General features: G+C 70.6%; 108 protein-coding genes (2 of these 108 only partly in view). 58 read left to right on the top strand and 50 right to left on the bottom strand.

What is annotated here, in order from left to right; genetic code table 11:
• Positions 1–856: the end of a P-loop NTPase fold protein gene (locus ACIBG8_RS14125; RefSeq protein ID WP_397343108.1), read on the top strand. The gene continues 1352 nt to the left of window position 1, outside the view; 856 of the gene's 2208 nt are visible here — the last part of the coding sequence; its start codon lies off the left edge, out of view; the stop codon is at positions 854–856.
• A gap of 1 nt (position 857) precedes the next feature.
• Here ACIBG8_RS14125 and ACIBG8_RS14120 read toward each other — a convergent pair whose 3' ends face one another.
• A complete protein-coding gene (locus ACIBG8_RS14120) occupies positions 858–2255 on the bottom strand; it encodes a serine/threonine-protein kinase (protein ID WP_397343107.1) in 1398 nt (465 codons plus the stop codon).
• A gap of 99 nt (positions 2256–2354) precedes the next feature.
• Between ACIBG8_RS14120 and ACIBG8_RS14115 the strand changes: the two genes are divergently transcribed.
• The 6 genes from ACIBG8_RS14115 to scpA all read left to right on the top strand — a co-directional run bounded on the left by ACIBG8_RS14115 (position 2355) and on the right by scpA (position 10857).
• Entirely contained in the window at positions 2355–4220 is a 1866-nt protein-coding gene (locus ACIBG8_RS14115; RefSeq protein ID WP_397343106.1) for a TrkA C-terminal domain-containing protein, read from the top strand.
• Positions 4221–4255: 35 nt separating this feature from the next.
• Positions 4256–5116, top strand: a complete 861-nt coding sequence (locus ACIBG8_RS14110; RefSeq protein WP_397343105.1) for a BtrH N-terminal domain-containing protein — start codon at positions 4256–4258, stop codon at positions 5114–5116.
• Entirely contained in the window at positions 5113–6042 is a 930-nt protein-coding gene (mtnA, locus tag ACIBG8_RS14105) for an S-methyl-5-thioribose-1-phosphate isomerase (protein WP_397343104.1), read from the top strand. Before ACIBG8_RS14110 ends, mtnA begins: the two co-directional genes overlap by 4 nt.
• Before the next feature lie 77 nt (positions 6043–6119).
• On the top strand, positions 6120–6875 hold the full coding sequence (locus tag ACIBG8_RS14100) for an N-acetylmuramoyl-L-alanine amidase (RefSeq protein WP_397343103.1): 756 nt from the start codon (positions 6120–6122) through the stop codon (positions 6873–6875).
• Between the two features lie 233 nt (positions 6876–7108).
• Positions 7109–8722 (top strand): methylmalonyl-CoA mutase family protein, encoded by a 1614-nt coding sequence (locus ACIBG8_RS14095; RefSeq protein WP_397343102.1) that lies wholly within the window; start codon positions 7109–7111, stop codon positions 8720–8722.
• Positions 8719–10857, top strand: a complete 2139-nt coding sequence (gene scpA, locus ACIBG8_RS14090) for a methylmalonyl-CoA mutase (RefSeq protein ID WP_397343101.1) — start codon at positions 8719–8721, stop codon at positions 10855–10857. Before ACIBG8_RS14095 ends, scpA begins: the two co-directional genes overlap by 4 nt.
• Positions 10858–11115: 258 nt before the next feature.
• Here scpA and ACIBG8_RS14085 read toward each other — a convergent pair whose 3' ends face one another.
• From ACIBG8_RS14085 to ACIBG8_RS14070, 4 genes are all read right to left on the bottom strand, one after another.
• Complete coding sequence (locus ACIBG8_RS14085) at positions 11116–11460, bottom strand: DUF1330 domain-containing protein (protein ID WP_397343100.1); 345 nt, start codon at positions 11458–11460, stop codon at positions 11116–11118.
• Between the two features lie 87 nt (positions 11461–11547).
• Positions 11548–12339: a class I SAM-dependent methyltransferase gene (locus ACIBG8_RS14080; RefSeq protein ID WP_397343099.1), complete on the bottom strand. Its 792-nt coding sequence runs from the start codon at positions 12337–12339 to the stop codon at positions 11548–11550.
• Positions 12340–12619: 280 nt separating this feature from the next.
• Complete coding sequence (locus ACIBG8_RS14075) at positions 12620–13510, bottom strand: L,D-transpeptidase (RefSeq protein ID WP_397343098.1); 891 nt, start codon at positions 13508–13510, stop codon at positions 12620–12622.
• Positions 13511–13551: 41 nt separating this feature from the next.
• Positions 13552–14034, bottom strand: coding sequence for a GNAT family N-acetyltransferase (locus tag ACIBG8_RS14070; protein WP_397343097.1), 483 nt, complete (start codon positions 14032–14034; stop codon positions 13552–13554).
• Between the two features lie 29 nt (positions 14035–14063).
• Between ACIBG8_RS14070 and meaB the strand changes: the two genes are divergently transcribed.
• The 3 genes from meaB (at position 14064) to ACIBG8_RS14055 (ending at position 16304) form a co-directional block, all read left to right on the top strand.
• Entirely contained in the window at positions 14064–15023 is a 960-nt protein-coding gene (meaB, locus tag ACIBG8_RS14065; protein WP_397343096.1) for a methylmalonyl Co-A mutase-associated GTPase MeaB, read from the top strand.
• A gap of 198 nt (positions 15024–15221) precedes the next feature.
• A complete protein-coding gene (locus ACIBG8_RS14060; RefSeq protein ID WP_397343095.1) occupies positions 15222–15860 on the top strand; it encodes a TetR/AcrR family transcriptional regulator in 639 nt (212 codons plus the stop codon).
• Positions 15861–15863: 3 nt separating this feature from the next.
• Positions 15864–16304 carry an acyl-CoA thioesterase gene (locus ACIBG8_RS14055; RefSeq protein WP_397343094.1) on the top strand — a complete coding sequence of 147 codons (441 nt, stop codon included), beginning with the start codon at positions 15864–15866 and terminating at the stop codon, positions 16302–16304.
• 4 nt (positions 16305–16308) lie between these two features.
• On the opposite strand, the gene ACIBG8_RS14050 is transcribed toward ACIBG8_RS14055, so the two are convergent.
• Both ACIBG8_RS14050 and ACIBG8_RS14045 read right to left on the bottom strand, forming a co-directional pair.
• Complete coding sequence (locus ACIBG8_RS14050) at positions 16309–16515, bottom strand: helix-turn-helix domain-containing protein (protein ID WP_397343093.1); 207 nt, start codon at positions 16513–16515, stop codon at positions 16309–16311.
• Positions 16515–17117 carry a hypothetical protein gene (locus ACIBG8_RS14045; protein ID WP_397343092.1) on the bottom strand — a complete coding sequence of 201 codons (603 nt, stop codon included), beginning with the start codon at positions 17115–17117 and terminating at the stop codon, positions 16515–16517. Before ACIBG8_RS14045 ends, ACIBG8_RS14050 begins: the two co-directional genes overlap by 1 nt.
• Positions 17118–17255: 138 nt before the next feature.
• Between ACIBG8_RS14045 and ACIBG8_RS14040 the strand changes: the two genes are divergently transcribed.
• The 6 genes from ACIBG8_RS14040 (at position 17256) to ACIBG8_RS14015 (ending at position 20791) form a co-directional block, all read left to right on the top strand.
• Positions 17256–18080, top strand: a complete 825-nt coding sequence (locus tag ACIBG8_RS14040; RefSeq protein ID WP_397343091.1) for an NmrA family NAD(P)-binding protein — start codon at positions 17256–17258, stop codon at positions 18078–18080.
• Positions 18081–18458: 378 nt separating this feature from the next.
• Entirely contained in the window at positions 18459–19205 is a 747-nt protein-coding gene (gene modA, locus ACIBG8_RS14035; protein ID WP_397343090.1) for a molybdate ABC transporter substrate-binding protein, read from the top strand.
• 3 nt (positions 19206–19208) lie between these two features.
• A complete protein-coding gene (locus tag ACIBG8_RS14030) occupies positions 19209–19442 on the top strand; it encodes a hypothetical protein (protein WP_397343089.1) in 234 nt (77 codons plus the stop codon).
• A 116-nt stretch (positions 19443–19558) separates the two neighbouring features.
• Positions 19559–19966 (top strand): hypothetical protein, encoded by a 408-nt coding sequence (locus ACIBG8_RS14025; RefSeq protein WP_397343088.1) that lies wholly within the window; start codon positions 19559–19561, stop codon positions 19964–19966.
• Positions 19967–19994: 28 nt separating this feature from the next.
• Positions 19995–20402 (top strand): MarR family winged helix-turn-helix transcriptional regulator, encoded by a 408-nt coding sequence (locus ACIBG8_RS14020; protein WP_397343087.1) that lies wholly within the window; start codon positions 19995–19997, stop codon positions 20400–20402.
• Positions 20399–20791 (top strand): hypothetical protein, encoded by a 393-nt coding sequence (locus ACIBG8_RS14015; RefSeq protein WP_397343086.1) that lies wholly within the window; start codon positions 20399–20401, stop codon positions 20789–20791. The genes ACIBG8_RS14020 and ACIBG8_RS14015 overlap by 4 nt, the downstream gene beginning before the upstream one ends.
• Here the strand turns inward: ACIBG8_RS14015 and ACIBG8_RS14010 are convergent.
• Positions 20763–21710, bottom strand: a complete 948-nt coding sequence (locus tag ACIBG8_RS14010; protein WP_397343085.1) for an NADP-dependent oxidoreductase — start codon at positions 21708–21710, stop codon at positions 20763–20765. The two genes, ACIBG8_RS14015 and ACIBG8_RS14010, sit on opposite strands and share 29 nt — an antisense overlap.
• A 65-nt stretch (positions 21711–21775) precedes the next feature.
• Positions 21776–22717: an NAD(P)-dependent alcohol dehydrogenase gene (locus ACIBG8_RS14005; protein ID WP_397343084.1), complete on the bottom strand. Its 942-nt coding sequence runs from the start codon at positions 22715–22717 to the stop codon at positions 21776–21778.
• 312 nt (positions 22718–23029) lie between these two features.
• On the opposite strand from ACIBG8_RS14005, the gene ACIBG8_RS14000 reads away from it, so the two are divergent.
• From ACIBG8_RS14000 to ACIBG8_RS13990, 3 genes are read left to right on the top strand one after another with little or no spacing between them, the layout of a single operon-like run.
• On the top strand, positions 23030–23647 hold the full coding sequence (locus ACIBG8_RS14000; RefSeq protein ID WP_397343083.1) for a TetR/AcrR family transcriptional regulator: 618 nt from the start codon (positions 23030–23032) through the stop codon (positions 23645–23647).
• Positions 23644–24681 (top strand): acyltransferase family protein, encoded by a 1038-nt coding sequence (locus tag ACIBG8_RS13995; RefSeq protein ID WP_397343082.1) that lies wholly within the window; start codon positions 23644–23646, stop codon positions 24679–24681. The genes ACIBG8_RS14000 and ACIBG8_RS13995 overlap by 4 nt, the downstream gene beginning before the upstream one ends.
• Positions 24682–24687: 6 nt before the next feature.
• Positions 24688–25563, top strand: coding sequence for an acyltransferase domain-containing protein (locus tag ACIBG8_RS13990; protein ID WP_397343081.1), 876 nt, complete (start codon positions 24688–24690; stop codon positions 25561–25563).
• Here ACIBG8_RS13990 and ACIBG8_RS13985 read toward each other — a convergent pair.
• Positions 25550–25918: an acyl-CoA thioesterase gene (locus tag ACIBG8_RS13985; protein ID WP_397343080.1), complete on the bottom strand. Its 369-nt coding sequence runs from the start codon at positions 25916–25918 to the stop codon at positions 25550–25552. The two genes, ACIBG8_RS13990 and ACIBG8_RS13985, sit on opposite strands and share 14 nt — an antisense overlap.
• Before the next feature lie 37 nt (positions 25919–25955).
• On the opposite strand from ACIBG8_RS13985, the gene ACIBG8_RS13980 reads away from it, so the two are divergent.
• Positions 25956–27383, top strand: a complete 1428-nt coding sequence (locus ACIBG8_RS13980; protein WP_397343079.1) for a bifunctional phosphatase PAP2/diacylglycerol kinase family protein — start codon at positions 25956–25958, stop codon at positions 27381–27383.
• Here the strand turns inward: ACIBG8_RS13980 and ACIBG8_RS13975 are convergent.
• On the bottom strand, positions 27371–29125 hold the full coding sequence (locus ACIBG8_RS13975; protein WP_397343078.1) for an AMP-dependent synthetase/ligase: 1755 nt from the start codon (positions 29123–29125) through the stop codon (positions 27371–27373). The two genes, ACIBG8_RS13980 and ACIBG8_RS13975, sit on opposite strands and share 13 nt — an antisense overlap.
• A 151-nt stretch (positions 29126–29276) precedes the next feature.
• Between ACIBG8_RS13975 and ACIBG8_RS13970 the strand changes: the two genes are divergently transcribed.
• A complete protein-coding gene (locus ACIBG8_RS13970; RefSeq protein ID WP_397343077.1) occupies positions 29277–30890 on the top strand; it encodes a flavin monoamine oxidase family protein in 1614 nt (537 codons plus the stop codon).
• Here ACIBG8_RS13970 and ACIBG8_RS13965 read toward each other — a convergent pair.
• Positions 30883–31017 (bottom strand): hypothetical protein, encoded by a 135-nt coding sequence (locus ACIBG8_RS13965; RefSeq protein ID WP_397343076.1) that lies wholly within the window; start codon positions 31015–31017, stop codon positions 30883–30885. The two genes, ACIBG8_RS13970 and ACIBG8_RS13965, sit on opposite strands and share 8 nt — an antisense overlap.
• A gap of 25 nt (positions 31018–31042) precedes the next feature.
• On the opposite strand from ACIBG8_RS13965, the gene ACIBG8_RS13960 reads away from it, so the two are divergent.
• Both ACIBG8_RS13960 and ACIBG8_RS13955 read left to right on the top strand, forming a co-directional pair.
• Positions 31043–31585: a CGNR zinc finger domain-containing protein gene (locus tag ACIBG8_RS13960; protein WP_397343075.1), complete on the top strand. Its 543-nt coding sequence runs from the start codon at positions 31043–31045 to the stop codon at positions 31583–31585.
• 8 nt (positions 31586–31593) lie between these two features.
• Positions 31594–32562, top strand: a complete 969-nt coding sequence (locus tag ACIBG8_RS13955; RefSeq protein WP_397343074.1) for a hypothetical protein — start codon at positions 31594–31596, stop codon at positions 32560–32562.
• Between the two features lie 346 nt (positions 32563–32908).
• On the opposite strand, the gene ACIBG8_RS13950 is transcribed toward ACIBG8_RS13955, so the two are convergent.
• Positions 32909–33166, bottom strand: coding sequence for a zf-TFIIB domain-containing protein (locus ACIBG8_RS13950; RefSeq protein ID WP_397343073.1), 258 nt, complete (start codon positions 33164–33166; stop codon positions 32909–32911).
• Positions 33167–33207: 41 nt separating this feature from the next.
• Positions 33208–34074, bottom strand: coding sequence for a phosphotransferase family protein (locus ACIBG8_RS13945; RefSeq protein WP_397343072.1), 867 nt, complete (start codon positions 34072–34074; stop codon positions 33208–33210).
• Between the two features lie 19 nt (positions 34075–34093).
• On the opposite strand from ACIBG8_RS13945, the gene ACIBG8_RS13940 reads away from it, so the two are divergent.
• Positions 34094–34972: a TIGR03619 family F420-dependent LLM class oxidoreductase gene (locus tag ACIBG8_RS13940; RefSeq protein ID WP_397343071.1), complete on the top strand. Its 879-nt coding sequence runs from the start codon at positions 34094–34096 to the stop codon at positions 34970–34972.
• Here ACIBG8_RS13940 and ACIBG8_RS13935 read toward each other — a convergent pair.
• Genes ACIBG8_RS13935 through ACIBG8_RS13920 form a run of 4 tightly spaced genes read right to left on the bottom strand, consistent with a single transcriptional unit; the run spans position 34965 to position 38399 of the window.
• Positions 34965–36155: an ABC transporter permease gene (locus ACIBG8_RS13935; protein WP_397343070.1), complete on the bottom strand. Its 1191-nt coding sequence runs from the start codon at positions 36153–36155 to the stop codon at positions 34965–34967. The genes ACIBG8_RS13940 and ACIBG8_RS13935 overlap by 8 nt on opposite strands.
• Entirely contained in the window at positions 36152–36826 is a 675-nt protein-coding gene (locus ACIBG8_RS13930) for an ABC transporter ATP-binding protein (protein ID WP_397343069.1), read from the bottom strand. The genes ACIBG8_RS13935 and ACIBG8_RS13930 overlap by 4 nt, the downstream gene beginning before the upstream one ends.
• The gene (locus ACIBG8_RS13925; protein WP_397343068.1) at positions 36823–37881 is read right to left on the bottom strand and encodes an efflux RND transporter periplasmic adaptor subunit; all 1059 of its coding nucleotides are present in this window, start codon (positions 37879–37881) and stop codon (positions 36823–36825) included. The genes ACIBG8_RS13930 and ACIBG8_RS13925 overlap by 4 nt, the downstream gene beginning before the upstream one ends.
• Positions 37878–38399 carry a hypothetical protein gene (locus ACIBG8_RS13920; RefSeq protein WP_397343067.1) on the bottom strand — a complete coding sequence of 174 codons (522 nt, stop codon included), beginning with the start codon at positions 38397–38399 and terminating at the stop codon, positions 37878–37880. Before ACIBG8_RS13920 ends, ACIBG8_RS13925 begins: the two co-directional genes overlap by 4 nt.
• Positions 38400–38509: 110 nt before the next feature.
• On the opposite strand from ACIBG8_RS13920, the gene ACIBG8_RS13915 reads away from it, so the two are divergent.
• Positions 38510–39151 (top strand): response regulator transcription factor, encoded by a 642-nt coding sequence (locus ACIBG8_RS13915; protein ID WP_397343066.1) that lies wholly within the window; start codon positions 38510–38512, stop codon positions 39149–39151.
• On the top strand, positions 39148–40311 hold the full coding sequence (locus ACIBG8_RS13910; protein WP_397343065.1) for a sensor histidine kinase: 1164 nt from the start codon (positions 39148–39150) through the stop codon (positions 40309–40311). Before ACIBG8_RS13915 ends, ACIBG8_RS13910 begins: the two co-directional genes overlap by 4 nt.
• Positions 40312–40656: 345 nt before the next feature.
• On the opposite strand, the gene ACIBG8_RS13905 is transcribed toward ACIBG8_RS13910, so the two are convergent.
• The 3 genes from ACIBG8_RS13905 to murQ are packed head-to-tail and all read right to left on the bottom strand — an operon-like array spanning position 40657 to position 44516.
• Positions 40657–42555, bottom strand: coding sequence for a S9 family peptidase (locus ACIBG8_RS13905; RefSeq protein ID WP_397343064.1), 1899 nt, complete (start codon positions 42553–42555; stop codon positions 40657–40659).
• A 25-nt stretch (positions 42556–42580) separates the two neighbouring features.
• On the bottom strand, positions 42581–43612 hold the full coding sequence (locus ACIBG8_RS13900) for a serine hydrolase domain-containing protein (RefSeq protein WP_397343063.1): 1032 nt from the start codon (positions 43610–43612) through the stop codon (positions 42581–42583).
• Positions 43605–44516, bottom strand: a complete 912-nt coding sequence (gene murQ / locus ACIBG8_RS13895; protein ID WP_397343062.1) for an N-acetylmuramic acid 6-phosphate etherase — start codon at positions 44514–44516, stop codon at positions 43605–43607. Before murQ ends, ACIBG8_RS13900 begins: the two co-directional genes overlap by 8 nt.
• A gap of 57 nt (positions 44517–44573) precedes the next feature.
• Between murQ and ACIBG8_RS13890 the strand changes: the two genes are divergently transcribed.
• On the top strand, positions 44574–45683 hold the full coding sequence (locus tag ACIBG8_RS13890) for an exo-beta-N-acetylmuramidase NamZ domain-containing protein (RefSeq protein ID WP_397343061.1): 1110 nt from the start codon (positions 44574–44576) through the stop codon (positions 45681–45683).
• Here ACIBG8_RS13890 and ACIBG8_RS13885 read toward each other — a convergent pair.
• The 8 genes from ACIBG8_RS13885 to ACIBG8_RS13850 all read right to left on the bottom strand — a co-directional run bounded on the left by ACIBG8_RS13885 (position 45662) and on the right by ACIBG8_RS13850 (position 54072).
• Positions 45662–46492, bottom strand: coding sequence for a GNAT family N-acetyltransferase (locus ACIBG8_RS13885; protein ID WP_397343060.1), 831 nt, complete (start codon positions 46490–46492; stop codon positions 45662–45664). The two genes, ACIBG8_RS13890 and ACIBG8_RS13885, sit on opposite strands and share 22 nt — an antisense overlap.
• Positions 46492–47502 (bottom strand): ABC transporter ATP-binding protein, encoded by a 1011-nt coding sequence (locus ACIBG8_RS13880; RefSeq protein ID WP_397343059.1) that lies wholly within the window; start codon positions 47500–47502, stop codon positions 46492–46494. The genes ACIBG8_RS13885 and ACIBG8_RS13880 overlap by 1 nt, the downstream gene beginning before the upstream one ends.
• Positions 47499–48485 carry an ABC transporter ATP-binding protein gene (locus ACIBG8_RS13875; protein ID WP_397343058.1) on the bottom strand — a complete coding sequence of 329 codons (987 nt, stop codon included), beginning with the start codon at positions 48483–48485 and terminating at the stop codon, positions 47499–47501. The genes ACIBG8_RS13880 and ACIBG8_RS13875 overlap by 4 nt, the downstream gene beginning before the upstream one ends.
• Position 48486: 1 nt before the next feature.
• Complete coding sequence (locus ACIBG8_RS13870; protein ID WP_397343057.1) at positions 48487–49386, bottom strand: ABC transporter permease; 900 nt, start codon at positions 49384–49386, stop codon at positions 48487–48489.
• A complete protein-coding gene (locus tag ACIBG8_RS13865) occupies positions 49383–50393 on the bottom strand; it encodes an ABC transporter permease (RefSeq protein ID WP_397343056.1) in 1011 nt (336 codons plus the stop codon). Before ACIBG8_RS13865 ends, ACIBG8_RS13870 begins: the two co-directional genes overlap by 4 nt.
• Before the next feature lie 3 nt (positions 50394–50396).
• On the bottom strand, positions 50397–52211 hold the full coding sequence (locus ACIBG8_RS13860) for an ABC transporter substrate-binding protein (protein WP_397343055.1): 1815 nt from the start codon (positions 52209–52211) through the stop codon (positions 50397–50399).
• Between the two features lie 129 nt (positions 52212–52340).
• Complete coding sequence (locus ACIBG8_RS13855; RefSeq protein ID WP_397343054.1) at positions 52341–53297, bottom strand: zinc-dependent alcohol dehydrogenase family protein; 957 nt, start codon at positions 53295–53297, stop codon at positions 52341–52343.
• Between the two features lie 10 nt (positions 53298–53307).
• Positions 53308–54072, bottom strand: a complete 765-nt coding sequence (locus ACIBG8_RS13850) for an aminotransferase class IV (RefSeq protein WP_397343053.1) — start codon at positions 54070–54072, stop codon at positions 53308–53310.
• Positions 54073–54125: 53 nt separating this feature from the next.
• Here ACIBG8_RS13850 and ACIBG8_RS13845 point away from each other — a divergent pair, with 53 nt between their 5' ends.
• Positions 54126–54533 carry a nuclear transport factor 2 family protein gene (locus tag ACIBG8_RS13845; protein ID WP_397343052.1) on the top strand — a complete coding sequence of 136 codons (408 nt, stop codon included), beginning with the start codon at positions 54126–54128 and terminating at the stop codon, positions 54531–54533.
• Here ACIBG8_RS13845 and ACIBG8_RS13840 read toward each other — a convergent pair.
• Positions 54511–55209 carry a poly-gamma-glutamate hydrolase family protein gene (locus ACIBG8_RS13840; protein ID WP_397343051.1) on the bottom strand — a complete coding sequence of 233 codons (699 nt, stop codon included), beginning with the start codon at positions 55207–55209 and terminating at the stop codon, positions 54511–54513. The genes ACIBG8_RS13845 and ACIBG8_RS13840 overlap by 23 nt on opposite strands.
• 68 nt (positions 55210–55277) lie before the next feature.
• Here ACIBG8_RS13840 and ACIBG8_RS13835 point away from each other — a divergent pair, with 68 nt between their 5' ends.
• The gene (locus tag ACIBG8_RS13835; RefSeq protein WP_397343050.1) at positions 55278–56351 is read left to right on the top strand and encodes a cobalamin-independent methionine synthase II family protein; all 1074 of its coding nucleotides are present in this window, start codon (positions 55278–55280) and stop codon (positions 56349–56351) included.
• Between the two features lie 113 nt (positions 56352–56464).
• Here ACIBG8_RS13835 and ACIBG8_RS13830 read toward each other — a convergent pair whose 3' ends face one another.
• A complete protein-coding gene (locus ACIBG8_RS13830; RefSeq protein WP_397343049.1) occupies positions 56465–57652 on the bottom strand; it encodes a M20 family metallopeptidase in 1188 nt (395 codons plus the stop codon).
• A gap of 101 nt (positions 57653–57753) precedes the next feature.
• On the opposite strand from ACIBG8_RS13830, the gene ACIBG8_RS13825 reads away from it, so the two are divergent.
• Both ACIBG8_RS13825 and ACIBG8_RS13820 read left to right on the top strand, forming a co-directional pair.
• Positions 57754–58494 carry an HAD-IIA family hydrolase gene (locus ACIBG8_RS13825; RefSeq protein WP_397343932.1) on the top strand — a complete coding sequence of 247 codons (741 nt, stop codon included), beginning with the start codon at positions 57754–57756 and terminating at the stop codon, positions 58492–58494.
• Between the two features lie 23 nt (positions 58495–58517).
• Complete coding sequence (locus ACIBG8_RS13820; RefSeq protein WP_397343048.1) at positions 58518–59168, top strand: hypothetical protein; 651 nt, start codon at positions 58518–58520, stop codon at positions 59166–59168.
• Here the strand turns inward: ACIBG8_RS13820 and ACIBG8_RS13815 are convergent.
• The gene (locus ACIBG8_RS13815) at positions 59160–59537 is read right to left on the bottom strand and encodes a nuclear transport factor 2 family protein (protein ID WP_397343047.1); all 378 of its coding nucleotides are present in this window, start codon (positions 59535–59537) and stop codon (positions 59160–59162) included. The genes ACIBG8_RS13820 and ACIBG8_RS13815 overlap by 9 nt on opposite strands.
• A gap of 73 nt (positions 59538–59610) precedes the next feature.
• On the opposite strand from ACIBG8_RS13815, the gene ACIBG8_RS13810 reads away from it, so the two are divergent.
• Positions 59611–60189 (top strand): TetR/AcrR family transcriptional regulator, encoded by a 579-nt coding sequence (locus tag ACIBG8_RS13810; protein ID WP_397343046.1) that lies wholly within the window; start codon positions 59611–59613, stop codon positions 60187–60189.
• Here ACIBG8_RS13810 and ACIBG8_RS13805 read toward each other — a convergent pair.
• Positions 60146–60595: an NUDIX domain-containing protein gene (locus ACIBG8_RS13805; RefSeq protein WP_397343045.1), complete on the bottom strand. Its 450-nt coding sequence runs from the start codon at positions 60593–60595 to the stop codon at positions 60146–60148. The genes ACIBG8_RS13810 and ACIBG8_RS13805 overlap by 44 nt on opposite strands.
• Positions 60596–60663: 68 nt before the next feature.
• On the opposite strand from ACIBG8_RS13805, the gene ACIBG8_RS13800 reads away from it, so the two are divergent.
• A complete protein-coding gene (locus ACIBG8_RS13800) occupies positions 60664–61593 on the top strand; it encodes an acyl-ACP desaturase (protein ID WP_397343044.1) in 930 nt (309 codons plus the stop codon).
• A 7-nt stretch (positions 61594–61600) separates the two neighbouring features.
• A complete protein-coding gene (locus tag ACIBG8_RS13795; RefSeq protein ID WP_397343043.1) occupies positions 61601–63553 on the top strand; it encodes an ABC1 kinase family protein in 1953 nt (650 codons plus the stop codon).
• On the opposite strand, the gene ACIBG8_RS13790 is transcribed toward ACIBG8_RS13795, so the two are convergent.
• Entirely contained in the window at positions 63534–64073 is a 540-nt protein-coding gene (locus ACIBG8_RS13790) for an NUDIX domain-containing protein (protein WP_397343042.1), read from the bottom strand. The two genes, ACIBG8_RS13795 and ACIBG8_RS13790, sit on opposite strands and share 20 nt — an antisense overlap.
• A gap of 18 nt (positions 64074–64091) precedes the next feature.
• Here ACIBG8_RS13790 and ACIBG8_RS13785 point away from each other — a divergent pair, with 18 nt between their 5' ends.
• A complete protein-coding gene (locus tag ACIBG8_RS13785; protein WP_397343041.1) occupies positions 64092–64454 on the top strand; it encodes a VOC family protein in 363 nt (120 codons plus the stop codon).
• Here the strand turns inward: ACIBG8_RS13785 and arfB are convergent.
• Complete coding sequence (gene arfB / locus ACIBG8_RS13780) at positions 64451–64855, bottom strand: alternative ribosome rescue aminoacyl-tRNA hydrolase ArfB (protein WP_397343040.1); 405 nt, start codon at positions 64853–64855, stop codon at positions 64451–64453. The two genes, ACIBG8_RS13785 and arfB, sit on opposite strands and share 4 nt — an antisense overlap.
• A gap of 139 nt (positions 64856–64994) precedes the next feature.
• Here arfB and ACIBG8_RS13775 point away from each other — a divergent pair, with 139 nt between their 5' ends.
• The 5 genes from ACIBG8_RS13775 (at position 64995) to ACIBG8_RS13755 (ending at position 71540) form a co-directional block, all read left to right on the top strand.
• Entirely contained in the window at positions 64995–65816 is an 822-nt protein-coding gene (locus tag ACIBG8_RS13775) for a hypothetical protein (protein ID WP_397343039.1), read from the top strand.
• Entirely contained in the window at positions 65813–66406 is a 594-nt protein-coding gene (locus tag ACIBG8_RS13770) for an HAD family hydrolase (protein WP_397343038.1), read from the top strand. Before ACIBG8_RS13775 ends, ACIBG8_RS13770 begins: the two co-directional genes overlap by 4 nt.
• 15 nt (positions 66407–66421) lie before the next feature.
• Positions 66422–68182: an HSP90 family protein gene (locus ACIBG8_RS13765; RefSeq protein WP_397343037.1), complete on the top strand. Its 1761-nt coding sequence runs from the start codon at positions 66422–66424 to the stop codon at positions 68180–68182.
• Between the two features lie 2 nt (positions 68183–68184).
• Positions 68185–69978: a hypothetical protein gene (locus ACIBG8_RS13760; protein WP_397343036.1), complete on the top strand. Its 1794-nt coding sequence runs from the start codon at positions 68185–68187 to the stop codon at positions 69976–69978.
• A 65-nt stretch (positions 69979–70043) separates the two neighbouring features.
• On the top strand, positions 70044–71540 hold the full coding sequence (locus ACIBG8_RS13755; protein ID WP_397343035.1) for an alkaline phosphatase D family protein: 1497 nt from the start codon (positions 70044–70046) through the stop codon (positions 71538–71540).
• On the opposite strand, the gene ACIBG8_RS13750 is transcribed toward ACIBG8_RS13755, so the two are convergent.
• Both ACIBG8_RS13750 and ACIBG8_RS13745 read right to left on the bottom strand, forming a co-directional pair.
• Positions 71506–72354: an aldo/keto reductase gene (locus ACIBG8_RS13750; protein ID WP_397343034.1), complete on the bottom strand. Its 849-nt coding sequence runs from the start codon at positions 72352–72354 to the stop codon at positions 71506–71508. The genes ACIBG8_RS13755 and ACIBG8_RS13750 overlap by 35 nt on opposite strands.
• Positions 72351–73178, bottom strand: coding sequence for an NAD-dependent epimerase/dehydratase family protein (locus ACIBG8_RS13745; protein ID WP_397343033.1), 828 nt, complete (start codon positions 73176–73178; stop codon positions 72351–72353). The genes ACIBG8_RS13750 and ACIBG8_RS13745 overlap by 4 nt, the downstream gene beginning before the upstream one ends.
• 45 nt (positions 73179–73223) lie before the next feature.
• On the opposite strand from ACIBG8_RS13745, the gene ACIBG8_RS13740 reads away from it, so the two are divergent.
• A complete protein-coding gene (locus ACIBG8_RS13740) occupies positions 73224–73706 on the top strand; it encodes an Lrp/AsnC family transcriptional regulator (RefSeq protein WP_397343032.1) in 483 nt (160 codons plus the stop codon).
• Here ACIBG8_RS13740 and ACIBG8_RS13735 read toward each other — a convergent pair.
• On the bottom strand, positions 73703–75121 hold the full coding sequence (locus ACIBG8_RS13735; RefSeq protein ID WP_397343031.1) for an efflux RND transporter periplasmic adaptor subunit: 1419 nt from the start codon (positions 75119–75121) through the stop codon (positions 73703–73705). The two genes, ACIBG8_RS13740 and ACIBG8_RS13735, sit on opposite strands and share 4 nt — an antisense overlap.
• A 134-nt stretch (positions 75122–75255) precedes the next feature.
• Here ACIBG8_RS13735 and ACIBG8_RS13730 point away from each other — a divergent pair, with 134 nt between their 5' ends.
• The 6 genes from ACIBG8_RS13730 to ACIBG8_RS13705 are packed head-to-tail and all read left to right on the top strand — an operon-like array spanning position 75256 to position 80781.
• Complete coding sequence (locus ACIBG8_RS13730; RefSeq protein ID WP_397343030.1) at positions 75256–76329, top strand: efflux RND transporter periplasmic adaptor subunit; 1074 nt, start codon at positions 75256–75258, stop codon at positions 76327–76329.
• Positions 76326–77021 (top strand): ABC transporter ATP-binding protein, encoded by a 696-nt coding sequence (locus ACIBG8_RS13725; RefSeq protein WP_397343029.1) that lies wholly within the window; start codon positions 76326–76328, stop codon positions 77019–77021. Before ACIBG8_RS13730 ends, ACIBG8_RS13725 begins: the two co-directional genes overlap by 4 nt.
• Entirely contained in the window at positions 77018–78220 is a 1203-nt protein-coding gene (locus tag ACIBG8_RS13720) for an ABC transporter permease (protein WP_397343028.1), read from the top strand. Before ACIBG8_RS13725 ends, ACIBG8_RS13720 begins: the two co-directional genes overlap by 4 nt.
• 13 nt (positions 78221–78233) lie before the next feature.
• Complete coding sequence (locus ACIBG8_RS13715) at positions 78234–78686, top strand: hypothetical protein (RefSeq protein WP_397343027.1); 453 nt, start codon at positions 78234–78236, stop codon at positions 78684–78686.
• Positions 78683–79372, top strand: a complete 690-nt coding sequence (locus tag ACIBG8_RS13710) for a response regulator transcription factor (RefSeq protein WP_397343026.1) — start codon at positions 78683–78685, stop codon at positions 79370–79372. Before ACIBG8_RS13715 ends, ACIBG8_RS13710 begins: the two co-directional genes overlap by 4 nt.
• Positions 79369–80781: a sensor histidine kinase gene (locus tag ACIBG8_RS13705; RefSeq protein ID WP_397343025.1), complete on the top strand. Its 1413-nt coding sequence runs from the start codon at positions 79369–79371 to the stop codon at positions 80779–80781. The genes ACIBG8_RS13710 and ACIBG8_RS13705 overlap by 4 nt, the downstream gene beginning before the upstream one ends.
• On the opposite strand, the gene ACIBG8_RS13700 is transcribed toward ACIBG8_RS13705, so the two are convergent.
• From ACIBG8_RS13700 to ACIBG8_RS13685, 4 genes are all read right to left on the bottom strand, one after another.
• Entirely contained in the window at positions 80744–81493 is a 750-nt protein-coding gene (locus ACIBG8_RS13700) for an AMP-binding protein (RefSeq protein WP_397343024.1), read from the bottom strand. The genes ACIBG8_RS13705 and ACIBG8_RS13700 overlap by 38 nt on opposite strands.
• A gap of 67 nt (positions 81494–81560) precedes the next feature.
• Entirely contained in the window at positions 81561–83873 is a 2313-nt protein-coding gene (locus tag ACIBG8_RS13695) for an ATP-binding protein (RefSeq protein ID WP_397343023.1), read from the bottom strand.
• Between the two features lie 46 nt (positions 83874–83919).
• Positions 83920–87357 carry a WD40 repeat domain-containing serine/threonine protein kinase gene (locus ACIBG8_RS13690; protein WP_397343022.1) on the bottom strand — a complete coding sequence of 1146 codons (3438 nt, stop codon included), beginning with the start codon at positions 87355–87357 and terminating at the stop codon, positions 83920–83922.
• Between the two features lie 32 nt (positions 87358–87389).
• Positions 87390–88820, bottom strand: a complete 1431-nt coding sequence (locus ACIBG8_RS13685; protein WP_397343021.1) for an FG-GAP repeat protein — start codon at positions 88818–88820, stop codon at positions 87390–87392.
• A 66-nt stretch (positions 88821–88886) separates the two neighbouring features.
• Between ACIBG8_RS13685 and ACIBG8_RS13680 the strand changes: the two genes are divergently transcribed.
• The 9 genes from ACIBG8_RS13680 (at position 88887) to ACIBG8_RS13640 (ending at position 100068) form a co-directional block, all read left to right on the top strand.
• Complete coding sequence (locus ACIBG8_RS13680; RefSeq protein ID WP_397343020.1) at positions 88887–90116, top strand: cytochrome P450; 1230 nt, start codon at positions 88887–88889, stop codon at positions 90114–90116.
• 48 nt (positions 90117–90164) lie between these two features.
• Entirely contained in the window at positions 90165–90791 is a 627-nt protein-coding gene (locus tag ACIBG8_RS13675; RefSeq protein ID WP_397343019.1) for a TetR/AcrR family transcriptional regulator, read from the top strand.
• Positions 90791–92527: an ABC transporter ATP-binding protein gene (locus ACIBG8_RS13670; RefSeq protein WP_397343018.1), complete on the top strand. Its 1737-nt coding sequence runs from the start codon at positions 90791–90793 to the stop codon at positions 92525–92527. The genes ACIBG8_RS13675 and ACIBG8_RS13670 overlap by 1 nt, the downstream gene beginning before the upstream one ends.
• Positions 92524–94485: an ABC transporter ATP-binding protein gene (locus ACIBG8_RS13665; protein WP_397343017.1), complete on the top strand. Its 1962-nt coding sequence runs from the start codon at positions 92524–92526 to the stop codon at positions 94483–94485. The genes ACIBG8_RS13670 and ACIBG8_RS13665 overlap by 4 nt, the downstream gene beginning before the upstream one ends.
• A 121-nt stretch (positions 94486–94606) precedes the next feature.
• Entirely contained in the window at positions 94607–96280 is a 1674-nt protein-coding gene (locus ACIBG8_RS13660) for an ABC transporter substrate-binding protein (protein WP_397343016.1), read from the top strand.
• The gene (locus ACIBG8_RS13655) at positions 96277–97215 is read left to right on the top strand and encodes an ABC transporter permease (protein ID WP_397343015.1); all 939 of its coding nucleotides are present in this window, start codon (positions 96277–96279) and stop codon (positions 97213–97215) included. Before ACIBG8_RS13660 ends, ACIBG8_RS13655 begins: the two co-directional genes overlap by 4 nt.
• Entirely contained in the window at positions 97212–98177 is a 966-nt protein-coding gene (locus ACIBG8_RS13650; protein WP_397343014.1) for an ABC transporter permease, read from the top strand. Before ACIBG8_RS13655 ends, ACIBG8_RS13650 begins: the two co-directional genes overlap by 4 nt.
• Positions 98174–99109, top strand: a complete 936-nt coding sequence (locus tag ACIBG8_RS13645) for an ABC transporter ATP-binding protein (RefSeq protein WP_397343013.1) — start codon at positions 98174–98176, stop codon at positions 99107–99109. The genes ACIBG8_RS13650 and ACIBG8_RS13645 overlap by 4 nt, the downstream gene beginning before the upstream one ends.
• A complete protein-coding gene (locus tag ACIBG8_RS13640) occupies positions 99106–100068 on the top strand; it encodes an ABC transporter ATP-binding protein (protein ID WP_397343012.1) in 963 nt (320 codons plus the stop codon). The genes ACIBG8_RS13645 and ACIBG8_RS13640 overlap by 4 nt, the downstream gene beginning before the upstream one ends.
• On the opposite strand, the gene ACIBG8_RS13635 is transcribed toward ACIBG8_RS13640, so the two are convergent.
• From ACIBG8_RS13635 to ACIBG8_RS13615, 5 genes are all read right to left on the bottom strand, one after another.
• The gene (locus ACIBG8_RS13635; RefSeq protein ID WP_397343011.1) at positions 100050–101453 is read right to left on the bottom strand and encodes an MFS transporter; all 1404 of its coding nucleotides are present in this window, start codon (positions 101451–101453) and stop codon (positions 100050–100052) included. The two genes, ACIBG8_RS13640 and ACIBG8_RS13635, sit on opposite strands and share 19 nt — an antisense overlap.
• 24 nt (positions 101454–101477) lie before the next feature.
• Complete coding sequence (locus ACIBG8_RS13630) at positions 101478–102074, bottom strand: TetR/AcrR family transcriptional regulator (protein ID WP_397343010.1); 597 nt, start codon at positions 102072–102074, stop codon at positions 101478–101480.
• Positions 102075–102083: 9 nt separating this feature from the next.
• Positions 102084–102725, bottom strand: coding sequence for a heme oxygenase (biliverdin-producing) (locus tag ACIBG8_RS13625; protein ID WP_397343009.1), 642 nt, complete (start codon positions 102723–102725; stop codon positions 102084–102086).
• A gap of 39 nt (positions 102726–102764) precedes the next feature.
• A complete protein-coding gene (locus ACIBG8_RS13620; RefSeq protein WP_397343008.1) occupies positions 102765–103808 on the bottom strand; it encodes an acyltransferase in 1044 nt (347 codons plus the stop codon).
• Between the two features lie 61 nt (positions 103809–103869).
• Positions 103870–104574 (bottom strand): alpha/beta hydrolase, encoded by a 705-nt coding sequence (locus ACIBG8_RS13615; RefSeq protein WP_397343007.1) that lies wholly within the window; start codon positions 104572–104574, stop codon positions 103870–103872.
• 137 nt (positions 104575–104711) lie between these two features.
• Here ACIBG8_RS13615 and ACIBG8_RS13610 point away from each other — a divergent pair, with 137 nt between their 5' ends.
• Entirely contained in the window at positions 104712–106127 is a 1416-nt protein-coding gene (locus tag ACIBG8_RS13610) for a nitrilase-related carbon-nitrogen hydrolase (RefSeq protein WP_397343006.1), read from the top strand.
• Here the strand turns inward: ACIBG8_RS13610 and ACIBG8_RS13605 are convergent.
• From ACIBG8_RS13605 to ACIBG8_RS13595, 3 genes are read right to left on the bottom strand one after another with little or no spacing between them, the layout of a single operon-like run.
• A complete protein-coding gene (locus ACIBG8_RS13605) occupies positions 106042–107376 on the bottom strand; it encodes a phenylacetate--CoA ligase family protein (protein ID WP_397343005.1) in 1335 nt (444 codons plus the stop codon). The genes ACIBG8_RS13610 and ACIBG8_RS13605 overlap by 86 nt on opposite strands.
• Positions 107377–107381: 5 nt before the next feature.
• Complete coding sequence (locus tag ACIBG8_RS13600; RefSeq protein WP_397343004.1) at positions 107382–108041, bottom strand: response regulator; 660 nt, start codon at positions 108039–108041, stop codon at positions 107382–107384.
• Positions 108038–109288, bottom strand: a complete 1251-nt coding sequence (locus ACIBG8_RS13595; protein ID WP_397343003.1) for a sensor histidine kinase — start codon at positions 109286–109288, stop codon at positions 108038–108040. Before ACIBG8_RS13595 ends, ACIBG8_RS13600 begins: the two co-directional genes overlap by 4 nt.
• A gap of 156 nt (positions 109289–109444) precedes the next feature.
• On the opposite strand from ACIBG8_RS13595, the gene lon reads away from it, so the two are divergent.
• On the top strand, positions 109445–111488 hold the 5' portion of the coding sequence (gene lon / locus ACIBG8_RS13590) for an endopeptidase La (protein ID WP_397343002.1). Its footprint extends 317 nt past the window's final position; the window shows 2044 of its 2361 coding nt (coding positions 1–2044); its start codon is at positions 109445–109447; the stop codon falls past the right edge of the window.

Below are 111488 nucleotides of genomic sequence, written 5' to 3'. Positions count from 1 at the left end.
CACCTACGTCGTCGCCTTCCTCGACTCCGTCCAGACGCTGATGCGCGACGTCCCCGGCCACTGGCGCGGCCCCGTCCAGGCGCCGAGCTTCGTCGTCGCCATGGACGGCGTCTGGCTGCGCTGCGCCTACGAGAAGGCCTACGACACCTTCGCCGCGGCCGTCGGCGAGCCGGGCAGGCCGCTCGGCTACCTCTTCCTCGACAAGCTCTTCCAGCTCAGCGTGCCGATGCCCAGGCTCGGCCAGACCAGCCGCGACCAGTACTTCAGCGGCCTGCTCGGCGTCGGCGCGCAGCGGCAGGACCTGGACGCCGACGTCGCCGCCGCCTCGCGGGTCAGCCGGGACATCGCCGAGAGCCGCGACGAGGTCGACGTGCTCCTGGCGCTGGCCAGGACCACGCCCCAGGTGCGCAGGCTGGTCGCCGCCCAGGCGGTCGAGCGCATCTCGGACGCCGACGTCCGCGACGTCACCGTCCACGCCCTGGCGAAGTTCTCTGCGCTGCTGCACAGCAACCCCAGGGCCATGAAGCGCTTCGTCAACACCTACACCGTGCTGCGGGCCGCGCGGGTGCTGGAGGGCGCCGCCGTACCCACGGACGCCCTCGCGCTGTGGACCGTCCTGCGTATCCGCTGGCCGAGGCTCGCCGACCACCTCGAGTCCGTCCCCGAGGCGATCACGGCGATCTCGGCGGGGCGGGACGGCGACCTGCAGGGCATCCCCGAGGACGTGCGCGGGCTGGCCGCGGCGGCCGAGCTGCGTGACGTGCTGCGGGCCGTACCGGGGGTGGAGCTGACGCCGGAGCTGATCCGCGCCTGCTCGGGCGCGGCCGACGCTCCGGAGCTTCTGGACGGCGGGTAGGTCAGGATCTGCGGAGGTCGCCGGTCTGCTGGACGAGGTCGTTCCCCGGCACGTCGCGCCACAGGTAGGCGAGCGTGTCCCCGTCGAGGGTGAGCCAGATCGTGCCGGGGATGCAGCCGCCCTGGTTGGCGCCTAGGGAGAAGGTCAGCTTGTCCTTCTCCACCTTGGTCAGCGTGATCGTCCCCTTGCAGTCCACCTCGGAGTCGTACTCGCGCCACGCCGCCTCCGACCGCCCGGCCTTGAGCTCGACCCAGTTGTCCGAGCCGTTGGCGTCCATCGGGTTCGTCGTGGTCGTGTGCCCCGCCCACTTGCCGGCGAACGCGGCGGGGATCTTGAGCGGCGCCGCCTGCTGGACCGAGGTCTCCGAGGTCTCGGGGGAGGCCGTGGACGGCCCTGTCGTGGGGGTTGGCAGCGCGTCGCTGGTCGCGGTCGTGGAGCCGTGGGACGCGGGAGCCCGGTTGAACCACAACACCCCGCCGGCGGCGGCGAGGGCCACCACGACGGCCGCCGCTGCGATCAGCGGCGCACGGGACGACCCGCGCTTCACCGGTCCCGTGGTGTGCTGGCTCACGCCAGGCGCAGTCGGGCCAGGGGCGTAGGGCTGGGGTCTGTTGGGGTTGACCAGGGCGACCATGAGGTCCTGGCCGGTCGGGCGGCGGGCGGGGTCCTTGGCCAGGGCGCTCGCGATCAGGCCCTGCAGCCGGGGCGGGAGGGCCGACAGGTCCGGCTCGCTGTACAAAACCTTCTGGAGTACGGCCGGCACCGTGTCCGCGCCGAACGCCGTCACGCCCGTCGCGGCGAACACCATCGTCGTCGCCCACGCGAACACGTCCGACGCCGCCGTCGCCGGGCTCCCGTGGATCTGCTCGGGCGCCAGGTAGGTCGGCGTCCCGATCAGGCCCGAGGTCATCGTGGACGCGCCCTCGGCCCGCGCGATGCCGAAGTCCACCACGCGCGGCCCGTCCGGCCCCAGGAGCACGTTGGCGGGCTTGAAGTCGCGGTGCACCACCCCGGCCGCGTGGATCGCCGCCAGCGCCGTCGCCGTGTAGACGAACAACCGCTCCAGGTCGCCGCCGCGCAGCGGGCCGCGGTCGCGCACGCGCTCCAGCAGGGAGGGCCCGTCGACGAACTCGCTCACCACCCACGGCCGCGCCCCGTCGATCGAGGCGGTCAGCACGCGGGCCGTACAGAACGACGCCACGCTCTCCAGCGCGTCGAGCTCGCGCGCCAGCCTCGCCCGGGTCTCCGGGTCGCTGTGGGTCAGCAGTTTGACGGCGACCGCCTCGCCGGAGCGGCCGTGGGCGAGGTACACGACGCCCTGCCCGCCCTCGCCGAGCCGCCCGGCGAGGGTGAATTCGCCCAGCCGGTCCGGATCGTCCGGTGTCAGGGGGGTCACCATGGGCGCTACGTTACCGGTCCCGCCTTCCAACATGCGTTCGGACAAATGTGCGGATACCCTATGCCGTCGGTCATTTCACGGTTATGTGGAGGTATCGGGGTGTCCAGAGTGACGTTCCGCGAGCGTGCTCGATATTGGTTCGACAACACGATGGCCAAGGGCACGGTCGCCCTCATCGGCTGGCTCGCGCTCGTCTCCGTCGCCCTGATCGTGGTGGTAAGCGCGCTCTCCGTCTGGATCGCCCACGGCGAGGCGGAAGACCGCGGTGGTTTCTTCGGCATGCTGTGGGGCACGCTGGTGCGTACCCTCAGCCCGGGAAAGATCGCCACGGACACCGGCACCATCGGCTACGTCGCGCTGATGTTCGCCGCCTCGCTGAGCGGCATCTTCATCGTCAGCGTCCTCGTCGGCCTGCTGTCCAACGCCGTCAAGCAGAAGATCGACCGGCTGCGCCGCGGCCGCTCCAAGATCGTCGAGAGCGGGCACACCGTGGTGCTCGGCTGGTCAGACCAGATCGCCACCATCGTCGGCGAACTGGTCAAGGCGCACGCCAGCCAGCGCGGCTCGGTCATCGCCATCATGGCCGAACGCGACAAACCCTCCATGGAAGAGGAGCTGCGCGAGCGCCTCGGCGACACCGGCAGGACCCGCGTCGTCTGCCGCACCGGCCGCCCCACCGAACCGCGCGACCTCGGCCTGATGAACCTCGGCGCCGCCCGCTCCATCGTCGTCCTCTCGCCCGAGGGCGACGACCCGGACGCGCACGTCATCAAGACCCTGCTCGCCCTGGCCAAGCGCCCAGGCGTGCACCCGCCCGTCGTCGCCGCCCTCGCCTCCGGGCGCAACCTCGCGGCAGCCCGCCTCGCCGGAGGCCCGGACGTGCACCTCGTCGACTCCGACGACACCGCCTCCCGGCTCATCGTGCAGTCCTCCCGCCAGTCCGGCATGTCCGTCGTGTGCATGGACCTGCTCAACTTCGACGGCGGCGAGGTCTACCTCCGCACCGACGCGGCACTGACCGGCATGACGTACGGCGAAGCCCTGCACGCCTACCTCACCGCCACCGTCATCGGCCTGCGCAGGCCGTCCGGCGTCGTGCTCAACCCGCCCATGGACACCGTGATCGAGGACGGCGACCAGGTCGTCGTCATCGCCCACGACGACTCCCTCATCGCCCTCGCCACGGACGCGCCGCACCTCACCGAGGAGGCGATCACCACGGAGGAACGCACCAGCCTGGAGCCGGAGCGCACCCTCCTGCTCAACTGGAACGGCAGAGCCGAGCAGATCGTCCGCTACCTCGACGCCTACGTCGCCCCAGGCTCCGTCCTGGAGATCGCCACCGACCACCCCAGCGCCGGAGCCGACCTGAACGGCCTGCGCAACCTCACCGTCAACGTCAAGGACTGCGACACCACCGACCGGGTCGCCCTCGAATCCCTCGGCCCAGGACTGTTCCAGCACGTGATCGTGCTGTCCGACGACAGGTTCGGCACCCACCACGCCGACAACCGCACCCTGATGACCCTGCTGCAACTGCGCGACATGCAGACCACGATGGGCGAGCGCTACTCGATCGTCAGCGAGATGCACGACGAGGGCAACCGCTCCCTGGCCGAGGTCACCGAGGCCGACGACATCGTCATCAGCGACACCGTCATCGGCCTGCTCCTGGCCCAGCTCGCCGAGAACAAGCACCTGGCCGACGTGTTCAGCTACCTGTTCGACTCCAAGGGCTCGGAGATCTACCCCCGCCCCGCCTCCTCCTACCTGAAGCTGGGCGAGGAGCTCGACTTCTCCACCGTCATCGAGTCGGCCAGGCGCAGGGGCGAGACCGCCATCGGCTACCGGCTGGCCTCGGGCGTCAACACCCCGCCCCACTACGGCATCGTGCTCAACCCGCCCAAGTGGGAGCGCGTACGGCTGCGCCACCGCGACTCCGTGATCGTCCTGGCCGAGCGCTAGACCCTCCCACAGGGGGAGAGGTGAGGGTGGTGTCCATGCAGCACTGCGAAACCACCACCCTCGGCGTGCTCCTGCGGCACGAGGGCATCGAGCTCTCCGAGCCCATGATCTTCGGCCTGGGTTCCGGCCTGGGCTTCATCATCTGGGACACCTTCCTCGGCGGTCGCGTCAAGCCGTTCGTCCTGACCCAGAACCTCGTCGCCAGGCTCGGCCTGACCATGGACGCCCGCGAGACCACCTCGCCGCGCAAGGCCTGGCAGAACGTCGCCACCTTCCTCGACGAGGGCCGCCCCGTCGGCCTGCAGCTCGACTCCTACCACCTGGAGTACTTCACCTCGAAGGTCCACTTCGGCGGCCACTTCGCGGCGATCCACGGCTACGACGGCCAGAACGCCTACCTGGTCGACACCGAGCAGCAGGGCGGCAAGGTCACCACCAGCCTGGACAGCCTCGCCGCCGCCCGCTCGGAACGCGGGCCCATGACCGCCAGGAACCGCTCGTTCACCATCACCGGCACCCCGCGCGACCCGGCCGACGTCATCCTCCCGGCCATCCGCGCCAACGCCGCGGAGTTCCTCAACCCGCCCATCGCCAACCTCGGCCACCGCGGCATCGCCAAGGCGGCCAAGGTCCCCCTGCCGCCCGAGGTCGCGATCTTCATGGAGCGCGCCGGGACCGGCGGAGCGCTCTTCCGCAACCTCTACCGCGACTTCCTCGCCGAGGCGGCCACCATCCTCGACGACCCGCGCCTGCGCGAGGCCCACGCCCGCTACGCCGAGATCGCGCCCCTCTGGACCCAGGCGGCCCAGGCGATCGAGCGCGGCGACCCACCTACGGAGATCATGCTCGACCTCGCTGTCCGCGAGCGGGAAGCCATGGAGATACTGGCCATGTGAGGACCATCGACTGGGTCGACGGGGCCGTCGAGCTCATCGACCAGACGCTCCTGCCCGACACGCTGGTGATGCTGCGCGTCACCACCGTCGACGACCTGATCGAGGCCATCCAGCGCCTGGCCGTGCGCGGCGCCCCCGCCCTGGGCGTGGCGGGGGCCTTCGGCGCGGTCCTGGCGGGCGGCGACCCCGCGGCGATCGCCAGGCTGCGCGCCGCCAGGCCCACCGCCGTGAACCTCGCCTGGGGCGTCGACCAGGTCGCCGCCGCGCCCCCGGACAAGGCGCTCGACGTCGCCCTGCGCATCAGGGACGACGACATCGCCGCCTGCCACGCCATGGGCCTGCGCGGCGCCTCGCTGCTGGAGGGTTCCGATCTGCGGATCATGACCGTGTGCAACACCGGCGGCCTCGCCTGCGTGGAGCGCGGCACCGCGCTCGGCGTCGTCCGGACGCTGCACGAGCAGGGCAGGCTCGGCGAGGTGCTCGCCCTGGAGACCAGGCCGCTGCTGCAGGGCGCCAGGCTCACCACGTGGGAGCTGGCCGGGATGGGCGCGCCGCACCGGCTCATCGCCGACTCGGCAGGGCCGTACCTGCTGTCGCGCCTCAAGGTGGACGCGGTCCTCATCGGCGCCGACCGCGTCGCCGCCAACGGCGACACCGCCAACAAGATCGGCTCCTACGCGCTGGCCCTCGGCGCGCGGCGGGCGGGCGTGCCGTTCATCGTCGTCGCCCCGGAGTCGACCATCGACGCGGGCACCCCGTCGGGCGCCGACATCTCCATCGAGGACCGCGACCCCGTCGAGATCGTCCAGATCCGAGGGGTACGGCTGGCGCCCGAGGGTACGGCGGCGCTGAACCCGGCCTTCGACGTGACACCGCACGATCTGATCACCGCGATCGTCACCGAATCCCGCGTGATCAGGCCTTAGACCAAAACTGGCCAATCTTGGGACCTGTCCGCACATCCCGCGTTACGCTCAGTCGTCACCTAACCGGGGAGATCGTTGTGGCCATCGACCTCGTCTTACGGCGCGACTGGAACGCCCGTCCGCCGCGCGGCGAATACACCCAGCTCGACTCCACCAAGGGCGTCAAGGTCCATTACACCGGTGGCAGGGTCGACCCCGGCATCCTCACCAACCACGCCGGTTGCCAGGCGCTCGTGCAGTCCATCCAGAACTTCCACATGGACTCCAACGGCTGGATAGACGTGGGATACACGTATCTGGTCTGTCCCCATCGGAAGGTGTTCGAGGGGCGGGGGCTGCACCATCTGCCTGCCGCCAACGGGGCCGGGTTGAACGCCGACCACTACGCGGTGCTCGGGCTGGTGGGGAACGCGGGGCTGGTCAACCCGCCGGACTCCGTGCTGCACGGCATCGTGGACGCGATCGAGCACCTGCGGGACAGGGGGCGAGCGGGGCGTGAGGTCAAGGGGCACAGGGACGGGTTCCAGACCGACTGTCCGGGCGAGCCGCTGTACGCCTGGGTCAGGCGTGGCGCGCCCCGCCCTGGGCAGCCGCCCGGCGCTCCGCCGTTCCCCGGACGGCTGCTGTCGTTCCCGCCCGTGACGCGCGGTGACGACGTCAAGACGTGGCAGCGGCAGATGAAGAAACGCGGCTGGAACATCGAGGTCGACGGCGTGTACGGTGCCGACTCGCGCGACGTGTGCCGCAGGTTCCAGCGCAACCAGGGCATCGAGGACGACGGCGTCGTCGGCCCGGTCACCTGGAAGCTGGCCTGGGAAGCGCCGCTTCCCTAACCCTGGTAGCCGTGGCTCCCGCAGCCCGCCTGCGGGCGGCCCGCCAGGCCCCACAGCAGGTTCGCCGCGCCGCACGTGGCGGTCGCGCCGATACTGACACCCGGCAGCCCCGACAGGCCGCCGAGCAGGCCCGCGACACCTTCGGTCGCCTGAGCGTGACATGCGTCTCAGAGGCGGGTAAGGAAAGCACCCCGAAGCTTTGTTCTGTCCTGGCGACGCTTACTATCCGAGTCATGGAACTGGCAGCGGGCTTTCCTTCCGTGACCCGGGACGAGTGGCGGGAACTGGCCCTCGGTGTGTTGCGCAAGTCAGGCGCCCCCGAGGAGTCGCTGTACACGCGCACCTACGACGGCGTCCGGATCGCCCCCCTCTACGACGCCTCCGACCTGCCTGCCGCCCAGGTGCGCGGATCCAGGACGGACTGGGACGTACGGCAGCGCCACACGGTCGCCGACCCGGAAGCGGTCATGGCCGACCTGGAGAACGGCGTCACGTCGTTGTGGCTCGTGGTGGGGGAGGGCGCGATCGGCGTCGACGACCTGCCCGCGCTGCTGAAGGACGTCTATCTGGACCTGGCGCCGATCGTGCTGGAGTCCTCTTCGTCAGAGGCGGGCGAGGTGCTGCTGGAGCTGGCGGCCGCGCGCGGCGTCGCGCTGCGCGGCAACCTCGGCGCCCCCGGGCTCGCCGCCCGGTGCCTTCCGCATCCCGGCCTGCGGTCCGTCGTCGTGGACGGCACGCCGTACCACGACATGGGCGGGAGCGACGTCGAGGAGCTCGGCTGCTCGATCGCGCTCGGGGTCGGCCACCTGCGGGAGCTGACCGCGGCCGGGCTGACGATGGAGGAGGCGTTCGGGCAGCTGGAGTTCCGTTATGCGGCGAGTGCCGACCAGTTCGGCACGATCGCGAAGCTTCGGGCGGCGCGCAAGCTGTGGGCGCGGGTGGCCGAGGTGTGCGGGGTGGCGGCTGGGCAGGTGCAGCACGCTGTGACGTCGTCGGCGATGATGACGGCGCGCGATCCCTGGGTGAACATGTTGCGTACCACGCTGGCCTGCTTCGCCGCCGGGGTGGGCGGGGCTGATGCGGTGACCGTTCAGCCCTTTGACGCGTGTCTGGGGTTGCCTGACGGGTTCTCGCGGCGGATCGCCCGCAACACGCAGTCGTTGTTGCTGGAGGAGGCCGGGGTGGGGCGGGTGGCCGATCCTGGCGGTGGGTCTTATTACGTGGAGAGGCTTACGGCTGAGCTGGCCTCGCAGGCTTGGGCGTGGTTCCAGGAGATCGAGGCCGGGGCGAGCGTGGAGAAGCGGATCGCGGTGACGCGGGCGCGGCGGGACGACGACATCGCGCACCGGCGCTTCCCGATCACCGGGGTGAGCGAGTTCCCCAACTTGGGTGAGCGGCGCTTCTCTGCGACAAATACGGATATGTCGCGTTATGCGAGGCCGTTTGAGGCGTTGCGGGATCTGGCCGACGCTCAGCCCGTACGGCCCGCCGTGTTCCTGGCCACCATCGGGCCCGTCGCCGCCTACACCGCGCGCGCCTCGTTCGCCGCCAACCTGTTCCAGGCCGGTGGGCTGGACACCCCGTCGGCCGGGCCGGGCTCCGACCCCTCGTCGATCGCGGCCGCCTTCGCCGAGAGCGGATCGGCCGTCGCGTGCCTGTGTTCGTCCGACAAGCTGTACGGCGAGCACGCGGCCGCTGTCGCCGACGCTCTGCGGCGTGCGGGGGCTCGTAAGGTCTGGCTGGCTGGGAAGGGGGAGTACGACGGCGTGGACGCGCATGTGTACGCGGGGTGTGACGCGCTCGACGTGCTCCGCACGACCTTCGACGACCTGGGAGTGACGCGATGAGCTCGGTGCCCGACTTCACCGGTGTCGCGCTGGAGAGCGACGCGCCGGTCCCGCCGCCCTCGGTGGAGGGTCCCGACTGGGAGACGCCCGAAGGGATCGCGGTCAAGCCGGTCTACACGGCGGCGGACCTGGAGGGGCTCGACTTCCTGTCGACCTACCCGGGGGCTCCGCCGTACCTGCGCGGGCCGTACCCGACGATGTACGTCAACCAGCCCTGGACGATCAGGCAGTACGCGGGGTTCTCCACCGCGGAGGAGTCCAACGCCTTCTACCGGCGCAACCTGGCCGCCGGGCAGAAGGGGCTGTCGGTGGCGTTCGACCTGGCGACGCACCGGGGGTACGACTCCGACCATCCGCGCGTCGCGGGCGACGTGGGCATGGCGGGGGTGGCGATCGACTCGATCTATGACATGCGCATGCTTTTCGACGGCATCCCGCTCGACCGGATGTCGGTGTCGATGACCATGAACGGGGCGGTGCTGCCCATCCTGGCGCTGTACATCGTGGCGGCGGAGGAGCAGGGGGTTCCTCCTGAGGCGCTGCAGGGGACCATCCAGAACGACATCCTCAAGGAGTTCATGGTCCGCAACACCTACATTTATCCCCCGGCGCCGTCCATGCGAATTATTTCGGATATTTTCGCTTATACGAGCGTGCACATGCCGAAATTCAACTCCATTTCCATCTCCGGGTATCACATCCAGGAGGCCGGAGCGACGTGCGACCTGGAGCTGGCCTACACGCTGGCCGACGGGGTCGAATACCTGCGCGCCGGAGTCGCGGCCGGGCTCGACATCGACGCCTTCGCGCCGCGGCTGTCGTTCTTCTGGTGCATCGGGATGAACTTCTTCATGGAGGTCGCCAAGCTGCGCGCCGCGCGGTTGTTGTGGTCGCGGCTGGTCTCCGGATTCGGGGCGAAGAACCCGAAGTCGCTGTCGCTGCGCACCCACTCGCAGACCTCCGGCTGGTCCCTGACCGCGCAGGACGTCTACAACAACGTGGTCCGTACCTGCGTGGAAGCCATGGCCGCGACCCAGGGCCACACCCAGTCGCTGCACACCAACGCACTGGACGAGGCGCTGGCGCTGCCGACCGACTTCTCCGCCAGGATCGCCCGCAACACCCAGCTGCTCCTGCAGCAGGAGTCGGGCACCACGCGCGTGATCGACCCGTGGGCCGGGTCCTACTACGTGGAGCGGCTCACGCACGAGCTGGCCGCGCGGGCCTGGGAGCACATCGAGGAGGTCGAGGCGGCGGGCGGCATGGCCAGGGCCATCGACGCCGGGCTGCCCAAGCTGCGCATCGAGGAGGCGGCCGCCCGCACGCAGGCCCGCATCGACTCGGGGCGGCAGCCGGTGATCGGCGTCAACAAGTACCGTCCCGGCGCCGACGAACCCATCGACGTGCTCAAGGTCGACAACAGCCTGGTGCGGGCGCAGCAGCTCGACAAGCTGCGCCGCCTGCGCGCCGCGCGGTCTTCCGAGGAGGTACGGCAGGCGTTGGAGGCGCTGACCAAGGGCGCGGCCGGGGGAGAGAACCTCCTGGCGCTCGCGATCTCCGCGGCGCGCGCCAAGGCGACGGTGGGGGAGATCTCCGAGGCGCTGGAGCGGGTCTTCGGGCGGCACGCCGAGCAGGTGCGTACGATCTCCGGCGTGTATCGCGAGGAGGCCGGCCCGGTGGCCAACATCGAGCGGGTACGGCAGGCGTGCGCGGACTTCGAACGCGCGGAGGGGCGGCGGCCGCGCATCCTGGTCGCCAAGATGGGGCAGGACGGGCACGACCGGGGGCAGAAGGTCATCGCCACGGCCTTTGCCGACCTGGGGTTCGACGTGGACGTCGGCCCGCTGTTCCAGACGCCGGAGGAGGTGGCGCGGCAGGCGGTGGAGGCCGACGTGCACATCGTGGGGGTGTCGTCGCTGGCGGCTGGGCATCTGACGCTGGTGCCCGCGTTGCGCGCGGCGCTGGGGGAGCTGGACGCCGACTCGATCCTGATCGTGGTGGGCGGCGTGATCCCGCCGGGCGACTTCGACGAGCTACGCGCGGCGGGCGCGACGGCCATCTTCCCTCCGGGCACGGTCATCGCCGACGCCGCACTGGACCTCCTCGCAACCCTCTCCACCCACCTCAACCACTAACCACCCACCCCTCAACCCACTAACCCACCTCTGGGTACCCATCCCTGGGGGCGCCCACCTCTGGGCGTCCACCCCGGGAGGCGTCCACCCCGGGAGGCGTCCACCCCGGGAGGCGCCCACCCTGGGCGCTCACCCCTGGGCGCTCACCCCCTCAACCCACCCGTGGGCGCCCACCAATGGGCGCCCACCTGTACGGGCGTGCACCTCCCAGGGGGCTTGCTTGTGCAGGCGCCACTTGCACGCCTCCCCCTGCATGCGTCAGGTGGCCTGGCGGAGCGCGGCTGCCGTGGCCGCCGGGTCGTACCCGTCAGGGACACCCTCGACGAGGATCGCCGAAGCCTCGATGTGGCTAGTCCGAAGCGGCAGGATCGCCTGATAAGCCGCCGACCTGTACCACCCGCGCGCCTCCGCGATCCCAGGGAACGCGATCACCGCCACCGTCCCCTTCCACCCGCCCTCAAGCTCCTCCACCTCCCCGCCATGCACGATGAACCGCCCAGAAAAGGGATCAAGCGTCTCCTGGATCCGCTCCAGGTAATCCATCACGTCGGAGTGCCGCGAAAGCGTGGTGAAGTGCGCGATCGCATACCCGGGCCGGGTCACCGTACCCACCCAGCCCGCCAGAAGAGTCGTCTCATGCCGCGATCATCACCCGCGACCGGCCGACCTGGCTTGAACATCCTTGCGAGCTCAGGAAGCCGTCCCGGACACCGCCCAAGCCCGTGCGGTCAGCGGGATGGTCCCATCCGCCGCGTACGGCAAGCTGCCCCGCAGCCGTTCACGCAGGTCAGCCCGCCGCGCCGACGTCAGCGACATCGCGTAAGCAGGAGCCGCCCCCTGCCCGCCAAGGAACGGATCCCAGAAGTCATCGAATCCACTGAAGACAGTGGGCACGTCGATCGGCCCCACCACCACGTCCAGAACCCCGGCCCCCACCCAAAGGTCACGCAACGCCCCAGGACGGCACACCGGGAACCGTACGGACTCATCCAGCCCCGAATCGTCGGGTGCGGCCGCGATCGCGGCGTCCCAGAAGTGCCGCATCATCTCCATGCCCTCGGCGTAATCCCACACATACGCCGCCACCACCGCCCCCGGCGCCGCCACGCGGACCATCTCGCCGACCGCCAGCACATGGTCGGGAACGAAGTTCAACGCCAGCCCACTGACTACGGCCTCGAACCCATCGTCGGCCAGCGGCAGAGCCTGCGCGTCCCCCACCCGGAACTCCGCCCGCGCATCACCGACCGCACCCCTGGCCGTGGCCAGAAACCCCTCGGCCGGATCGACACCGACCACCCGCGCGGGCGAGGCCTCGGCGAGGATCGCCTGCGTCAGCGCCCCGGTACCACACCCCACATCCAGCCAGGTACGCCCGGCGGGAACCGAGAGCCGCCGCAGGAACTCCACCGCGACCCGCCGGCTCCAGCGCCCGACATAAGCCTCGTAAGCCTCGCCGACCTCCCAGACATCCCGCACCATGCGCCGAGCATACGACCAGAATCGGGCTCAGGCGCGGGGGATCTGCACCGTGATCTGGAGCCCGCCGTCCCGCCGGGGAAGCGCCTCCACCCGCCCTGACCACCGCGCGCACGATGAACAACCCCAGCCCCGTCCCGGCAGTCGGCGTACCTGGCCGGGGCGCCCAATCCATGCGCGAACGGCAGGACGGAGCCGCACCCGGCCAGTGAAAGACCAGCGGAAGGATTCTCATACGAGAGTTGTACGGAGAACCCGTTGAACAGCCGTTAAGCGATTTTGTTCAACTCGCCTTTATGGCGCTGCCCTTTTTCCATTCCGTCCAGTTCAGCTGCCAGTAGGACCAGCCGTTCTTCCAGTCGAGCTTGCGCTTCGTCCCGGTGATCTTCACGACGTCGCCGCGCTGGGCGATGCCGTAGAACCACTTCGCGCCCGCCGGGGTGGCGCGCACGCAGCCGTGGCTCTGGTTGGACCGGCCGAGGTACTGGTAGTCGCCGTAACTCTGGTGCACGTATTCACCGCTGTCCGAGATGCGCACCGCCCACGGAATCTCTTCCTTGTAATAACGCGGATCCTTGGGGTCGGTGACGCCCATCCACGCCGAGCTCATCGTCTCCAGCGGTTTCTTGCCCATGGTCAGGTGCACGCCGCTGGTGGTGAGGAAGACGTCGACGCCGTTCTTCACCATGCCGCCGCGCCCCGCGCTGATCGCGATGGACTTGACCAGCTTGCCATCCCTGCGCACCTTCATCACGTGCTTCTTGGTGTCGACCACCGAGATGTTCGCTGCGCCGACGGCGAACCGCCTGGTCACGTCCTTGCCGCCCTGGAGCTGGCTCAGCTTCGCGTTGAGCGTGACCTTCTGGTGGGCCGGCCAGAACGTCTTGGTGCGGTAGATGACCTTGGTGTCGGACACCCAGCGCCACGCGCCGTCGACCGGCCGCTCCGCCTGGACCTCCAGCAGCGCCTCCACCTCCGCCTTGGCCTCGACGGGCTTGGCGAAGGTGACGATGATCGGGAAGCCGACCCCGACCTTCTCCACGTCGTCCCCCATGGGGGTGATGTCGGAGATGACCGGCACGACGGCCGGTGCGGCGGCGGTGGCCTGAGCGGGCGCCGCGAAGAGGGAACTGGCCACGAAGAGGGCGGCGGCCAGGGAAATGGAACGGTTCACGACGAATGAGACGCTTGAGGCGTGGGTTTCGTTGATAACGATCATGCAACGCCGTACTGCAGGAGGATCGTGTCGATCCACCGGCCGTGCTTGAACCCCACCTCGCGCAGCCGTCCCGCCTCCTCGAACCCGAACGACCGGTGCAGCGCCAGCGAGGACGGGTCGCCGGTGTCGGCGATCACCGCGACCACCCGCCGCGCGCCCGCAGCCGCGCACTCGGCCAGCAGGGCGCCGAGCAGCGCGCGCCCCAACCCCTGGCCGGTACGGCCGGGCGCCAGGTAGATCGAGTTCTCCAGCGTGTGCCGGTAGGCGGGCTTGGGCCGGTATTGCGCCGCATAGGCGTATCCCGCGACCTCGCCGTCCACCTCGGCCACCAGGAACGGCCCGCCCCTGTCGAACCTGGCCCGCCACTCGGGCAGGCCGAGCGGCTCCTCGTCGAACGTGGCGACGGTCTCGGTCACGTAATAGGCGTAGATCGCGGCGATCTCGGGCAGGTCGGCCGGGGTGGCAGGACGCACGTTCACGCCGCATAGGGTACGGCTAGGCTGATCGGGTGCGTTCGCTGGGGGACTACGTCGACGGTGTGCTGGCCGGGTCGCGCACGTGGATCGCGCGGGCCATCACCCTGGTCGAGTCCACCAGGGCCGACCATGCCGAGCTGGCCCAGCGGTTGCTCGTCGAGCTGACCCCGCGCACCGGCGGCGCGCGCCGGGTGGGCATCTCCGGCGTTCCCGGCGTCGGCAAGTCGACGTTCATCGACGCCCTCGGCACCACGCTCACCGCAGAAGGCCACCGCGTCGCCGTACTCGCCGTCGACCCCTCCTCGACCAGGACGGGCGGCAGCATCCTCGGCGACAAGACCCGCATGGCCCGCCTGTCTGTCGACCCGCACGCCTTCATCCGGCCCTCGCCCACCTCGGGCACGCTCGGCGGCGTCGCCAAGGCCACCAGGGAGGCGATGGTCGTCGTGGAGGCGGCCGGGTTCGACGTCGTGCTCGTCGAGACCGTCGGCGTGGGCCAGTCGGAGACGGCCGTGGCCGACATGGTGGACACGTTCCTGCTGCTCAGCCTGGCAAGGACCGGCGACCAGCTGCAGGGGATCAAGAAGGGCGTGCTGGAACTGGCCGACGTGATCGCGGTCAACAAGGCCGACGGGGAGTTCTCGATGGCGGCGCGCAAGGCGGCCAGGGAGCTGGCGGGGGCGTTGCGGATGTTGCGCTCCGAGGGTCCGCCGCCGCCGGTGCTGACCTGCAGCGGGCTGACCGGGGACGGGCTGGCCGAGCTGTGGGCGCAGGTGATCGCGCACCAGGAGCGGCTCGACCTCGACGCCAAGCGGCGGGCGCAGCAGGTGCGGTGGACGTGGACGCTGGTGCAGAACCGGCTGCTGGCGGAGCTGCACGGCAACCCGTCGGTGTCGGCGCTGGCGGACTCGGTGGAGCGTGAGGTGCTCGACGGGAAACTGACCCCGTCGCTGGCCGCCGACCGCCTCCTCGCCGCCTTCAAGCGACTCTGAGAGCTCCCAGCAGACTCGGAAGCGCCCACAACTCTCCGGAGAAGAAACCCTCCCAACTCCTCTGTGCAAGGAGATGGGCGGGCTTTCTGTTGGGCGGTGCGCAAGGGCTTTCTCTTGGGCGCTCCAAGGCCCGGGTGCTCTCGCGGATTTGCGCCCCCAAGTATCTTAACGACCGGTCGGTCGTATATATTGGGACGCATGGCTGAGAGCAAGCTGGACGGGCGCAGGCTTCGGGGTGAGCGGAGCCGTGACGCGATCCTGGAGCGGGCGGTGTCGCTCGCGTCGACCGACGGGCTCGACGGGCTGTCCCTGGGGCGGCTCGCCGCAGCCGCAGGAGTCAGCAAGTCCGGATTTTTCGCGCATTGGCGCGACAAAGAGGAGCTGCAACTCGACGCCATCGACTGGGCCGCCCGCCAGTGGACCGACCGCATCGTCAAGCCCGCACTCGCCGAGCCCAAGGGCGTGCGAAGGATCTTCGCCCTGCATGAGGCGCGCCTGCGCTTCTACGCCGACGGCGTGCTGCCCGGCGGGTGCTTCTTCTTCACCGCCCAGGCGGAGTTCGACGACCGCCCGGGCCCGGTGCGCGACCGGATCGCCAAGGCCATGCGCGAGTGGCTCGCCTACCTGCACGGCCTGGTCGAGTCGGCCGTCGCGCTGGGCGAGCTGCCCGGCGTCGACCCGGCGCAGCTCGCCTTCGAGATCAACGCCCTGGGCGAGGCCACGGTCGCGCACGCCCGCCTGATCGACGCCGGGACCGCCTACGCGTTGTCGCGCCGAGCGGTCCTCGACCGTCTGCGCGCCCTGACCCCTGACCCCACGTTGCTACCGGAGGACTGAACCATGACTCTTCTTCTCGAAACCGGCCACACCCGGCCGGTAGAGGTACATTTCGACGATCTCGACGCGATGGGGCTGCTGCACAACTCCCGGTACGCGTTGCTGCTGGAGCGGGCGGTCAGCGCGTTCTGGATCGAGCTGGGGTGGCATTTCGACCCGTCCGCGTCCACGTTCAAGGACGTCTTCCTCGCCGTTCGCGAGTTCAAGATCACCTATAACGTGCCGATCGTGGGCGCGGGCCAGCCTTTGGTGCATTTCTGGATCGACCGGATGGGGACGACGAGCGCGGTGTACGGCTTCCGCATCCTGTCGCCCGACGGGAGCGTCGTGCACGCCGAGGGGCACCGGGTGAACGTGAACCTCGACCCGACGACGCTGCGCCCCCGGCCGTTCTCGGACGAACTGCGCGAGGCGGCGTCGGTGCTGCTCCGCGATCCGGCGTAGGCGTTCACTCGTAGCGGAGCAGGTCGCCGGGCTGGCACCCGAACGCGTCGCACAGCCGTACCAGCGTGGAGAAGCGGATCGCCTTGGCGTGGCCGTTCTTCAGGATCGACAGGTTCACCACGCTGATGCCCACGCGGTGGGACAGCTCGGTCAGTGTCAGCCCGCGCTCCTTGAGCATCTCGTCCAGGCGGACGCGGATGATGGGTTCCATCAGATGGTGGCCTCGACCTCTTTCAGCAGGATCAGGCCCCGCCGTACGATCTCCGACACGCCCAGGGCGGCGAATCCGGCCACGATCGCACCCAGCAGCGCCAGGGACGGCGGGTAGAACGGGTAGCTCCTGGTCAGCAGGATAGAGGCGAGGAGCGCTTCGGCGACCATGCCGACCAGCGCGGCGGCCAGGGAGCCGACGACGAGGATCCAGCCGAGCCTGCTCAGCAGGTCGGCGGTGACGTCGGAGAACAGCGCGCGATCGCCGGACCTGGCCCGGCGCAGCGCCCGCATCAGCGTGAACAGCGCGAGCAACACCGTCGCCACGCCGGGCGCCCAGCCGAGGAAGTGCACCAGGGCGACGAGGGGGCTCGCGCCCAGCGGGCGGACGATCACGTCGGTGGTGGCGTCGGTGATCACCGTCCCGTCGGCGGGGGTGGGGATCGGCGAGTCGTAGACGCGTAACTGGATGCCGAAGCCGTTGGGCGCGCCGGCGACGGCGATGATCACGTCGGCCCCGACGCCGACGATCGCGAGCAGGCAGCCGATGACGAGGATGAAGGTGAGCAGGGTTTCCAGGCGGATGAGCCAGCGTGTGGACATAACGATAATCGTAAATCACGATTATCGTTATGCCTAGGGGTTGCCGGAATCCGCCGCGCTGGGGACCGTGCCGCTGGATTTCGCCATTCTTGGCTGTACGGCTGAGCCGTCTGCTGCTCCGCGGGTGACGATCGGGGCATGAAGATCCTTGTCATCGCCGCCACCGGCAACGTCGGCACCCAGATCGTCGGACAGCTCCACGCCTCCGGCCACGCCGTACGCGCTGTCACCAGAGACCCGGCCGCTTCCGCCTTTCCCGCAGGTGTGGAGGTGGTTCGCGGGGATCTGTCGGAGCCGGGCAGCATCGGTGCCTGTCTGGGCGGGGTGGACGCCGCCTTCCTGCTCTGGCCCTTGCACAGCGGACGGCATCTGCCCGCCGTGCTCGACGTCATCGCCTCACGGGTGGGGCGGGTGGTGTTTCTCGGCACCGGTGGCGTGCCTGACCTCGGTTTCGAGGAGCAGGAGAGGCTGGTGCACGGGTGCGGGGTCCCGTCGACGGTGCTCAGGCCGAGCACGTTCGCGGTCAACACGCTGTGGTGGGCCGACCAGATCAGGGCGGGCGACGTCGTGTCAGGCGCTTTCGGCAAGCTGCCGATGACTTTGATCGACGAGATCGACATGGCCGCTGTGGCGGTGCGCGCGCTGACCGAGGACGGTCATTCCGGCGCGACGTACACGTTGACCGGCCCCGAGATCCTGACCCAGACCGAGCAGGTGGAGGTGATCGGCAAGGCTCTGGGGCGCCCGCTGCGGTGGCAGGAGCTGACCCGATCCCAGGCGAGGGCCCGCCTGCTCGCCGACCCCGGCTTCCCTGACTCCTTCGTGGACGTGCTTCTGGACGGCTACGCCCAAATGCTCGCCGGACCGCCCCCGACCACCACCGACACCGTAGAACGCCTGACCGGCCGCCCCGCCCACACTCTCCACGAATGGGCCACCCGCCACGCCCCCGACTTCACCTGACCCCGGCCACCTCTGGCAGTCGCCGTCCGTTCGTGATGGATGTTCAGGCGATGGCGGGGACCGGTGGCAGATGCTATGAAGAAAGCGTAGGGCCTGATGCTCGCGCGGCAGAGAAGGGGTATTTTGGCTTGCATTTGCCAGGGGTATGGTGTGGGCGTGACGACGTTGCGGATCAGTGACGCGGCAGCGCCGCTCGGAGTCAGCCCTGACACCGTTCGCCCGTGCCCAGATCGAGACCGGCTCGGTCGGCTCCTCGGCGCAACCGCTTCCGCGGGATCGTCACCGAGGTGATCCGTGACTCGTGGCCACCGCGGTGATCAAGTCCGTGGAGATCCCTGACCACGCGCGCGTGGTCAGCAGCTAATAAGGAGCCCCCCGTTGTTCAGACGTTTCTCGAAGTGGGTCGTGCCCGCCGCGCTCGTCGCCGGCCTGGTCGGTTGCGGTGCGTCGGCGAGCGAGGCCAAGGAGCTGACCGTGTTCGCGGCCGCGTCGCTGACCGGCACGTTCACCGAGCTCGGCAAGACGTTCGAGGCCGCCCACCCGGGCACGAAGGTGACGTTCAACTTCGGCTCCAGCGCCACCCTGGCCCAGCAGATCACCCAGGGCGCGCCGGCCGACGTGTTCGCCGCCGCCAGCCCGGCCACGATGAAGACCGTCGGCGCGGCAGCGGTGAGCCCCACCACCTTCGTGCGCAACAAGCTGGAGATCGCCGTCCCCGCCGCCAACCCGGCCAAGGTCGACGAGCTCGAGGACCTGGCCGACCCGAAGGTCAAGGTCGCCCTGTGCGCCGCGCAGGTGCCGTGCGGCGCGGCGGCGACCAAGGCGCTCGACGCGGCCGGGCTCAAGGTCACCCCGGTCACCCTGGAGCAGGACGTCAAGGCCACCCTCACCAAGGTGGAGCTGGGCGAGGTGGACGCGGCGCTGGTCTACAAGACCGACGTGCTGGCCGCCAAGGGCAAGGTGCAGGGCATCGACTTCCCCGAGGCGGAGAAGGCGATCAACGACTACCCGATCGCGGTGCTGTCGAAGGCGCCGGCCGGGGACCTGGCCAAGCAGTTCGTGGACCTGGTGCTGTCGCAGCAGGGCAAGGACGTGCTGACCAAGGCGGGCTTCGAGGCGCCCTGACCCGTGGAGAGCAGCCGTCCCGAGGCCGGGCACCCGCTCGGCGAGGCGTGCAACGCCATCTGCCTGGGCGGCCCGTGCCACGGCCTGCTCACCCACGTCGACCAGGACGTCGGCACCCTCACCGTGCGCGGCGCCCGCTATCGCGTCACTCGCGAGCGGGTTCGCTACTGCGGTCAGGCTGAGCCGTACATCGCCCTGCACTGGGCGGATCCGCGTCCCACCTGTCATCAGCGCTGATCCTGACCAGGCGCCGCGCGGTGCCCGTCACGGCCCAGCACCGACACCACGAAACGCAGCCGCTCGCCGGGGTCGAACAGCGGCCCGGCCGCGTTGAGCTCCCTATGCTGGTGGACGTGAGAATGGGAATGGTGGTCCTCGCGCTTGCCGTACCGATGTCACTGTTGAGCTGCGGCTCCGCGACGGCCGGAGGGGTCGAGCCAGGGAAGGTCTTCACGCTCGCGGTCGGCGACACCGCCCGCCTGGCGGACCCGGAGTACGCGGTGACGCTCACCGGGGTCGGCCAGGACAGCCGCTGCCCCGAGGGCGTCCAGTGCGTCTGGGAGGGCGACGCCGTGGTGACCGTACGGATCACCGCGGGCACCGCCGCACCCACCGAGCACGAGCTGCACACCAACGCCAGGTTCGCGACGGCGGTCACCGTGGCGGGCCACGAGTTGCGCCTCGTCGCCCTCAACCCGCACCCCAAGCAGGGAGTCACCCTCGCCGCGGACAGCTACCGGGCCGACTTCACGTTGCAGTAATTAGTACGATTTCGTAATATACGAAATCGTGAAGTCCTTGCTGGCGTTGCAGCGCGCCACCCACGCCACCCTGCAGCTCATCGCCGCCGAGCTCGTCGACCTCGACCTGACCGCCTCCGAGATCAACGTGCTCGCCAACCTCGCCGACGGGCAAGGCCGTACGGTGTCCCAGCTCGGCGCCGCAGCGGGCACCCGCCCCACGACGTTGACCAGCGTCCTGGACCGGCTGGAGCGCCGCGGCCACATCACCCGCGGCGCCCGCGCCGGCGACCGCCGCTCGGTGCTCATCGAACTCACCGACTCCGGGCGCGCGTCCGCCGCCCTGATCGAGCGCACGCTCGACGATCTCGAACGCCGCGCGCTGGACGGCCTGCCCGCCGAGGCGGTCGTCGGATTCCACGCCGTCCTGGAGGCACTGATCAAGGAGGGGTCGTGACATTTACGGATCTGATGGGAGAGGTGATGGCCACGGCCGACCGGTTCGGCCATCGCCAGCACGTCCACCTGACCTGGCTGGCCGTCCGCCGGTACGGCACGGCCGGGGCGGTAGAGGTGGTCAGCGACGGCATCCGGCAGACGGCCCGCTACGCGGGAGCGCCGCAGAAGTACAACGCCACGGTCAGCCGGGCCTGGGTCGAGCTGGTCGGCCACCACGCCGACGAGTCGGAAACAACCGACTTCGACGCCTTCGCCGCCCGGAACCCGGCGCTGCTCGACAAGAGGCTGCTGACCCGCTTCTACCGCCCGGCGACCCTGGCGGGCGCGCCCGCCAGGACCGGCTGGGTCGAGCCCGACCTCACGCCCTTCCCGTGGCAGCCACGCTGAGGACGATCTTGCCGGTCGTCCTGCCCGTCTCGCCCAGCCGCTGAGCCTCGCCCGCCTGCTCCAGGGGCAGGACGGCCTCGATCTCAATACGCAGCAGGCCCTCGTCCACCAGCCTGGCGATGGCCGCCATGCCCGCCTGGTCGGCCTCGACGGTCTGGTACTCCAGCCGCACGCCGCGCTCCTTGGCCGCTGCCTCCATGTCCCCGGGGTGCGAGAAGACGATGGCGACGAGGGTGCCGCCCCGGCGCATCGTCCGCAGGGAGCGCGGGCCGTACTCGCCGCCGACCGCGTCGAGCACGACGTCGACGTCGCGCACGGTCTCGGCGAAGTCGGCCGCGGTGTAGTCGATCACCTCGTCGGCGCCGAGGCCCAGGACGAAGTCGCGTTTGGGGCCGCTGGCCGTACCGATCACATAGGCGCCGAGAGCCTTGGCGACCTGCACGGCGACGTGGCCCACACCGCCCGCCGCCGCGTGGATCAGCACCCGCTGGCCCGGCTGGACATCGGCGGTGTCGACCAGCGCCTGCCAGGCGGTGAGCGCGACCACCGGCAGCGCCGCCGCCCGCACGTGGTCGATTCCTGCTGGTTTGCTGACGAAGTTCCTGGACGGCCCGGCCACGTACTCGGCGTAGGCGCCCGCGCCACGGGGGTAGTCGAGCATGCCGAAGACCTCGTCGCCCGGCTTGTGGAGCGTCACGCCCCTGCCGACGGACTCGACGGTGCCGGAGACGTCCCAGCCCACGACGAACGGTGGTTCGCCCAGGTAGAGGCCCGTCCTACGGTGGAGCCAGTCGGTCGGGTTGACGCCCGCCGCGTGGACCCTGATCAGGACGTCGGTGGGGCCGAGCGTGGGCCGGTCCAACTCGACGATGGTGAGCACGTCGGGGCCGCCCAGGACTTCTTGGCTGATGGCTCGCATGAACGCCCAGTGTGCTGGCAGCGGCGACGGGCGGACAGTGGCCTGATGGCCAACATGTGAAAGGATCAGGCCACGTTGAGGACGACGTTACCCGTCTTCTGCTCGGTCTCGACGTAGCGGGTCGCCTCGACCACGTCTTCGAGCGGGTAGCGGCGGTCGACGACCGCGCGGTACTTGCCCGCCTCGATGAGCTCCCTGAGGAAGCGGATGTCGTCCTTGCGGTATTCGGGGGGCACGGGGAAGATCACCCGTTTGGTGGTGAGGGCGAGGATCACGTTGCTCAGGTGGTCGGATGCCACGTAGACGCCGTCCTTGCCGAGCGAGTCCCTGCATCGGCGGTAGGAGTGCTTGCCGACGGCGTCGAAGATCACGTCGTAGGTGTTGCCGTTCCGGGTGAAGTCCTCGGCGAAGCGGTCGATGGCGTGGTCGGCGCCGAGCTCGCGGACGAGGTCCAGGCTCTCCGGCCCGCACACCGCGGTGATCTCGGCGTCGAAGTGCCTGGACAGCTGGACGACTGCGGTGCCGATGGAGCCGGACGCTCCGTACACGAGGATCCTGGTCCCGGCCCGGACCCGCGCGGGCCTGAGCCCGAGCAGCGCCAGCACCACACCGTCGCAGACCGCGCCCGCCTCCTCGAAGGGCAGGGCGTCGGGCATGTGGGCCAGGGGTGCGCTCTCCGGGACGCAGACGTAGTCGGCGTGCGCCCCGAACCGCCACGGGTTCAGCCCGAACACCCGGTCGCCCGGCTGGAACTCGGTGACCTCCGACCCGGCCGCCTCCACCTCACCGGCCAGCTCGCCGCCGAGAACCGGCCACTTCGGCCGCCGCAGCCCGGTGACGAACCTTCCGACGAACGGCTTGCCGGCGCGGAAGGCGCAGTCCGTCCTGCTGACCGTGGTCGCCCGGACCCTGACGAGCACCTCGTCGTCGGCGGGAACGGGCTTGGCGACGTCGTCGAGCCGCAGCACCTCGGGCGGCCCGTAGCGGTGGTGCACGATCGCGCGCATACCCGATCGTCAACCCCCGACCCCCACCTGTCCAGCGGCCCCGTCAGAGGCCGACCCAGCGGGTGCACTCCGGGTCCGGGGCCCAGCTCTTGTCGAAGACGAAGGCCCCACCGCCTCGCCCCTGTTGGGGTCGCGGGTGTAGCCGTTCACGAAGTGGTGTCACTGGCCGTCCTGGGTGCCGTTGTAGATGGAGGTGCGATCGGGGTCGCGCCGGTGACGCGGAACGAGCCGGTGAACCCATCCGACGAGCAGCTCTCGACGGTCTGGACCACCTCCATCGCCCGGGCTGGCCGGGTGTGCTAGATTTTGGCCATGCGGTCAGAAAATGAGGCAGACGGCCAGAAGCGGTCGTTCATCGAGGAGGCCAGGCGGGCGCAGATCATCGCCTCGGCCGTCGAGGTCATAGCGGAAAGCGGCTTCGCCAACGCGTCGCTCGCGCGGATCGCCCAGCACGCCGGCATCAGCAAGGGCGTCATCTCCTACCACTTCGCCGGCAAGGACGAGCTCATGGAGCAGGTCGTCGACACCGTCTATCAGGGCATCGCCGACTACGTCATGGCCAAAATGGAGGGCGAGACCACGGCCAACGGGCTGCTGAGGACGCACCTGCTCGCCGTAGCCGAGCACATGCGCGCCCAGCGCAACCAGCTCAAGGCGCTCGGCCAGATCTTCTACAACCTCCGCAAAGCGGACGGCGCCCCCAGATACAGCGTGGAGACCAACGAGCACGCCTTCCAGGCCCTGGAACGGATCTACCTCCTGGGCCAGAGCAACGGCGAGTTCCGGCAGTTCGACGTGCGCGTCATGGCGGTGACCCACTCCGGCGCCGTGGACAACATGTTCGCCTACTGGGTCACCTACCCCGAGCACGACCTCGACGCCCACGCGCGCGAGCTGGCGGACCTCTTCGAGCGGGCGGTGCGGGCATGAAGACGATGACCAGGCTCTACGCGATCGACAACCTGCGCGTCACCCTGACGGTCCTGGTGGTGGTCCACCACGTGGCGCTGACGTACGGCAACATCCCGCTCTGGTACTACACCGAGCCCGCCCAGGACCCCTCGGGCGCGGTCCTGGACATCCTGGTCTCCTTCAACCAGGCGTTCTTCATGGGCGCCTTCTTCCTCATCTCCGGCTTCTTCACCCCGGGCGCCTACGACCGCAGGCCGCAGACCTTCCTCAAGGAGCGGCTCAAGCGGCTGGGCATCCCGCTGCTGGTCTACCTGCTGCTGCTGAGGCCGCTGGCGACCATCGGCATCTACAGGCAGCAGGGGGACCTGCCGTACTGGAAGTTCTACCTCGGCTCCTGGGACCCGGGCCCGATGTGGTTCGTCGAGGTGCTGCTCGTCTTCGCCGCCCTCTACGCGCTGTGGCGCTCCACCGGCAGGCAGGTCGAGGCCAGGGAGGCGCCGCTCACCACCAAGGCCATCGTGCTGTTCACCGCCGGGCTGGCCGTGGTGACCGCGCTCTGGCGCGTGCTGGTGCCGATCGACACCTACGTGCCGGTGCTCGGCCTGCCCACGCCCGCCTACCTGCCGCAGTACGCGAGCCTGTTCGCCGTCGGCGTGCTGGCCGCCAGGCGCGGCTGGTACGAGAGCCTGCCCAGGCGCGCCGGGTGGATCGGCTTCGCCGTGACCGGCGCGGTCACCGTGGCGCTGCTGCCGTTCCTCGGCAACCCCGTCGCGCACGCGGTGTGGGACTCCACGTTCGCCGTCGGCATGATCCTCGGGCTCGTCGTGCTGTTCAGGGAGCGGTTCACCGGCGAGCACCGGTTCCTGTCCGACCAGGCCTACGCGGTGTACATCATCCACCCGCTCGTCCTGGTCGCCGTCGGCTACGCGCTGAGCGGATGGGAGGCGGCCGCGATCGTCAAGTTCGCCGTCGCCGCCGTGATCTGCGTGCCGTTGTGCTGGGGTGTGGCCTACCTCGTCCGGTCGCTGCCGGGAGCCAAGAGCGTAGTCTGATCGCCGATGAACATCAGACTGCCGCACGACTACGCCGACGAACTGCTCCGGCTGGCCGTACCCCACGAGGACGTCGACGGGGTCCTCGCCTCGGCCCCAGAGCCGGGCACCGAGGCCTGGGAGGTGCTGGAACGGTGCGTCAGCGCCCTGGTGTCCACGATGGGCGACCCGGAGGCCGACCCCGGGCCGCTCCTCGACCCGCCCCACCCCTACTTCTACACGCACGTCTACGCGGCCACCGCGCCGTTCACCCGGGCCTACCACCGCGAGCGCGGCGTTCCCGCCGACGTGTCGTGGGCGACGCTGGCCGACCTGGGCCGCCACATGGCCATCCACCGCGCGCGGTACGGCACGGGCGGCGTGCACGCGCCGTGGTGGCACCGGCTGGCCTACCGCGGCCTGCTGTTCGACCTGGGCAGGCTCCAGTTCGAGCGGGTACGGCTGCGCGAGCGCACCGCGCGCGCCGTGCGCGCGGCCGGAGTGGAGTTCGGCCAGGACGACCTGGCGCTGTCGGTGCACATCCCCAGGTTCCGCGGCCCCTTCACCCCCGAGGCCTGCGATGCGGCGTTCGAACGGGCGAAGGCGTTCTTCCCCGAGCACTTCCCCGAACGCCGCCACGACGTCGCGATCTGCGACTCGTGGCTGCTGGACGACCAGCTCGCCGAATACCTCACGGAAGAGTCCAACATCGTGCGCTTCCAGCGCCGCTTCCACCAGGAGTTCAAGCGCGAGGAGGACGGCGGCGTGGTCGAGTTCGTCTTCGGCCGTACGCTGCCGGTCGACGAGATGCCCCGCCGTACCACGCTCGAACGGGCCGTGGGCGACCACCTGCGGGCCGGGCGGACCTGGCACGGCACGGTCGGCTGGCTCAGCCTGAAGTGAGCATCTCCGGCAGCGGCGCGGGGGCGCCGTCGCGCACGCAGACGTAGGTCGCGGTGCCGACGGCCACCAGCTCCGTGCCGCAGGTGATGGTGAAGACCATGCCGAGCGAGGTGGTGCCGATCCTGCGAGGCCCGGTCTCCACGGACAGCACGTCGTCCAGCCTGGCCGGGCGGCGGTACTCGCACCCGCTGGCCGCGATCACCAGATCGGCGCCGTCCGCGCGGAGCGCCGGGTAGCCGCCCCTGGCGTCCAGCCAGTCCAGGAAGGCGTCCTCGAAGAACTCGTAGTAGCGCGCCGCGTGCACCATGGCCTGCGCGTCGCAGTGCCGAGGCCTGATCCGGATGCGCGAGATCACAAGGGCAACCTATCCGGAATTGGGCAGGATGACCTCTATGAGGTTGCGATCACGGCTGCACCAGTTGGACAAGCGCCTGTTCAAGGCGGTGGCTGAGGCACACCTGCCCGGACTCGAACGTGTCCTGCCACCGCTGTCGCGCGCGGCCGACAACGCGCTCCTCTGGGCGGGCGTCGCCGGGGCCTTCGCGCTCAGCGGGCGGCGCAGCCTGCGCAGGGCCGCCACGCGCGGCCTGCTGGCCGTCAGCCTGGCCAGCCCGCTGGTCAACCTGGCGGGCAAGCAGGCGTTCAACCGCAAGCGGCCGCTCGCCGACACGTTGCCGATGGGGAGGCTGCTGAAGACGCCGCTGTCGACGTCGTTCCCCTCAGGGCACTCGGCGTCCGCCGCGGCGTTCGCGACGGCGGTGGCGCTGGAGGCGCCGCTCGCGGTGGCCGTCCCCGTCGCGGTGGTGGCGGGCGCTGTGTGCTTCTCGCGCGTCTACACCGGGGTGCACTACCCGGGCGACGTGCTGGCCGGGGCGGCCATCGGGATCGCGACCGGGCTGGTCACCCGCAGGATCTGGCCGGAGGCGAACGAGGCGGGGCGGGCCAGGGCGTCCTCCACCGCGCCTGCCGTCGCGCTCGACCCGCTGGGTGAGGGCGTGGTCGCGGTGACGCACGACGAGGCGGTACGGCGGGAGCTGAGCGCTGCTCTGGGCAAGGCCGAGGTACTGGACGTCGAGACCGGTGACCTGGAAACGGCGATGCGGGAGGCGGCGGGGCGGGCCAAGGTGCTGGCGGCCGCCGGGGGTGACGGGACCGTCAACTGCGCGGCCCAGGAGGCTCTGGGGAAGGGCACGCCGCTGCTCGTGGTGCCCGCAGGGACGCTCAACCACTTCGCGGGGGCGCTCGGGGTGGGGAGCGTGGAGGAGGCGGTGGAGGCCTACCGGTCGGGGAACCTGGTCGCTGTCGACGTGGGGGAGGTGGCGGGGCGGGTGTTCGTCAACAACGCCAGCCTGGGCCTCTACCCGGAGCTCGTGGACCGGCGGGAGGCGCGGCAGCGGCGGATCGGCAAGTGGCCCGCGCTCTTGTGGGCCCTCGGTGAGGTGCTCGGGAAGGACGCGTCGCCCTTCGAGGTGTCGGTGGACGGCGTGCCGTACCGGGCGTGGTTGCTGTTCGTGGGGAACTGCCGGTACGACTCGCGCGGGGCGGCGCCTACGACGCGGCAGCGGCTGGAGGACGGGGTGCTGGACATCCGCCTCCTGACCGCCGCGCGCACGCTGCCCCGGCTGCGGGCGTTCGGGAGCGTCATCACCGGACGGCTCGGCATCTCCCGCCACTACCGGCAGTGGCAGGCGGACACCGTCCGCGTCTCCTCACCGTCAGGAACGATCAGATTGGCAAGAGACGGCGAGACGTTCAGCGCGGAGGGTGAGGTCGTCTTCACCAAACACCCCCGCGCCCTGCACGTGTTTCAGCCGTCGTAGAAGGAGTCGAGGGTTTTGCCGTTGTGTTCCTCGACGACCTTGCGCTTGACCTTGAGGCTGGCGGTCAGCTCGCCGCCCTCGACGGTGAAGTCGTCGGCGAGAATCGCGAACTTCTTGACCGTCGAATAGCTCGGCAGGTCCGCGTTCACCTGCTTGATCGCCGCCTCCACCTCCGCCCGCATCCGCGGGTGCTCGCGCAGCTCCTCCGCCGACGCCGGCAGCCCCTCGGACTCCGCCCAGGGCTTGACGACCTCCATGTCCAGCGTCACCAGCGCCGTGCAGTAGTTACGCCGGTCCCCGTGCACGAACACGTGCGACAGATACGGGCAGGCCGCCTTGATCCGCCCCTCCAGGAACGTCGGCGCCACGTACTTGCCACCAGACGTCTTGATGAGCTCCTTCTTGCGGTCGGTGATCCGCAGCCGCCCGGCGGAGTCGAGCTCGCCGATGTCGCCCGTGTGCAGCCACCCGTCCTCCAGCGCGTCCGCCGTCTCGCCCGGCAGCCCGTGGTAGCCGCGCATCACGCCCCGCCCGCCGACCAGCACCTCGCCGTCCTCGGCTATCCGCACCTCGGTCCCGGGGAACGGCAGCCCGACGGACCCGAACGCGTAGGAGTCCGGCCGGTTGAGGAAGCTCCCGGCCGACGTCTCGGTCAGGCCGTACCCCTCCAGGATGGTCAGCCCAGCCCCGTCGAAGAACTCCGCGACGTCGATCGACAGGGGAGCGGCGCCGGAGATGAAGAAGCGGATCCGCCCGCCGAACCGCTCGCGCAGCTTGCCGAACACGAGCCGGTCGGCCAGCGCGTACTCCACCCGCGTCGTCAGCGGCAGCGCCGCCCCGCGCTGGCGCGCCCTGCTGACCCTGATGCCCGTCTTCTTCGCCCAGGCGAAGATGCGCGCCTTGGGACCGCCCTCACGCTGTACGGTCGCCACCACCGTGTTGTGGATCTTCTCGAAGATGCGGGGCGCGGCCGCCATGAAGGTCGGCCTGAGCTCGCCCAGGTTCGCCGCGATCTTGTCCAGCCGCCCGTCGATCGCCGTCGCCACGCCGATGTCGATCATGACGACCTCCAGCAGCTTGCCGAAGGAGTGCGACAGCGGCAGCCACAGGAAGTGCAGGTCGTCGCCGGACAGCACGTCGACCTCGCGGACGGCCTGCGCCGCGTACAGCCAGTTGTCGTGGGTCAGCTCCACGCCCTTCGGCCGCCCGGTCGTGCCCGAGGTGTAGATGAGCGTCGCCAGGTCCTCGGGGCCGATCGCGTCGACCATGGCGTCGTAGTCGCCGTCGCCCTTGACGTCGTCCAGGCGCGTCACCCAGCCGTCGTCGCCCGCCGTACCGTCGATGACCACCACGTGGGTGACGCCGGGCAGCTCGTCTCGGACGGACCTCAGCTTGGCCACCTGGTCGTCGTTCTCGGCGATGACGATCGTGCTGCCGGAGTCGTTGATGACGAACGCGCACTCCGCCGCGGTGTTGGACGGGTAGATCGTCGTGGTCGCCGCACCCGTGGCCAGCACGGCCAGGTCGGCGATGATCCACTCGATGCGGGTCGAGCACAGGATCGAGACCCGGTGGTCGCCGCTCGCGCCGAGCCCGGCCAGGCCGAGCGCGAGGGGCCGCACGCGGGCGTCCACCTCGGACCACGTCAGCGACGTCCAGCCGGACTCGCCTGGGGAACGGTAGGCCTCCGCGTCCGGGGTCGCCTTCACCCGATCGCGCAGCAGGGCGGGAATGCTGGACATGCCTGACCTCCAGAGGGGCGTGCTGCTGAGCCCGACTCTAGGACGAACGCACTGTGTCAGTCGATGGTCCTGATCGGTTACGAATCGCCGACTGTCACGAAATATCCGGAGGCCGCACGCTGGTCGGCAACACGATCAGGAGGCACCCCCCATGCCACGCACCTCTTCGCTCCGCGCCCTGCAACGCCTGGCCGCCGACCACCACGTGGCTCACCGCCTGGGCATGCCCGTCGAGGAACTGCGCGGCCTGCGCACGTTCGACAGGAGGGAACTGCTCAAGTGGGCGGGCGCGGCCGGACTCGCCGCCGCGCTGCCCGGCGCCCGTACGGCTCGCGCCGACGTGGCGACCAAGCCCCCCAAACCCGCCAGGATCGCCATCGTCGGCGCCGGGATCTCCGGCCTGACCGCCGCGCTCACCCTGCGCGACGCCGGTGCGAACCCCGTCGTGTACGAGTCCAACAACCGCGTCGGCGGGCGCATGTACTCCCAGCGCTCCCTCTGGGCCAACGGCCAGACCTCCGAGATCGGCGGCGAGCTCATCGACGTCGAGCACAAGAAGATGCTGGAGCTCTGCCGCCGCTTCAACCTGCAGACGGTCAACTTCGCCGGGGCGGGACCCAACGGCTCGGCGGAGATCCTGCACGTCAACGGCCAGTACTACCCGAGGGAGCAGGCGGACGCCGACTTCAAGGCGGTCTACCAGTCGCTGCGCGCCGACCTGCAGGCGGCGGGCGAGGTGACGTGGAACAACGCCACCCCGGCCGGCGTCGCGCTCGACAACATGACGCTGCGGCAGTGGATCGAGTCGCGGGTGCCCGGCGGCTACGCCTCGCCGCTCGGGAAGTTCCTCGACGTCGCCTACAACGTGGAGTACGGCGCCGAGACCACGCAGCAGTCGTCGCTCGCGCTCATCCTGCTGCTCGGCTACCAGCCCAACCCCGGGCACTTCAACGTGTGGGGGCTGTCGGACGAGCGCTATCACATCGTCGGCGGCAACGACCAGCTCCCGCAGGCGATCGCGGCCTCCCTGCCCTCGGGGAGCATCCAGATGGGCTGGCAGCTGCTGGCCGTACGGGCCAACGCGGACGGGACGCAGACGCTCACCTTCAACGGCGGCAGGACCGTCACGGCCGATCACACGATTATCACCGTGCCGCTACCCATCCTCCAGGGGCTCGACCTGTCCAGGGCCGGGTTCGACGCCAGGATGACGAACCTGCTGCGCGACGCCCGCATGGGCTACGTCACCAAGCTCAACATGCAGTTCACCTCCAGGCCGTGGGTGGGCACCGGGCCGTGGCCCGGCGTGTCGGCCGGCGACTGCTTCACCGACCAGTCGTGGCAGCAGTGCTGGGACACCACCAAGGGCCAGCCGGGCACGAGCGGGGTGCTCATCCAGTACGGCGGCGGCGACGCGGCCAGGGCGCTCAACCCCTCGACCCCGTTCGCCACCCATACGGACCCGTACGTGCGCTCGCTGGCGAGCTCGGTGCTGACCGGGATCGACACCGTCTTCCCCGGCACCAAGGCCGTCTGGAACGGCCGCGCCCAGCTGTCGGCCTGGCACAAGAACCCGCACGCGCTGGGCGCCTACTCCTACTGGCCGGTCGGTTACCTGCACCGCTACGCGGGATACGAGGGCGTACGGCAGGGCAACGTGCACCTCGCGGGCGAGCACTGCTCCTACGACTTCCAGGGCTTCATGAACGGCGGAGCCACCGAGGGCGAGCGGGCGGCCAAGGAGGTGCTGGCGGACCTCACCTGACCGGGCGGATCGTGGCGAGGATCTTCTTGGTGCGGACCTCCCAGACGCCGCAGTGGCAGCGCAGGTAGGACACGGTGCCTTCGGAGGTGGCGTGGGCGGAGACGACGGTGTGGCGGTGGTTATGCATGCCTTCAGCCTGATGTAATGGCCTTGTGCATTTCAATGCTTACGGCGGCAACGGGGCGGCCCTGTCGGCCGCGCTCGTCAACGCGACCGACTTCCGTCCCGGGCCGCTGGCCGCCCTGTTCACCGCGAACGAGATGATCCGCACCGCCCTGACGCCCGCCCAGGCCGAGGAGGTGCGGGCCTGGGCGCTGCGGCTCGACCCGGTCTTCGGCGCCGAGCAGGGCGAGCAGGTGCGGCTGATCAACGACCTCCTGGCGACCTCGGCCTCCTTCCCCCACGTCAGCACGCACGACGGCCTCGAGCCGCACCTGCACTTCTTCTCGCCGGAGGCCGACATCGTGGCCAGGGTGCGCGACACCACGGCGGGCGGCCTGGCGATGGCCATCTGCTTCTCCAGCGGCACCAGGCTGGGCAGGTGCGAGCGGGACGGCTGCGCGATCGTCTTCGTCGACACCTCGCGCAACGGTCGCAGGCGCTTCTGCTCGCTGGCCTGCGCGAATCGGGTCAATGTCGCCGCACACCGGCGCAGGCAGACCCAGATTGACGTGGAGGGAGCAACCGGGCGATAGTGTTCCGGATGGCTGCCCCCCGGATGATCACTTGCGCACTCGCACTGGCGACGCTCACGCTCTCGGCGTGCTCGCCCGCCGGCCGTACCCTTTCCGGCGGCGAGCCGATCGCCTCCGGTGTCGCAGGAGGCCCCACCTCCAGTGCCGCCGAGCCCTCGACCTCGGCCGCCGCCCCGCTGACGCCCGAGGGATACAAGGGCGAGCTGCAGGGGGTGCACAAGAGCGTCCTCGACTCGCTGAACGCGGTCGCGGGGGCGAAGTCGGTCAAGACCCTCGACGAGCGGGTGGAGCGCGCCGAGGCGGCGCTGCGCAGCGCGGCCGACTCCCTGGACGCGGTGGCGCCGCCCGCTGACGTGCAGGCGCAGCACGACACGTATGTCGCCGGGCTGCGTGACCTGGCGGCGGAGTTCAGCTCGGCGACGGGCAAGGTGGGCAACCGGGAGCTGTGCACTGCGTCCGGGGTGTTCAGCGACCTGGGGGCGAAGCTGGGGGCGCTGGACGACGCGGGGGAGGCGTTGCAGAGCGCTGGAGACTATCCGGCGGACGTCGTCACGGTGAAGGCGGGGTCGAAGCAGAACCGGCGGTTGTCCACCGGGGCGTTTCTCAAGCGGGAGAACCTGAACGGGCGCAGCTCGCTGCAGATCTCCAACGGCGGGGATCGGGACGCGGTGGTCACGCTGATGCGGGGCGGCACCAAGGCGTTCAGCGTTTATGTGCGGAAGAACGGTAAGTACAAGGTGCGGGGGGTGCGGGACGGGAGTTACCGCATTTACTTCACGCATGGGGTGGACTGGGATGGGAAGTTGCGGTCGTTCTCGCGGCGGTGCAGCTTCGAGCGGTTCCAGAAGAGTGTGAAGTTCAAGACGACTTATACGTCCACGCAGATCTTGTGGCATGACTGGCGCATCACCCTCCACGCCATCACCGGCGGAAACGCCCCCACCGACACCGTCGACCCGGGCTCCTTCCCCAGCTAGCTTTTTGGGGGGTACGGCGGAGCGCGGAACGCCGTCCGTGGCTGAGGTCCCTCCAGGGGGACGCTCCTCGGGCGCACATGGCCGGGCACCCCAACGACGCAACGCCCTGCCGGTTCTTCGGAAAACCCTAAAGGACCGTGACCCTCTCGGGGCCGTGACTCCCCAGGGACCTCAACCCCAAGGCGCCCTCAACCGCCTAGGGGCTCCCCAATCGTCAAGGGGACCTCAACCCCCAAGCGACCGTGACTCTCAAGAGACCTGTACCCCTTCGGAGAGGAGTGGGTTCTTTGGGGTTGGGGTTGGAAAACGCGAAGGGCCGCGCGGGGTGCGCGGCCCTTCGGGTGGTTTACGACGAGAACAGCATGCCCACCCAGCTGTTCCTGCGGTGGTGGCCGTAGTGGCCGCCGTGGTGCGGAGCGCCCCAACCGGGAGCCCCGTGTGCGGGCGGCGGCGGGGGAGCGGCGTGGAACTGGTTCTCCATCCGGCTCAGCGTCTCCAGCTCGCCATAGTCGAGGAAGATCCCTCGGCAGTTGTCGCACTGCTCGATGTGGACCCCGTTGCGCTCATATGTCCGCATGTTTCCGCGGCACTTGGGGCACTGCATCTCGATCTCCTTGCCCTCCGTTGACACCTCTGCGTGCGCCACTATGTCAGGCTTTTGCCAAGCTCAACAATGCGGTCACACGCCTGGACCAACGATTGCTCCACCTCGTCGAGTTCCCGGCCGTCCCTTTCCGCGTTGCCGACCGCGACCGCCGTGAGCTGGACGGTCAGCGCTCTGGCCGGAATGTCCAACCGTGTCCAAGGGTTCCCCGGCCCCAGCGCGGGCCCACCCGCGGCCAGATACGCGCCCAGGAACCGCTCCCACACCGCCGGTTCGAGCAGCCCCGCCATGTACCAGGCAGCCGGCCTGGCCAGGTCCCACGCGGGGTCGCCGGTGCCGACGTCGTCGATGTCGATGAGCAGCCACTGCCCCCGGTGCACGAGCTGCCCGAGGTGCCAGTCGCCGTGCGTCAGGAGCTGCGGGCCGTACGCCGGAGCAGGCAGCCCGGCGAAGGCGCGCCGTACGAGATCCTGGACGGGGCCCTCGCCCGGCATGCGGTCGACGGCGCGCGCGGCCCGAGCGGGACCGTTGGCGCCAGGCAGCGGCGGCAGGTCGGTCAGGGGTACGGCGTGCAGCCTGGCCAGCAGCCTGGCGCCCTCCTCCCAGGGCGCGCCGTCCGGATCGTCGTGCGAGACCGGCGTGCCCGCGGGCCACACGGTCACGCAGCGGCCCTGGACGGTCAGCACCGAGGGGTCCAGCGGCGCCAGCATCAGCCCGGACAGCGCCGCCGAGGCGGACGCGGCCAGCCGCAGGCGCAGCGGCCCCTCCTCGTCGCGCAGCGAGTGCGCCTTGACCACGACCTCGCCCCTGCGCACCACGACCACGTCGGTCCTGGTCTGGTGGAGGACGGGTGCGCCCCTGCCGCCGTAGTGGCCGGCGACGGCGACCAGTTCGTCCTCGAGTGTCACGTGATAAAGACTAGGGGGCATGAGGATCGGCTTCGCCGTACCGGTGTCAGGGCCGTGGGCCACACCGGAGAACATGCGCAGGCTCGCCACGCGGGCAGAAGGCCTCGGCTTTCACGAGCTGTGGACCTTCCAGCGGTTGCTCTATCCCGTCGGGCACCCGATGGGACCCACCTACAGCAGCGTGCACGACCCGGTCGTCACGCTGGCCCACCTGTCGGGCCTCACCAGCACGATCAGGCTGGGAGTGGCGGTGATGAACACCTTCGTCCAGCCGGTGCCGCTGGCCAAGCAGCTCGCCTCGCTGCAGAACCTGTCGGGCGGGCGGCTCGACGCCGGGCTCGGGCTGGGGTGGCTCAGGGAGGAGTACGAGGCCGCCGGGGTCGGCTTCGAACGCAGGGGAGCGCGAGGGGAGGAGTTCGTCGAGCTGCTGCGCAAGTGCTGGACCGAGGACGTCGTCGAGCACAGCGGCGAGTTCTACCGGGTCAGCGCCTCGCATCTGGACCCCAAGCCGGTGCCGCCACCGCCCCTGCTGCTGGGCGGCGCGGCCGAGCCCGCGCTCAGGCGGGCAGGACGGCTGGCCGACGGGTGGATCAGCTCCAGCCGCGAGGACCTGACGAAGATCCAGGAAAAAATCTACGTTGTAAAGGCGGCGGCCGAGGCGGCAGGGCGCGATCCGGAGAGCATGCGCTTCATCTGCCGCGGCACCACCAAGGTGCGCAAGGGCGAGCGTGCCCCGCTCACCGGCGACTACGACCAGATCAGGCAGGACGTCTCCGATCTCGAGGCCCAAGGGTTCACGGACGTGTTCCATGATCTGAACTTCGACCCCGAGATCGTCACGGCTCCCGCAGAGGAGGCCTGGCGCAGGGCGGAGGAGGCCCTGGAGGCCCTCAGGTAGTCGACAGCGCGACCGTCGGGGAGAGCCTGGCGGCCCGCATCGCCGGGTAGATGCCGGCCACCGTACCGATGAGGACGGTGGCCGCCACCGCGCCGCCGATCGCCCACGGCGGGACGACGGGCGGCCAGCCGCGCGACAGCGCGTAGCCGGTGGTGGCCAGCGCGCCGAGCACCGCCCCCACCACGCCGCCCAGCGCGGACAGCAGCAGCGACTCCGACAGGAACTGGATGCGCACCTGCCCCCTGGTCGCGCCCAGCGAGCGGCGCAGCCCGATCTCCTTACGCCGCTCCAGCACCGAGATCACCATCGTGTTGGCCACACCGACCCCGCCGACCAGCAGCGCGACCGCCCCGAGCCCGAGCAGCAGGTTGGTGAAGGCGCCCGCGGCCGCCGCCCTGGCCACCAGGGCGTCGGACGGCCTGCTGACCGTGACCTCGTCCGGCTGCTCGGGGTTGACCGTGCGCGGCAGCGCGTCGCGCACGGCGGTCACCGACTCCTCCGTCGAGCGCTCGTAGATCGTCGTCGGGTGCCCGTCGAAGTCCACGTATTTCTCGGCGGCGGGGAAGCCGATCAGCGCCGAGCGTTCGATCTCGGGCGCCAGCGGCATGGGCCCCAGGATCCCGATCACGGTGAACCAGCGCTGGCCCAGATAGACCTGCACACCGGTCCTGGTGATGCCGAGCCGCTTGGCGGCCAGCGCGCCGAGCACGACGGCGGGCTGGCGTTCCGTGGCCGCGTTCAGCCAGGTGCCCGCCGTGACCTTGCCCTCCAGGGTGGTGAGCAGGTCGGCCGTGGCAGCCTGTACGGCGATGCCGCCCGTGACCGCCTCGGAGATGCGGTCGGTGCGCCGCACGGTGGCCTCCACGGTGCCGGTGGCCGAGGCCGTCTGGACCGGGCCCATGCGCTTGACCATGGGCAGCGCGGTGGTGGGCAGCTTGGCCTCAGCGCCGAACATCGTCCTGCCCGGCGCGACGGTGAGCAGGTTGGTGCCCAGGCTGTCGAGCTGGCGCAGCAGCTGCTCGCGCGAGGAGGAGGAGATGCCGATCACCGCGATCATGGTGGCGATGCCGATGGCGATGCCGAGCGCGGACAGCACGACCCGGGTGGGCCGCGAGCGCAGCCCTGACGCGCCCACGCGGAGCACGTCGGAGGGGCCGAGCCTGGCGGGGGTGAGCCTGGTCATGGTGCCGCTCCCGTGTCTTTCACGATCCGCCCGTCGCGAACCGCGACCTGGCGCGGGCACCAGGCCGCGATCTCCGTGTCGTGGGTGATGATCGCGATGGTGGTGCCCGAGGCGTGCAGGTCGCGCAGGATGCGCAGCACCTCGGCGCCGGCCGCCGAGTCCAGGTTGCCCGTAGGCTCGTCGGCCAGCAGCAGCGGCGGGTTGCCCGCCACAGCCCTGGCGACGGCCACCCGTTGCTGCTCGCCGCCGGACATCTCGTTGGGCTTGTGGTCGAGCCGGTGGCCGAGCCCGACCCGTTCCAGCGCGGCCGCCGCCCGCTTGCGCCTGACCCGCTGGGAGACGCCCGTGTAGAGCAGGCCGTCCGCCACGTTGTCCAGCGCGCTCACCCCGGGGGCCAGGTGGAACTGCTGGAAGACGAAGCCCAGGTAGCGTGCGCGCAGCGCGGACAGCTCGCGGTCCGACAGCCCGGACACCTCGTGCCCGGCGATCCGCACCGTGCCCGAGGTGGGCCGGTCGAGCGTGCCGATGATCTGCAGCATGGTGGACTTGCCCGAGCCCGAGGGCCCGACGATGGCGAGCAGCTCGCCCTCCTCGACCGCGAGGGAGGCGCCGCGCAGGGCGTGCACGTGGCCGTTGTAGGTCTTGGTGACCCCGGACACCTCGATGATCATGTGGCGGGCACCCCGACCTTCGCGCCCTCGGCCAGCCCGTCGCCGGTGATCTCGACCATGCCGCCGCCGAACGCGCCGGTCTTGACCGCCACGACGCGGGTCTTTCCGCCCTCGACGATCTCCACGCCGAAGCCGCCCTCGCGCAGGGCGAGCAGCGCCTCGACGGGTACGGCCAGCACGTTCTTGTGCCTTTCGCTCTCCAGCTCGACGTCGACCGGGGCCTGGTCGAGCTTGGTCCTGGGGGTCTTGGCCAGGGTGATGTCGACGTCGACCGTGGTGCCCGCGTCCTGCTCCTTCCCCGCGCTCTCGGCGACCTTGCCGACCGAGGAGATCTTGCCCTTGACCCGCTCGCCGCCGGGCAGCTCGACCGTGACCCCGGCGCCCTTCCTGGCCATGGACTGGTCGCCGGTGTCGAGGTCGACGTGGACGAGCCGCCTGGTGCCGCTGACCGTCATGAACGGCTGGCCGGGCGCGCTCCTGTCGCCGACCTCCAGCTTGGCGTCGGTCACCCGCACGGCGGACTCGAGGAAGACGACCTGGGAGGCGTCCACGGCGCCGGTCTCCGTCAGGCCCCTGTCGTCCTGCCACTCCTTGACGGCCAGGTAGGTGGCGTAGGTGAACTCCTCGTCGACGGTCAGGTCGTCGCCGTAGCCGAGGGCCTTCAGGTTGCTCTCCAGCTGTTTGACGTCGGGGCCGTCGGACACGCCGCGCTGCAGGGTGCGGTAGAGGGGCAGCCTGCCGTACATGAGGGTCAGGGGTTTCCTGTCGACCTTGAGCAGTGACCTGCCGCGGCGGATCACCGCGCCCTCCTCGGCCACCCAGGTGACCGTGCCGGCCGCTGTGGCGGCCAGGCGGTGCTCGCCGGCGTAGGTGAGGGTCCCGTCGACGGTCTTGGTGTCCACCAGGTCCTGCCTGGTGATCGGGGCGGTGGCGGGTACGGCGGGCGGCGTGGGGGAGGCGACGCCGGTGTTGCCGTCGGCCATGACGGTCATCGCCGTCCACGCGGCCGCCACGGCGAGCAGTGCGGTGCCGCCGAGGACGAGGCCCTTCCTCACTGCCCGCCCCCGAAGTTCGGCTGGAACTCCTTGCACGCCTTCTGGGCCTTCTCCATCTGCTTCTCCTGGCCCTGGGGGACCTGGACCATGAACTTGCCGTCCTTCGGGTCCTCCATCGCGATGCCGTTCTCGCGCATGCACTGGGCGTACTTCAGGACCTTGTCCTGCGCGCCCGGGTCCTGCTTGACGCGCTCGCCGACGACGTTGTCCATGAGCGGCTGGCAGGCCTTCATGGCCTTCTCCGTGACGTTCTGGTCGCCCTTGGCCTCGATGCGGATGCCGCCGCCCGGCTCGGGGTCCTTCATGTCGACGCCGTGCTCGCGCATGCACTGGGCGAACTTGAGCTGCGCCTCGCGCTGGTCGGTGGGACCGCCGGAGGCGGAGCTGGACGCGCTGGGTTTGGCCGCTGTCGTGCCGCCGTCCGCGCTGGCCACGCCCGCCGTGGTGGGCTGGCCGCCGCCGCAGGCGGTGAGCGCCAGGGCGAGGGGCGCGGTGATGAGCAAAAGCCGGATCTTCATGGGTTGCTCCTTCTGATGGGGCTTGCGGCACCAACATCAGCGGACGTCGTGCTAAACCCGGATAAGCGGGCTTACCCGGTGCTAACACCTCTTCGGTCACTCTCGTAGGCATGAGAGTCCTGGTGGTGGAAGACGAGGAGCGGCTGGCCGACGCCATAGCGCAGGGGCTGCGCCTGCACGCGATGGCCGTCGACGTGGCCTACGACGGCCAGGAGGCGCTCGAGGTGGCCTCCTACGTGTCGTACGACGTGGTCGTGCTCGACCGCGACCTGCCCGAGGTGCACGGCGACGACGTCTGCCGCGAGCTGGTCGACAGGAGCAGGATCCTCATGCTGACCGCGGCCGGGCAGATCCGCGACAAGGTCGGCGGGCTGTCCATGGGCGCCGACGACTACCTGGTCAAGCCGTTCGCCTTCGCCGAGCTGGTGGCCAGGATCAGGACGCTGGCCAGGCGCTCCCCGCGTACGGCCGTGCCGGTGCTGGAGCGGGCGGGCATCGTGCTCGACCCGGCCCGCCGTACGGTGACCAGGGGCGGGACGGCGGTGGCGCTGAACCGCAAGGAGTTCGGGCTGCTGCAGGAGCTCATGCGGGCCGACGGGGAGCTGGTCAGCACCGCTGACCTGCGCAGGAGCGTCTGGGACGAGTACGCAGAAGCCAGCGGGGTGCTGCGGGTCACGCTCACCTCGCTGCGCAAGAAGCTGGGCGCGCCAGCGGTGATCGAGAACGTGCCGGGCAAGGGGTATCGCCTGTGAAGCGGCTGGGGCTGCGCACGCGGCTCACCCTGATCTACAGCGGGCTGTTCTTCGTGGCGGGGTCGTTGTTGCTGGTGGTGTCCTACCTGCTGACGGCGCGGGCGCTGGAGCAGAAGTTCGCCGCCAAGGTGCAGGTGCTGGGGGTGGCCCCTGGGACATCGCTGGCCACGAGCTCGGACACGCTGTTCAAGACCATGAGCCAGGAGGTCGAGCGCAAGGCGGCGGACGTGCTGTCGGAGCTGCTGCGGTCGTCGCTGGCGATCATGGCGTTGTTCGGGGTGGTGGCGCTGGTGATCGGGTACCTGGTGGCGGACCGGGCGCTGCGGCCTTTGGAGCGGGTGACGGAGACGGCGCAGCGGCTGTCCGAGAGCACGTTGCACGAGCGGATCGCGCTGAAGGGGCCGCAGGACGAGGTCAAGCGGCTGGCGGACACCTTCGACGGGATGCTGGACCGGCTGCACCGGGCGTTCGACTCGCAGCGGCGGTTCATCGCGAACGCGTCGCACGAGTTGCGGACGCCGTTGACGATCAACCGGACGGTGCTGGAGGTGTCGCTGGAGGAGCCCAAGGCGTCGGAGGACCTGAAGGCGCTGGCGCGGGCGCTGCTGGGGACGAACGCGCGGCACGAGCGGCTCATCGAGGGGCTGCTGCTGATGGCGCAGTCGGAGCAGGAGCTCACCGTGCGCAAGCCGGTGGACCTGGAGCAGATCGTCAGGATCGTGCTGGAGCAGGTGGAGCTGGAGCCTCGGCGCCGTGGGGTCACGGTGCATCACGAACTTGCGCATGTGGTGGTGGAGGGCGATCCGCTGTTCCTGGAGCGGTGCGTTTTCAACCTGGTGGAGAACGCGATCAAGTACAACGTGCGGGACGGGGAGGTGTGGGTGCGGGTGTTTCCCGACGGGGCGGTCGAGGTGGAGAACACGGGGCCGCTGGTGCCCGCCTACGAGGTGGACGACCTGTTCGAACCCTTCCGCAGGCAACACGACCGCGTCCGCTCCGACCGGGGGGCGGGGCTGGGTCTGTCGATCGTCCGCGCGATCGTGAACGCCCACGAGGGCACCGTGACCGCCGTCTCCCGTCCTGAGGGCGGCCTCATCACCACCGTCCGCCTCCCCACCCTCGACCTCACCACTGCCCTCAAGAGCCCTCAGCCGGGCTGAGGTCCCGCTGGGCTGGGGTCCTTTTAGGGAAAGCGCCCCGGGAACCCCCAGGCCCGCAGCCCCGGAGGCCCGGAGCCCCGGAGTCCCCGGGGCCATGGGGCCTCGGGTCCCGGGTCCATGGGGCCGGGTCCTTAGGGCTGAGGTCCTTAGGGCTGAGGTCCTTTGAAGGCTGAGGCCCCTGGAGGGCTGAGGTCTCTTGAGGGCTGAGGCCCCTGGAGGGCTGAGGTCTTTTGAGGGGTGAGCCCCTGAGGGCCGTCCTTAAAAGGACCCCAGCCCCCGAAGGACCTCAGCCTCGTGTGAAGCCCGTGACCCCTCCGAGGAGTTCACGGGCTTCACACGAAAGGGTCAGAGATGCCGATCCCACCACTCGAGGATGGCGTCGAACCGGGCCACCCGATGGCTGGGAAGACCCGAGCGGGACAGTTCGTGCCCCTCACCCGGGAACAGCAGCATCTCCGCCTCCGCCCCCCGCAGCTTCAGCGCCACGAACAACCGCTGCGCCTGCTCCACCGGGCACCGCCAGTCATGCTCCGAATGAATGATGAAGAACGGAATGTCGATCCGATCCGCATACGTCAGCGGACTCAAAGCCGCCCACCCCGCAGGATCGCTCCCATACAGGTCGAACGGGAACGACCACCCGATGTCGCTGCTCCCGTGGAAGCTGTCGATCGCGTTGACCGCCCGCTCGCTGATCGCCGCCTTGAACCGCGACCCGTGGTGCGCCGCCAGCCACGTCGTCATGAACCCGCCGTGCGACCCGCCCAGCACCCCGACCCGCGAGGTGTCCAACCCCCCGGTGGCCAGCGCCGCGTCCAGCAGCGCGAGCAGGTCGACCGCCGACTTCGCCCCGACGTCGCCGATGATGGCCGAGCCGTGCGCCTGGCCGTACCCGGAGGAACCCCGCGGGTTCCCGTAGACCACCGCGTACCCGGCCGAGGCGTAGACCTGCGCCTCGTCGAAGACCTGCCAGCCGTACTGCGCGAACGGCCCGCCGTGGATCATGAGCAGCACCGGGTGCGGCCCCTCGCCCGCCGGGCGGGCGATCCAGCCGTGCACCGGGTACCCGTCGGGAGCGGTGGTGGTGATCTCCTCCAGCGGCAGCACCTCCAGCCCGCTGCCGAACGACGTGAGCGTGAGCTCCTTGCCGTCCCGCAGGACGACCAGCTCGCCGCAGCTCTCCTGGTCGGCCACGGCCGCGACGACCGTGTCACCGGCCGCAGCGACCCCGGTCACCGCACGGTGACCGCTGATCAGCACGGTCGCCTCGCCGCCGGAGTAGGGCACAAGCAGCAGGTCGGCCGCACCCCTGTTCTCGGTGACGAACAGCGCGCCGTCCTCGGTGACGGCGAAGTCGGCCGCCGACTGGTAGCGCTCGGCGTCGGTGAGGCGGCGGGCCGGGGCAGAGCCGTCGGCGGGTACGGACCACAGGCCGAAGTGCCTGGCGATGAGCCCGACCCTGTTGGCCCCCGGCTGCGCTGCGGCGAACACGATGGCCTTGCCGTCCGGCGTGAACTGCGGGTCGCCGAGCGCCAGGTCGGTGGCGGTGACGGAGCGCAGGCCCGTGCCGTCGGGCGCGCACAGCCAGATGTCGGAGACGTGCGTGGTGTCGCGCTCCTCGTGGCGTGCCGAGGTGAAGGCGAGCTGCTGCCCGTCGGGGCTCCAGGCGGGCTTGAAGTGCTCGAAGTCGCCCGCGCTCACCTGGACCGGCTCGGCCGGCTTGCTCTGCGAGGCGAACGGGTCGGCGACGAAGATGTGCGAGTGGCGGTCGGTGTAGAAGCCGAGGCCGTCGAAGCGGTACTTCAGGGTCGTGATGTGGCGGGGGCGCTCCTGGTTCGGCTTGGTGTCGCCGTACCTGCCCTCTTCCGGCACGCGCGCCGCGAACGCGATGCGCCGCGAGTCGGGGCTCCAGGCGGGGTCGCTGACGCCGAGCGGCCGGTCGGTGACCTGCCAGGGCTCGCCGCCCGCTGTGGGCAGCACGTAAAGCTGCGGCTTGGCGCCGTCGCCGCCGCGGACGAAGGCCAGGTGGGCTCCGTCGGGGGAGTAGACGGGCGAGCTGTCTGCGTGGCCGGAGGTCAACCGCCTGGGCTCGGCTGAGCCGTCGGTCGGGACGATCCAGAGGCCGCCGCGGTACTCGTCGGCGTCGAGGTCGGGCCGGGTCACGGCGACGACGGCGAAGCGCCCGTCCGGGGAGATCGTCGGCTTGCCCAGGGTGTGCAGCAGGGAGATGTCCGCGGGTTTCATGAAGAAAAGACTATTGGGTGAAATATCAAGTTTTAGCCAGGCGAAGCGCCTCGGTGGCGACGGCGTGTCGCAGGTTCCTGATGCCGTCGCGGCCCCGGATCGGGTGCACCGCGTTGGTCAGGAGCACCACGGTGAGCTCGTGCGCCGGGTCGACGACGAGCGAGGTGCCGGTGAAGCCGGAGTGCCCGAACGCGCCGGTCAGCGGGCCGACGATGGCGGGATCGCCGATGCGCACCCCGAGCCCGTGCCGGAACGCCGCGCCCTCGACACCCTGGTCGCGGGTCATCTCGCCGGTCAGGGGGAGATGCCCGAGTCGCAGCGCCTCGCCGAAGCGCACGAGGTCGGCGGCGGTGGAGAAGACGCCCGCGTGCCCCGCGACGCCGCCGAGGCCGTAGGAGGTCTCGTCGTGCACCTCGCCGCGGACGACGCCGTGCCGTTCCGGCTTCCACTCGGTGGCGGCGACGCGCTCGACGGCCGCCACGGGGCCGTAGCCGGTGTCGTCGAGGCCCAGCTTGGCGCTCACGCGGTCGCGGACCAGCTCGTCTAGCGGCGCTTCTCCGGCGAGCTCGGCGAGGCGGCCGACGGTGACCATGCCGACGTCGGTGTAGAGGTACGGGCCGCCGACGGGAGTGGTGATCGGGGTCGACAGAACCGCTTCCCTGCGGGTCGCCGCGTCGGCGGAAGGCAGCTCCAGGTCGATCCTGCGGGTCGGCTGCAGGCCCGCCCTGTGGGTGAGCAGGTGGCGCAGGGTGATCTGGGTACGGTGACCGTAGTGCTCGGGCAGCCACGTGGCGACGGGGGCGTCGAGGTCGAGCCTGCCCTCCTCGACCAGCGACATGATCACGCTGGTGGTGAAGAGCTTGCTGATGGAGGCGAGGTCGAAGATCGCATCTATTGTCACCGGCGGCCGTTCCGATGCCAGGGTGAAGTCGGTGCCGGTGTAGCGGACGAGCTCGCCGACGGCGGCAGAGGCCACGGTCGTCCCGCCCACGGCGATCATCGCGACGGCGGCGGAAGCGACCTCGGGAACCGCGCCGAGCAGGATGTCCTCAAGCACCGGGGACCTTCTCCAGGGCGTCGCCCAGGCGTTCGCCGTGGGTTTCCAGCAGTGCGCGGGCCGCCATCGCGTCCAGGCCGTGCTCGATCATCACCACGGCCACCTTCGCCTGCCCGTCCGCCGCCTCCAGCGCCTTGCGCGCCGTCGCGTCGTCGGTGCCGGTGATCTCGCTGACCATGTGGATCGCCCGCGAGGCCAGCTTGGTGTTCATCGCCGACATCTCGATCATCTTGTTACCGTACGTCCGCCCCAGCCGGATCATCGAGATCGTGGAGATCATGTTGAGCACGAGCTTCTGGGCCGTGCCCGCCTTGAGCCTCGTCGAGCCGGTCACCACCTCGGGCCCCACGACCACCTCGATCGCGTGCGCGGCTGCGGCCGACAGCGGCGTCCCCGAGTTGCACGAGAGCCCCACCGTCAGCGCCCCCCGCCGCCCCGCCTCGCCCAGCGCGCCGAGCACGAACGGCGCCCGCCCGCTGGCCGACACGCCGACCACGGAGTCGAGCGCGCCCACCTCCAGCTCCGCGATCGAGTCGGCGCCCGCCTCGGCGTCGTCCTCCGCGCCCTCGACCGACCGGGTCAAAGCGGGCTGGCCGCCCGCGATGATGCCGACGACGAGCGAGGGGTCGGTGCCGAAGGTCGGCGGGCACTCCGACGCGTCGAGCACGGCCAGGCGGCCCGAGGTGCCCGCGCCGACGTACAGCAGGCGCCCGCCCGCCTCCATGCGCGAGGCGATCGCGTCGATGGCGGCGGAGATGTCCGGGATCACCACCGCGACCGCGACCGGCACGGCGGCGTCCGCCATGTTCATCAATCGGGCGATCTGCTCGGTCGGCAGGCGATCGATCTGGCTGTAGCGCGGGTCGCTCTGCTCCGTGGACAGCTCCGGAAGTGGATCAATCATGTCGCTAATTTCCACCTTTGACTTCAGTTTTGCAAATTATCTTCAGACAATGGTCGCATGTCATCTGTAAGAACTGGAGCTGAACGGCTGGCCGCGGACCCGTCCCTGGTCAGGGGCGAGCGGGTCGGCCTCATCACCAACCCCACCGGGGTCTTGCCCGACCTGCGGCCGACCGCGCGGGCGCTGATCGAGGCAGGTGTGCCGGTCACGGCGCTGTTCGGCCCCGAGCACGGTCTGCGCGGCACCGCCCAGGCGGCGGGCGGCGAGGCGGACACCACCGATCCGGCGACCGGGCTGCCCGTCCACGACACCTACCTGAAGAGCGCCGACGACGTGCTGGCGGCGACGGACATCGACACGCTGCTCTTCGACATCGCCGACATCGGCACCCGCTTCTACACCTACATCTGGACGATGAAGGACATGCTGGACGCCGCGATACGCCTGGGGATCCGCTTCGTGGTGCTCGACCGGCCCAACCCCCTGGGCGGTACGGTCACCGAAGGCCCCCTGCTCGACCCCGCCTACGCCAGCGGAGTGGGCGGCTGGCCGCTGCCGATCAGGCACGGGCTCACGGCGGGCGAGCTGGCCCTGCGGTTCAGCCAGGACGCCGAGGTGATCCCCATGGACGGCTGGCGGCGCGAGATGCGCTTCGCCGACACCGGGCTGCCGTGGGTGATGCCGTCGGTCAACATGCCGACCACCGACACCGCCCTGGTCTACCCGGGCACCGGGTTGTTCGAGGGCACCAACTTCTCCGAGGGCCGCGGCACGACCCGCCCGTTCGAGCTGGTCGGCGCGCCGTACGTGGACGAACGCTTCGCCTCGGCGCTGAACGACCTGGGCCTTCACGGGGTGCGTTTCCGCGACACCTGGTTCACCCCGACCTTCCACAAGCACGAGGGCGTCGCCGTACGCGGGGTGCAGCTGCACGTCCACGACGCCGAGGCGTTCCGTCCGGTGCTGACCGGGCTGTCGATGCTGCACGTGGCGCGCACCCTCTACCCTGACGGCCTGGACTGGTGGGGTCCCCACCGGTTCTTCGAGCACCTGTGGGGCTCCGGCACGCTGAAGAGCGCGCTGGAGGCAGGGGGAGACCCCCGCGACCTGTGCCCTGAACCATCCCTCCCCGATGGACACCTGCTCTACCCCAGCTCGCGCCGGTAGAGCCAGAAGACCCGTTCCGCTCTCGCGCCGACGGCGCGGGAGTAGAACCGCAGGGGTCCCACCCAGCCGATCTGCGCGTGCGACTGCCCGGCGTCGCGCTGCTCGGCCAGGCACAGCCTGAGCAGGACCCGGCCGATGCCCAGCCCCTCCGCGCCGGGAGCGGTGCCCATGGGGCCGAACCACGTGGGACGCGCGCCCCAGGCGGCGAAGCCCAGGATCTCGCCGTCGCGCTCGGCGTAGTGCAGGCCGGAGGCGTTGGCCGCCTCCCAGGCCCAGAAGCGGTTCCACTGGCGCTCGGCGAACGCGGCCACCTTCTCGTGGCCGCCCGCGTGCACGGTGACGCCCTTGGCGGCCAGCCGTACCAGGTCGTCCTCGACGGACAGGTCCGTGGACAGGTCGGCCGTCATGTTCCAGGCGACGTTGTAACGCTCGTACCCGGCGCGCTCGGCCAGGCAGGCGGCGGCGGTGTAGCGCACGTCGATGCCCGGCCAGCCGTAGCAGGGCGGGTGGCCCATGAACCGGGCCTGGCTGACCCCGTTGTCCCTGAGCCAGGTCTCGGCCGCGTCGAGGAGCTCCCGCCCGTGCCCCTTGCCCTGCGCATAGGGGTGTACGGCGAGCAGATCGATGTGCCCCACCGAGGGGTCGCGGGTCGACACCGACGCCATCACCACGCCGCGCTCGGTGATCACCGAGGTCCAGCGGCGGTCGGACGGCGGCGTGGCGAGCCTGCGCACGATGGCGCCCGCTTCGGCGGCGTCGTAGGTGAGCGCCGCCTCCGCGATGCGTGCGGCGGTCTCCAGCGAAGTCATCACACCCCGCTCAGCGGCCGGGCGACGACGCTGCGCCGTTCTGGGTAGAAGCAGGCGTGCTCCTGCGGCATGTCGCCGGTGACCTGCAGCAGCGGCCGCTCGGAGGTGCACTTGCCGGTGTGGAACGGGCACCGCCGGGCGAACAGGCAGCCCGCGTCCGCCTGGCTCTCGTCCAGGCCCTCGGTGGGCACGACGGGCTGCTCGCCCGGCTGCTCCAGCCCGTGCAGCACCGGGATCGCCGACAGCAGCGACTGCGTGTAGGGGTGCACCGGGTCGGCGATGATCGTGTCGACCTGGCCGTGCTCGATGACCTGGCCCCGGTAGATGACGTAGAGCGAGCCGTCGTCGCCGATGTAGCGCGCGGTGGCCACGTCGTGCGTGATGAACAGCACGCTCACGCCCAGCCGCTCGCGCAGGTCCTTCAGCAGCGCCAGGATGCCCAGCCGCAGCGACACGTCGATCATGGAGGTGGCCTCGTCGGCGACGAGCATCTCCGGGTCGACGGTCAGCGCGCGGGCGATGACCACGCGCTGGCGCATGCCGCCGGACAGCTGGTGCGGGTAGCGGCCGAGCACGCTGCGCGGGTCGAGGCCGACCATGGTCAGCACCTCGTCTGCGCGCTCCGACATCCACGCCTTGGAGCGCCCGGTCTGCTTGGCGCGCACCTCCAGCGGCGCCTGGAGGGTCTGGGCGATGGTCCGCGTCGGGTTCAGCGCCGAGTACGGGTCCTGGTGGATCATCTGGATCTTGCGGAAGTACGGCTGGCGCGCCTTGTTCTTCAGCGTCGACAGCGGCACGCCGTCGATGGTGATCTCACCGCCGTCCCACGTCTCCAGCCCGGCGATGATCCGGCCGAGCGTCGTCTTGCCGCAGCCTGACTCGCCGATGAAGGAGGCGGCGCCGCCCTTCTCGATGCTGAAGTCCACGCCGCGCAGCGCCTGCACCTCGCGGCCCTTCAGGACGTTGCCGCGCTGCTTGAACGTCTTGGTGATGCCGGTCCCCGTGATCACGCGTGCTCCTTGACTTTGACGGCGTGGCAGGCCACGAGCCGCTCGCCGTACGCGATGGTCTCGGGGTCGACGGTGTCGCACACGTCCATGCGCAGGGGGCAGCGCTCCCTGAACACGCACCCCTCCTTGGGTACGGTCACCAGCGTCGGCGGGCGACCGGGCAGCGCCTGGGCCTCGTCGATGTCGCCGACCAGGCGGGGGATGGCCCTGATCAGCCCGCGCGTGTAGGGGTGGCGCGGGTTGGCGAGCACCTCGGTCGTCGGCCCCTGCTCGACCAGGCGCCCGCCGTACATCACCGCCAGCCGGTCGGCCACCTCGGCGACCACGCCGATGTCGTGGGTGATGACCATCGTGGTCAGCCCGCGCTCGGCGTGCACCTCCCTGATGATCCGCAGGATCGTCGCCTGGGTGATCATGTCGAGGGCGGTGGTGGGCTCGTCGAGCACGACGACGTGCGCGTTGAGCACCAGCGCCAGCATGATGCCGACGCGCTGGCGCATGCCGCCGGACAGCTCGTGCTGGTGGGAGTCGAGCACGCGGGCGCCGTCCAGGCCCATCCTGCCCAGGAGCGCGCGGGCCTCCTTGACCAGGGCGGGAAGGTCCTCTACGCCGTGGCTCCTGCCGAGGTCGAGGAGCTGCTTGCCGACGGTCTTGAGCGGGTTCAGGGAGTTCTGCGCCGCCTGGAAGACGTAGCCGATGTGCGCGCCGCGCGCCTTGCGCAGCTCCTCGTTCCTGAGTGCGGCCACGTCGCCCAGGCCGTCGATCTCGACGGTGCCCGCGCTGATCCTGCCGGGCGACTGCACGGCGTTGAGCAGGGACAGCGCCAGCGTGGACTTGCCGGAACCGGACTCGCCGACGATGCCGGTGATGGTGCCGGGCTTCAGCTCCAGGCTGACACCCCGTACGGCGGGCAGCTCGCCCGCCGGTGTCTTGTAGACGACCGTGAGGCCGTCGATGCGCACTCCCGGCGCTTCCTTGGTCATGCTATTCCTCACGCAGCCGGGGGTTGAAGATCTCGTCCATCGCGTCGACGATCAGCACGATGCCGAGCGTCAGCAGCAGGATCGCCAGCAGCGGCGCCAGCAGGTAGCCCAGCACGGACGGGGTGGTCATGGCCCCGGCCTGGAACACGGCCAGGTTGAGCATCACGCCCCAGTTGTTCGACTCGTAGGGCAGCACGCCGAGGAAGAACAGGCCGACCTGCGCGTAGACGGCGCCGGTGACCGCGATGAGGGTGTTCATCGCGATGTAGGGGGCCATGCTGGGCAGTAGTTCCTTGAGCACGATGTGCCTGGTCGACAGGCCCAGGCCGCGCGCCGCCTCGATGAAGCCGCGCTCGCGCAACGACAGCGTCTGCGAGCGCACCGCGCGCGCCACGCCGCCCCAGCCGAGCAGGCCGAGCACGAGGCCGATCTGGAAGGGGTTGCTGAACTTCCACACCGTGGACAGCACCAGCAGCAGCGGCAGGCCGGGGATGGTGAGCTTCATGTCGGTGATGCGCATGAGCACGGTGTCCCAGCGGCCGCGCTTGAACCCGGCGAACAGCCCGATGGACGCGCCGACCACGACCGTGATGATCGCGGTGACCAGGGCGGCGAGCAGCACGTAGCGGGCACCGGTGACGACCAGCGCGATGACGTCGCGGCCCTGCGGGTCGGTGCCGAACCAGTGGGCCCAGCTCGGGGGCTTGGAGATGGCGTCGGTGTCGCGGGGCAGCAGCTCCGGGTAGAACATCGGGCCGAAGGCGCCCATGAAGGCGAAGCCGATGACGATGAGCACGCCGACCATGCGGCTCGGCTTGCGCTTCATCACCCGCCAGACGCCCTGCCAGAAGTTGCGCCGCAGGGAGACGGCCTTGCTGGTCTCCAGAATCACGCTCGTCATGAGCCCTCCGATCCACTGCGCACCCGGGGGTCGATGACGGAGTAGAACAGGTCGGCCACGATGTTCGCGATGATCACCGACACCGTGATCAGCAGGAACGCCCCGCCCATCAGCGCGAAGTCGCGGTTGGTGACGCTCTCGATGAGGGTGTACCCGAGGCCCGGATAGTTGAAGATGCGCTCGATGAACACCGCGCCGCCCAGCAGCGTGCCGAGCGACAGCGCCAGGATGGTGAACAGCGGCAGGATCGCGTTGCGCGCGATGTAGCGGAAGACAACCGACCGCTTCATCCCGCGCAGCTCGGCGGCGAGGATGAAGTCGTCGCCCAGCACCGTCACCACGCTTGACTTCATCGCCAGGATCCAGCCGCCGTACGCCGACAGCGCGTAGGTCACGACGGGCAGGATCGCGTGCTCGACCACCGAGCCGATGTACTCGGGGTTCCAGCCGGGCTCGAACAGGATGTCTGCGACGCCCTGGTCGGGCAGGATCGGCCACACGGCCGTGGCGAAGATGATCACCATGAAGAGCGCCAGCACGTACTGCGGCACTCCGTGCAGCAGCGAGCCGGTGATCGCCAGGAGGTCACCGAGCTTGCCCTTGCGCTTGATCGCGGCGAAGACGCCGAGGATGATCCCGACCAGGAAGCTCAGCAGCGTCCCCACGAGCACCGGTAGAACGGTCCACTTCGACGCCTCGAACAGCACTTCGGTAACCGGCTTGCCGGGGTTGGTGACCGAGACGCCCAGGTCGAAGTGCAGCAACCCGCCCATGTACTGGAGGTACTGCTCCCACAACGTGCCCTTGGGGGCGAAGCCGTACATCACCTGAGCCGCGTGCGCGGCCGTGGCGGGGTCCATGCCCTGCTGGACGTACTTCTCCACCATGGCGGCCACCGGGTCGCCAGGGATGCTTCTCACGACGAAGAAGCTCACCGTGGCGACCACGAGGATCATGACGAGCCCGCGGGCCAGGTGGCCCGCGAGTCGCCGTGCGATTGCCGTCATGCGTTACTGCTTCTTCTTGACCATGCCGAGCTGGATCCAGACACCGGAGGACTGCCTGAGCAGGTCGCTGTCCGCCTCCGGGAAGCCGGTGAAGCGGTTGGTGTTGACGAACTGGGTGTTGACGTAGTCCCAGAGCTGGATCATCGGCAGGTTCTGGTTGGTGGCCTTGGCGAGCTGAAGCATGATCGTCTTCTGCTCGTCGACGCCGGCCGAGTTCAGCTTGGCGTTGAGCTCACCGGGGTTGATCTTCTGGCCGTCGACCTCGATGGTCTCGGGGCCGCCCATCCAGTTGCCCGCCTTGCCGGGGGCGGCGTGAGTGGTCTTGCCGGCGATGTTCGTCCAGCCGTTGGTGACGCCGTAGAGGCGCGAGTAGATGTTGTACGGGGCCGGGCCGAGCGCGATCAGCCAGAAGCCGATGTCGTACTTACCGGCCGCCAGCTCCTCCAGGTAGAGGGGGTAGTCGGCGGTGGTGATGACCTCGGCGTCGACGCCGCTCTCGGCGAGCTGGCTCTTGATGTTCTCGGCGCCGGACAGCCAGTCGGAGAACGGGGCCGGGACGTGCAGCGTGACCTTCCACGCCTTGCCGTCGGACAGCGCCCACTTGCCGTCCTTCTTCTGCAGGCCCGCCGCCTTGAACTCCTCCTCGGCCTTGGCCGCGTCGTGCTTGTACGGCTCGAGGTTGTTCAGTTCTGCGCCCAGCCACTCCTGAGCGGGCTTCTGGTGGATACCGGTCGTGGTGATGGCGGGGGTGCCGCCCTCGGGGGAGGCGACCTTGGTGGTCTGGTCGCGGTCGATCAGGTAGGCCAGGCCCTTGCGCACGTGCACGTTGTCGTAGGGGGCCTTGGACTGGTTGAACGCCATACCCAGTGCGACGGGGGAGAAGCCCTTGACCACCGCGTTGCCGGGGGCGGCCTTGATCTGGGCCATCGTGTCCGCGGGGACGGCGGTGAAGGGGGCGTTGTCGAGCTTGCCGCCCTTCAGGAAGTTCCAGATCTGCTCGTTGCCGGTGTAGTTGAGCAGCTTGACCTGGTCGGGGCCGACGTTGGCCGCGTTGTAGAAGTTCTTGTTCTTGACCAGCAGCGCTTCGGAGGCGTTGACCCGCTCGAGCACGTAAGGACCGGCCGAGACGTCCTTCGGCGGCGCGAAAGCGATGATCTGCTTGCCCAGCGCGGTGATGTCGGCGCGCGCCTTCTCGGCGGCGGCGTCGGTGCCGCGGGCCGCCTTGATGGTGTCCCAGATGTTGGCGGGGATCACACCGCTCCACACATGGGCTGCCACGACGGGCATGTCCATGACGCCGCGCACGAACGTGACGCTCGGGTTCGCCATGTCCTGGGTGACCTTGAGCGTGTGGTCGTCCACGACCTGCACGTCAGCCGCCGCACCCGCGGCACCCGGCTGGAGGGAGTAGGCGGTGTTGCCCTGCGAGTAGGCGATGGCGATCGACATCTTGACGTCATCGGCCACGACCGGCTTGCCGTCCGACCACTTGTTGTTCGGCTGCAGCTTGATGGTGATCGAGGAGTTGTCGGGAGCGATCTCCCAACTGGCCGCGATGCCCGGGTAGAACTGGTTCGGGTCGGTCAGGTGGTTCTTCGTCCAGGCCAGCTTCATCGCGTTGTAGCCGGTGAAGCTGTTGCCCTTGGGGGCGAACGGGTTGGCCGGGCCCGCCGGGTCGATGCCCGGGTGGTTGCCGTCGATCGTCGTGTAAAGGCCTCCGCCACCACCAGTGGCGGACTTGGGGGTGTTGCCGCTGCTACTGCACGCCGTGACGGCGGCGAGACCAAGCAGCGCCACAACGGCTGCGACTCGCTTCATGTACCGCTCCGAGGGGATGTCGGGACCTATTGAGACCTGGGGTTTTCCCCGGACCCTATGGTCACGTCGAAGGTGCGTCAATAATCTCCAGTGGTTGTGAGGTTAATGTAACTTTCCTTCACGGGTGCCTCAGGTGGCGCTTGGCTCCATCAGCAGCACGGCCGAGCCGCCGACCCGGCCGTCCGCGAGGTCCCGTACGGCTCGCGCCGCGTCCTCGAACGCGTAAGGGGTGGTCGTCACCTGCGGCGGCGTCTCCAGGACCTGCGCCAGGTAGGCCCGGCCGTCCGCCCTGGTGTTGGCCGTGACGCTGCGCAGCGTGCGCTCCTGGAACAGGTGCCGCTGGTAGTCCATCGAGGGTATGCCGGTCAGGTGGATGCCCGCGATCGCCACCGTGCCGCCCCTGTCGAGCGCCTCCAGCGCCCTCGGCACGACCTCGCCGGCCGGGGCGAAGACGATGGCCGAGTCCAGCGGCTCCGGCGGTGTGTCACCGGCGGAGGCGGCGCCGAGGTGCAGGGCCAGGCGCCTGGCTCGCTCCGACCTGGTCACGACGTGGACGGTGGCGCCCTGGGCGATGGCCAGTTGCGCCGCCAGGTGGGCGGAGGCGCCGAAGCCGTAGACGCCCAGCCTGCCGCCCTTGGGGAGGTCGGCCTTGAGCAGCGCGCGGTAGCCGATGATGCCCGCGCACAGCAGCGGCGCCAGCCGTACCGGATCAGCGTCTTCGGGGAGGGGGTAGACGTAGGCGGCCTTGGCGGTCACGTACTCGGCGAAACCGCCGTGCGCGTCCCAGCCGGTGTAGGTGGACTCGGGGCACAGGTTCTCCAGGCCGCGCACGCAGAAGCCGCACCGCTGGCACGTCTCGCGCAGCCACGCCACCCCGACGCGCTGCCCGCCCTCGGTCCGCCCCACGACCTGGTGGCCGGGCGAGATGCGCGGAAATTTCGGGACCAGGTCGCCTTCCACGAGGTGCAGGTCGGTGCGGCAGACGGCGCACGCCTCCACCTTCACCAGCACCTCGCCGGGACCCGGCACGGGGACGTCCCGCTCGACCGGCAGCAGGGCTCCGCCGTCGACCACCCACGCGCGCATGGATCGCCTCCTAGATAGGGTCCCAGGCCGTGTCGTCGTGCGACCTGATGAGCATGCCCATCGCGTCCTTGTCGCATGCCAGCTCCACCCCGTCCACCGAGGAGACAGGGACGACGCCCCAGGAGTTGACCACGAACACCGCGGCGAACCCGGGCAGGTCGGCGACGTTCACCGTGCGCGTCACGTGCTCCACGCCCGGCGCCCGCCGCATCAGGAGCATCCCGGTGCCGGCCAGCTGCGGCCCGTCCGGCCACACCACCCGCTCGCCGTCGAAGCAGCCCACGTTGGTGACGGCACCCTCGCAGACCGTCCCGTCGGGCAGCGTGAACAGCACCTCGTCGAACCCGTCGGCGCTCGCCGTCTGGCCCAGGTAGGCCTGAGGGAAGCCGCCCAGGTGTTTGACGTGCGGAAGGAAGCGCTGGTAGACGACCGACCTGAGCCGGTACGGCCCGGCCGGGGTCTCCGTGGGCGGCCGTACGGCGGCCAGCACCATCACCGGGTCGGCCTGGGTGACGTAGACCCGCACGCTCGCGTCGCGGACGTCGTCGCCGAGCGCGGTCCTGATGGAGTCGAGCACCAGGCCGGTGTCGAGCTCGATGCCGAACAGCTCTCTGGTGGCGTCGCGGAGCCGGGCCAGGTGCAGGTCGAGGGCGCGCACCCGCCGGTCCCTGACCTGCATGGCGGTGAAGTGGCCGTAGCGGGCGGTCACGGCCGCGCTCAGGTCGCTCGCGCCGGCGAGCCTTCCGTCGATGACCACACGGTCGATGGGGAGCACGGGACCAGCTTACGATCGCCCATCCGGAGCAAGCGTTTGGTTAAATGTCGGTCGTGGACTTCGCGGATTTGCTCGCCCGGTACGCCTACGCCATCGACTCCGGGGACTGGGACGCGCTCGACGACGTCTTCACCCCGACCGCCACCATCGACTACACCTCGGCAGGGGGCATCGTGGGCCCCTACCCCGAGGTCAAGAAGTGGCTGGCCGAGGTGCTGCCGCACTGGCCGGGCCGCATGCATCTCATCGGCGCGATGACGGTCTCCCACGCCGACGGCGAGGCGCTGGTGAAGGCCGCCTTCACCGACGCGCTGTCGCCCTCGCGGGCGCTGGTGAGCGAGGGCGTGATCCAGGGCGGCGGCTGGTATCACCACACCCTGGTGCGTACGCCGGAGGGGTGGCGCAGCAGGCGGCTCGTGGAGGAGCAGACGTGGCGGCTCATGCTCCCAGGGCGCGGTTGACCGCGGCGATGTAGGCGGCGAAGGCCCTGGTGTGGTGGCCGGGGTCCTCGATCCAGGCGCGGTCGAGGCGGCCGTCCTGGAAGAACAGCCTGCGCTGGCCCAGGCTGATCTCGAGCTGCACGCCCTTGCCCCTGCGGTTCCTGTTGACGATGTTGGCCGGGCTGGTGCCCTCCAGGCCGTCCGGCAGGGTCCTGGCGACCGTGAAGCCCGCCCGGCGCAGCTCGGCCCTGACCCGCCGGATCAGCGCCTTGTCCAGCCCGCCCACGTACGTCGTGGGCCGGGCTCCCGCCGCGCCGTGCCAGGAGACCGTGAAGTCGGTCCTGGCGACCAGGGCGAGCGCCTTGGGCTCGTCGAAGTGGGCCGCCGTGATGTGCAGGTCGCGGTTGCCCGACGACTTGATCGCGGCGAAGGAGTAGAACGCGTGGTGTCCCGCGCGGGCCGCCGCGTCGGCGAGCTGCGTCGTCGGCGGCTCGATCGCGCCGCCGTGGATGGCGATGTGCGCAGCCTCGGCGCCGCGCGGGAAGCGCAGCAGGCGCAGGTAGTCGGTGCCTTCCACCTCGTGGGCTGCCAGGTCGGCGTAGTTGCCGTAGGTGTCCGCCGCGCGCGCAGGGGCGGCCGGGAGGAGCAGGGTCAGGGACGCTGCGGCGATCAGGACGGAAAGGGGGCGTCGGATCATGGCAGCCAGTATCCCCTCTTGCCGAGGAGTGATTGATCGGGCACGGATCGTGACTTACGCTCACGGGCATGGTCATCCCCACCGAACCCATCGGCAGCATCCCCCGGCCCACCGCCCTGCTGAACGCGTTGACCGAGCACGGCGCGGGGCGGATCAGCGACGCCGCCCTGGCCGCGGCGCAGACGGCAGCCGTCGCCGACACCATCGAACGGCTGGAACGGCTCGGCTGTCCCGTCCTCGTCGACGGCGAGCAGTCCAAGCCCAGCTTCGCCACCTACCCCATGGGCGGGCAGAACCGGCTCGACCCGTCCGGGGTGGTCATCCCGTTCGCAGACGGGCACACCAGGCAGCTCCCGCGGCTGGCCGCCGGTCCGTTCCGCTACGCCGTACACGCCGACACCTACCTGCGCCAGGCGCGCCGGCACACCGAGCGGCCGGTCAAGCAGGCCGTCATCGCGCCCTCGGCGCTCAGCCTCCTCTACCCCGCCGAACCGCTGACCGGCTACTCGCGCGACACGTTCATCGACGACCTGACCGGCGGGGCGGAGACGGACATCAGGCGCTGTCTGGACGCGGGCGCGCACATGGTGCAGCTCGACTTCACCGAGGCGCGGCTGGCGCTCAAGCTCGACCCGAGCGGTGGGCTCCTCGACGCGTTCGTGGCGCTCAACAACCAGGTGCTGGAGCGGTTCAGTACGGCGGAGCGGGCCAGGATCGGCGTGCACACCTGTCCCGGCGGCGACCAGGACTCCACGCACAGCGCGGACGTGGACTACGCGGAGCTGCTGCCGAAGCTGTTCGAGCTGAAGGTGGGGGCGTTCTACGTGCAGCTCGCCAGCGAGCCCGACCCGGACCGGGTGCTGGAGGTCATCGCCCGGCACCTGGCGCCAGGCGTGCGGGTCTTCGTGGGGGTGACCGACCCGATCGACCCCCGCGTGGAGACGCCCGAGGAGGTGCGCGACCGGGTGTTGCGTGCGGCCAGGCACATCCCGGTGGAGCAGTTGGGGACGTGCGACGACTGCGGCTTCGCCCCGTTCGCCGACGACACCTCGACCTCCCGCGACACCGCCTTCGCCAAGATCGCCGCCCGCGTCCAGGGCACCGCCCTGGCCGCAGAAGCCCTGGGGGGGTTGACCACTTAGGCGCGTGACGTGTTCGCGCGTAGCGGCGCCCGGCCATGTGCGCTGGCCGTCCGTGCCCTGGAGGGAGCCCAGCCACGTGCGGTGGCTGGGCGTCCCTCGGCTCCGCCGTACCCCTAGGAAAGGCGCGTGTGCGCGAGTGTGGCGTAGAGGGCCGCGCCGTCGGGGAGCACCGCGTCCGAGAACGCCGCCTCGGGCGAGTGGTTGTACGGCGCGGTCGCCGGGTCGCGGTCGGCCGGGCACGCGCCCAGGAACACGAACGCCCCAGGTACGCCCTCCAGCACGTAGGAGAAGTCCTCCGACCCCATCACCGGCTGCGGCGCCACGAAGAACCGCCCAGGCCCGAACATGCCGTCGATCGTCGCCCCGGCGAACTCCGCCTCAGACGGCGTGTTCACCGTCACCGGGTACCCCATCCCGAACGACGCGTCCACCTCCAGCCCGTGCGCCGCCGCGATCCCCTCCACGAGCTGCACCACCCGCTGCTTGATCCGCGCCCGGTGGTCCTTGCTGAACGTCCGGATCGTGGCGGAGAAGTGCGCGTCGTCCGGGATGACGTTGTCGACGGTCCCCGCGTGGAAGCTCCCCACCGTGACCACCACCGGGTCGAACACGTCGAACGCCCGCGTCACCATCGTCTGCAGCGCCGTCACCATCTCGCACGCCGCCGGGATCGGGTCGAGCGCGCGCTGCGGCGTGGACCCGTGCCCGCCGCGCCCCTTGACCGTCACGTTGAACGTGTCGGCCGCCGCCATGATCGGCCCACCGCGCGAGGAGAAGACCCCCTGCGGCAACATCGCCGACACCACGTGCATGCCGTACGCCGCCACCGCGCGCTCGCCCGCCGCGTCGAGCACGCCCTCGTCGATCATGTACTTGGCGCCCTCGTAACCCTCCTCACCCGGCTGGAACATGAAGATCACATCCCCGGCGAGCTCCTCGCGCCGCGCCGCCAGCAGGTGCGCGGCCCCGGCGAGCATCGTGGTGTGCAGGTCGTGGCCGCACGCGTGCATCCGCCCGTCGTGGGTGGAGATGAAGTCGAGGTCGTTGCGCTCGGCCACGGGCAGGGCGTCCATGTCACCGCGCAGCAGTACGGCGGGGCCCGGCCGCCCGCCGCGGAGCACCGCGGTGATCGAGCTCAGCTTCTCGCCGAGGGTGATCTCGAGCGGCAGGCCGTCGAGGGCCTGGAGCACCCGCTCCTGGGTGCGCGGCAGCGTGAGTCCGACCTCCGGGATCTGGTGGAGTGAGTGGCGGAGCTGGACGAGCTCGTCCCGCATGTCCTGCGCGGATTCAGTGAACGACATGTAGAACATTCTTCACATTGCGCTTGCGATCTCGCTATGGGGGGCTTTGTAGGATGTGATCTGTGACTCAGCGTGAGCGTATTGACTCCTGGCTGTCCGACATGGACGGCGTCCTCGTCCACGAGGGCCATCCCGTCCCGGGCGCGGACGAGTTCATCAAGCGACTGCGCGATTCGGGCAAACCCTTCCGGGTGCTGACCAACAACTCCATCTACACCCCACGCGACCTTTCCGTACGGCTGCGCAACGCCGGCCTGGAGGTGCCGCCGGAGTCGATCTGGACCTCCGCCATGGCCACCGCCCAGTTCCTCGACGACCAGCGCCCGGGCGGCTCCGCCTACGTGATCGGCGAGGCCGGGCTGACGACGGCGCTGCACGAGGCCGGATACATCCTCACCGACCTCGACCCCGACTACGTGGTGCTGGGGGAGACCAGGACCTACAGCTTCACCCAGATCACCCGCGCCATCCGCCTCATCGAGGGCGGCGCCCGCTTCATCGCCACCAACCCCGACCCGGTCGGGCCGTCCAACGAGGGCTCGCTGCCCGCGTGCGGCGCGGTGGCCGCGATGATCTCCAAGGCGTCCGGGGTGGAGCCGTACTTCGTCGGCAAGCCGAACCCGATGATGATGCGCCGCGCGCTCAACGCCATCGAGGGGCACAGCGAGACCACCGCCATGATCGGCGACCGGATGGACACCGACGTGGTGTCCGGCATGGAGGCGGGGCTCTACACGATCCTCGTGCTCACCGGGGTGACGCAGCGCGACCAGATCGACCGCTACCCCTACCGGCCGTCGCTGGTGGTCGACTCCGTCGCCGACCTCATCGACCTGGTCTGACTACCTGACGGAAGGTGACAGGTATGGGTGCCAAGCTGGACGGCATGACCGGCATCTACCTGGAACTGGGCCACAAGAAGGTGTTCGCCTGCTCGCTCGACTGGCCTGGCTGGGCGCGGGTGGACAGGTCGGAGGAGGCGGCGATCGCCCACCTCATGGACTACGTCCCCCGCTACCGGGTGGTGGCCGAGCGTGCCGGGCTCGTGTTCGAGCCCGGCGACCCGGTGGTGGTCGAGCGCGTCAAGGGCGGCACGACCACCGACTTCGGCGCCCCGCAGTCGATGCCGGACGCCGACAGGGAACCGGTGGACGCCGACACCGCCCAGCGCGACGTCGCGCTGCTGAGGGCGGCCTGGGTGCTGTTCGACGAGACGGCGGCGGCGACGCCCGAGGAACTGCGCAAGGGCCCCAGGGGTGGCGGCAGGGACCGCACCAAGATGGTCGACCATGTGGTCGAGGCGGAACGTTCCTACACGCGGCAGCTCGGGATCCGCCACCCGCCGTACAAGTCTGCCGCCGACCGCGACGCGATGCGCGAGGAACTGGCCGCTGCCCTGTCGCAGCCGTGGGACGGCGCCCTCGACCACCCCTGGACACCCCGCTACGTCACCCGCCGCGTGGTCTGGCACGTCCTCGACCACCTGTGGGAGATGGAGGACAAGCGGTCAGTCTGAGGTGCGGGTGAGCATGTGGGCGCGGCGCATGCGGCCGTCGTCGGCGAACTCGCCGAAGAAGCAGATCTCGATGGTCATGGCCTTCTTCCTGGTCTGGACGTGCATGGTGTAGCGGGCGGCGATCGTGTCGCCGTCCACCAGGGCCTCGTGCACCTCGATCCGGTTGGTGGGCTTGGTCCTGCGCAGCGGGCTGACGTGGTCGACGATCTTCGTCCGGTCCATGGCGTGCCCGTCGGCCACCTGGATGACGTCCGGCGTGTGGTACCGGTCGACGACCGTCGCCGGGTCCTCGTCGCCGTCGATGACCTCGGCGCTGTAGGCGGTGAAGAAGTCGGCGATGAACCGCTTGGGGTCCGTGCAGGTCTTCATGGCGCTCCCGTCGTAAGATCTCTTACATCACGTAAGATTTGCACGCCGAGCTAACTTTGACAAGGTGTAAGAGATGACTGCCTCTCCGGCGCAGCAGCGCCGCGCCGACGCCGTACGCAGCAGGGCCGCCATCCTGGACGCCGCCGTGCGCCTGCTGAACGCCGATCCCGACGCCCGCGTCGAGGCCGTCGCCGCCGAGGCCGGGGTGACCCGGCAGACCGTCTACGCGCACTTCCCCTCGCGCAGGAAGCTCCTGGCGGCCGCCCTCGACCACGTCACCGACGAGGCCGTCGCCGCCATGGACGCCGCGAGGCTCGACGAGGGCCCGGCGTCCGGCGCGCTGCTGCGGCTGCTCGACGCGGGCAGCGGTACGGCGGGCCGCTACCCCGTGCTGCTCCGCCTGGCGGAGGGGTCCGAGGGTGGCGACCACACCCCGGTCGAGGAACGGCTGCGCCGGGTCATCGGCCGTGGCCAGCAGTCAGGGGAGTTCGACGCGAGCCTGCCGGTCGACTGGCTGGTCGCGGTCGCGATCACGCTGGGCCACGCAGCCGCCGTCGAGGTCGAGGCGGGCCGGATGTCGCGGGAGGCGGCCAGGGAGGCACTCCACACTAGCCTGCTGCGCGTGGCCGGATCAGCCGGTCCAACTCGGTGATGCATCCGGCCAGATATGCGCCCACTTCGGGCGGGATCATGTTCAGGGAGGTAATCGACGCGGGGTCCAGCGGGAGCCGCTCCACCTCGTACAGGCCGCGCGTGGGGTCGGAGAACTCCGGTCCCGAGCGCAGCGACAGGTCCATGGAGACCAGGCGGCAGCCGTACATGTGCTGCGTCTTGGATTCGCCGCGCCACGAACAGGTCAGCGAGGTCAGCGGCGTCACATCGGTGATCGTGGCGCCGAGCTCCTCCATGAGCTCCCTGCGCAGGGTGTCCTCCAGCGAGGCGTCCCCCGGTTCGACGTGGCCGCCGGGCAGGGTCCAGTAGATCTCCCGTCCGGGCACCGTACGCCGGAAAACCACCAGAAGCGGATCAAGAAGGACACCCCGGACACTAGGCCGCATAAGACATCTTTAACCTCCCTCGGGTAACCTAACCTACGGTGCCGTAACCTCAAGGGAGAAGGATCTGTATGGCGATGACGCAGACGCAGCTGTTGCACGAGCTCGAGCCGGTGGTCGCCGGTGAGCTCGACCGCCATCTCAAGGTCGCCAAGGAATGGTTCCCGCACGAGTACATCCCGTGGAGCCAGGGCCGCGACTTCGACGGCATCTTCGAGGGCGAGGCCTGGCAGGAGTCGGACTCGACGATCCCCGAGGCCGCGCGCGTCTCGCTCATCGTGAACCTCCTGACCGAGGACAACCTGCCCAGCTACCACCACGAGATCGCCACCACCTTCGGCCGCGACGGCGCGTGGGGCACCTGGGTCGGCCGCTGGACCGCCGAGGAGGGCAGGCACGGCGTCGCCATCCGCGACTACCTGACCGTCACCCGCGCCGTCGACCCCATCGCGCTGGAGCGCGCCCGCATGGTGCACATGGAGGGCGGCTTCCAGACCGACTACGAGACCATGCTCGGCCAGCTCGCCTACGTCTCCTTCCAGGAGCTCGCCACCCGCATCGCCCACCGCAACACCGGCAGGGCCTCCGGCGACCCGCACTGCGAGCGCCTGCTGGCCCGCATCGCCGCCGACGAGAACCTGCACATGCTCTTCTACCGCAACCTGCTCAAGGCGGCGTTCGACCTCGACCCCAACCAGACCATGCGCGCCATCACCGACGTGGTCACCACCTTCCAGATGCCCGGCAACACCATCGAGGGCTTCACCCGCAAGTCGCTGATCATCGCCAACGAGGGCATCTACGACCTGCGCCTGCACTACGACGACGTCCTTATGCCGGTGCTGCGCCAGTGGGCGGTCTTCGACAAGGAGGGCCTGGACGGCGAGGGCGAGAAGGCCCGCCAGGAGCTGGCCGAGTTCCTCGACAAGCTCGACAAGACGGCCACCAGGTTCGTCGACCGGCGAGAGGAGAAGCGCGCCAGGAAGGCCGCCATGGGATGATCCCCGCATGAATTTCTCCACCACGCTGGGCATCTCCATCCCCCTGGTGCTGACCTTCGTGGCGCTGGCGACCGCAGCGCAAAGACTGCTGGGGGTCCGGTTCGGGAAGCTCAGGATGGCCTTCGCGGCGCTCCTGGCCTTCGCGCTGGCCGGGCCGTTCATGTCGCCGGTGATGATGCGGTTCGAGCACATGGACCCCAAGGAGGACCCGGGCATCGGCCCGCTGTTCCTCATCGTCCTCATCGGCATGTGCATCGTGCTCATGCCGATGGTCGTCCTGGTGATCGCCGAGGCGCTGGTCCCACCGGGGTCGATCCCCGGCCCGATCGAGTTCCTGCGCGGCCTGCGCGGACGCCTCTCGCGGGCCAGGCGCTACTCCCAGATCACCAGGATCGCCGTCAAGCACGGGCTCGGGCCGTACCTGCGCGGGCGCGGCGACCGCGCGGAGGACACCACGGCCAGGGTACGGCTGGCCAGGTCGCTGCGCGGCGCCCTCGACGACGGCGGTGTCACCTTCGTCAAGCTCGGCCAGGTGCTGTCCACCAGGCGTGACCTGCTGCCGCCGGAGTTCATCGACGAGCTGGGCAGGCTCCAGGACCAGGTCGCCCCAGCCCCCTGGGAGCAGATCGAGGCGGTCCTGGTGGCCGAGCTCGGGCCGGTCGACGAGGTGTTCGCCGAGTTCGAACGCAAGCCCCTGGCGGCCGCCTCCATCGCGCAGGCGCACACCGCCCGCCTGCACAGCGGGGAGGAGGTCGTGGTCAAGGTGCAGCGGCCGGGCATCCGCACGGTCGTCGGCAAGGACCTCGACATCGTCGCCAGGCTCGCGGGGACGCTGGAGACGCGCACCAAGTGGGGCAGGTCGCTCGGGATGACCGACCTGGCGGAGGGGTTCGCGATCGCGATCCGCGAGGAGCTCGACTTCCGCATCGAGGCGTCCAACATGGCCGCCGTCGCGGCCGCGCACTCCGGCGTCGTCACCTACCCCGAGCCGCACAGCGCGCTGTGCACCGAGCGGGTCCTGGTCATGACCAGGCTGAACGGCAGGCCGCTCGCGTCAGCCAGCCGCGAACAGGGCCCCACGCTGGCCCGCGACCTGCTCGACTGCCTGCTGCGGCAGATCCTGATCGAGGGCGTCTTCCACGCCGACCCCCACCCGGGCAACATCATGCTGCTCGACAACGGCGAGCTGGGGCTGCTCGACTTCGGCTCGGTGGGCCGGCTCGACGCCTCCGTCCGCGCCGCGCTGCAGCGTTTCCTGCTGGCGATGAACCGCCAGGACCCGCTGGGCGTCACCGACGCCCTGCTGGAGCTGGTGCCCAGGCCGGAGGAGATCGACGAGGCCGCGCTGGAGCGGGCGCTGGGCCAGTTCATGGCCAAGCACCTGGCCCCCGGCATGGACAGCGTCCGCATGTTCACCGATCTGTTCAAGATCGTGACTGAGTACGGGCTGTCCATCCCGCCGGAGGTGGCCGCCGTCTTCCGCGCCCTGGCCACCCTGGAGGGCACGCTGGTACGGCTCTCGCCCGGGTTCAGCCTCATCGGCGAGGCCCGCGCCTTCGCCGGGCGCTACATGAGCGAGCAGCTCACCGACACCACGATCAAGGACACGGTGACGCAGGAGGTCGCGGCCCTGCTGCCGATGTTGCGGCGGTTGCCGCGCCGGGTGGAGCGCATCGCGAGCGCGGCCGAGCACGGGCGTTTCTCCATGAACGTGCGGCTGCTGGCCGACGACAGGGACCGCAGGTTCGTCACCGGGCTGCTGCACCAGGTGCTCCTGACCGTGCTCGGGGCGACGGCCGGGCTGATGGCGGTGTTCCTCATCGGCACGACCGGCGGGCCGCTGGTCATCGCGGACGGCTCGATCACCCTCTACCACCTGATCGGCTACTTCCTCCTGGTGATCAGCTCGATCCTGGTGCTCCGCGTCCTCATCGCCATCTTCAGACGCGACCGCGAGTAAGCACGGCCAGGGCGACCAGGTCGGGCACCCAGGCGCCGTCGGTCGCCAGCAGAGCGAGCGCCTCCTCCAGCGGGGCGGCGCGCACCTCCAGGACCTTCTCGCCGTCGTCCGGGTTGCCGGGAACGCCGGTCACGGTCACGTCGGCGTGGCACCACAGCCACACCTTGGCCGGGTGCGGCTGGTGGGGGCGGTACGGCTCCGGGCGGTCGCTCACCGCGTGGTGCGAGCCCACCAGGTGCAGCGGCCCGGCCAGTTCCGCTCCAGCCTCCTCGGCGAGCTCCCTGGCCACGCACTCCTCGACGGTCTCGCCGGGCTCGCGGGTGCCGCCGGGCAGGAACCACACGTCGCGCGTGTCCCGGCAGATCACGATGCGGTCGCCGGCGAAGCCGACGACGTGGATGTTGGTCACCAGCTCGTCTGGCGGCGGCGCGGTGGAGAACTGGGCGTCGATGCCGCCCCACTCCCACCGCTGCGGCGCGTAGAGCAGGGGGAAACGCTGGGCGAGGTCGAAGTCGTTCACGCTGGGCACACTAGCGAGATGAGGCTGTCGACGATCGTGCTGGACTGCCGCGACGCCCACGAGCTGGCCGCTTTCTACACGCGCCTGCTCGGCTGGCGGATCGAGCGCGAGGAACCCGACTGGGTCATAGCGGGCGCTCCCGGCGGCGGCCCGCGCCTGGCCTTCCAGTCCGAGCCCGCCTACGTCCGCCCGATTTGGCCGTCGAAGCCGGGGGAGCAGCAGATGATGCTGCACCTGGACATCGAGGTCGACTCCCTGGAGGAGTCAGGCGCCCACGCCCTGGCCTGCGGAGCCGTACTGGCCGACTACCAGCCCCAGGACGACGTCCGCGTCTACTTCGACCCGGCGGGCCACCCGTTCTGCCTGTGGGTCAACGCCTAGGGTTCGCGGCGGAGGCGTTTGAGGTCGGCGCGCTGCTTCTTGGCGGTGATGCGGCGTTCGACCGCGCCGCGTGAGGGCTTGGTGGGGCGGCGGCGCTTGGGCGGCGGGGCGATGGCCTCGCGGATGCGCTGGGCGAGGCGCTGCTCGGCAGCGTCGCGGTTGCGCAGTTGTGAGCGGTATTCCGAGGCGGCGATGGTCACCACCGGGCCCAGCCTGGCCACCGCGCGTTCCTTCAGGTGGTCGGGGAGGGCTGTGGTGGCTGCCACGTCGAAGGTCAGCTCCACCCGGCTGTCGGTGGTGTTGACGCCCTGACCACCGGGTCCGGACGAACGGGAGAAACGCCACAGCAACTCGGCGTCGGGAATGACGACCGAGTCGTTGACGATCAGCGGGCCTGGCATGGCGGTTCTCCTTCTCCCTGTGCTGGAACACCGTAGCCCGGCGGTGTATGCCGCCTGCAAGGCAATTTCCCCGCCAGTCATTTGCAAGCGTCTTATGTCACTATCGCCCCACAAAAGTGGGGAAATGTGGGGAGGCGCTGTGGCGGCCATCGTCGGCGTGCACGGAATCGGGAAATACAAGTACTACGTCCAGGCCGGCGGCTCACCCTCGGGGGCGGCCGAGCTCATGCGGGCCAAGTGGGACCGCTACCTGCACGCCGCGCTCGGCGGCGACACCTCGGCCTACTTCACGGAGATCGCCTACTTCGCGCACTACCTGAACGACGGCAAGGGAAAGGTCGAGGCGCAGCCGACCGTCGAGGAGATGGCGGCTCCGGCGCAGAAGGTGCTGGTGGAGTGGGCCAAGGAGCTCGGGCTCGGCGAGCGGTTCACCGGCGGCCTGCGCGTGGTCGTCGGCTGGCTGATGCGCCACCTCGACAGCCGGGCAGCCGCCTTCGCCGCGCTGTTCTGTCCCGAGGTCGCCGCCTACATCACCGACCAGGCCAAGCGGGAGAAGTGCCGCCAGGCCGTAGCCGACGTTATCCGGAAAAATCGGCCTAAGGTGGTGGTTGCCCACTCCCTCGGCAGCGTCGTCACCTACGAAACCCTCTGGGCCAACCCCGACCTCGAGGTCGACCTGCTGATCACCCTGGGCAGCCCGCTCGGCATGCACAACGTCGTCTTCGAGCACCTCCTGCCCGCCCCGATCAACGGCAGGGGCCAGCGCCCCAAGGGCGTCAAACGCTGGGTGAACATCGCCGACAAGGACGACATCGCCGCCCTGCCGCCCGACCTGGCCGCCCGCTTCACCGGCATCGACGTGGAGACCCAGGTCAACCTCGACTGGATCGACTTCCACACCGTGGAGAAATATCTCGGCTGCGGCGCGCTCAACGAGCACCTGCGACCATATCTGGCATGAACTGGGTGATTTTCGACTACGGCAACGTCCTGTCCCTGCCCCAGAGCGAGTCGGACGCCGACGCGATGGCGCTGGCGTCCGGCGCCGATCCAGCGGCGTTCAAGCACGCCTACTGGGAGTACCGCCTCGACTTCGACCGCGACGCGCTGAGCGACGAGGACTACTGGGAGAAGACCGTCGGCAGGCCGCTGGAGGACGGCGAGCTCGAACGGCTGATCGCCCTTGACGTGGAGAGCTGGTCGCGGCCCGACGAGGGGGCCGTGGCCGTACTCGAGGAGTTGCTGGCCAGGGGGCGCAACGTCGCGCTGCTGTCCAACGCGCCCGTCTGCATGGCCGACGGGCTGGACGAACTGCCCTGGATCGCGGCGATCGAGCGGCGTTTCTACAGCGGCCGGATGGGCCTGGTGAAGCCCGACGCGGAGATCTACGAGGCGGTCGTCGGCGACCTCGGCGGCGACGCGGGCGACATGGTGTTCGTCGACGACCGGTTGGAGAACATCCAGGCAGCGGAGCGGGCCGGGCTGAAGGGGCACCACTACACGGGCGCGGCGGGGCTCAGGGAAATGATCGAAAAATTGTCCCTTATGTGAACTATGGTGTCGCGGGTGGAAAACGCCTTTCAAGTTGACCTGCGCGGAGTCGTCGACCTCCTGAGCCGCCACCTGTATTCCAGCCCGCGGGTGTACGTCCGCGAGCTCCTGCAGAACGCGGCCGACGCGATCACGGCCAGACGGTCGGGCGACCCAGAGGCGCCCGCTCGCGTCGCCGTCGAGGTCGCCGACGGCCTGATCAAGGTGCACGACACCGGCATCGGTCTCACCGAGGACGAGGTCCACACCCTGCTGGCCACCATCGGCCGCTCGTCCAAGCGCGACGAGCTCGGCTTCGCCAGGCACGAGTTCCTCGGCCAGTTCGGCATCGGGCTGCTGTCCGGCTTCCTCGTCGCCGACGAGATCAGGGTCGAGACGCGCTCGGTCTCCGGCGGGCCGACCGTGCTCTGGACCGGCAGGTCGGACGGGCGCTACCAGGTGGCGCAAGCCGTACAACAGCGAGAAGAGCCGGGCACGACGGTCACGTTGATCGCGCGCAGGGACGCGGCCGAGTGGGTCGCCCCGAGCACGGTGACCGAGCTCGCCGAGCTGTACGGGTCGCTGCTGCCGATCGAGGTCACCGTCAACGGCCGCCGGACCACCCGCGACGCGCTGCCCTGGCGCACCGGGCAGAGCTCGCCGGTCGAGCGGCGGCGGGAGCTGATCGAGTACGGCAGGCAGACCTTCGGCTTCACCCCCTTCGACGTCGTCGACCTCGACGTGCCGGAAGCCGGGCTGACCGGGGTGGCGTTCATCCTGCCCAGCCCGGCCAACCCCGCCGTGCGCGGCGCGCACCGCGTCTACCTCAAGCGCATGCTGCTCGCCGAGAGCGCCGCCGACCTGCTGCCCGACTGGGCGTTCTTCGCCCGCTGCGTCGTCGACTCCGCCGAGCTGCGGCCCACCGCCAGCCGCGAGGCGCTCTACGAGGACGACCTGCTGGAGCACACCCGCGACCGGCTCGGCGCCGCCCTGCGCCACTGGCTCGTACGGCTGGCCGAGACCGATCCCGACGCCATGCGCGCCTTCCTGCGCCTGCACCACCTCGGCGTCAAGGCGCTCGCCCTGCACGACGACGACATGCTCAGGCTGGTCGACCACTGGCTGGAGTACGAGACCAGCGACGGGCCGATGACGCTCGCCCAGTTCAGGACCCGCCACCCGCAGGGCCGCTTCACCGCCAGCGTCGACGAGTTCCGCCAGCTGTCCGCCGTCTCCGGCGCGCAGGGCGTCGGGCTGGTCAACGGCGGCTACGTCTACGACGGCGAGATCCTGCGGCGCCTGCGCGGCATCGGCGCGTCCCTCGAACCGCTCGATCCCACCGAGCTGGCCACCCGCCTCGGCCCGGTCGACCCGGCGGCCGAGCTGGCCGCGCGCCCGTTCCTGACGGCCGCAGCCCGCGCGCTCGACCCGCTCGGCTGCGAGGTCGTGCTGCGCGACTTCGACCCCGCCTCGCTGCCCGCCCTGTACCTGACCAGCCGCGCCGCGGAGCACCGCGCCGACCTGCTGGAGGCCAAGGACCTGGGCGACGAGCTGTGGGCCGACGTGCTCGGCGCGATGGAACGCACTGGCGCGGCAGAGCGGCCGCGCCTGGTGCTCAACCACCGCAACCCGCTCGTGCGCCGCGTGGTCGGCCTCGAAGACCTGTCCCTCGCCGCCACCACCGTCGAGGCGTTGTACGGCATGGCCCTGCTGCACGGCCACCACCAGCTGCGCCCCGCGGACACGGCGGCGCTCAACCGATCGTTCCTCGGCCTCCTCGACTGGGCGGTGAAGTGACCATGGACGCGCAGCAGCTCCTCGACCAGGCGGCGGAACTCCCGTACGGCGAGGCCAAGACGACCCTGCTGGAGCGCGCGCTGCGCGAGGCGGACAGGGAACTGGCCATCCAGATCAGGATGGACCTCACCGAGGCCTACCAGTACGGCGCTGAACCGGCCAAGTCCTTCGTGACGTTCTCCCGCAGCGTGGCCGAGTTCGACGCCGAGCCCGGCAGGTTCACCGACTGGCAGCAGTACAACCTGCTGTGGCAGTACAAGTGGATCTGCAGCGACATGCGGCGCTTCCACGAGGTGCCGCTGCAGCGCGCCTACGACGCGCTGGCCGAGATGGAGCGGCGCTACCGCCTCGCCGGGCACGGGCTGCACGCCGTCTACGGGGCGCGGGCGGGCATCGCCGCGCACCTCGGCGACCGGGAGGCGGCCGAGGAGTGGTTCCAGCGGTGGCAGATCACGCCGCGCGACGACATGTCGGACTGCGAGGGGTGCGACCCCAGCCACAAGGTGGCGCTGCTGTCGTGGATGGGGCGCTACGAGGAGGCCATCGAGCTGGCGGCGCCGGTCGTGGCGGGCGAGCTGACCTGCCACGTCCAGCCGCAGGGGATCCTGACGAACCTGCTCGTGCCGTACCTCAGGACGGGCCGGTTCGCCGAGGCGGTCACCGCGCACCTGCGTGCGTACCGGATCGTGCAGGGGGACGCCAACTACGTGGAGGACTTCGGCGACCACCTGCAGTTCTGCGCGCTGACCGGAAACGAGGCGCGGGGGCTGGAGATCCTGGAGCGGGAGCTGCCGCTGCTGGAGCGGTCACCGACGCCCGGCGACCGGCTGCACCTGGCCGGGTGCGCCGCGCTGCTTCTCGGGCGGGTCGAGGCGCTCGGGCAGGGCGGGCTCACGGTGCGCGGGGAGACGGTGTCGGCGCTGCGGATCCGGCTGGAGGGGATGGCGAGGGACCTGGCCGCGCGGTTCGACGCGCGCAACGGGACGGGGGAGCAGACGCGCCGCCTGGAGGCGCGGCTGGCCACGGAACCGTTCACCGACCACCTCCCCCTGGTCCCGCACGCCCGCCGTACCCCGGCACCCCAGCCTGTCGTGAGAAGCGACGACTGGGCCCTCCCGCTGATCGAGGAGGTCGCCGCGCGCACCGCGCGCGGCGACAGCGCGGGCGCCGCGGTCGCCAGGGTGGAGTTGTGCGCCGCCTACGCCGACACGGGACGGCCGCTCGAAGCGCTGATCACCGGCGAGGAGGCGCTGGCCATGCTCCCCGAGGACGACGCGGACAACCGCCTCGCCGTGCGCAGGGTGATGGTGCTGACCCAGCTCGACCTCGGCGAGCACGACGCCGCGCTCGCCGTACTGACCGAGCTGGCCGAGGACATGGCCACCCACGGCTACCACCACGACGCGGCCGTGATGACCGAGCAGCGCGCCGACACCCTCGACAAGCTCGACAGGGACGCGGAAGCCGCCGCCCTGTTCGCCGAAGTCGCCGTCAGCTACGAACGGCTCGGCGACCAGGACGGCAGGGCGCGGGCGCTGCGCAGGCACGCGTTGAGCCTGTACTGGGCGGGCGAGGAGGAAGCGTCCCTGGACGCGATCCGGGCAGCCAGGACAACCCTCGACCGGCTCGACGACCCCACCTGGGAACGCGCCGCCCACGACCGCGAGGAAGCCAACATCCTGCGCTTCTTCGACCGCGACGACGAGGCCACCGAGCTGCTCCGCTCGGCCGTCGCCGGGTTCAGGGCGGCGGGCGACGAGGAGAGCGCCAGGACGGTCGAGGGCTGGCTGGACTGACGATATTCACCTCGGCTTGACTCGCCCGACACGGGCGGGTCAGCCAGGGTGGACATACCTGGGGCGTGGACCGCAGATCCTTCCTCGCCGTAGCCGCAGCAGCCCCCTTCGCCACCCCCTCCAGGACCCTCTCCAGCGACCCCTTCACGCTCGGGGTGGCCTCGGGAGACCCGTCCACCGACGGGTTCGTCCTCTGGACCCGCCTCGCCGTCGACCCGCTGGGCGCGGGCGGGCACGGCGGCATGCCGTCCCGCGACGTCGACGTCCAGTGGCAGGTCGCCACCGACGAACGTTTCTCCGACGTCGTCAGAGACGGCACGACCACCGCGACCTGGCGCGACGCGCACAGCGTGCACGTCGAGCTGGCCGGGCTCCAACCCGGGCGCGAGTACTTCTACCGGTTCAGGTCGCAGGGCAGGCTCTCCCCGGCCGGCCGCACCAGGACGACGCCCGACGGGGTGCAGCCGCTGACGTTCGCCGTCGCCGCCTGCGCCCACTACGAGCACGGCTTCTACACCGCCTACCGGCGGCTGGCCGAGCAGGAGCCCGAGCTGGTCGTGCACCTCGGCGACTACATGTACGAGTACGGCCCCAGCGGTTACACCGCGCTGGCGGGCAAGGTGCGCACGCACACCGCCGGCAAGTGCGCGACGCTGGCCGAGTACCGGCTGCGGCACGCGCAGTACAAGAGCGACCCCGACCTGCAGCACGCGCACGCGGTCGCCCCGTGGCTGGTGGCCTTCGACGACCATGAGATCGAGAACAACTGGGCCGGCCCGGTCTCCAGCACCGGCGCGCCGGACTTCGCCAGGCGCAGGGCCGACGCCTTCCGCGCCTACTACGAGAACATGCCGCTGCGCAGGGCCAGCCTCCAGGGCGCGGTGCTGCGGGTCAACAGGCGCGTCTCGTGGGGGAAGCTGGCCCGCTTCCACCTGCTGGACACCAGGCAGTTCCGCGACGACCAGGCCTGCCTGGACGGCGTGCGCGCCGGGTGCGACGAGCGGCTGTCGGCCGAGCGCACCCTGCTCGGCGCCGACCAGTGGCGCTGGCTGCAGGACGGACTGACCGGCTCGGCAGCCGGGTGGAACCTGGTGGGGCAGCAGATCCTCATGACGCAGCGCGACTACAAGGTGGGGCCTGGCCGCGAGGTGAACCTGGACTCGTGGGACGGCTACGCGCCGGAGCGCGACCGGCTACTGCGCCTGATGCAGGGGACGGCCAACCCGGTCGTGCTGACCGGCGACGCGCACATGCACCACGCCGCCGACCTCAAGCTCGACTTCGACGACCCGGACTCGGCCGTCGTGGCCAAGGAGCTGGTCACCTCGTCGATCGCGAGCGACGGGGACGGCTACCGCGACAAGGCGTGGATCGCCGAGGCGCTGGAGGAGAACCCGCACATCTCCTACATCGACCAGCGCCGCGGCTACCTCATGGCCCGCCTCACGCAGAAGGAGCTGTCGGTGGACTTCCGTACCCTCGACTACATCTCCCGCAGGGGCGCCAAGGCCAGAACCACCCACCGGGTCACGCTGGAAGCAGGGCGAGTTCCTCCGGCGTGAGCACCAGCCCGGCGGCCTGGGCCGAGTCGGCGATGCTCGACGGGCGGCTGGCGCCGGGAATGGGGATGACGACCGGCGAGCGCGACAGGTGCCAGGCCAGGCACACCCGCTGCGGGCTGATGCCGCGCTCGGCCGCTACCGCGTGGAAGGCGCCGTCGGCGTGCGGCGCGGCCCCCTGCTCCAGGGAGCTGCGCGACACCCCGCCGAGCGGGCTCCACGGCAGGAACGCGATCCCCAGCTCGGTGCACAGCTCCAGCTCCGGCTCGCTGTCGCGCACCTCGGGCGAGTACCTGTTCTGCACCGACACCAGGTCGTCGCCCAGGATCTCGCGCGCCTGGAGGATCTGCTCGGACGTCACGTTCGACAGGCCAGCCATCCTGATCTTCCCCGCGTCGAGGAGCGTGCGCAGCGCGCCCACCGACTCCGCCCACGGCACTTCCTCGTCGGGCTTGTGGAGCTGGTACAGCCCGATCGCCTCGACGCCGAGCCTGCTCAGCGACCCTTCACACGCCGCCACCAGCGACTCGGGCCTGCCGTCCACGGTCCACGACCCGTCGCCCGGCCTGCCGCGCCCGCCCTTGGTCGCCACCAGGGCGTCGCGGCCCTTCACGGCTTTGGCGACGAGCAGCTCGTTGTGCCCGCGCTCGCCCGCGTGCCAGTGGTAGGAGTCGGCGGTGTCGATCAGCCGCACCCCGGCGTCCAGTGCCGCGTGGACGGTCGCGATGGCGCGCGCCTCGTCGGGGCGTCCCTCGATGGACAGCGGCATCGCGCCGAGCCCGATCTCCCCGGCCTGCACCTTACCGATGTACCTCATGCGACCAGCTCGGGCAGCCAGTCGGCGGTACGCGAGAAGGTGAAGCCCAGCTTCGTGGCGCGCTCGTTGGACATGGCGTAGTAGCGGTCGAAGGAGTACGGCGAGACGTCGGCGTCTCCCACCGTGAAGCGAGGCTCGCCGCCGAGCAGCGCGCACAGCTCGAACACGTCGAACTCGCCGTGCGAGCAGGCGTTGACCGGGCCGGTGAACGTCTCTCCCGCCGCCCAGAAGAGCACGTCGGCGATCTCCCTGTCGTTGATGAACACCGTGCGCCTGGGCGCCGGGTGCACCACGATCTCCCTGTTCTCGCGGATCGCGTCCACGTAGTGCTGGAGCCGCCCGGTGAAGTCCTGGCCGCCGAGCACGTGCGTGGAGCGCACGCTGGCGAAGGCCAGTCCCGACCCGGCGAGCACGGCCTCGGCCTGCCGCTTGCCCTCGCCGTACCCCCAGGAGGTCGCCGACGTGACCGGCCAGGTGGCCGGGTCGATCTCGGTGACGGGTTCGTCCGCGTCCAGGGTGTCGTAGACCTCGATGGTGGAGGTCATCACATATCTCCCGGTACGGCCGTCGAAGGCGCGTGCGGCGATCGCCGCCTGGACCGGGGTGTAACACACCTGGTCGATGACCGCGTCGAAGGTACGGTCACCCAGCGCGGCCACCAGGGCCGTCTCGTCGTCGCGGTCGGCGAGCAGGTGCTCGACGCCGGGCGGCGCGGGCTCAGAGCCGCGGTTGACCAGGGTGACGTGCGCGCCGTCCGCGAGGAGGCGCTCGATCAGATGCTTACCGAAGTACCGGCTACCGCCGATGACACAGATGTTTCTCATGGCTCCGCTAGTCTCACAAGGCAATGTGCCCGGCTTGAAGAGGAAATGATGGGACTTTCGGCGATATCACCAAAAGATCGATGGTTTGACGCCATCGATCTGCGGCTCCTCGAACTGGTGCAGGTGGACGGCCGCATCACCCTCAGCGAGCTCGGCCGTCGCGTCCAGCTCAGTCCCGCCGCCGTTGGAGAGCGTATCCGCAGGCTGGAGGCGGAAGGGACCATCACCGGCTACACCGCCGTCGTCGCGCCCGACCGGCTCGGCTACCACCTGCTCGCCTTCGTCCGCGTCAACCCGCACGGCGGCTACACCCTGCGCCACCCCAGGACCGTCGAGCTCCTCGCGCGGCCCGAGGTGCTGGAGGTGCACCACGTGGTGGGGGAGGACTGCTGGATCATGAAGGTCGCCGTCGCGGACACCGGCCACCTGGAGGAGCTTTTGGAGCAGATCTCCACGCTGGGCCGCACGACGACCTCGATCGTCATGTCCACCCCGGTCGAGCGGCGCGTCATCCTGCCGCGCGACTAGCCGGGCCAGGTGGTGTCGGGGAACTCGCCCGTGGTGGCGCCGGTGACGACCACCTTGTCGGACTCGGTCAGGCCCTCGGTGATCTGGACGGCTGTGTCGCTGCGGACTCCCGTTTTCACCTGGCGTTCCTGGCGGGTGCCCGCCGACTCGACGGTGACCACCGCAGTGCCGTCGGCTCTGGTGCGTACGGACTGGGCGGGGACGTAGATGGCCTGGTCCGCCTCGGCGGTGGTGACCACGACGGTGGCGGTCTGGCCGAGCATGAGGTCCTTGGGCGGGTCGTCGAAGGCGATCGTCACGGCGTAGCGCACGAGCTGGTCGGTCGTGGTGGCGGTGGGGGCCATGCGGGTGACCGTGCCGTTGTAGGTCTGGCCCTTTCTGGTGGCCAGGGTGATCGTGGCTTGCTGGCCCAGCTTGAGGTGGTTGACGTCCGACTCGGTGAAGAGGGCTTCCACGTGGAGCTCGTTGAGGTTGCCGAGGCTGATGAAGGTGCCTGTGCCCGCTGTGTCGCCGACTGCTCCTGCCACGGTCAGTACGGTTCCGGCCGCTGGGGCCAGGATGCGGGTGCCGGTGACGGCCTGCTCCGCTTCTTCGAGGGCGGCTTCGGCGCGGTCGACGTTGGCTTGGGCCTGGTCCTCGCTGAGGGTTTTGCAGGCGGTCTTCGGGCCTGTGGTGGGCTTTCCCGAGGGTCTGACCCCGGTGCTGGGGGTGGGCTTACCAGTCGGCCTTGCGGTGGGGGTGGTGCTGGGCTTTCCGGTGGGGGTGCTGCTCGGTGTCGCGCTCGGCCTCCCGCCGGAGGTCGGGGAGGCGCTCGGGGCTGACGACGGCGGGGAGGTGGGGGCGGTCGAGGTCGGGGTGGGCGCGGTCGGGTACGGCGAGGCCGTCACGGTCGCCGTCGCCGTGACGGTCACCGTTGCCGTCGCGGTCACCGTCACCGTGGCTGTGGGCTCCGGCTCGTGGGTGGTCGGCTCTTCCGATGGGGAAGGCGTGGGGGTGGGCTCCCGGTAGAAGGCGGCCACCACCCCGGCACCTGAGGAGACGTTGGTCGTGCAGGTGCCCGCTGTGGACAGGGCGTCCTCCGCAGCCGCCAGGTCGGCCTTGGCCGCCGCGTACTGTTCGCGGGCCGCCGTCCCGTCCACCCTCGCCAGCACCGCGCCCTTGCGCACCCGCATCCCCGGCCTGACGTACAGCTTGGTGACCGTTCCAGCAGCACCGAACGCCAGGTCCCGCGACGTGCCGGAAGCCGTGCTCCCCGCCGCAGACACCGACGCGCTTACGGTTCCGCGCTTGGCCGAGGCGAGCTGGATCTGGACGGCGGCCGGGTCGGAGCCGCCCATGGCGTACAGCACCCCGGTGCAGGCGGCGACGGCCACAGCCAGCCCGCCGAGCGTGAGCGCCGTGCGTGGAATGGTCATGGCCGACCATCATGGGCCACCAGGTTCACACCCACCTGCCAGCGAGCTGGGAGTTACCTGAGTGCCGGAGTTGACAGGTAACACTCAGCCAGCCTGAGGCTGGGGCGAAGGATGGTGTGCAAGGGTCACGCTCTGTGAAGAAAGCGCTGATAACCAACGGGGTCCTCGGGATCCTCCTGCTGGGCGGGGCGGGGCTGGCCTACACCCAGCTCGGCGCCGGGCGCGCGGCCGGCGAGACGGCGGTGCGCACGGTCGCGGCGACCCGCGGCACGGTCGTGGCGTCGGTGTCCGCCTCGGGCTCCGTGGCCAGCGCCAAGGCCAGATCGCTCAGCTTCGCCGCCTCGGGCACGGTCGAGAAGATCTACGTCAAGGCGGGCGACAAGGTGGCCAAGGGCCAGCTGCTGGCCCGGCTGGACGACGACGCGGCGCGCGAGAGCCTGGCGGCGGCGGAGTCGACCTACGACGAGGCCGTGGAGGCGGGCACCTCGACCACGGCGCTCTACGCCTCGTACGTGAAGGCGCGCAACGCCTACCGGCAGGCGGAGCGGGTGGTGGCGGGCACCGTACTCAAGGCTCCGTTCGCCGCCACGGTCACCGCGGTCAACGGCACGGTGGGCGGTTCGTCCAGCGTCCAGGGGACGGGACAGAACGCCCCGGCGGGGTTCGTGCAGCTCGCCGACACCGGGAAGCTGCAGCTCGTCGGCAACTTCACCGAGTCGGACGTCGCCAAGCTCAAGCTCGGTCAGGAGGCGTCCGTCACCTTCGACGCCCTGCCGGGCACCCAGGCCACCGGCAAGATCACCCAGATCGAGCCCGTAGCCGCCACCAGCGACAACGTCGTGCAGTATCCGGTGACCGTCACCTTCACCAAGGTCCCCAAGCAGGTCAGGCTCGGCCAGACCGCCACCGTCCAGGTCGAGGTGGGCAGGGCGGAGAACGCGGTCTCCGTACCGACCACCGCGATCAGCACCGCGGGTGGCCAGAGCACGGTCACGCTGCTGAAGAACGGCGTGCAGACCAGGACGGTCGTCGAGCTCGGCGTCCAGGGAACGGCGACCACCGAGATCAAGTCGGGCGTCCAGGAGGGCGACCAGGTGGTGCCCCCGGCCGTCACCACGACCACCACCGGCGGCAGCCAGCGCCAGGGCGGCTTCGGCGGCGGCTTCCCCGGCGGCGGCGGAAACCCGGTTCCCGGAGGCGGCCGATGACCACCCAGGTGACCGCGCCGGTCCTGCGGGTCGAGGATCTCACCAAGGTGTACGGCGAGGGCGACGCCCAGGTCAGAGCGCTGCGCGGGGTCAGCATCGACGTGGAGCAGGGCGACTACGTGGCCATCATGGGCGCCTCGGGCTCCGGCAAGTCGACGCTGATGAACATCCTCGGCTGCCTCGACATCCCGACCACCGGCCGCTATCTCATCGACGGCGTCGACGTCGGCACCCTCAACGAGCACCAGCAGGCCGTCCTCCGCAACAGGAAGATCGGCTTCGTCTTCCAGTCGTTCAACCTCATCCCCAGGATGAGCGCCCTGGCCAACGTCGAGCTGCCCCTCACCTATGGCGGCATGGGCGTGGCCGAGCGGAGGAAACGAGCGCTGAGAGCGCTGGAGGAGGTGGGCCTGGCCGACCGGGTCAAGCACGAGCCCAACGAGCTGTCCGGCGGCCAGCAGCAACGCGTCGCCGTCGCCAGGGCCCTGGTCACCGAGCCCGCGCTGCTGCTGGCCGACGAGCCGACCGGCAACCTCGACACCAGATCGACAGCCGACGTCCTGTCGATCATGGACGAGCTCAACAAGGCGGGCAGGACGATCGTCATCATCACCCACGAGGACGACGTGGCCGCGCACACCAGGCGGGTCATCAGGCTCGTGGACGGCCAGATCGTCGAGGACACCCGGTGAACCAGCTCGAGATCCTCCGCTTCGCCCTGCGCGGCCTCATGGCCAACAAGCTCCGCAGCGCCCTGACCACGCTCGGCATCCTCATCGGCGTCGCGGCCGTGATCCTGCTGGTCGCCGTCGGCGAGGGCTCCTCGCAGAGCATCACCAAGAACATCCAGCGGCTGGGCGCCAACACGGTGACCATCTCGCCCTCCTTCCAGGGCGGCGGCGGCCCGCGTACCCAGGGGCGCAGGCTCGCCCTCGACGACGCCAGGGCGATGAACGGCAGCCCGTCGGTCAAGAGCGTCTCGCCCGTCGTCACCCAGCAGTCGGCCGCCGCCACCTACGAGTCTGCGACGCACAGCATCGCGCAGCTCGTCGGCACCTACCCGGCCTACTTCGAGGCGATGAACAAACCGGTCGCGAAGGGCACCTACTTCTTCGCCGACGACGTGACCTCGGCCAGGAAGGTCATGGTCATCGGCCAGACCGTGGCCGAGGAGCTGTTCGGCGCCGTCGACCCGATCGGGAAGGCGGTCAGCGTGTCCGGCGTGCCGTTCACCGTGGTCGGCGTGCTGAAGGAGGCGGGCTCCAGCGGCATGCAGGACGCCGACGACGTGGCCATCGCGCCGCTGCCCGCCGTACAGCAGTCTCTGACCGGGTTCGGGTCGCTCAGCTCGATCGTCGTGCAGGCCACCGGCTCCACCACGACCGAGAGCGCGCAGGCCGAGGTCACCGCGGTACTCAACCAGCGGCACGGCATCACCGGCACCCGGACGGCCGACTACCGGGTGCTCAACCAGGCAACCCTCCAGGAGACCGTCAGCGCGGCCACCGGCACGTTCACCGTGCTGCTCGCGGCGGTCGCGGCGATCTCGCTGCTGGTGGGCGGCATCGGCATCACCAACATCATGCTCGTCACCGTCACCGAGCGGACCAGGGAGATCGGCATCCGCAAGGCGATCGGCGCGCCCAGGAGCGCGATCCTCGGCCAGTTCCTGGTGGAGGCGACGCTGCTCAGCCTCGTGGGCGGGCTGTCCGGAGTGGTGATCGCGTTCATCGGGACCAGGTTCACCATCGCCGGGATCGAGCCGGTGCTCGTGCCCTCGTCCGTCGTGCTGGCGCTCGGCGTGTCGGTGGGCATCGGGCTGTTCTTCGGCAGCTACCCGGCCAACAGGGCCGCCAAGCTGCGGCCCATCCAGGCGTTGCGCCATGAGTGACAGGAGTGACACGGTGACCGACGACCTCGAGACGGAACTCGCGGCGCACGCGGGGCGCAAGCCGTCCAAGCTCACCATCGGGCTGGCCGCCGGGGTGGTGCTGGTGGCCGGGGTGCTGATCGGCATCCAGGGCCAGAAGGCCTTCGGGGGTACGGCCACGCAGGCCGTACCCGGCCAGGCCAGGCAGGCCCAGGGCTACGGGCAGGGCTTCGGAAGCAGGCAGCCGGGCCAGCAGGGCCAGGGCCGCGCCGGGATGACCGTCGGCACGATCGAGAAGGTCGACGGCGCCAAGATCCACATCAAGACCATGGACGGCTCCACGGTCGTCGTCACCACCACGGGCGAGACCGCGGTCAAGGTCACCAAGGACGGCGAGGTGTCCGATCTCGAGCCCGGCAGCACCGTCGTCGTGCAGGGCGACAAGGACGCGGCCACGTCGGTGACCGAGGGAGGGGGCATGCGATGAGGGAGCCCGAGGCCAGGCTGCTGGTCGTCGACGACGAACCCAACATCAGGGAGCTGCTGTCGGCTTCGCTGCGCATGGCCGGGTTCGAGGTGGTCTCGGCGGCCGACGGCAAGGAGGCGCTGCGGATCGCCGAGTCCTCCTCGCCCGACCTGATCGTCCTCGACGTGATGCTGCCCGACCTCGACGGTTTCACCGTCGCCAACCGGCTGCGCTCGGCGGGACGCGCGGTGCCCGTGCTGTTCGTCACCGCGCGCGACGGGTCGGAGGACAAGATCGCCGGGTTGAAGCTCGGCGACGACTACGTGACCAAGCCGTTCAGCCTGGAGGAGGTGGTGGCGCGGATCAGGGCCGTGCTCCGCCGTACCCATGGGATCGTGGGCCCGGTGCGGCTGCAGGTGGCCGACCTGGAGCTGGACGAGGAGGCCCATCTGGTGTGGAAGGCAGGCAAGCCGGTACGGCTGTCGCCGACCGAGTTCCGGCTGCTGCACTACTTCATGGTCAACACCGGCCGGGTGCTGTCGAAGGCGCAGATCCTCGACCACATCTGGACCGGCGACGACAGGACCGAGGTGGGCGTGGTCGAGTCGTACGTCTCCTACCTGCGGCGCAAGGTCGACAACGGCGAGCCGCGCCTGCTGCACACGCTGCGCGGCGTCGGCTACATCCTGCGCGCCCCGCGCCCATGACGCTGAGGTTGCGGCTGGTCGCCGGGACGCTGGCGCTGGTCACCCTGGCGCTCGCGCTGACCGGCGTGTTCGCCATCAGGCTCCTGCGCGGCTACCTGGTCGACCGCGTCGACGAGCAGCTGCGCGCCGTCACCATGATGGCGGGCCAGGAGCGGCCGCCCCCGGTCGGGCCGAGGCCGCCGCCGCGCATGTTCGGCCTGTTCCACCGCGTCGTCATCGCGGCCGACGGCACGGTGCTCCGCACGGTCGCCGAGTCCACCGAGTCCGCCGCCCCCAACCTGCCCAGGCTCACCCACGACGACGTGGTCAGCCGGCAGCTCCGCCCGTTCACCGTGGACTCCACCACCCCGGGCGGCCCCACCTGGCGCGTCGTGGCCGTGCCTGGCCAGGACGGGCGCAGCAGAGCCGTCGCGGTCAGCCTCGCCGACGTGGACGCCACCGTCTCCCAGCTCGCCCTGATCGTCTCGGTGGCGGGCGGTGGCGCGCTGGCCGTGCTCGGCCTGGCCTGCTACCTCCTCGTACGGCGGAGCCTACGCCCCCTCGGCGAGATCGAGCGCACCGCCCAGGCCATCGCGGGCGGCGACCTGGCCAGGCGCGTCCCGCCCGGCGACGAGCGCACCGAGGTCGGCAAGCTCAGCCAGGCGCTGAACGGCATGCTGGCCCAGATCGAGCAGGCCGTCCAGCAGCGCGAGTCGGCCGCCACGGAGGCGCGCAGGTCGGAGGAGCTGATGCGCAGGTTCGTCACCGACGCCTCGCACGAGCTGCGCACCCCGCTGACCTCCATCAGGGGCTTCGCCGAGCTGTTCCGCATGGGCGAGGCGCCGGACCTGGAGGAGGCGGCCAGGCTGCTGCGCCGCATCGAGGACCAGGCGGCCCGCATGGGCCTCCTGGTCGACGACATGCTGCTGCTGGCCAGGCTCGACCAGCACAGGCCGCTGGAGGAGGGCAGGGTCGACCTGCTCGACCTGGCGGCCAGCGCCGTCGTCGACGCGCAGACGCTGGCGCCGGACCGGGAGATCACGCTGGTCCGGCTGGACGGCGAGGACGCCGTGGTCGTCGGCGACGCCTCGCGGCTGGGCCAGGTGCTGGGCAACCTGGTGGGCAACGCGCTGAAGCACACCCCGCCCGGCACGCCGTTCAGCGTGGCGGTGGGGGTGGAGGACGGGATGGCGGTCGTCGAGGTGGCCGACGAGGGGCCCGGCTTCCCCGAGGAGGTCGCGGAGAAGGTCTTCGAACGTTTCTACCGCGCCGACCCCGCGCGCAGCCCAGGAGGCACCGGGCTCGGCCTGTCCATCGCTGCCGCCCTGGTGGCCGCGCACGGCGGCACGATCGGCGCGGCGAGCTCGCCGGGCAAGGGCGCCCGCTTCCGCGTCACTTTGCCCCGCGCCGACCGTACGTCACCTGCCTGACCGTGCCGCCGTCCTGGCCGATCGCCGTGACGCCGTGCTGGAGTACGAGCTCCGACGTGGCGTGGTGCGCCGCCACGACGAGCGCGCCGCGCTGCAGGGCCAGCGCGACCAGCGGCACGGGCACCCGGCCGCCCCCGGAGACGAGCAGGACGTCGGCCGCCTCCAGCCTGGCCAGACCCGGCATGAACGCCAGCAGCTCGGCGTGGGTGAGCGCCTCGCGCCCCATCACCAGTGCCAGCCTGGACACCGGGTCGATGTCCGGCAGCGGGTCCTGCTCGCCGGTCAGGAGGTCGGCGAAGTCGACGCAGTCCGGCGCGCCGCCGATGCAGATCAGCTGCCTGACCGGTGTGTCGTCGGCCAGCTCCAGCGCCGGCTCGGCCAGGTCGGGGGTGACGATCAGCATGCGCGCGTCCCACTCGCGCAGGACGGCGGCCGGGTCCCTGTCCGGCGACAGCGGCGCCGCCGTGCCGTCCGCCGCCATCACCGCGTGCACGGCCAGCGTCTGTGCCGTGGTGGTGCCGGTCAGCACCCCGACGACCTGACCGGGCCTGGCGCCGCGCCGGACGAGCCCGCCGGCCGCTCCGGCCACCACCTCGGCCAGCTCCCGGTGGGTGTGGGCGCTTCCTGCAGCCAGGTCGAGGAGCGCCGGCCGGTCGCCGCGCGCGGCGCTGAGCACCGCGCCGGCCACCGAGCCTGGAGGGAAGACTGTCATGCCCTCGACGGTAGAGATCGAGCTCGTCCGGCACATTGACAGATGTGTGTAGGTCGCGATGTAGATCTCAGTGATCTTTGAAGACCTCGGTGGCCCAGACGGCGATCTGGGCGCGGGAGGAGAAGCTCAGCTTGGCCAGGATGTTGGCCACGTGCCTGGCCGAGGTGGCCGGACTGATCACGAGCTCGTCGGCGATCGCCCGGTTGCTCAGCCCGCGCGCCACCAGCTTGGCGATCTCGCGCTCGCGCGCGGTGAGCGTGGGCGGCGGGTCGGCGGGGGCGGCGGCGGGAGGCGGGGCGGCGGGCGTTTCCTGGAGCGCGGCGACCGCGCACTCGATCGCCGCGCCCAGCGACATCGCGGCGCCCTCCCGCCACAGGTGCGCGGCCTGCGCCTCGCCGATCGCCGCCTTGGCCCGTTCGAGGACCTTCTGGATCCTGGCGCTCTGCTGCGCGCCGGACGCCCCGGCCAGCCGTACGGCACGCTGATGGGCGCCCACGGCGCTTTCCAGGCCCGCGAACGCCTCCAGGAGCTGGGTGGCGTAACGCCGCAGGGACAGCCGCTCGCACTTGCGCAGCCCCTGGGTCAGCCACCGCCTGGCCGCCTGGTGGTCACCCCGGTCGAGCGCGACGGTGCCCAGGCCGATGACGGCGGGCAGGCGCGGCTCGTCGCTCTCGGTGTAGCGGTAGTAGTCGAGCGCCTCGGCGTAGTGGTTGTAGGCGGCGCTCAGCTCGCCGCGTGCGTGCGCGACCTCGGCGAGCCCGGTGGCCACCCAGGCGGAGACCTGGTCGTTGATGCCGAGCCAGGCGGCGCCCTCCTCCTGGTAGATCAGCTCGGCCTCGTGCAGCCGTCCCGCCGCCTGCAGCGTCCTGGCGTGGAGGTAGTGCACGTAGGAGGGCAGGAAGGGGTCGTCGCCGCTCGTGAGCTTGGCCAGCGTGTAGGCCTGGGTGAAGTCGGCGTCCTGCGCGCCGAGCGAGGCCAGGCCCGCGAGCGCCAGCGCCTCGCCCGGGGTGCTGCCCGACGCCCGGCACATCGTGATCGCCCGGCGCATGAACGCCGCGCCCTCCTCGGACCGGCCGAGCAGGAGGCCCAGCAGCCCGCGCATGGCCGTGACCTCGCCCACCAGCCGGGTGGGCGCGTCCTCGATGGAGGGGAGCAGCAGGTCGATGTGGCGCGCCGACTCCTCCCAGCGGCCCTGGGTGGCCAGCATCCAGCGCAGCGACCACAGGATCTGCAGGCCCTGCGCGGTCCTGCCGAGCTCAGGCGCGCGCAGCAGCGCCGCGAACAGGTCGGCGAACAGCGCCTCGCCCAGGTTCGCCCAGGCCGCCAGCATCGGCCAGTAGCCGGGCGTGGGGCTGAGCAGGACCGCGACCCCGGCGGCGACCAGCTCCTCGACGGCGTCCAGATGCCTGCGGTGCAGGGCGGGGTCGAGCGGTTCCTGGGTGACGAACTGGCGTACGGTCTCCAGCATCCGGTAGGTGCTCTCGCCCGCCACCTCGCCGACGGTGAGCACGAGCGACTTGTCGACCAGCTCCGTCAGCAGCGGCAGGACCTCCTCCGGCGCCAGGTCGGGGCCCGAGCAGACCGACTCGGCCAGCCCCAGCGTCCAGACGCCGGTGAACACGGCCAGGCGGCGCAGCAGCAGCCGTTCCCTGACGTCCAGCAGGCGGTGGCTCCAGCCGATGGTGGCGCTCAGCGAGCGCTGGCGCGGGGGGACCGTACGGTCACCGCCGTTCAGCAGCGTGAAGCGGTCGGCCAGCCGGTCGCCGATCTGGTCGACGGACAGCACCCTGGTCATGGCCGCGGCCAGCTCGATGGCCAGCGGGATGCCGTCGAGCGCGGCGCAGATCTCGCCGATGCGCTCGTCGTGCAGGGGGTTGATGTCCCGCCTTGCCCGCTCGCGGAACAGGCGGGTCGCCTCGTCCCTGATGCCGAGCGGCTGCATGCGCCACACCGTCTCGCCAGGCACCCTGAGCGACTCGCGGCTGGTGGCCAGGACGCGCACGTCGGGGCAGGTGGTGACGATCTCCGTGCACAGGTTGGCTGCGGGTTCGATGAGGTGCTCGCAGTTGTCGAGCAGGATGAGGGAGTTGCTGGCGCGCAGGGACGGCATCAGCGTGTCCGACTGCAGGCCGAGGGTCGAGGCGACGCGCTCGGCGAAGTGGTGGGCGCTGGCCAGCTCGGCCAGCTCGACGAGGTAGACGCCGTCGGCGAACTGCGGGGCCAGCTCCCTGGCGACGCGGACGGCCAGGCGGCTCTTGCCGATCCCGCCCGTGCCACAGAGCGTGGTGACGCGCCCGGCCACGACGAGGCGGGTCAGCTCCGTGATGTCGGCCTCACGGCCGACGAACACATTGGGCTCCAGGGGAAGAACGGCAACCATCACGCGCAGTGTGACATCTGTGGCCGAGCGTCGCCACCGGAAGGGCTCAGCAAGTGGCGCGGTACGGCACGCCGGGCAGGTGCTGAGCCCACTCCGCCGCGGTCAGGGAGCGGGCGGCGCGGGCGCAGACGTCGGTCGCCATCCGCTCCGGGTCCACGGTGACCTCGTGCAGCCACCCCTCCTCCGTGACGAGCACGAAGGCCCGGCGCGCCGCGTCGTACGCCACCGACTCCACCCCGCCGCCCCTGATGCCGATCGCCCCGCCGACCCGGCTCCCCGCCGCGACGTCCCAGATCTGCAGGGTGCCCCCTTCGCCCACACTGGCGAGCAGGCTGCCGTCGCCGGTGAAGGCCAGGAACCTGACCTCGTCGCGCGCCCCGCGCAGCAGCGGTTTGAGCAACCGGCGCCCGGCCAGCGACCACAGACCGACCCGCCCCTCACCGGCGTCGGCTGCCACGACGCCGGTCGGGCTGATCACCAGATCGGCCCCCACCGAGTCTGTGCCGAGCTCGCTCTCCTCGCCGCCGCCCACGTCGACCACCAGGCCGCCGTTGTTGACGTACTGGCGGCTGTCAGGGGTGAACGCGCCGCCGCCCACCGGGTCGAGCATGCTGCGCAGGACCCTGCCGGAGGCGGCGTCGAGGATCATCGTCCTGTCCTCGGAGACGTATCCTGACGCGCCGTCGCCCAGGGCGACCAGCCCGGTGCCGATGAGCCTGCCGTCGGGGGAGAAGGTCACGCCCCGCCAGTCCAGGTTGCCCTCGACGGGTCTGGCCCACAGCCGCCTGCCCGTCGCGACGTCCCACGCCTCCAGGTTCGCCGAGCGCGTCACCACCATCCGCCCGGTGGGGTCGACGGCGGCGAACTCGCCCGTGACCTCGAGCTTCGGTCCCGGGGCGCGGGTGCGCAGGTCACGCAGCCGGATGGGGACGCCGTCCTTCCTGTCGCGCAGCACAACCCACCGCGCGTCGCCGGTCAGCGCGGCCTCGACCGCCCCCTCGGCCACCCGTTCGACGCCCGGCGGCATCGCGAGGGTGAGCACCTGCCCGGCCATCACCCGCAGCGGGCCACGAGCCGATGCGGCCCGCACGTCGCTCACCTCGGTGTCCGCGCGGTAGGACAGCACCTCGCGCCGCTCGGCCAGGTTCCAGACGCGCACGTCCCTGTTGTGGAAGGCGAGCAGCAGCGCGCCGTCGCCGCTGATCCTGGCGCCGGTCGGTGCGGGCCCCTGCCACGCGCCCGCCGGACGCGGCCGCCCGGTCGCGGTGTCGTAGGACTTGATCTCCCAGCCGGCGCACACCAAGGTGGCGCCGTCCGGGGTGAAGGCGGGCACCTCCTTGCCGTCCTCGTCGCAGGCCTTGGGGAAGACCCGCTCGCGGCCCGGCAGCCGCAGGATCGACACCTTCCCGTCCTTGGTCGCCACCGCAGCCAGGTCGCCCTTGGGGGAGACGGCGACGTCGGTGACGCTCGGCCAGCCCGCACCGACCCCGCCTCCCTTGGAGGAGTCCCACAGGTAGGCGGTCTCGCCGGTGACGATGGACAGGGTCGGCTCGTGCGCGGTGAAGGCCAGGCGCACCCCCAGGTACACGGCGCGCAGTTCCACCCGCCTGATCTCCGTGCCGTTCCTGGCGTCATAGACGGCGATGTCGAACTCCGAGCTCACGGCCAGGAAACGCCCGGTGCGGCTCAGCGCGTAGTCGCGGATCTCCAGGGTCGCGAAGGCAGGCTTGGTCCAGGTCGCCGTCCGCCTGCCGGTGGCGACGTCGATCAGCCGCACCCCCTCCTGGTCCACCTCTGCCAGGGTCGTCCCGTCCGCGCTGAACGAGCCCGAGGTCTCCAGGATCGTGCTCTCCCGCTGGTGGGCCGCGTTCATCAGGCTGGAGCGGGTCTCCGCGCTGTCGTGCAGCCGCCATGCGGCCACGCTCAGCAGCATCGCCCTGGTGGGATCGGCGGCGCGCAGCAGGTCCGCCTCGCGCGCCGCCGCGCGTGCCAGGGCCGCGTTGCGCTGCCCGGTCACCAGTGCGCTCTGCCGTTCGACCTCGCTGCTCTGCCGTACGGCGAGGCCGCCGGCCGCGAGCGCCGCCACCAGCAGGCAGGCCAGCGCGACCGTGGTGAGGCGCCTGCGCGTGGTGCGCCTGCGCGTCAGTCGCGTGCCCGCCTGCAGGAAGTCGCGCTCGCGCGGCGTCAGCGTGATGTTGCGCCGCCCGGTCGCCGCCCAGCCGAGCGCGGCCTCCAGACGGGTGCCCTGCAGCAGGTCGGCGTCGCGGCGGCCGTGGTCTGTCCAGTGCCGCGCCGCGGTGTTGATCTGGTTGAGTACGGTCAGGCCGTCCCTGTCGGCGTCCACCCACACGCGTAACCGTGGCCAGGCGCGCAGCAGCGCGGGGCGCGACAGCGTCACGTGGCCGTCCCGTTCCGCGACGACGTAGGCGAAGGCGCGCAGGATCCGGTCGATCGCCGCGACCTCCTCCTCGCCGCGCCCGCCGACCAGCTCGGCCCTGGCCGTCCTGCGGCCGGTCTCCTCGCCGTCAGGCGCGATCGCGATCAGCCGCAGGAACACCTCGGCGACCAGCTCCCTGTCCTGCGGGGCGAGCGCGGCGTAGGCGTCCTCGGCCAGCGTGCTCAGCTCGGGATCGGCGTTCGCGCCGACGTGGATGCCCTCGGCGGCGCGGCTGCCCCGGCTGAGCAGCTCGGCGGTGCCCGCGCCGTTGCCGCTGACCAGCGCCAGCAGCAGCTCCCTCGCGGTCGGCCGTACCTCGGGGTCCTTCTCCAGCGCTGAGGAGACCAGCGGGCGCAGGGAGGCGGGCAGGTCGTCCAGGTCGGGGTGGATCGAGAGCACCCGGTGCATGACGGCGCCCAGGTCGTCGGCGCGGAACGGCTCGGCGCCCGTCGCGGCGAACACCATGATCGCGCCCCAGGCGAAGACGTCCGCGGGCGCGCCCGCGCGCTGCCCGGTGAAGACCTCGGGCGCCATGTAGGCGGGCGTGCCCGACAGCTCGCCCGGCGCGGTCAGCGACATGTCCAGCGTCCTGGCGATGCCGAAGTCGATCACCCTCGGCCCGTCCGGGCCGAGGAGCACGTTGTCCGGCTTGAGGTCGCGGTGCACCACCCCGGCCTCGTGCACGGCGGTCAGCGCCGTCGCGACGGCGGTCGCCAGCCGGTGCAGATCGTCGCCGGTGAACCGGCGGCCCCCCTCGACGGCCGCGCGCAGGCTCGGGCCCGGCACGTACTCCGACACGATGTACGGCCTGGCCGCCCCCAGATCGGCGGCCAGCACCCTGGCGGTGCAGAACGACGCCACCCGCTGGGCGGCGGCGACCTCACGCGCGGGCCGCGCCGCCCCCGAGGCGTGCAGCACCTTCACCGCGACCCTGGCGCCCTCGCCGTCGTAGGCGTCGTAGACGACGCCCTGTCCCCCCGCACCCAGCCGCCCGGCCAGCCAGTAGCCGCCGACACGCTGGGGATCATCCCCGCTCAGCTGATCCACGACCGTTTAGACAGCGGCGGCGCCCGCATAGTTCACTCGATGGCGTAACCGTAGAGGCCGGGTCCGCTGCCGAGCTTGCGCGCCTTGCCCGGACGCAGGCCAGGGTAGGCGCCGGGCCGACGCGCGCCGGGAACCAGGGTCACCACGCCCTTGCCCGGCGCCGCGACGACCAGCGCGTAGACCGGCTTGCCCACCGACAGCGCCTTGAAGCGCCCCCCGCCCAGCGGCAGCGCCGCCAGCGCCGCGCCGAAGTCGCGCCCTGAGCCCTTGATCAGCAGGTTCCCCACCCGGGTCAGCCCGCCCTTGCGCGCCGCCGCCAGCACCTGCACCGCGCTCTCACCAGGCACCCCGATGGCCAGCTCGGCGTCGCCGTCCCCGTTGAAGTCGCCCGCGGCCAGCGAGGCGCCGAACCGGTCGTAGTAGCGCGGCTCGCCCTTGAGCACCCGCTGCGACCACGCCTCCCTGCGCCCGGTGCGCAGCCCCCCGGCCGAGCCGTACACGACCTGGACCATGCCCTCGCCGTAGTCCATCGCGCGCTGGTTGGAGTTGAAGCCCTCGCCGGGCACGCCGATGGCCAGGTCGTCGCGGCCGTCGGCGTCGAAGTCGGCCGCGGCGAGCGAGCCGCCGAAGGCGTCCCACTTCTCCGCCTTGCCCTTGAAGCCCGAGCTGTCCTGCGTGTACCGGACGCCGCGCCTCTTCCGCACGTCGACCAGGGTGACCGAGCCCTGCCCGTCGAGCGTCACGGTGTCGGCGGGCGCGCCGACGGCCAGCTCCTCGCGGCCGTCGCCGTCGAAGTCGCCGGTGGCGAGCGCGGTGCCCCACTGGTCGGTGACGAGGCCCTGCTGCCCGATGGACCTCTGCGTCAGGGTGAACGGCTTGCGCCCCTCGAGCCCGTGCACCACGATCCCGCCGCCCTTGCCCAGCGACGGCGCGCCGACCACGAGCTCGTCGTCGCCGTCCCCGTCCAGGTCGCCGGCGGCGAGGGCGGCGCCGAACCGGTCGCTGGACGGCCTGGCCAGCGCGAGCTGCCCGGCCGGCCTGAGCCCGCCGGACGCGCCGTGGAAGACCTGGACGACGCCGTTGCCGTCGGCGCCGGGGTGCTGCGGGCCCGAGAACTCCTCCGAGGCGCCGACGGCCAGGTCGTCGCAGCCGTCGCCGTCGAAGTCGCCCACGGCCAGCGCGGAGCCGAACGAGTCGCCCGCCTCCGCCGCGCCCGGGACGCCGGGGGAGTCCTGGCTGAGCTGCTGCTTGTGGCCGTCGCCGTACAGGACGGTGACCTGTCCGGCCCGCGGGTGCCCGCCCACGGTGGCGTACGGCGAGGCGACGGCCAGGTCGGCGCGCCCGTCGCGGTCGAAGTCCGAGACATCGCACTTCGTAGCAGTGGTTGCCGCGGCTGGGGTCGAGGTGAGGAGGGGGAGGCTGAGGCAGGCGGCGGCGAGCAGGGCGGTTCTGGTGACGCTCATGTCTGGATGGTTTCCACGCCCGCCGAACTGGACTTTAACGCCCAGGGAACGTGTCAGGATGGACGGGTGGACATCGACCTGGCCGATCTGGATTTCTGGCGCAAACCTCTCAAAGAGCGACACGAGGCGTTCGCCCGGCTCAGGCAGCAGGACCGCCCGGTGTTCTTCCCCGAGAAGAAGGTCCCGCTGCTGCGTTCAGGCAAGGGCTTCTACGCCCTGGTCCGCCACGACGACGTGGTGGAGGCCAGCCGCAACGCGAAGGTGTTCTCCAGCGAGCCCGCCGTGACCAACCCGGAGCCGCCCGGCTGGGTGAAGAACGTCTTCGGCGAGTCCATGGTCAACATGGACGACCCGCGCCACGCCCGCCTGCGCAGGATCGTCACCCGCTCGTTCAGCCCGCGCATGCTCGCCGGGCTCCAGGACGACATCCAGGCCGCGTGCACCCGCATCGTGGACGACGTGGTCGCGGGCGGGCCGCGCGACTTCGTCCAGCAGGTCGCCGCCCAGCTCCCCATCCACGTCATCTGCGACATGATGGGCATCCCCGCCTCGATGCGGGCCAAGGTGCACGAGCACGTCGACGTCTCCACCGCCTACACCGGCGTGCGGCCGTCGCTGGTCAGCAGCGTGCGGATGGCCGGGCAGAACATGCTGGCGCTGCTCGCGCTGCAGCGCATGGTCATCAAGCTCGGCCACGAGCGGATCGCCGAGCCGCAGGGCGACCTGGTCTCGCTCCTGGTCAACGCCAACCCCGACGGCGAGAAGCTGACCGACAAGGAGCTCGGCTCGTTCTTCGCGCTGCTCCTGGTCGCGGGCAACGAGACGGCGCGCAACACGATGGCGCACGGCATCAAGCTGCTCACCGACAACCCGGCGCAGCGCGAGCTGCTGATGTCCGACTTCGACGCGCACATCAACGGGGCGATCGAGGAGATGGTGCGTTACGTGTCGCCCATCATGCAGTTCAGGCGCACGGTGACGCAGGACTACTCGCTGCGCGGCCTCGACCTGAAGGCGGGGGACAAGGTCGTGCTGTTCTATGGCTCGGCCAACCGCGACGAGACGGTCTTCCCCGACGCCGACACCTTCGACATCACCCGCGACACCAAGCCGCACGTCGGCTTCGGCGGTCCAGGCCCGCACTTCTGCCTGGGGGCCAACCTGGCGAGGCAGGAGATGCGGACGATGTTCCGCGAGCTGCTGACGCGGCTGCCGGGCATCCGCTCGGTGGGCGAACCCGAGCTCCTGGTCTCCAACTTCGACAACAGCGTCAGGACCCAGCCCTTCACCTTCTAAAGGGTAATTCGGTTGAATGAGTGAGTGCTCGCTCATTAGACTGACCGCATGCCAGCCAAACGCCGCCGCGTGCCCGCGATGGCCCCGGAGGAACGGCGCGCCGCCCTCATCGCGGCCACCATCCCCCTGCTCCGCGAGCACGGAATGTCCATCAGTACCCGCCAGATCGCCGAGGCGGCCGGCGTGGCCGAAGGCACGATCTTCGGCGTCTTCCGCGACAAGAACTCGCTGCTGCGCGCCGCGGTGCTCACCGCCTACGACGCCCAGCCGCTGTGCACGGCTCTGGCGTCCATCGACAGTGGGGCCGACCTGCGCACCCGGTTGCGCGAGACGGTCGCGCTGCTGCGCAAGGGGCTCGTCGCCAACGCCAACCTCGTGGCCGCCCCCAGAACCCTGATGGCCGACGACGACGCCGAGTTCGTCGAGCGGATGATGGAAGGCCGCCAGAGGGCCATGGCCGCCGTCGCCGCCGTGATCGAACCCGACGCCGCCCAGCTCCGCCGCGCTCCCGAGGCCGCCGCGCACCTGCTGATGATGCAGATCATGATGAGCGTCCACCGCGGCTTCGCCCCGCTGGTGGAGCCCGAAGACCTCGACGACGACGAGATCGTCTCCATACTCCTGGACGGGCTGCTCGTGCGGACCGCCCCCACTGCAAGAGAAGGCGCCCACTGATGCTGCTACGCCTCCTGCGAGGACAGCTCCGGCCGTACGGGAAGGAGATCACCGTCGTGGTGGTCTTCCAGTTCGTCCAGACGCTCGCCACGCTCTACCTGCCCACACTCAACGCCGACATCATCGACGGCGGCGTGGTCACCGGTGACACCGGATATATCGTCCGCGTCGGGCTCGTCATGCTCGGCGTCACCCTGCTCCAGATCGTCTGCTCCGTCGTGGCCGTCTACTACGGCGCCCGCACCTCGATGGCGCTCGGCCGCGACCTGCGCGCCGCGATCTTCCACCGGGTGCAGGACTACTCGGCTCAGGAGGTGAACAGGTTCGGCGCGCCGTCCCTGATCACCAGGACCACCAACGACGTCCAGCAGATCCAGCTGCTCGTCCTGATGACCTTCACCATGGTCGTGGCCGCGCCGATCATGTGCGTGGGCGGCATCGTGCTGGCGCTCAACCAGGACGTCGCGCTGTCGTCGCTGCTGCTGGTCGCGCTGCCGGTGATGATCGCCGTCGTGGCCGTGGTCGTCACCAGGATGCGCCCGCTGTTCCGCACCATGCAGGAGCGCATCGACCGGGTCAACCAGGTGCTGCGCGAGCAGATCACCGGCATCCGGGTGATCAGGGCGTTCGTCCGCGACAAGCACGAGCGCGAGCGCTTCGGCGACAACAACGACCAGCTGACCGACGTGTCGCTGCGGGTCGGCCGGCTGATGGCGCTGATGTTCCCCACGGTCATGCTCGTGGTGAACGTCTCCAGCGTGGCCGTGGTGTGGTTCGGCGGCCTGCGCATCGCCGACGGCAGCATGCAGGTGGGGGCGCTGACCGCGGTCATCTCCTACCTGATGCAGATCCTCATGTCGGTGATGATGGCGATGTTCATGTTCATGATGATCCCGCGGGCCGAGGTGTGCGCCGAGCGCATCCAGGAGGTGCTCGACAGCGAGCCGACCGTCCTGCCGCCCATCGAGCCCGTCACCCCCGACCGCAGCAACGGCGAGCTGGAGATGAGGTCGGTCGACTTCATCTATCCCGGGGCGGAGGAGCCCGTCCTGTGTGGGGTGAGCCTGACGGCCAGGCCGGGCAGGACCACGGCGATCATCGGCAGCACCGGCAGCGGCAAGACCACGCTGCTCAACCTGATCCCGCGGATGTTCGACGCGAGCGCGGGTGAGGTGCTGGTCGACGGCGTGAACGTGCGCGAGCTCGACCAAGGCGCGCTCTCCAGAGCGGTCGGCCTGGTCCCGCAGGCGCCCTACCTGTTCTCCGGCACCGTCGCCTCCAACCTGCGGTACGGCAGGCCGGACGCGACCGACGAGGAGCTGTGGCGGGCCCTGGAAGTGGCGCAGGCCCGCGACTTCGTCCAGGAGATGCCCGGCGGCCTGGACGAGCCCATCTCCCAGGGCGGCACCAACGTGTCAGGAGGCCAGCGCCAGCGTCTGGCCATCGCCAGGGCGCTGGTGCACCGGCCCGAGATCTACCTGTTCGACGACTCCTTCTCCGCCCTCGACTACGCCACCGACGCCCGGCTGCGCGAGGCGCTGGCCGAGGAGATCGCCGACGCCACCCTCGTCATCGTGGCCCAGCGGGTCAACACGATCCGCGACGCCGACCGCATCCTCGTCCTCGACGACGGGCGCGTGGTCGGCACCGGCACCCACGCCGAGCTCATGACCGGCTGCCCGACGTACAGGGAGATCGTGCTCTCCCAGCTCACAGAACAGGAGGCGGCCGCGTGAGCACCCCGACCACCGCTACACCCGCCCGCCGGCCCCAGCCCGGCTTCGGGCCCGCCCGGATGATGTCAGGCCCGGCGGAGAAGGCGCTCAACTTCGGCAGTTCCTTCCGCCGCCTGCTCCACCTGCTGCGGCCCGAGCGCCCGCTGCTGGCTGTCATCCTGGCCCTCGGCGTGGTGAGCGTCGCGCTCACCGTGACCGGTCCCAAGATCCTCGGCCACGCCACCGACATCATCTTCGCCGGCGTCATCGGCTCCCAGCTGCCCGAGGGGCTCACCAAGGCGCAGGCCGTGGCCGGGCTGCGGGCCAAGGGGCAGGACACCTTCGCCGACATGGTCGCCGCCATGAACGTGGTGCCCGGCCAGCAGATCGACTTCACCGCCCTGGCGCAGGTGCTGGCCTGGGTGCTGGCGATCTACCTGCTGGCCGCCGCGCTCGGCATCCTGCAGTTCAGGCTCACCACGACCGTGGTGCAGCGTTCGGCCTACCGGCTGCGCGAGCAGATCGAGGCCAAGCTGGGACGGCTGCCGCTGAGCTACTTCGACGGCCAGCCGCGCGGCGAGATCCTCAGCCGCGCCACCAACGACACCGACAACATCGCCCAGACGCTCCAGCAGACGATGAGCCAGCTCATCACCTCGGCGCTGACGGTCGTGGGCGTGCTGGCGATGATGTTCTGGATCTCGCCGGTGCTGGCGCTCATCGCGCTGGTCACCATCCCGCTGTCGGTCTACATCACCGCGATCATCGGCAAGAGGTCGCAGCCGCAGTTCATCAAGCAGTGGTCCTCCACCGGCAAGCTCAACGGCCACATCGAGGAGATGTACGGCGGGCACACCCTGGTCAAGGTCTTCGGCAGGCAGAAGGAGGCGGCGGAGACCTTCGCCGAGCACAACGAGGCGCTGTTCACCTCCAGCTTCCGCGCCCAGTTCATCTCCGGGATGATCCAGCCCGCGATGATGTTCATCGGCAACCTCAACTACGTGCTGGTGGCCGTGGTGGGCGGGCTGAAGGTGGCCTCCGGCTCCATCTCGCTGGGCGACGTGCAGGCCTTCATCCAGTACTCGCGCCAGTTCAGCCAGCCGCTGAGCCAGGTGGCCGGCATGGCCAACCTCGTGCAGTCCGGCGTGGCCTCGGCCGAGCGGGTCTTCGAGCTGCTGGACGCGCCCGAGCAGAGCGCGGAGCCAGGCACGCCCGCGCGGCCCGACCAGGTGCGCGGGCGGGTGGCCTTCGAGCACGTGTCGTTCCGCTACGTCGAGGACCGGCCGCTGATCGAGGACCTGTCGCTGACTGTGGAGCCGGGGCAGACCGTGGCCATCGTCGGCCCGACGGGCGCGGGCAAGACGACGCTGGTCAACCTGCTCATGCGCTTCTACGACGTGAGCGGCGGCCGGATCACCCTCGACGGCGTCGACGTGGCCGAGATGTCCAGGGAGGAGCTGCGCTCCCACATGGGCATGGTGCTGCAGGACACCTGGCTGTTCGGCGGCACGATCGCGGAGAACATCGCCTACGGCGCCGAGGGCGCGACCCGCGAGCAGGTCGAGGCGGCGGCGGAGGCGGCGCACGTGGACCGCATCGCGCACACCCTGCCCCAGGGGTACGACACGGTCCTGGACGAGGAGGGGGCGACGGTCAGCGCGGGGGAGAAGCAGCTCATCACCATCGCCCGCGCGTTCCTGTCCGAGCCGGCGATCCTCATCCTGGACGAGGCCACCAGCTCGGTCGACACCAGGACCGAGGTGCTCATCCAGCGCGCCATGAACTCGCTGCGCGAGGGCAGGACCAGCTTCGTCATCGCGCACCGCCTGTCCACGATCCGCGACGCGAACCTGATCCTCGTCATGGAGTCGGGCCGGATCGTCGAGCAGGGCACGCACGACTCGCTGCTGGAGGCGGGCGGCGCGTACGCCAGGCTGTACTCCGCCCAGTTCGCGCAGGCCGTGGCCGAAGTGGACTGACCTGCACGCCTCCCGCCCCTCCCGGGGCGGGAGGCTACGGGTTGATAACGCTGCTTGTCAGTACTATTTCACATTACTATGTTACGTATCACCAAGGCCCCCCAATGGTGTGGAGTGACATATGTCGCGAAGGATTGGTCTGCTCAGCGTCGCCGTACTTTTATCCGTCAGCGCCTGTGGCGGAGGCGGCGGCACCGGCTCGGGAACCGCCAAGAAGGCCGACTCGGGCCCCGTCAAGGGTGGGACACTGACGATCCTGTCCAACCAGGACTTCTCCCATCTGGACCCGACGCGCAACTGGACGATGCCGCACATGGACTTCGGCATCCGCCTGCTGTACCGCACCCTGACGACGTTCAAGGCCGAGCCGGGCGCCAAGGGCTCGGAGATCGTCCCCGACATGGCCACCGACCTCGGCAAGTCCGCCGAAGGCGGCAAGGTGTGGACGTTCACCCTCAAGGACGGCCTGAAGTACGAGGACGGCACGCCCGTCAAGGCGCAGGACATCAAGTACAACGTCGAGCGCTCCTTCGCCCCCGAGCTGCCCGGCGGCCCCAACTACGCGCAGCTCTACCTGGCCGGCGGCGAGGACTACAAGGGCCCGCTCAAGGGCAAGCACCTCGACTCCATCGCCACCCCCGACGACAAGACGATCGTCTTCACCCTCAAGCGCCCGGTCGCCGACTTCTCCTACACGGTGACCCTGCCGACCTTCGCCCCCGTGCCCGAGAGCAAGGAGGCCGGGGCGCAGTACGACAACCGCGTCTTCTCCTCCGGCCCCTACAAGATCGAGAAGTACGACCGGGGCAAGGAGCTCGTCCTGGTGCGCAACGAGAACTGGGACCCGGCCACCGACACCGTACGCAAGGCCTACCCGGACAAGATCATCGTCAAGCAGGGCCTGCGCCAGACCGTCATCGACGACCGCCTCATCGAGAGCCGCGGCGAGGACTCCACCTCCGTCGCCTACGTCGACGCCACCACCGCCAGCCTCGCCAAGGTCCTGCCCAAGCCGGACGTGAAGTCCAGGCTCGTCAGCGAGATCTCCGGCTGCACCGACATGATCGGCATGAACACCAGCAAGCCGCCGTTCAACGACCCCAAGATGCGCCAGGCCGTGCACTTCGCCCTGGACAAGCAGGCCACCCAGACCGCCATCGGCGGCCCGGCCATGGCCGAGATCGCCACCTCCTACCTGCCGCCCGCGATGTCCGGCGGCCAGAAGCAGGACACCTACGCCCTGCCCGCCACCGGCGACGTGGAGAAGGCCAAGGCGCTGCTCGGCGGCAAGACCCTGGACGTCGGCATGACGGTCTCCACCGGCGAGAAGAACCTCGGCGAGGCCGTGCAGTCCTCGCTCAAGCGGGCCGGGATCAACGTCACCCTCAGCCCGGTCGACCCGTCGGTCTACTACGACACCGTGGGCGACATCGCCAAGACGCCCGACCTGTTCACCTACGGCTGGTGCCCCGACTACCCGTCCGGCGCCACCTTCCTGCCGCTGCTGTTCGACGGGCGCACGATCGTGCCCAAGGGCAACTCGGGCAACGTCTGGCAGTACAAGGACGAGGCCGTCCAGAAGCGCATCGACGAGATCCAGGCCATGACCGACCCGGCCGCGGCGCAGACCGCCTGGGTCGAGCTGGACAAGCAGGTCATGCAGGCCTCCCCGGCCGTGCCGTTCGCCTGGAAGCGCAAGCCGCTGCTCGTGGGCAAGGACGTGACCGGCGCGTTCGGCCACCCGGTGTGGGCGGGGCAGCTCGACTTCGCCGTCCTCGGCGTCAAGCAGCAGTGACCGTCCTGACCCCGGCGGTGGCGGTCGAGGCCGCCGCCGGGCGCTCGCCGTCCCGGCTGGTCTGGGAGCGCGTGCGGCGGGACAGGACCGCGGTCTTCGGCATGGCGATCGTGGTCCTGTTCGTCCTCATCGCGCTGGCGGCCCCGCTGCTGACCTGGCTGAACGGCTGGGCGCCCGAGGAGTTCGACCCGTCGGCGATCGACCAGAACCTGGCCGGCGTGCCCAAGGGCACGCTGGGCGGGATCAGCGCGCAGCACTGGCTCGGCGTGGAGCCGGTCAGCGGGCGCGACATCTTCTCCAGGATCGTGTACGGCGCGCGGATCTCCCTGCTGATCTCTGCACTCGCCACGGTCGTGTCCGTGCTCCTCGGGACCGTCTTCGGCCTGGCCGCCGGCTACTTCGGCGGCTGGGTGGACGCGGCCGTCAGTCGGATCATGGACCTGCTGATGTCGTTCCCCAGCCTGATCTTCATGATCGCGCTGATCTCGGTCATGCCGGAGGGCAACAGGATCCTGCTGCTCGTGGCCATCATGGGCGGGTTCGGCTGGCCGTACATCGGCAGGATCGTGCGCGGCCAGGCGATCACCGTCAAGCACCGGGAGTACGTGGACGCGGCCCGCGTCGGCGGGGCCATGGGCGGGACGATCCTGTTCAGGGAGATCCTGCCGAACATCACCGCGCCCATCCTCGTCTACGCCACCCTGTCCATCCCGACCAACATCGGCACCGAGGCGGCGCTGTCGTTCCTCGGCGTCGGGGTCCGCCCGCCGACCGCGTCGTGGGGGCAGATGATCCAGGAGTCGATGCTCTGGTACGAGGTCGACCCGATGTACTTCCTCGTGCCCGGCCTGTGCCTGTTCCTCACCGTGCTCGCCTTCACCCTGTTCGGTGACGCGCTGCGCGACGCGATCGACCCCAAGGGGGTGCGCCGATGATCGTCTATATCGGCCGGCGGCTGCTCGCCGTGGTGGGCATCCTGCTGGTGATCTGCGCGGTGACGTTCGTGATCTTCTACGTCGTCCCGACCGACCCGGCCGTCCAGGCGTGCGGCAAGACGTGCACGCCCGAGCGGGTCGCCGAGGTGCGCGCGCAGATGGGGCTCGACCGGCCGCTCTGGGAGCAGTTCGGCGCCTACGTGGTCGGCATCGTCGCCGGGCGCGGCGAGTGCGGCGTGCCCTGCCTGGGCTACTCCTACCAGAACGCCCTGCCCGTCTGGGACCTGCTCGTCGACCGCCTCGGCACCAGCGTGTCGCTGGCCATCGGCGCGGCGATCCTGTGGCTGGCCATCGGGACGAGCGTCGGGGTGGTGTCGGCGCTGCGCCAGGGCACCAGGCTCGACCGCGCGCTGATGATCGCCACGCTGACCAGCGCGTCGCTGCCCGTCTACTTCGTGGCGATGCTCCTGCTGCTGTTCGTGGTGCGGATCACCGGGCTGCTGCCGTACCCGGCGTACGTGGAGCTGACCGACGACCCGGTCGAGTGGGCGAGCAACCTGCTGCTGCCGTGGCTCACGCTGGCCGCTCTCTACGCGGCCATGTACGCGCGGCTGAGCCGGGCGCAGATGATCGAGACGATGGCCGAGCCGTACATCAGGACGGCCCGCGCCAAGGGCCTGCACGAGCGGACGGTCGTCACCAAGCACGGCATGCGCGCGGCGATGACGCCGATCGTCACCATCTTCGGCATGGACCTCGGCGGGCTGCTGGCCGGAGCCATGATCACCGAGACGGTGTTCGGGCTGCCCGGCATCGGGCGGCTGGCCTACGACGGCATCGTGAAGGCCGACCAGCCGGTCATCCTCGGCACGACGCTGCTGGCCGCGTTCTTCATCGTGCTGGCCAACCTCGTCGTCGACCTCGTCTACGCGGTCATCGATCCCAGGGTGAGGTACTCATGATCCTCCAGGTGTCCGACCTGTCGGTGTCGTTCGGCGGCACCCAGGTCGTCGACCGGATCTCGTTCGGCGTGGACCGGGGGCGCACGCTGGGCATCGTCGGCGAGTCCGGTTCTGGCAAGTCGGTGTCGTCGCTGGCCGTCATGGGCCTGCACAGGACCGCGTCCGTCGAAGGCTCGATCGTCTTCGACGGCGAGGAGCTCGTCGGCGCACCCGCCGAGCGGCTCAGATCGCTGCGCGGCAGCAGGATGGCGATGATCTTCCAGGATCCGCTGTCGTCGCTGCACCCCTTCTACACCGTGGGCGACCAGATCGCCGAGGCCTACCGGCTGCACCGCCGTACCTCGCGCAAGGTCGCCCGCGAGCGGGCCGTCGAGATGCTGGCCGAGGTCGGCATCCCGGCGCCGCGCCAGCGGGCGCGCGAGCACCCGCACCGCTTCTCCGGCGGCATGCGGCAGCGCGTGATGATCGCCATGGCGCTGTCGTGCGAGCCCGACCTGCTCATCGCCGACGAGCCCACGACCGCGCTCGACGTGACCGTGCAGGCGCAGATCCTGGAGCTCATCGCGCGCATCCAGGCCGACCGCGGGCTCGCGGTCATCATGATCACCCATGACCTGGGTGTGGTGGCGCGGGTGGCCGACGAGGTCCTGGTGATGTACGGCGGGCGGACCGCGGAGCACGCCGACGCCAGGACCGTCTTCAAGTCGGCCGCCCACCCCTATACCCAGGGTCTGCTGGCCTCGGTGCCGGGCGTCGCGCAGGAACGGCTGGTCGCCATCCCCGGCAGCCCGCCGTCCCCCCTCGCGCCGCCGCCCGGCTGCCGTTTCCACCCCCGCTGCGCGCACGCCCTCGAGGTCTGTACGGCGGAGCAGCCCGCACTGCTCGGCGGCGGCCACAAGGTCGCCTGCCACCTGGAAGGAGCCGCGCCATGAAGGTCGAGCCGCGTGACGCGCAGCCCGCCGCACCCGACCAGGCGGCCCTGCTGTCCGTGCGGGACCTCACGATGACCTTCCGCGGGCTCGTGAAGGCCGTCGACGGCATCGGCTTCGACGTGCGGCCAGGCGAGACGCTCGGGCTGGTCGGCGAGTCCGGCTGCGGCAAGTCCACGACCGGGCGCATGATCGTCCGGCTGCTGGAACCCACGGCGGGCACCGTCACCTTCGACGGCACCGACATCACCCATCTCGACGCCCGCGCGATGCTGCCGTTCCGCCGCGACCTGCAGATGATCTTCCAGGATCCGTTCGCGTCGCTGAACCCGCGCCAGACCGTGCAGCAGATCGTCGCGGGCCCGCGCCGCCTGCTCGACCGGTCCCAGGCGGCCGACCTGCTCCGCCAGGTGGGCCTCGACCCGCAGCACCTGGACCGCTACCCGCACGAGTTCTCCGGCGGCCAGGCGCAGCGCATCGGCATCGCCCGCGCGCTGGCCTCCAAGCCCCGCCTGATCGTGTGCGACGAGCCGGTCTCGGCGCTGGACGTCTCCATCCAGGCGCAGATCGTCAACCTCCTGGGCGATCTGCAGGAGACGATGGGGCTGGCGTACCTGTTCATCGCGCACGACCTGTCGGTGGTGCGGCACATGTGCGAGCGGATCGCGGTCATGTACCTGGGCAGGATCGTGGAGGTCGGACCCGGGTCCGCCCTCTACACCGACCCGGCCCACCCGTACACCAAGGCGCTGCTGTCCGCCATCCCGGTGCCCGACCCGGACGTGGAGGCCCACCGCGAGCGCATCGTGCTGCGCGGCGACCCGCCCTCACCGGCTGCGCCGCCCCCCGGCTGCTCGTTCAACCCCCGCTGCCACAAGGCGCAGGACGTCTGCCGGGTGGAGGCGCCCGTGCTGACCGTGGTCCGGGGCAGGGAGGTGGCCTGTCACTTCCCCGAGAGCTGACGGTCGGGGGCGAGGACGTTCGTGGTGATGGTGAAGAAGGTGATCAGCGCGGAGACGCCCATCATGACCGCGCTGATCAGCATCGCCGCCTTGAACCCCGCGTCGAACACCGCGGGGTTCTCGAACGCGTTGCCCGTCAGGCCCACCAGGGGCGGCACGGCCGCCACGGCGAAGAGGCTGCCGGTCCTGGCGACGGCGTTGTTGACGCCGCTGGCCGTACCCGCGTAACGCTCGTCGGCCGTGGCCAGGACGGTCGCGGTCAGCGGGGCGACCGCAGCCGACAGGCCCAGGCCGAACACGGTCACCGCAGGGAGCACGTAGAGCCAGTAGTTGGTGCCCTCGCCGATGTTGTACATCATCAGGAAGCCGACCCCGGCCACCAGGATGCCCACCGTCATCGGGATCCGGGGGCCGTAGCGCTTGGCGACCTCGCCCGCCTTCGCCGACAGCAGCAGCATGAGGATGGTCGTGGGCAGCATCGCCGACCCGGCCATCGTGGGGGAGAAGCCGGACACCTGGATGAGCTGCAACACCAGCAGGAAGAAGACGATGCCCATCGCCGCGTACATGATGAAGGTGACCGCGTTCACCGCGGTGAACACCCGGTTCTTGAAGATCGCCACCGGCACCAGCGCGTCGGGCGAGCGCCGGATCTCCAGCCACACGAACGCGGCGCCCAGCACCACACCGGCGAGGATGGGGATCGGCGCGCCCTTCTCGATCAGCCCGTAGGTGATCCCGGCCAGCGCCAGCGCCGCCAGCGCGGAACCCGCCACGTCGAACTTGCCGTGGACCTGCTCGTCCTTCGTCTCCGGCACGTGCTTCAGCGTCACCAGCACCACGATCGCCGCGAAGGGCAGGTTGACCAGGAACGCCCACCGCCAGCCCGGGTGCTCCACCAGCCACCCGCCCAGCAGCGGCCCGATCGCCGCGGCCACGCCGCCCAGCCCCGACCAGGCGCCCACCGCGCGCGGCCGGTCCTCCTTGCAGAACGACGCCTGGATGATCGCCAGCGACCCCGGCGTCAGCAGCGCACCGCCGACGCCCTGCAACGCCCTGGCCAGGATGAGGACCTCGATGTTCGGCGCGAGGCCGCACAGCGCGGACGCCAGGGCGAACCAGACCGTGCCGATCAGGAAGATCTTCCGCCTGCCGTACTTGTCGCCCAGCGAGCCGCCGAGCAGGATCAGCCCGGCCAGGGTGAGGGTGTAGGCGTTGATCGTCCACTGCAGGCCGGCCATGCCGGCGTTGAGCTCCTTGCCCAGTGCGGGCATCGCCACGTTGACGATCGTGCTGTCGAGCATGGCGAGCCCGGACCCGAGCACCGTGGCTGCCAGGATCCAGCGTCCTTGTGCGGTTTTCAGGCGGACCTGGGCAAATGTCATGCAGTCAATCTTGCCTGAAGCGGTTCAGGACTGGGCCAGCGCCCGCCGTACGAACCCGAACACCAGCTCCTCGGCGGCCTCCACCGTCACCGCGCCGCTGATCAGCGGCACGCGCTCGGCCCCGATGACCGCCATGATCATGCGCGCCGTCGCCGCCGTCTCCAGGGCGCGGAAGTCGCCCGACGCCACCCCGCTCTCCAGGATGTCGACCAGGATGCGCTGCATCGGCGCCACGTGGTCGGCGAGCTGCTGGTAGGCGTCAGGCCCCAGCGTCGCGCTCAGGTCGGCGGCGCCGGGGTGCGGGTGGGCGAGCAGCCCGGCCAGCTGCAGCCGGACGAAGGCGCGCAGCCGGTCGCCTGGGGAGGCGTCGGCGGGCAGCTCGCGCTCGTAGGACTCGATGAAGTAGTGGGTGACCCGCTCGGTGAACCCCAGCAGCAGCGCGGCCTTGTCGGGGAAGTAGTTGTACAGCACCGTGCGGGTGATGCCCGCCTCGCCGGCGACGTCGGTCATGGAGATGGCGTCGATGCCGTGCACGCGCGCCAGCCGCGACACCGCCTGCAGAATGCGGTCGACCGTCTGCGCGCGGTGCTCGCCGATCGTGGCTGCGGAGATGCGGGGCATGCCCCTATGTTAGGCGGCGGCCTTGACGACGTGCATCAGCTCCGCGAGTACCTCGGTGTTGAGCTGGTAGGCGAGCTTCACCTCGCGCACCATCCGCTGCTGCTCGGCCTCGTCGAGGTCGAGGGCGTCGATGCGGGCTCGGTACTCGTTCTTGAACTGCGGCAGGCTTCCCACCTCGGGGAACAGGTAGAAGTCGACGCCGCCGTCGCGGTCGTAGCCGTAGATCTTCTGCAGCTCCATGCGGATGAACTGCCCGCCGGACAGGTCGCCCATGTACCGCGTGTAGTGGTGCGCGATGTAGCCGGCCGGCCAGTCGGTCATCTGGTTGATCCTGGCCACCAGCGTCGTGGTCGCCTTCGACGGCACGATCCTGGAGCGCCAGTCGTCGCCGAACACCGTCTGCAGGTCGCGCTCCAGCGCGGCCTCGCGGTAGAGCGCGGGGAAGACGAAGCGCCCGGCCACCGGGTGGTCGGCCAGCGCCCTGGAGACGCCGTCGAGGGCGACGTAGCAGAAGTAGTGCTGCGCGACCATCTCGCCGTAACCCTCGGCGCTCAGCCGCCCGGACATGAGCTCCTTGAGATAGCTCTCGCCCTCGGCCGACTCGTGGTCGCTCCAGGTGGCGTTGCGGAGAGTCTCGGAGAACGCGGTCACGGCTCACTCCAGGGTGCGCGGAAGTTTCATGACACAGTGTCACAAACGCGCGGGGCGTCCGTCAAGTTGATGACGACACCATGTCATAAAAACGAGGATCGCGGCTATGAGCGTGAGGCGTTGCGCGATCCAGGCGGGGGAGTCGGGCCTGCCGTACAGGCTGAAAACGGTCACCGCGGTGGCGAGGACGGTCTGGTGCCAGAGGAAGATCGGCATCGCGTGCTTGTTGACGGTGGTCACGATGCTGGACGTGACGCGGGAGAGGGGGCGGTGGAGGAGGAGCGCGAGGCCGGTCTGGGCGAGGCCGAAGGTGAGGGCGGCGAGGGTGGGCGGGTTGAGGTTCGACACCTTCACGCCGGTGACGCCGACCATGGCGGCGGGGTAGCCGAACCAGGTGACCAGCACGATCGTGGCGGCGGCGCCTCCGGTCAGGAGCCAGATTCCGTGGCGTCTGGTGAGGCCGTTTCTGGCCCAGAGCATGCCGAGGAGGTACGGCACGGCCCAGGCGGACAGGTTGAGCGAGCCGATCCAGGCGGGGGCGCCCAGGGCGAACCTGGCTGTGTCGACCACGGCCACGAGGAGGATCAGGGAGATGATCGTCAGTCGGAGGGGGAGCCTTTTGAGCACGGGAGTGAGGGCGGCGAGGGCGCCGAAGACGGCCAGGAACCACAGGGGGCCGAGGGCGGGGAGGGCGAGGGCGCGGATCTCGCGGTACGGCACGCCGTTGAGGGCCAGCACCCCGGCCACGAGCGCCCAGACAGCCAGCAGGGGCGCGGTGGGGCGGACGAGGTGGACCAGCCGGTTTCCTGTCCGGGTGCTTGCCGTCGTTCGGGGGCGGGCGGCGACGTAGCCGCCCACCAGGAAGAACACCGAGAGCGTCTGCAGCACCCAGGACGCGGCGACCAGGTGCGGCTGGTAGGCCAGCGGGCTGGAGATCACCAGCCTCGGCACCCGCTCCCACGCGGTGACCAGCCAGTGCCCCAGCACCACCCCACCGATCGCCAGCGCCCTGAGCGCATCGATCCCCCGATCCCGCCCACCCCTCCCGTCTCCCCCGGGGTCCCCTGATCTCGCGGGGTGCATCAGGTCTGTGGGGTTTGTGGGGTCAGCCGGGTCCGTCAGGAGTGGTGAGGTCTGGAGGCGGTCAGGCATGGGTGACCTCGGCCGTCCTGCCGAGGGCGATCAGGGCGAGGTTGCGGAGCGAAGCCGTACCCGGTCGGAAATAGTCGCTGTGCCCCCCGGGCCCCGCGTCGAAGGTCCTGGTCGCGTACGTCATCGGGTCGGCGCCGAACCCCAGCGGCCCCAGCCGCACGTGCGGCACCTTGGCGATCCAGTCGCTCGCCCCCCGCCCCGCCCAGAACCCCGGCCGCCGCACCGACCCCAGCCCCGGGCTGCCGAACACCGCCACGTCCGCGACACGCGGAGAAGGGGCGGCGTGCGCGCACACCACCGACCCGTAGCTGTGGCACAACAACGTCACCGGCACCCCGGGCCGCAGCCCGGCGACCGTACGGCCCAGCGAGCGGGCCCCGGCGACCGCCGCCGACTCGGTGATCGCCGACATGCTGACCGTGGGCGGGCTGTCGTACCCGAGCCACGCGATCACCGCCAGCCGCGCCCCCGGGTCCAGCGCCCGAGCCTGCGCCAGCAACGACCGCGCCGCACCCCCGGGACGGAACGTGGCGCTCTCGAACGTCCGGATCGTCGTGTCGGCCCCGGGCACGATGATCGCCACCCGGTCGGCCGTCGCGAGGTCGCCGTAGACCTTGACGAGCCGTTCTGAGGGAGGAGCCGAGGGCGTCGGGAGGGCTAGGAGGAATGCGCTCGCCAGGAGCATGTGCCGGACCATGGCTAGAACGTAGAAAAACGCCCTGGTCAACGGCGTCGCCGTACGGTGTGGTCTTCCCGCGTAGTCCTCAGGAGTGACGGCGGTGATCGCCCCGTGCGGCGATGTGCCCCGGCGGCCCTGCGCGAAGGATCTGTCCCATGAGAATCGTCGTCGCCACCCTCCTCTCCGCCGCCCTCCTGGCCGCCGGGACGGGCCTGCACCCGGTGCCCTGGCTGACCTGGCTGGCCCCGCTACCGGTCCTGTTCGCCGCCGCCCGCTCCGGATCCCGTACGGCTTTCGCCGCGGGCGCGCTCGCCTGGCTCGGCGGCCAGACGCTGATGTGGCACTACTTCGCCGGCGTGCTGGAGATGCCCCTCCCGGTCGCCGCGAGCATCATCCTCGGCACCTCCGCCCTGTTCGGCCTGGTGGTGCTGCTCTTCAGGGCGCTCAGGGCCCGGCCGCTGCTGGCCGCACCCGCGTTCGCCGCCGGATGGGTGGCGGTCGAGTACGGGGTGTCGCTGGCGCTGCCGCACGGCGCCTGGTGGAGCCTGGCCTACACGCAGTCCGACGTGCTGCCCGTCCTCCAGACGCTCTCGGTGACCGGCGTGTGGGGCGTGACGTTCCTGCTGCTCCTGGTGCCCGCCGCGGTCGCCACCCTCGACCTGCGGACGGCTATGGCAACCGCGCTGGTCGGCGCGCTGGCGCTGGGCTACGGTTTCGCCAGGCTCGCCGTACCGCAGGATGCTCCGGGGGAGCGGGTGGCGCTGCTGGCCACCGACCGGCAGGACGGCAGCCTCGACGTGACCGGCGCCAAGGGCAGGGCCATCCTCGCCGGGTACGTCGAGCGGGTGCGTGACCTGGCCGCGGGCGGGGCGCGGCTGATCGTGCTGCCCGAGAAGACCTTCTCCGTCGACGACACCACCCTGCCCCTGGTGGCCGGGCCGATGACGAAGATCGCCGCAGAGCACGGCGCCGACGTCGTCGTCGGGCTCACCCTGGCCAGGAACGGCGCCCGTTACAACGCCGCCCTCGACTTCCCGCCCTCGGGCAGGCCGGTCGAGTACTTCAAGCAGCACCTCATCCCCGGTGGCGAGGGCGAGCTGCGGCCCGGGCCCGCGGGCAACACCGCCTACGTGCCGGGACGCCCCTGGGCGATCGCCGTCTGCAAGGACCTCGACTTCCCCGGCCTCGTGCGCTCCTACCGGGACGGCGGCGCGACCGCCCTGTTCGCCCCCGCCTGGGACTTCCCCGGCGACGAGTGGATCCACAGCCGCATCGCCCTGGCCCGAGGCGTTGAGAGCGGCATGACCATTGCCCGCGTGCCGCGCGACGGGCTCCTCCTGCTCAGCGACCCCACCGGCCGCGTCGTCGCGGAGCGGGCCAGCAGGGGCGCGCCGTTCGTCTCCATCGTGGCCACCCTGCCCGCCGCCGCGTCACCGACCCTCTACTCCCGGTTCGGCGACTGGTTCGCCTGGGCCTGCCTGGCGCTCACGCTGTGTAGCGGTGCTTCACTCCTGGCGGGAAGTACTCAGGGTCGCCGCACTCACGCAGCCGCACGAACGGCGACTGCCTGACCTGCGGCACGTAGGCGGCGAACTCGCTGTTGAGGCGGAGCAGCTGGGTCAGGATCGACTGGCCCACGGCCTGCGCCGTCCCCTCGGAGGGGCGCAGCCCGGCGCGCAGCTCGACGGTCACGGTGAGGTTCCTGTCGCGGCCCTCGTCCTCGACCGCCTGCAACACGAACTTGCCCGTCACCAGGTCCCTGACCTCGGGCTGCTCCAGGCCGACGGCGATGTTCTCGGGGAAGACGTTGGCGCCGTAGAAGGAGACCGTGTGATGGCTGCGGCCGAAGACGTAGACGAACGGGCGCTCAGGACCCTCCGCCCGCGGCGTGAAGCCCAGGAAGTCGATCATGCGGTCGTAGGGGATGATCCCGCCCTCGTCGGCGATGTGGTAGCGGACCAGCGGGATGCCGTTGTCGCCCGAGAACAGCAGGGTGCCCTGGTGCTCCTCGAAGAAGCGCACCTCGGGGTCGTATTGAACGAGCGTCGGCAGCCGCGACTCGCCGAACAGCGTCCTGGCCCGGTCGGGGTGGGCGGACAGGTGGCGGCGGATCTCGATGGAGAGCGGGGTCTCGTTGCCGAGCACGCCCGCGTCGGCCGTGCCGTACAGGCTGGCTGTGGCGTGCACGGGGTCGGCGATTCCCGCGCGGTCGGCGACCAGGGCGCGCCACTCCTCGCTGAAGACCTCGCCCGCCGTGACGAGCTTGAGGTCGATGCCCGCCCACGAACCGTTGTCGATCACGTCCTTGACGAACGGCGGGTAGCCGAACAGGACCACCTGGTCGAAGTGCGGCGCCAGCTCGGGGATGACGCGCAGGATCTCGCGGCGGTCGCTGCCCGGGGCCACGCAGGTGATCGGGAAGCCGCGCTCGGCCAGGTGGCGCAGGCAGTTGAGGGTGAACAGGCCGCCGACCCAGGTGCCCAGGGCGAAGCAGATGACCGCGAGGGTGGTCCTGTCGCGGGCGCCGAAGGTGGTCATCACCTCCTCGAAGCGGGCGGCGATCACCCGCTCGTCGGCCGCCGACCTGGGCCAGAAGGAGGGTTCGCCGGTCGAGCCCGAGGAGACGGCGACCATGTCGCCGATCCTGCCGTCGCGGCAGAGCCGGGGGAGGGGGTGGCGGCGGAGGTAGGTGTCCTTGGTCGTGAACGGCAGGTCCTGAAATTTCTCGACCTGTGCGGGATCGATGCCGTGCTCGGCCAGGAACGCGCGGTAGGCGGGCACCGTGTCGGCGACCCGGCGGAAGTGCTCCATCACGTCCATGACGCCTATTCTCCAGGTCGCACGAGCCCTGTCTCGTAGGCGTAGACGATGGCCTGGGCGCGGTCGCGCAGGTCGAGCTTGGCCAGCATGCGGCCCACGTGCGTCTTGACCGTCTGCTCCGAGACGAACAGCCGCGCGGCGACCTCCTGGTTCGACAGGCCCTGGGCGACGAGCGCGAGCACCTCGGTCTCGCGCTCGGTCAGCTCGCTGAGCCGCTTGCGCGTCGGCGCGCGGGGGCCGCCGAGCCTGGCGAACTCGTGGATCAGCCGCTTGGTCACCGCGGGCGCGATCAGCGCGTCGCCCGCGGCCACGATGCGCACCGCCTCGGCGAGCTGGACGGCCGAGGCGTCCTTGAGCAGGAAGCCGCTGGCTCCGGCGCGGAGCGCCTCGTAGACGTAGTCGTCCAGGTCGAAGGTCGTCAGGACCAAGATCTTCACCGAAATTTCGGGATTTTTCATGATGCGCCGGGTTGCTTCGAGGCCGTCCATCTCGGGCATCCGGACGTCCATGAGGATCACGTCGGGCCTCAGCTTCTCCGCCTGGGCGATGGCCTCCAGGCCGTTGGCGGCCTCGCCGACCACCTCCATGTCGCCCTGGGCGTCCAGGAACGTGGTGAAACCCGTGCGGACCATGCCCTGGTCGTCCGCGATGAGCACGCGGATCATGCGCCGTCCTCCCCGACCGGCAACCTCGCCGTCACCTCGAATCCTCCGCTTCTGACGGGTACGGCCTGCAGCGTGCCGCCCAGCAGCGCCGCGCGCTCCCGCATGCCGATCAGCCCCTGGCCCGCGCCCTGGGAGGCCTGCGCCGCCTTCGTCCCCGGGCCGTTGGCGACCCGCACCTGGACGATATCGCCCTGCCTGGCGATCTCGATCGCGACCGTGGCGCCCGGCGCGTGCCGCATGGCGTTGCTCAGCGACTCCTGGACGATCCGGTACATCGACAGCCCCACCGCGGCGGGCAGGTCCTCGACCGAGCCCGACCTCTCGACCTGTACGGCGAGCCCGGCGCTGCGCGCGTGGGCGACCAGCTCGTCGAGGCGTTCCAGGCCGGGCATCGGGGTGGTCTCCTTGCGCCCCTCCTCGTCGCGCAGCACGCCGAGCACCTGGCGCAGCTCGGCGATCGCCTCCAGGGACAGCCCCCTGATCTCGGCCAGCCCGGCCTCCAGCTGCGCCACGTCGCCCTTGGCCTTGAGGGGTACGGCTTCCGCCTGGATGGCGATGACCGACATGTGGTGGGCGACCACGTCGTGCAGCTCGCGGGCGATGCGGGCCCTTTCCTCCAGTACGGCGTGCGCGGCCTTGGCGACCTGGCTGCGCTTCTCCTCCTCGAACAGCTGGGCCGTGGCGCTCCGCCGTACCCGCACGTTGTAACCGAACAGGATGGCCACCGCCATGACGACGGCCACGACGGGCATCGAGTCCGAATGGAACATCGAGGCGATCAGCACCGAGATGATCCAGACGGCCAGCGAGATCTCGCGACGGCACCGTACGGCGACGGAGTAGAGAACGAGCAGGTACATCACCGTCAGCGGCGAGGTATACGGCAGGACGTCGGTGTTCTCGGCCAGCTGGGTGATGGCGAGCGGAACGGCCAGCACGGCCACCCGCCAGGCGGCCAGGGGGTAGCGGTCGCGCAGGAGGAGGGGCAGCGCCAGGCTCATCGCGGTCAGCTGCTTGAGCAGCTCGTTGTCCTGGTGCGGCATCGCGCTCAACGCGTTGATCGTGAAGGCGTAGACCAGCACGCCCAGGACGACGTCGGCGATTAGCGGCAGGTCGACCGTCCTGAACGGCAGCACGCCGATCGCGCGGGGCATGGGGAAGCGCAGGCGGCGCGACCGGGGCGTCGGCGGATCTGCCTCGCCCCGGAACAACGCCAGCCAGAACGGCTGAATAAGGGCGTGGATCACCAGGTCAGCCTAGGTGGTCGGCCTCGTGCACCGCGTCACTCTCAAGTAGCGCTTACATGATTACGATCGCTGTGAGCGAACATTGGCAACTTCGGGAACATTCGGAGGCTCTCGTTACTTGAGTCGGTATAGCTCAAGTCTGCTGAAGGAGTTCGTATGAGTGAGAGCCTGATCCTCCCGGTCCTGCCGCTCGACGACGAGGTCGTCCTGCCGGGAATGGTGGTTCCGCTGGACCTGTCCGACTCCGAGGTGCGTGCCGCCATCGACGCTGCACAGGCATCCGGTAGCAACAAGCCACAGGTGCTTCTCGTTCCCAGGATCGACGGCAAATACGGCGCCGTCGGCGTGCAGGCGATCGTGGAACAGGTCGGCAGGCTGCCGGGCGGCGAGCCCGCCGCGGTGGTGCGCGGCGTGGTCCGCGTGCGGGTCGGCGCCGGGACGACCGGTCCTGGTGCGGCGCTGTGGGTGCAGGCCATCACCGTCGACCGGGTCGAGTCCGGCGAGCGCGCCCACGAGCTGGCCCGCGAGTACAAGGCGCTGGCCACCACGATCCTGCAGAAGCGCGGCGCGTGGCAGGTCGTCGACCAGGTGAACCAGATCGACGACCCGGCCGTCCTGGCCGACAGCTCCGGCTACACCCCGTGGCTGTCCACGGCGCAGAAGGTCGAGCTGCTGGAGTCGCCCGACCCGGCCGACCGGCTGGAGAAGCTGGTCGAGTGGTCCCGCGAGCACCTGGCCGAGCTCGACGTCGCCGAGACGATCCGCAAGGACGTCCAGGAGGGCATGGAGAAGCAGCAGCGCGAGTTCCTGCTGCGCCAGCAGCTGGCCGCCGTGCGCAAGGAGCTCTCCGAGCTGAACGGCGACGCCTCCTCGGAAGAGGAGGACTACCGGGTCCGCGTCGAGAACGCCGACCTGCCTTCCGCGGTCCGTGAGGCCGCGCTGAAGGAGGTCGACAAGCTGGAGCGCACCTCCGACCAGTCGCCCGAGACCGGCTGGATCCGGACGTGGCTGGACACCGTCCTCGACATCCCCTGGAACGAGCGGACCGCCGACAACTACGACATCACGGGTGCGCGGGCCGTCCTCGACGCCGACCACACGGGGCTGGACGATGTGAAGGACCGCATCATCGAACACCTGGCCGTGCGCAAGCGACGAGTCGACAAGGGGCTCGGCGTGGTGGGCGGACGGCGCAGCGGCGCCGTACTCGCCCTCGCCGGACCTCCCGGAGTCGGCAAGACCTCGCTCGGCGAGTCCGTCGCGCGGGCCATGGGACGCAAGTTCGTCCGCGTCGCCCTCGGCGGCGTGCGGGACGAGGCGGAGATCCGCGGCCACCGGCGCACCTACGTCGGCGCGCTGCCCGGCCGCATCGTCCGCGCCATCCGCGAGTCCGGCTCGATGAACCCCGTCGTGCTGCTGGACGAGATCGACAAGGTCGGCGCCGACTACCGGGGCGACCCGACGGCCGCCCTGCTCGAAGTGCTCGACCCGGCGCAGAACCACACGTTCCGCGACCACTACCTGGAGGTCGAGCTCGACCTGTCCGACGTGCTGTTCCTGGCGACGGCGAACGTCCTGGAGTCGATTCCCGGGCCGCTGCTGGACCGCATGGAGATCGTCACGCTCGACGGGTACACCGAGGACGAGAAGCTCGCCATCGCCCGCGACCACCTGCTGCCCAAGCAGCTGTCGCAGGCCGGGTTCTCCACCGAGGAGATCACCTTCGAGGACGCCGCGCTGCGGCGGCTGGCGGCCGAGTACACCCGCGAGGCGGGGGTCCGCTCCCTGGAGCGGGCGGTGGGCCGGGTGATCCGCAAGATCGCGGCTGCCTCGGATGCTGGTCCCGTGGTCGTGACGTCGGACGCTTTGGTGGAGTATCTCGGTCGGCCGCGGTTCGTGCCCGAGTCGTCGCTGCCGGAGTCGAAGCAGCGCACCTCGGTGCCCGGCGTGGCCACCGGCCTGGCGGTCACCGGGGCGGGGGGAGACGTGCTCTACGTCGAGGCTTCGCTGGCCGACCCGGAGACCGGCGACACCGGCCTGACCCTGACGGGGCAGCTCGGTGACGTCATGAAGGAGTCTGCCAAGATCGCGCTGTCGTATCTGCGGTCGCACGGGGCGGAGCTGGAGCTTCCTGTGACGGCGCTGAAGGACCGGTCGGTGCACGTGCACTTCCCGGCGGGCGCGGTGCCGAAGGACGGCC

Origin of the sequence: Nonomuraea sp. NPDC050556, assembly GCF_044457355.1 — a bacterium.
GTDB lineage: Bacteria > Actinomycetota > Actinomycetes > Streptosporangiales > Streptosporangiaceae > Nonomuraea.
The sequence above is the reverse complement of the archived record's forward strand: the minus strand, read 5'-3'. Positions and strand labels throughout refer to the sequence as shown.

Bases quoted from the DNA above. Each gene is read 5' to 3' on its own strand.
- ACIBG8_RS14120 (WP_397343107.1), bottom strand. From the start codon at position 2,255: ATGGTGACCCCCCTGACACCGGACGATCCGGACCGGCTGGGCGAATTC.
- ACIBG8_RS14110 (WP_397343105.1), top strand. From the start codon at position 4,256: ATGCAGCACTGCGAAACCACCACCCTCGGCGTGCTCCTGCGGCACGAG.
- ACIBG8_RS14095 (WP_397343102.1), top strand. From the start codon at position 7,109: ATGGAACTGGCAGCGGGCTTTCCTTCCGTGACCCGGGACGAGTGGCGG.
- scpA (WP_397343101.1), top strand. From the start codon at position 8,719: ATGAGCTCGGTGCCCGACTTCACCGGTGTCGCGCTGGAGAGCGACGCG.
- ACIBG8_RS14080 (WP_397343099.1), bottom strand. From the start codon at position 12,339: ATGGTGCGGGATGTCTGGGAGGTCGGCGAGGCTTACGAGGCTTATGTC.
- ACIBG8_RS14060 (WP_397343095.1), top strand. From the start codon at position 15,222: ATGGCTGAGAGCAAGCTGGACGGGCGCAGGCTTCGGGGTGAGCGGAGC.
- ACIBG8_RS14055 (WP_397343094.1), top strand. From the start codon at position 15,864: ATGACTCTTCTTCTCGAAACCGGCCACACCCGGCCGGTAGAGGTACAT.
- ACIBG8_RS14050 (WP_397343093.1), bottom strand. From the start codon at position 16,515: ATGGAACCCATCATCCGCGTCCGCCTGGACGAGATGCTCAAGGAGCGC.
- ACIBG8_RS14045 (WP_397343092.1), bottom strand. From the start codon at position 17,117: ATGTCCACACGCTGGCTCATCCGCCTGGAAACCCTGCTCACCTTCATC.
- ACIBG8_RS14040 (WP_397343091.1), top strand. From the start codon at position 17,256: ATGAAGATCCTTGTCATCGCCGCCACCGGCAACGTCGGCACCCAGATC.
- ACIBG8_RS14010 (WP_397343085.1), bottom strand. From the start codon at position 21,710: ATGCGAGCCATCAGCCAAGAAGTCCTGGGCGGCCCCGACGTGCTCACC.
- ACIBG8_RS14005 (WP_397343084.1), bottom strand. From the start codon at position 22,717: ATGCGCGCGATCGTGCACCACCGCTACGGGCCGCCCGAGGTGCTGCGG.
- ACIBG8_RS14000 (WP_397343083.1), top strand. From the start codon at position 23,030: ATGCGGTCAGAAAATGAGGCAGACGGCCAGAAGCGGTCGTTCATCGAG.
- ACIBG8_RS13995 (WP_397343082.1), top strand. From the start codon at position 23,644: ATGAAGACGATGACCAGGCTCTACGCGATCGACAACCTGCGCGTCACC.
- ACIBG8_RS13990 (WP_397343081.1), top strand. From the start codon at position 24,688: ATGAACATCAGACTGCCGCACGACTACGCCGACGAACTGCTCCGGCTG.
- ACIBG8_RS13980 (WP_397343079.1), top strand. From the start codon at position 25,956: ATGAGGTTGCGATCACGGCTGCACCAGTTGGACAAGCGCCTGTTCAAG.
- ACIBG8_RS13975 (WP_397343078.1), bottom strand. From the start codon at position 29,125: ATGTCCAGCATTCCCGCCCTGCTGCGCGATCGGGTGAAGGCGACCCCG.
- ACIBG8_RS13970 (WP_397343077.1), top strand. From the start codon at position 29,277: ATGCCACGCACCTCTTCGCTCCGCGCCCTGCAACGCCTGGCCGCCGAC.
- ACIBG8_RS13965 (WP_397343076.1), bottom strand. From the start codon at position 31,017: ATGCATAACCACCGCCACACCGTCGTCTCCGCCCACGCCACCTCCGAA.
- ACIBG8_RS13955 (WP_397343074.1), top strand. From the start codon at position 31,594: ATGGCTGCCCCCCGGATGATCACTTGCGCACTCGCACTGGCGACGCTC.
- ACIBG8_RS13950 (WP_397343073.1), bottom strand. From the start codon at position 33,166: ATGCAGTGCCCCAAGTGCCGCGGAAACATGCGGACATATGAGCGCAAC.
- ACIBG8_RS13940 (WP_397343071.1), top strand. From the start codon at position 34,094: ATGAGGATCGGCTTCGCCGTACCGGTGTCAGGGCCGTGGGCCACACCG.
- ACIBG8_RS13935 (WP_397343070.1), bottom strand. From the start codon at position 36,155: ATGACCAGGCTCACCCCCGCCAGGCTCGGCCCCTCCGACGTGCTCCGC.
- ACIBG8_RS13930 (WP_397343069.1), bottom strand. From the start codon at position 36,826: ATGATCATCGAGGTGTCCGGGGTCACCAAGACCTACAACGGCCACGTG.
- ACIBG8_RS13920 (WP_397343067.1), bottom strand. From the start codon at position 38,399: ATGAAGATCCGGCTTTTGCTCATCACCGCGCCCCTCGCCCTGGCGCTC.
- ACIBG8_RS13915 (WP_397343066.1), top strand. From the start codon at position 38,510: ATGAGAGTCCTGGTGGTGGAAGACGAGGAGCGGCTGGCCGACGCCATA.
- ACIBG8_RS13905 (WP_397343064.1), bottom strand. From the start codon at position 42,555: ATGAAACCCGCGGACATCTCCCTGCTGCACACCCTGGGCAAGCCGACG.
- murQ (WP_397343062.1), bottom strand. From the start codon at position 44,516: ATGATTGATCCACTTCCGGAGCTGTCCACGGAGCAGAGCGACCCGCGC.
- ACIBG8_RS13890 (WP_397343061.1), top strand. From the start codon at position 44,574: ATGTCATCTGTAAGAACTGGAGCTGAACGGCTGGCCGCGGACCCGTCC.
- ACIBG8_RS13885 (WP_397343060.1), bottom strand. From the start codon at position 46,492: ATGACTTCGCTGGAGACCGCCGCACGCATCGCGGAGGCGGCGCTCACC.
- ACIBG8_RS13875 (WP_397343058.1), bottom strand. From the start codon at position 48,485: ATGACCAAGGAAGCGCCGGGAGTGCGCATCGACGGCCTCACGGTCGTC.
- ACIBG8_RS13870 (WP_397343057.1), bottom strand. From the start codon at position 49,386: ATGACGAGCGTGATTCTGGAGACCAGCAAGGCCGTCTCCCTGCGGCGC.
- ACIBG8_RS13865 (WP_397343056.1), bottom strand. From the start codon at position 50,393: ATGACGGCAATCGCACGGCGACTCGCGGGCCACCTGGCCCGCGGGCTC.
- ACIBG8_RS13860 (WP_397343055.1), bottom strand. From the start codon at position 52,211: ATGAAGCGAGTCGCAGCCGTTGTGGCGCTGCTTGGTCTCGCCGCCGTC.
- ACIBG8_RS13855 (WP_397343054.1), bottom strand. From the start codon at position 53,297: ATGCGCGCGTGGGTGGTCGACGGCGGAGCCCTGCTGCCGGTCGAGCGG.
- ACIBG8_RS13840 (WP_397343051.1), bottom strand. From the start codon at position 55,209: ATGATCCGACGCCCCCTTTCCGTCCTGATCGCCGCAGCGTCCCTGACC.
- ACIBG8_RS13835 (WP_397343050.1), top strand. From the start codon at position 55,278: ATGGTCATCCCCACCGAACCCATCGGCAGCATCCCCCGGCCCACCGCC.
- ACIBG8_RS13830 (WP_397343049.1), bottom strand. From the start codon at position 57,652: ATGTCGTTCACTGAATCCGCGCAGGACATGCGGGACGAGCTCGTCCAG.
- ACIBG8_RS13825 (WP_397343932.1), top strand. From the start codon at position 57,754: ATGGACGGCGTCCTCGTCCACGAGGGCCATCCCGTCCCGGGCGCGGAC.
- ACIBG8_RS13820 (WP_397343048.1), top strand. From the start codon at position 58,518: ATGGGTGCCAAGCTGGACGGCATGACCGGCATCTACCTGGAACTGGGC.
- ACIBG8_RS13815 (WP_397343047.1), bottom strand. From the start codon at position 59,537: ATGAAGACCTGCACGGACCCCAAGCGGTTCATCGCCGACTTCTTCACC.
- ACIBG8_RS13810 (WP_397343046.1), top strand. From the start codon at position 59,611: ATGACTGCCTCTCCGGCGCAGCAGCGCCGCGCCGACGCCGTACGCAGC.
- ACIBG8_RS13805 (WP_397343045.1), bottom strand. From the start codon at position 60,595: ATGCGGCCTAGTGTCCGGGGTGTCCTTCTTGATCCGCTTCTGGTGGTT.
- ACIBG8_RS13800 (WP_397343044.1), top strand. From the start codon at position 60,664: ATGGCGATGACGCAGACGCAGCTGTTGCACGAGCTCGAGCCGGTGGTC.
- ACIBG8_RS13795 (WP_397343043.1), top strand. From the start codon at position 61,601: ATGAATTTCTCCACCACGCTGGGCATCTCCATCCCCCTGGTGCTGACC.
- ACIBG8_RS13785 (WP_397343041.1), top strand. From the start codon at position 64,092: ATGAGGCTGTCGACGATCGTGCTGGACTGCCGCGACGCCCACGAGCTG.
- arfB (WP_397343040.1), bottom strand. From the start codon at position 64,855: ATGCCAGGCCCGCTGATCGTCAACGACTCGGTCGTCATTCCCGACGCC.
- ACIBG8_RS13770 (WP_397343038.1), top strand. From the start codon at position 65,813: ATGAACTGGGTGATTTTCGACTACGGCAACGTCCTGTCCCTGCCCCAG.
- ACIBG8_RS13760 (WP_397343036.1), top strand. From the start codon at position 68,185: ATGGACGCGCAGCAGCTCCTCGACCAGGCGGCGGAACTCCCGTACGGC.
- ACIBG8_RS13750 (WP_397343034.1), bottom strand. From the start codon at position 72,354: ATGAGGTACATCGGTAAGGTGCAGGCCGGGGAGATCGGGCTCGGCGCG.
- ACIBG8_RS13745 (WP_397343033.1), bottom strand. From the start codon at position 73,178: ATGAGAAACATCTGTGTCATCGGCGGTAGCCGGTACTTCGGTAAGCAT.
- ACIBG8_RS13740 (WP_397343032.1), top strand. From the start codon at position 73,224: ATGATGGGACTTTCGGCGATATCACCAAAAGATCGATGGTTTGACGCC.
- ACIBG8_RS13735 (WP_397343031.1), bottom strand. From the start codon at position 75,121: ATGACCATTCCACGCACGGCGCTCACGCTCGGCGGGCTGGCTGTGGCC.
- ACIBG8_RS13725 (WP_397343029.1), top strand. From the start codon at position 76,326: ATGACCACCCAGGTGACCGCGCCGGTCCTGCGGGTCGAGGATCTCACC.
- ACIBG8_RS13710 (WP_397343026.1), top strand. From the start codon at position 78,683: ATGAGGGAGCCCGAGGCCAGGCTGCTGGTCGTCGACGACGAACCCAAC.
- ACIBG8_RS13705 (WP_397343025.1), top strand. From the start codon at position 79,369: ATGACGCTGAGGTTGCGGCTGGTCGCCGGGACGCTGGCGCTGGTCACC.
- ACIBG8_RS13700 (WP_397343024.1), bottom strand. From the start codon at position 81,493: ATGACAGTCTTCCCTCCAGGCTCGGTGGCCGGCGCGGTGCTCAGCGCC.
- ACIBG8_RS13695 (WP_397343023.1), bottom strand. From the start codon at position 83,873: ATGGTTGCCGTTCTTCCCCTGGAGCCCAATGTGTTCGTCGGCCGTGAG.
- ACIBG8_RS13685 (WP_397343021.1), bottom strand. From the start codon at position 88,820: ATGAGCGTCACCAGAACCGCCCTGCTCGCCGCCGCCTGCCTCAGCCTC.
- ACIBG8_RS13675 (WP_397343019.1), top strand. From the start codon at position 90,165: ATGCCAGCCAAACGCCGCCGCGTGCCCGCGATGGCCCCGGAGGAACGG.
- ACIBG8_RS13670 (WP_397343018.1), top strand. From the start codon at position 90,791: ATGCTGCTACGCCTCCTGCGAGGACAGCTCCGGCCGTACGGGAAGGAG.
- ACIBG8_RS13660 (WP_397343016.1), top strand. From the start codon at position 94,607: ATGTCGCGAAGGATTGGTCTGCTCAGCGTCGCCGTACTTTTATCCGTC.
- ACIBG8_RS13650 (WP_397343014.1), top strand. From the start codon at position 97,212: ATGATCGTCTATATCGGCCGGCGGCTGCTCGCCGTGGTGGGCATCCTG.
- ACIBG8_RS13645 (WP_397343013.1), top strand. From the start codon at position 98,174: ATGATCCTCCAGGTGTCCGACCTGTCGGTGTCGTTCGGCGGCACCCAG.
- ACIBG8_RS13640 (WP_397343012.1), top strand. From the start codon at position 99,106: ATGAAGGTCGAGCCGCGTGACGCGCAGCCCGCCGCACCCGACCAGGCG.
- ACIBG8_RS13635 (WP_397343011.1), bottom strand. From the start codon at position 101,453: ATGACATTTGCCCAGGTCCGCCTGAAAACCGCACAAGGACGCTGGATC.
- ACIBG8_RS13630 (WP_397343010.1), bottom strand. From the start codon at position 102,074: ATGCCCCGCATCTCCGCAGCCACGATCGGCGAGCACCGCGCGCAGACG.
- ACIBG8_RS13620 (WP_397343008.1), bottom strand. From the start codon at position 103,808: ATGCACCCCGCGAGATCAGGGGACCCCGGGGGAGACGGGAGGGGTGGG.
- ACIBG8_RS13615 (WP_397343007.1), bottom strand. From the start codon at position 104,574: ATGGTCCGGCACATGCTCCTGGCGAGCGCATTCCTCCTAGCCCTCCCG.
- ACIBG8_RS13610 (WP_397343006.1), top strand. From the start codon at position 104,712: ATGAGAATCGTCGTCGCCACCCTCCTCTCCGCCGCCCTCCTGGCCGCC.
- ACIBG8_RS13605 (WP_397343005.1), bottom strand. From the start codon at position 107,376: ATGGACGTGATGGAGCACTTCCGCCGGGTCGCCGACACGGTGCCCGCC.
- ACIBG8_RS13600 (WP_397343004.1), bottom strand. From the start codon at position 108,041: ATGATCCGCGTGCTCATCGCGGACGACCAGGGCATGGTCCGCACGGGT.